The organism is Nocardia vulneris, from assembly GCF_001613425.1.
Classification (GTDB): Bacteria; Actinomycetota; Actinomycetes; order Mycobacteriales; family Mycobacteriaceae; genus Nocardia; species Nocardia vulneris.
The window spans coordinates 399,934-515,276 of record NZ_BDCI01000017.1; the positions used below are offsets into that span (position 1 = coordinate 399,934).

Here is a 115,343-nt window from a genome sequence, read left to right on the forward strand (position 1 = left end):
TCATCATCACCGGCACGCCGCCGATCCGGTCCACGTCGGTCATCACATGCTTACCGAACGGTTTCACGTCCGCCAGATGCGGCACCCGGCGGCCGACCCGGGCGAAATCCGCCAGGGTCAGCTCGACCCGCGCGTCGTGCGCGATCGCCAGCAGATGCAGCACGGCATTGGTGGAACCGCCGAACGCCATCACCACGGCGATCGCGTTCTCGAACGCCTCTTTGGTGAGAATGTCGGCGGTGGTGATGCCGCGCCGGAGCAACTCGACGACCGCTTCCCCGCTGCGCCGCGCGTAGCCGTCGCGGCGCCGGTCGGTCGCGGGCGGGGCGGCACTGCCGGGCAGCGACATGCCCATCGCCTCGGCGGCACTGGCCATGGTGTTCGCGGTGTACATCCCGCCGCACGCCCCCTCGCCCGGGCAGATGGCCCGCTCGATGGCGTCCACGTCGGCCCGGCTCATCAACCCGCGCGAGCACGCGCCGACCGCCTCGAACGCGTCGATGATCGTCACCTCGCGCTCGCTGCCGTCGGACAGCTTGGCGATACCGGGCAGGATCGAGCCCGCGTACAGGAACACACTCGCCAGGTTCAACCGCGCGGCCGCCATCAGCATGCCGGGCAGCGATTTGTCGCAGCCGGCCAGCAGTACCGAGCCATCGAGGCGCTCGGCCTGCATCACCGTCTCGACGCTGTCGGCGATCACCTCCCGCGACACCAGCGAGAAGTGCATGCCCTCGTGGCCCATCGAGATGCCGTCGGACACCGAGATGGTGCCGAACTCCATCGGGTAACCGCCACCCGCGAAGACGCCTTCCTTGCTCGCCTTGGCCAGCCGGTCCAGCGAGAGGTTGCACGGCGTGATCTCGTTCCACGAGGAGGCGACGCCGATCTGGGATTTCCCCCAGTCCGCGTCCCCCATGCCGACCGCGCGCAGCATGCCGCGCGCGGCGGTTTTCTCGAGGCCGTCGGTGACGTCGCGGCTGCGGGGCTTGATATCGGGCGTGTTCGGATCAGTGGGCACGATGGTCCATCATCCTCCGCCCGGCGCCGATCCCGCGCCGGGCACGCCCGGACGAGCCGTCAGACTCGGCGATCTCCGGCCAGGAAGGGCGCCACCTGGCCCAGCACCTCGGCCGCGTTGTTCCAGCACGCCACGTGATCGTGCGCGGGCAGTGCCCAGAACGGCGTGCCGGTCTGGGCGGCGAAGATGCGCATCGGCTCGAACCAGATGTCCTCGGTGCCCGCGTACATCAGCATCGGCACGTCCGACTCCGCGAGCCGGTCCTTCAGGCCGGGCTCGCGGGAGAACGCGGCGTAGTTGGCGCGCAGCGCCGCCGGGTCCGCCGCCTCGATCACCGCCGCGAGGCCCGGATCGGCCAGCGAACCCTGCTCGATCAGCGGGTACAGGTCCGCATCGTCGGGCAGCCCGAGCTGACCGCGCATCAGCGCGAGCGCCGAGCCGAACCCGTCGATCGGATCGAATGCGCCCGCGACCAGCCGGGTGAGCCGCTCGGGCGCGTGCACGGCCACGGCGTAACCGGTCAGCGCGCCCAGCGAGTAGCCCCAGAAGGCCGCACGGTCCGCGCCGACCTCGTCGAGCACGGCGGTGATGTAGTCGACCCGGCGCGCCAGCGCGTAGTCGGCCGTGTCGCCGGGGGCATCGCTCGCGCCGAGGCCCAGCGGATCCACGGTGATCACGGTGTGACCGGCCGCGAGGACCGCGGTGTAGCCCGCCGTCGCCCAGTGCGTCCCGACCTGGAACATGCCCGGGTGCAACACCACCGGCGGACCGTCGCCGACCACCTCGAAGGCGATCTTGTGTCCGTTACTGCGCGCGATGGGCACCCATTACTCCTTGTCACGTCCGGTCGAATCCTGGACGAGAGTACCGATCGACGGCCCTGCCGAAAACCGGATTACCTGCACCGGACCCGCGCCGGCGAGCCTCGCCGAGGTTGAGACACTCGACAAAACGTGTCCCACGTGAGACACTGGCCCCGGCATGTTTCAACAAGCGGGGGCTTTCGTCATGCACGGATTACAGAACCAGGTCGCGGCAGGCGATGGCTTCGCTGCACAGTTGGCAGCACTGTTCGACCGGTGGGCCCGCGAACACGGTGCACCACTGTCGAATCGGGAACTGACCCAGCGACTGGTCGCGGCGGGCGAGCAGGTCTCGGAGCCCTATATGTCGCAGTTGCGGCGCGGTTTGCGCCGCAATCCCGCACCATCCCTGGTCGCCGCGCTGGTGACGTTCTTCGGTGTGCACGAGGACTATTTCGAGGTCGGGGCGTCGCCGATGGCACCGGGTGACAGTGCGGTGATCACCCGCGTGCTCACCCCAGGTGTCCAGCGGCTGCTGCGGACCACGGCGGGACTCTCTGCCGAATCGATGGATCTGCTCGTCGCCGTGGCGGACGAGTTGCGGGCAACAGACGTAGGCCAATCCAGCTAGGCCCGGCTGCGCATGTCGCAGAGTCATGCGACGTCGCAGACCTTGTGTGCGACACTTTGCCCATGGTGTTGCACGAACCGGCGGAGGCGCTCGCGATCGCGCCCGATGATCCGGTACTGATCGCCGCGTCGGAGATGTTCGTCAGCGAGGGCTGGATCGATGTCCGCAAACTGGCGACCGTCACCGGGGTGAGTCGCGCGACGCTGTATCGCCACTATCGCGATCGCGACCGGCTCCTCGGCGAGGTCGTCTGGCGACACGCCGCCGCGGATCTCGCGAAACTGCGGAAGAAGAACCGAGGCCGAGGCGCCGTCGGCATCGCGGACACGGTGCAGGGCCTGCTGCAGATCAGCGCCGCCCGCTCCTCGATGCGGACCTTTCTGGCCGAACACACCGACGTGGCGATGCGCGTACTGACCTCGAAACACGGTGTGGTCCAGGAACGATTCATCGACGCCATCGCCGAGTTGATCGTCGCCGAAATCGGTGAGCCCGCCGATATCGATGTGCACACCCTCGCCTATGCGATCGTCCGAGTCGGCGAATCCTTTTACTATCGCGACTACATCACCGGCGAGCCCGCGGACAATACTGCCGCGGCCATTATCATCAACCGGCTGCTCCGCTAGTGGACGACATTTGCCGCTCCGGCGAGATTCCCCGCCGACCTCGCCGGAGCGGCAAATTGTCAACCACATCGACACGCCGATCGCGACCACGGTGAAACAATTGCCTGCTGATCGACTGCCGCCGGAAGTCACGCTTACCCAGCTATATCTTCGCGTCTTCGAGAATGCCGCCAATGAACTCCGTGTGCGCATCAGCTCGGCTATCGCCGCAAGTGGCGAGAACGGCGACCCGATGGCCGCTCTGCGCGCGGCGATATCCACCATGTTCGATCATGCCGGCCCGGTGTAGGTATCGATCCGCTGTTTGAGGTCGGCATTGTGCAGCTGCTGCTCCACCTGGTTCATCGGATCGTTGAACAGATCCGCGACCCTGGTGTGCACCCGCAGCACGCTCTGAGCCAGGCTCAGCTCGTATTCGCGCGGATCCTGGTCGTAATCCACGAAGGCGCCCAGCAGCATCGGCTCACCCGAGTGCCCGGAGTGAGGGTTTTGATGGTCTCCGGCCAGATCGGCAGCGACTCGGTCAACGCCGCGTCGCCGAAATAGTCTTCCCCCGTGAGCCTTCCGACGATCTGCGGTTCGTTGTACTCGCCGGTGCCGATGCGGCTCAGCTTGCCGTGCACGACGAGAAATATCTGGTCCATCGGGTTGCCGAACCCGACGACCACTTCGCCGGGCCCGATATCGAAGGGCTCGAACCGATGCGAGAGCGCGCAGCACCTCGTCGTCATCGAAATCACGGAGGGCCAGCAGTTCCCGCAGTTCTTGCGGGATCACCCGGACCGTCGCCCCCTCGGTGACGTATTCGACCTCACCGTTGCCGACGGTATAGCTCAACCGCCGGTTGACGCGGTAGACACCACCGCTGATCTCGGTCCAGGGCAGCATCCGCGTCAGCCACCGGGAGGTGATGCCCTGCATCTGCGGTTCGGACTTCGCGGTGGACGCCAGATTTCGGGCCGCCGCGGTACTGAGGCTGCGTTGTAGCTCGGGGTGTGCGGGTGTCGATGGACATCGTTGAACCTTCCCGTCGTCATTGCAGGCTGAACAACCGTGCACCAGACGGGAGAGCCTTTGGCATCCTTCGCTGTGTCTACCGTTCAGTGGGGTCGTGCTTGTAACGGCTACTCGCGCTGTGCCATTCGAAGCCACCGGCCATCCACGCCTGCGCGCCGCGCAGGAACCGATGCAGTTCCGGGGACGGGATCGCGGTGAGCTCGCGCTGGCTCGCCTCGAATCCGCGGACGAAATCGTTGTGCAGTGCCACGGTGCGTTCGATCGCGTCGTCGAGCGAACAGTTCTCTTCGGCCTGGATCAGCAGGACCAGATTGGAGTCCGGAAGTTCGTCGGCCGCCTCTTTTTCGGCCGAGTAGAGATCGTTGACGAGCACCGACGCCGTTCCCGCCTGCATCAGCGTGCGGTGGAAAAGTGGTGCGTAGAAGAGATTTCCGGTGAGTTCGTAGCCCCCGACGACGTCGATCAGCGTCATCGACGTATAGAAGCTGTCGTGCTGGCGGGCCGCGAGGTAACGCCATGCGGGCGGCGGCGTTTCGAGGTAGCGCCACGCCGCGTAGGCGGTCCAGCTCACGTACATCTGGAACGTGGTGTTGCACGCGCGCATCACCTGGGACGGCGTCGCATGTCGGGACAGGTGCGCGGTGGCCGACTTCAACGCCACGAGAACAGGATCGGCGGCCACCGCCTCGTCGAGCTGTTCGGTGAAGCGTCCCGCGTCCGGCGGCGGGTCCATCGCCGACATCACCAACGCCAGCCGTGGCGGCAGTTCCGTCGGAGTCGCGCCCAGCGGCGTCTCGTCGGCGTAGTAGTCGTCGGCCGCCCACCAGGCCGCGTTCATCTGCGCCGCGACGAGCAGCAGGTCCGGATCGTCGCTGTCGGGATGGGTGAGCATCGCCAACCGCCCGAATCCGGTGTCGCGGAACCGGTCCATGTGCCCCTCGTGGATACCGACGTCTTCGGCCCACGCCACCAACCGCCGATTGACCTCCGCACCCAGCTCCTCATCGATCCGCGCGGTCGCCGGACAATACAGCGGCGAATGCGAACCGTCGCCCCATTCCCGCTCGATATACGGCAGCGGCGCGTGGGTGTCGTGGCGAACGTGTTCCGGGCGCAACAGGGTGGCACCGATTCCGCGCTCCACCAAGGGAATCGATGGTGGTTCGGCGAGAGCGCAAGCGACGTCGGCGTTTTCGTCGGCTTCGACGGCGGCCGGCAACACCGCACCCGGGATTCGGAACGCCGAGGTCCCCAATCCGGACGGGGTGGCGAATTGCGATTGAGGTCGGCGCATCACGGTTTCCTCCCAAGCACTGTCACGGATGGAAGCGTTTTCGATCGGTACAGCAATTGCCCGCCTGGGCCGACTCGTTTACCAGACCCATGCGGCCATCGTGGTTCCTCGTCATTGGGAGAACTCACTCGAATGGTGGCCCACCCGGGTTCGCACCGGAAATTGGGCCTGTCACGATCCTGTCGCGCGCGGAGCCGTTCGCTGCCACCAAGGGTAGTGCCAACATTCGCCGGTCGTCAGAGGAATTCACGAAGTATCGACGACACCGGCGCGTCCAGGACGGGCCGCTTACCGTCCGGCGGTGCGCGTAGTGACCGCGACCGAGTCCGGCGAGTCGAGCGGTCCGTAGACGTCGATCCACATGTCACCCTCCGGGCTTTCCGCGACCCGCGCCGCCGCAACAACCGTCGCCACAAACTTCCTCCGCATGAGACTCCCCTTCTCCAGTTCCTCCACGTGAGACACCATTGACCCTATGTCCCATCCGAGACACTCTCGCAGCTATGTCTCAACAGCAAGGCGACCGCCGCTCGAAACCTAGCGGACGAAACGCATTCGGTAGCTACCGACACCGGCTTATACCACCGCCCATTTCGTAAACAGCGGATGGGAGATCCCGGAGACACAGAAAGGACATAAACCCGATTCGATCATCAGGCAAACCGGATTGATGCCGACGAACAAACTCGCACCCACGGGCCGGGACGGCGACCGCTCCGCGTCGGCAACCCTTCAGCGTATCCTGCCAAACCCGTTGCGCATCAGCACTTTTGCCACAATGCACACAAGACGGGCATCCCGGTCGTACCGGAGCACAAGTACCGGTCGTTATTTTTATGCGGAAACTTTGCCGTAGCAATATGTAACCACTCGGAAATATCGACCTCCGTAAGCTCTCATTTCGAAGAGCGGAACCCCCTTCTTCGAATCGCAGATCCACAAGGAGAGAACAATGGGCTTGGTCGCCGGTTTGGTCGAAATTGTCGGAAATCTCCTGCACCTCCTGCTCGGCGGACTCTGATAAACCGCTGAAGACTCGGCCCCGCGTCGCGCGGACGCGGGGCCGAGTCGTAGCCGGGCCCGCCTCCCACGCGTGACCCCCACCACAAAACTTCTGTTGCGTGACTGAGGTCACTCCGCTACCTTGTGCAATGTCACACGTCACATGACGCGAATCGCGGCGAAGGTCGTGACTCGGCGCGCAGAGGGAGGCTCTTATGACCGGATCGATCTCGTCGGCTGTCACCAAGCCGTGGCACGGGGTCCTGGTGGCCACGACGCTGCCGTTCACGGCGGACTACTCGGTCGATTACGACGCGTACGGCGCACACGTCGCGTGGCTGGCGGCGAACGGATGCCACGGGGTCAGCCCGAACGGATCGCTCGGTGAGTACCAGACCCTCGACGACGACGAGCGGGCCCGTGTGGTGGCCACGGCCGTCGCGGCCGCCCCGGCCGGGTTCACCGTGATGCCGGGCATCGCCGCCTACGGCGCGTTGCAGGCGCGCAAGTGGGCGGTGCAGGCCGCGTCCGCCGGCGCCCAGGCGGTAATGCTGTTGCCGCCCAACACCTATCGCGGCGGCCGCGATTCGGTGCTCGATCACTACCGCACGGTCGCCGAGGTCGGGCTCCCGATCGTCGCGTACAACAACCCGATCGATACCCGCATCGACCTGACCCCGGACCTCCTGGCCGAGTTGCACGCCGAAGGCCTGATCGTCGGCGTCAAGGAGTTCACCGGCGACGTGCGGCGCTGCTACGAGATCAAGGAACTGGCACCGGAACTCGATGTCCTCGTCGGCTCCGACGACGTGGTGCTCGAACTCGGTATCGCCGGTGCCGTCGGCTGGGTGGCCGGTTACCCGAACGCCATCCCGAAGGCGACGGTCGAGCTCTACAACGCCGCCGTGAACCGCGATCTGGACAAGGCGCTTCCGCTGTACCGCGACCTGCACAAGCTGCTGCGCTGGGACTCCAAGACCGAGTTCGTGCACGCGATCAAGCTGTCGATGGATCTGGCCGGCCGGCGCGGCGGGCAGTGCCGGCCGCCGCGGGTCCCGCTCGCACCGGAACTGACGGCGAAGATCACGGCCGCGACCCAGGACGTGCTGGCCAAGGGCTACCGATAACCGACCGGCGGTCGGAAAGGTTGCATGATGCACACGGCAAGTGAGGAGGAAGCGATGGACGAGACCACGGTGGACGCGATCGTCGCGGCAGCCGCGGCGGCGGCCAAGCCCTGGGCCGCAGTCGGATCGGCGGACCGGGCCGGGGTGCTGCACGGCATCGCGGATCGGCTGGACGCGCACGCCGCCGCACTCATCCCCCTGGCGATGCGGGAGACACACCTGTCCGAGCCGAGGCTGACCGCGGAGTTGCAGCGCACCGGCTTCCAACTGCGACTGTTCGCTCGCACCGTGCTCGACGGCGGCTACCTGGACGTGCGCATCGACACCGCGGACCCGGACTGGCCGATGGGTGCGCCGCGCCCGGACCTGCGCCGGATGAATATTCCGCTGGGACCGGTGCTCAACTTCGCGGCGAGCAACTTCCCGTTCGCCTTCTCCGTCGCTGGCGGGGACACCGCGGCCGCGCTCGCCGCGGGGTGCCCGGTGATCGTCAAAGCCAGTCCCGGGCATCCGTTGCTGTCCCGCGCCGTCGCCGACCTGATCGAGCAGGCGCTGCTCGAATGTGGCGCGCCGAGTGGCACTTTCGGTCTGGTGCTCGGGCGCGAAGCCGGCGTGCAGGTCCTCACCCATCCCGCGATCGCCGCGGCGGCGTTCACCGGATCGACGGCGGGTGGGCGTGCGCTCTACGACCTGGCCTGCCGTCGCCCGGTGCCGATCCCGTTCTACGGCGAACTCGGCTCGATCAACCCGGTCTTCGTCACCGAGCAGGCGGCGCGCACCCGGGCCGCAGAGATCGCCACGGGACTGCTGACCGCGGTGAGTTCGAGCGCGGGTCAGCTGTGCACCAAACCGGGTCTGGTCGCGGTTCCCGTGGACGCGCCGGTCCTCGGCGCACTGGCCGATCTGATCCGCACCCGGCCCGTGCCGACCGGCGAGCTGTTGAACGACGAGATCGCGGCGGGTTTCGCCGCCGCCGTACGGCGGGTGCGCGACCATGCGGACGTCGAACCGCTGGCGGGTGGCGGCCCGGACGAGGCCTTGCTGCTCGCCACCACGGCACGCGCCGTGCTGGCCGATCCCGACGTCCTGCTGCACGAAATGTTCGGCCCGGCAACACTTCTGGTCACCTACCGGGACACCGCCGAATTGCTCGATCTGGCCCGGGCAGTGGGCGGTCAGCTCACCGCGACGGTGTTCGGCGAGCAGGCGGACGAGACGACCCGCGCGCTCATCGCGGCGGCCGTCGACGTGGCCGGACGGGTGCTGTGGAACAGCTGGCCCACCGGCCTGTCGGTGACCTACGCGCAGCAGCACGGCGGCCCCTACCCGGCGACCACCGCGCCGTCGTCGACTTCCGTCGGCACCGCGTCGATCTCCCGCTTCCTGCGACCGGTGGTCTATCAGTCCGTGCCGGAGGACCTGCTGCCGCTCGAATTGCGCACCGGCAACCCGCTTTCCGTGCCGCAGTCGGTGAACGGAGCGCCGGCCCGATGACCGAGTTCCCGCCCCGCTCCCCCGCCCTGCGGGGAACCGACGTGCTCATCATCGGTGGCGGCATGATCGGCTGCGCCCTCGCCGACCGGCTCGCGCTGGCAGGCGCCTCGGTGCGGGTGTGCGAGCGGGGTGGGATCGCTTCGGGCACCACGGCACACGGCGAAGGCAATGTTCTCGTCTCCGACAAGGGGCCCGGGCCGGAACTGCGCCTGGCCCAACTGTCCCGGCGACTGTGGCCCGAGGTGCTCGCGCGGATCGGCGCACGGTACCCGGCGGATGCGGCGGCCGTCGAGTGGGAAGCCAAGGGCGGCATCGTCGTTGCCACCACCGAGCCCGGCGCGGCCGCACTGGCCGAGTTCGCCGCGGGTCAGCGGAGCGCGGGCGTGCGTTGCGAGCACCTCGACGCGGACCAGCTCGCAGCGGCGGAACCGGCGTTGACCCGGGATGTGCGTGCCGCCGTGCACTACCCCGAGGACGCGCAGGTGCAGCCCGCCGGTGCGGCGACCGCGCTGCTCGAATCCGCCATCGCCGCAGGAACTCTGGTGGAGACCGACTGCGAGGTGGTTGCTCCGCTGCACCGTGGCGAACGACTGATCGGCGTGCACACCACCCGCGGACCACGCCACGCCGATATCGTGATCAATGCTGCGGGCCCGTGGTCGGCGGCGGTCGGCGGGCTGCTCGGCGCACCGATCGCGGTGCGGCCGCGGCGCGGGGACGTGCTCATCACGGCACCCCTGCCCCCGACCGTCTTCCACAAGGTCTACGACGCGGATTACGTTGGCGCCGTCGGCAGTTCGGACACGGCCTTGCAATCGTCGGCGGTGGTGGAGTCGACGCGCGGCGGCCCGCTGCTGCTCGGCTCCTCCCGCCGGCAATGCGGTTTCGACAACCGCCTGCGCCCGGACAGCCTGGCCGCCATCGCCCGCAAAGCGATTCGGCTCTATCCCGCGCTGGCCGATGTCGCGATCATGCGCGCCTACGGCGGCTTTCGCCCTTACGTCGACGACCATCTGCCCGTGATCGGTCCCGACCCGCGCCTACCCGGCCTCTGGCATGCGACCGGACACGAAGGGGCGGGCATCGGCCTGTCCGTCGGCACCGCCGAATTGATCTGTGCGGCATTGACCGGCGGTCCGGATCATCCCGACCTGGCGGCGTTCGCCGTGGACCGTCCGGCCGTACGCGCGGCGGAAGTCATCGAGGAAGTGCACCGATGAGCAACCACACTGCGAGGTAACCACGTGAGCGCACAACTGATTCCCGCGGGCAGCGATCCCCTCGGCCGCGACGACCGCCCGCTGACCGTCACCGTCGACGGTGTGCCGGTGCGCGGCGTGCACGGGCAAACGCTCGCCACGGTCCTACTGGCCGACGGTCACGATCACTGGCGCACCGCACCGACCGGCGGTGGGCGCGGCGTCTTCTGCGGCATAGGCGTCTGCTTCGACTGTGTCGCCACCGTCAACGGCATCCCCGACATCCGCCTGTGCCGCCGCCCCGCCCGCGACGGCGACACCGTGCACACCCAATCCCGCACGTCGACCGCCCACACCGAGCACGCCACGGCTCTGCTCGGTGACCCGAATTCCCATGGCGAGCAGCCAGCTCCGATCGGCAGCCACATCGCACACACGCAGTCTCGCGCGTTCGACACCCACACCGAACGCTCAACGGCGCTGATCGACGACGCGAAATCCGATAGCGCGCAATGCACATCGGTCGACGGCGAGATCGCAGCGGCGGACGGCTGCGACCCGGAGCGTTCGGCAGACCGCGAGACCACGGGCGACGTGCGCAGCACCGATGAACGACACGACCGGCCGCAAGGAGGCACCCGATGACCAAGCACGTAGTCGTGATCGGCGGTGGGCCGGCGGGAACGGCGGCCGCGGCGGCTGCCCTGCGGTCAGGTGCGACCGTGACGCTGATCGATGCGAACGAGACACTCGGCGGTCAGTACAACCGGCGTATTCCTGCCGCCTACGGCGTGCGGAATCCGCTACGGATCGGGCACGGCTACGTCGCGGCGCAGCGCCTGGGGTGGCAGCTGAGCGAGCATCCGCGGTGCGAATATCTTTCGTGGGCAGCGGTCTATCAGATCGAGCGCGCACCGGACGGTGGCTGCCCGATCGTGCGGCTGTGGCAGGGTATCGAGGGTGAGCGGCGCACGCATCGCGAAATCCACGGCGACGCACTGATTCTCGCCACCGGCGCGTACGACCGTGTATGCCCGTTCCCCGGCTGGGATCTTCCCGGCGTGTACACCGCGGGCGCCGCGCAGACCCTCGCGAAGACACAGCGCCTGCTGGTCGGCAAGTCCGTATTACTGTCCGGCACCGGCCCCTTCCTCCTTCCGGTCGCGCAGTCACTGGTCGCGGGCGGCGCGCAGGTGCAGGCGATCCTCGAGGCCAACCCGGCATCCCATATCGCACGCGAATGGCTCACCCGCCCTTGGGAACTGCGCCACAGCGCGGGCAAAGCGACCGAGTTGATCGAGTACGCCGTCGCCGGGATCCGGCACCGCGTCCCGCTGCGCACGGCGCACGCCGTGGTGGCGGTCGCCGGTGCCGGTCGCGCCGAAGAAGCGACGATCGCTCGCCTGGACGAGAACTGGGCACCGATCCCCGGCACCCGGCACACTGTGCCGGTGGACGCGGTGGCCGTCTCGCACGGTTTCACCCCGCAGCACGAACTGGCGGTGGCCGCCGGTGCGGCGCTCACCGCGGACGGCTTCGTCCAGGTGGACGAACAGCAACGCACCAGCGCCGACAGCGTTTGGGCGGCAGGCGAACTCACGGGCATCGGCGGCGCTCAGGTGGCGGCGATCGAAGGCACCGTCGCCGGGCTGGCCGCCGTGGACGCCCCCCTCGGCCGCGGGCTGCGCGCGCGGCAGCGCACCGCCGGGCAGTTCGTCGCCCGGCTCGCCGCCGCGCATCCGATCCGCCCCGGCGTGCTGAGCTGGGCGCGGCCGGACACCGTGTGCTGCCGCTGCGAGGGCACCACACACGCCGAACTGACCGCCGCGTGGTCGCGCACCACCGGCGGCGGTTATCGCCCGACGAAGCTGGCCACCCGCGCTGGTCTCGGCCCGTGCCAGGGCCGGATGTGCGCGGCGAATATCGAAGCGCTGCGCAGTCGTTCATGCCCCGACGGCACGGCGGTGCCCGGCCTCGCGGCGGCCTCCCCGGCCTGGCGTCCGCTGGCCGCGCCCGTGCGGCTGCGCGAACTGGCCGATCTCGACAACGAAGGATCCTGATGCGAAGCAAGACGATCATCTCCGCGATCGACACCCACACCGAGGGCATGCCGACCAGGGTGATCACCGGCGGTGTCGGCACGATTCCCGGCGACACCATGGCGGCCCGGCGCGCCTACTTCGCCGAGCACCTGGACGGCCTGCGCAGACTGCTGGTCAACGAGCCGCGGGGGCACGCCTCGATGAGCGGGGCGATCCTGCAACCGGCCACCACCGCCGACGGTCACTACGGCGTGCTGTTCATCGAGGTCAGCGGTCTGCTGCCGATGTGCGGCCACGGCACCATCGGGGTCGCGACCGCCCTGATCGAGGCGGGCATGGTGGCGGTCACCGAACCGGTCACCGAGATCCGGCTCGACACCCCGGCCGGCCGGGTGATCGCCGAGGTCGCGGTCAGCGGCGGGCACGCCGATTCGGTGACGCTGCGCAACGTGCCCGCCTACTGCGACAGCCTGGACAACAAGGTCGAGGTGCCCGAGCTGGGCACGGTGCGCTACGACCTGGCCTATGGCGGAAACTTCTATGCCATAGTCGATCTCGCCGAGGTCGGCCTGCCGTTCGATCGCGCGCACAAGGACCGCATTCTCGCCGCCGGACTCCGGATCATGCAGGCGATCAACGAGTCCCGGCGCCCGGTGCATCCGGAGGACGAGCAGATCACGGGCTGCAAACACGTCCTGTTCCTCGATCCCGCGTCGACCCCGACCCATACCCGGCACGCGATGGCCATCCACCCCGGGTGGTTCGACCGGTCCCCGTGCGGCACCGGCACCTCCGCGCTGCTGGCCCGGCAGCACGCCCGCGGCCTGCTCACCGACGACCAAGTGCTGCAGAACGATTCGTTCATCGGTACCACGTTCTATGCCCGTGCCGTCGAATCGACCAGCGTGGGTACGCGCCCCGCGATCGTGCCCGCCATCACCGGCCGCGCCTGGCTCACCGGCACCGCCAACTACCTGCTCGACCCGTCGGATCCCTTCCCCGAGGGCTTCGTTTTCTGATTCACCGCTGCACCCCTCGAAAGGCCCGGCAATGAAGCCTGTCACCACTCGACCCCAACGACCGCCGCTCAGCCGCGCGACGATCCTGCGCCGCATGCCCGTAACCGACAGCGACACCGGCGATTTCGCCAAGAGCATGGGCCTGTGGCAGCTGGTCGCGCTCAGTCTCGGCGGCTTGGTCGGCGCGGGCGTGTTCTCCCTGGCCGGTGTGGTGGCCAAGGAGGTGGCCGGGCCCGGCGTGCTGCTCTCGTTCGGCATCGCCATCGTCGCCTCCGGCGCGGCGGGGCTCTGCTACGCCGAATTCGCCGGGATGGTGCCGCGCGCGGGCTCTGCCTACACCTACGCTTACGTGTCACTCGGTGAGATCATCGGCTTCTTGATCGGCTGGGACCTGCTGCTGGAGTACACGGCCATCGTGTCGGTGGTGGCGATCGCGGTCTCCGGATACCTGAACTACATCACCCACTACTTCGGATTCGACCTGCCCACTTGGGCATTGGGTGCGCCGGGCACCGGTGCCGGGCACAAGGTCGACCTGTTCGCGGTGCTGCTGTGCCTACTGCTGGCATTCCTGCTCTCCCGCGGCACCCGCGAATCGGCGCGCGTGCAAACCGGACTCGTCATGCTGAAGATGGCGATCGTCGCGATCGTGGTCGTCGCCGGTGCTTTCCACATCAAGGCGGGCAACTACACGCCGTTCTTCCCGCTCGGCGTCGGCGGTGCGGTATCGGGTGCGGCGCTGGCGTTCTTCGCCGTCTACGGCTACGACGCGATGAGCGCCGCGGCCGAGGAGTCCACCGACGGCAAGAAGCTGCTGCCCAAGGCGATCATGATCAGCCTCGGCATCGCCTCGGTGGTCTACCTGCTGGTCTGCCTGGTCATCGTCGGCATGGTCGACTACACCGACATCGATGTGGCCGCACCGTTCTCCAGCGCGTTCGACAGCATCGGGATGGGCATTCTCGGCCTGGTCATCGCGGTCGGCGCGGTCGTCGGCGTCACCACCTCGGCCTTCGCCAACATGCTCGCCGTGACCCGGGTCGGTTTCGCGATGAGCCGGGACGGCCTGCTGCCCGCCTACTTCGGCAAGTCCGATCCGCGCCGCAAGGTGCCCACCCGGGTGATCTGGCCGGTCGGCGTCGTTTCCGCGTTGATCGCCGGGTTTCTGCCGATCCGGGAGGCCGCCGAGCTGACCAACGTGGGTATTCTGATGGCCTTCATCGTCGTCGCGATCGGTGTGGTGTGGCTGCGCCGGACACGCCCCGAGGCCGAGCGCACCTTCCGTACCCCGTGGGTGCCGGTGGTGCCGCTGCTCGGTATCGGCTTCTCGGTGTGGCTGATCAGTCACCTCACCTGGGTCACCTGGCTGCGGTTCGTGCTCTGGCTGCTGCTCGGGGTGGCGCTGTACTTCGGCTTCAGCTACCGCAACGCCAAGCTGAACGCCGTTGACGGCTAACTATTCTGATACCGACGGGGCCTGGCCCACCAGCAGATAACCGGAGCACACAGATGATCGAACGATTGGATACCCGCAAGCGCCCGACGCTGCGCGACCACGTGTCCGACGCCTTGCGCGCCGCGATCATCTCCGGCGAACTCGAACCCGGTGTGCTCTACTCCGCGCCCTGGCTGTCGGAGCGCTTCGGCGTCTCCGCCACGCCGGTCCGCGAGGCGATGCTGGACCTGGTGAAACAGGGACTGGTGATCTCGGTGCCGAACAAGGGCTTCCGGGTCACCGAGGCCTCCGACGAGGATCTCGACGCGATCGCCGAGATCCGCCTGCTGTTGGAGCCGCCGAGCGTGCGCGCCATCGTGGACCGCATTCCGCAGGCGGATATGCCGGGGCTGCGCGCGGCGGCCGACAAGATCGTCGATGCGGCCAAGCGCGGCGATCTGGTCGAATACGTCGACGCCGATCGCCGGTTCCACCTCATGCTGCTCGCCTACTGCCGCAATCCACGGCTTTCGCAGATCGTCAGCGATCTGCGGGCCCAGACCCGGTTGCTCGGTCTCGCCGCGCTGGTCGCGCGCGGCGAGCTGGACAACTCGGCCCAGGAGCACCACACCATCCTCGATCTGATCGAACAGCGGCAGGACGCGCAGGTGGAGTCCTTCCTGCGCAATCACATCGGGCATGTGCGCGGACTCTGGGCTCCGGGCAACGCTCCCGACAAGGACGTCTCCTGAGCCCGAGTCCGTCACCTTACTGCGTCACCGCGGTCCGATACGCGAGTTCAACCAGTCGCCGAGCCAGCCGATGGCGTTGCGGCCCGTCTCGTCGACGATCAGCGCGCCGTAGTTGACGTGCGCGTTGGACGCGAAAAACATTGCCGCGCTGATGCCGTCGCCGATGAGGTCGAACAGGTTGATCCCGGGCGACGATTTCGAGGTGGCGAGCGCGGCGGTCAGGTCGTCGAGTCCGGCGTCCTTGCGTTCGGCCGTCAGCATGCCCATCGCGACACCGGCCAGGTCCTGCCCGATCGGCAGCAGCGCCGAGAGCGCGGCCGCGGCACCGGCGGGATCGGGCTGCTGACCGGGTGGCGGCGCCAGCTTCTCCAGCACCGACCACGCGACTTCCTGGATCCGGCCCGCGATCTCGGCGAGTTTGGGGATGTCGATGGTCGAGAGCACCGCGGCCGCGATCGTCGCGATCTGCAGGAGGCCTTGCGAATTGGGCACCATCGACAGCACCTGCGACACCCATTTCACGTCGACCGCGGCGAGCAGGTCGACCAGGGGTCGCAACTGATTGTTCAAGGTGCCCGCGATGGCGTGCGCGCCCGCGGCGTCGCGCGCCAGCACCTTCTGCGGGAGCAGCGCCAGGTTGTCCAGGATGCCGCGGAAGTCGAGGGTGGTGACCTTGGCGACGACATCCAGTGCCTGGTTGACCATTTCGCTCGGTTTGAGCAGCGCCAGGATGCCCGCCGCGGATTCCAGGACGCCCGCGGGCAAGGTGATCAGCACTTCGATCTGCCCGTTGAGCGAATCGGACAGACCACTCAGCGCCGCCACTTCGGGTGATCCGGCCGGCAACGTCTCGACACCGTTGTTCAGTAGGTCGGTGGCGTTGCCCGAGATCCTGTTGGCCGCCGACACGGCGCCGGGCAGATCCGACTCCGCGGCGCCGCTGAGCACCTTGCCGGCGTTGTGTTCGGCCGAACCCGCCGGGGCGGCGGCCAATTGCTTCGCGGCCGCGCCGGAGCCGACCAGTTCGGCCAGCGGGCGGACGGTGTGCTCGACCGTATCCGCCTGTTCGCGCACCCGGCTGAGATCGACACCACGCGGGTCGACCAGGCTCGCCGCCAGCTCACGCACCGCCGCGGCCAGGCCCGGCAGATCCGCCTTGGAGAAGTCCGAGGTCAGGGCGCCGGCCAGCCGGGAGTCGCTGGGCAGCTTGCTCAGCAGCGAACCCAGCTGTCCGAGTAGCGGATTGGCGTTCTTCTGGATCGAGCAGTAGAGGTCGTTCGGGTCGCAGATCGAGGTGACCCGGCCGGACAGCGCGCCCATGCCGCGCGGTCGCGGGTCGGCGATCCCCTTGCCCGGGGTGCGCGGGCCGACCGCGGTTTCGCCGGTGGTACCGGCGGCCGGATCGGACAGCAGCCCCACGCCGAGCACCCGGTCGGCCGAGATCGGGCCGCGCCCGTTGCCGATATCGGAAGCGATGTCCCCCGCGGCGTCCGCGCCCTGGCTGTAACCGGTGATGGTGAACTTCGCGCCGGCGCAGCGGGTTCCGTAGTCGCGCAGCGCTTTGCGCGCGTTGGTGAGCGCGGTGTTCTTGCTGTCGGCGTAGGTGTGGCCGTTGTCGAAGGCCCGTGCCATGTAGGGCGTGAAGTAGATGGCCGACGTGGCGCCGTGCTCGCGCTGGATCGCCTCGGCGATCGGCCTGAGCATGCCGATCGGCTGGGCCGGGTCGGCCGCCTCGTTGGTCTCCCAGGTGCCGGGGATGAAGAGATTGAAGGTGTCCGCACAGCCGGATGTTCGGGTGTGCACGCTGGCCGGGGAGGCGATTCCGGTGGCACCGAGAGTGACACCGACGGCCACCATCGTGGCCACCACCACACAGCGCTTGGACGAAGGCAGGACAGGCATCAGAACCTCACCGATATCGATCGGGCACCCGCCGCCACACAGGCGGGCAGGCAAGAGGGCGTACGACTTTCAGCGCGACAACCGTGGTCGCCGCGCTGACTGTCGCGAATTCCAGGTCAGGACAAATGACCGACAATGGAGGAAAGCAGTTTGAGGCTCAATTTGAGCAAATCGATGCTGTCCCCGATCGACCCGCCGCCGGACGAACCGGTGCTGCTGCTGAGCGAACTCGAATCGTCACTCGAACCCGAGCCAGCGGCAATGATATTGACCGAATCCATGATGCTGATGAAAGCCGACATGTCTAGAACCGCCTGTCTTTTACCGGTGTTTGCAGCAACCAGACTCCCCCGCAACCATGTTCGCGTCCAGACCGGTTCAACTGGGGAAGTTGCGCCTACCCCGCAGGTCCAGGCAAGAGGCGGTGCCGGGCCGAAAACTGTTCTCCCCACTCCACACCGGGCTGCCGCCGCACCGCGCCACGGGCCGCCCCGCGCTATTTCCCCGCGATTGAGAACCACTGCGGCGCAATACGAAATACGCAACGGCCCACCATTTTCATTGCACTGCTTGCAATTTGGATTGCACCCCTTGCGGGGGCTCGACAAATGGGACATCCTTTCCCGAACGCGGGGAATTCCCGCACGAGGAAAGGACAGTCCCGTGCGCGATGACGATATCGATCGGCGGCGGTTACTCGGAATACTGGGCGCGGCAGCGGGTGTCGGCGCGGCATTCGCGACCGGGGCGCTGTGGCCGGCATCGGCGAGTGCGGCGAACGGTCGTCGCGCCTTCCTCGGTTGCTATACCTCCGGCGACGCGGGCGGCGCCGGGATCGGAGTCGCCGCGGTGGACGAGCGCTCCGGCAGGCTGACCGTCGAGCGCACCGCCGAGGTCGCAGACCCGTCGTTCTTGGCAGCTTCCCCGGACGGACGCTACCTGTACGCGGTGAACGAGGGATCGGGCGCGGGCACCGCCACCGCCGTGGACCTGCGCGCCGCGGTGCCGAAGGTGCTGAATACCGTTGCGGTACAGGGCGAAGGTCCCACGCACCTGTGCGTCTCGCCGGACGGGCGCACGGTGCTGACCGCGAACTACACCTCGGGCAGTGTCAGCGCGCTGGCGGTCGCCGGGGACGGTCGTCTCGGCGCGGTGACCGACGTCGCCCGGCACCGTGGCACCGGACCCGATCCCGAACGGCAGGCCGGTCCGCACGCCCACCAGGTGGTGTTCGACCCGTCCGGACGCTGGGTGCTCGCGGTCGACCTCGGCGTCGACTCCGTCTACGTCTACCGGCTCGCCGCGGGTGAGTTGACCGAGCACGCACAGGTCACGCTGACACCGGGCAGCGGACCGCGGCACCTGACCTTCCATCCCAACGGCCGCACCGCCTTTCTCGCCAACGAACTCGATTCCACGGTGACCGTGTGCGATTGGCACGCCGAGCGGGGCGAGCTGCGGCCCGGGCAGTCCGTGCCCGCGGACACCGCCACCGGCGGTGCGCGCAACTACCCGTCCGCGCCGGTCGTCTCCCGTGACGGCCGCTTCCTCTATCTGGCCAACCGCGGCCACGACAACATCGCCACCTTTGCGATCATCGGCGACGGACTGCTGATCCCGGTGACCACCACCCCCTGCGGCGGCAAGTTCCCGCGCGCGCTCACCCTCGGCCCCGACGGCCGGCGGCTCTACGCCGCGAACCAGAAGTCCCACACGATCACCACGCTGCCACTCGACCCTTTCACCGGCCTGCCCGGCGCCGCCACGATCGCCGCCGAGTTCCCGGCCGCCACCTGCGCCCTGTTCCGCTAGCGAAACTCGCTGTCGGTGGCGGCGGTCGGACTGGAATACTGCACGTCCCGACAACCGAGAAGGGACCTCTCGTGACCCATCCAGGGGTTGTGCCGCTGCTCGACCGTGTTGCCGACGCCGTCTCCGACGCGATCGGCCGCACCCGCCCGGAACTGGCGGGGGCGGACCCGGTGCTCCGACCTTCCGAACGCGCCGACTTCCAGTCCAACGCCGCACTCGCCCTGGCCGAACGGCTCGGGGTCAGGCCGGCCGAGTACGCGGCCGAGCTCGTCGCGGCGTTGGCACCCGGGCCGGGTCGGCCGGTGGCGACGGCGGCGGTGTCCGGCCCGGGATTCGTGAACATCACCGTGCCGGACCGGGTGCTGTGGGCGCAGGTCGCGGCCCGGCTGTCGGATACCCGGCTCGGGGTGCCCGCGACCGAGCACGGTCGGCGCACGGTGCTCGATTACTCCGCGCCCAATATCGCCAAGGAGATGCACGTCGGGCACCTGCGGACGACGATCATCGGCGACAGCCTGGCGCGGGTGCTCGGCTTCCTCGGCGCCGCCGTCATCCGCCAGAACCACCTGGGCGACTGGGGAACTCAGTTCGGCATGCTCATCCAGTATCTCGACGAGCACCCCGACGCGCGTTGGCGCCACGACGACGTCGCCGACGGCGCCGCGGTGTCCGCGCTCGACCGGTTGTATCGCGCGGCGCGGGCCGCCTTCGACGCCGATCCGAACTTCGCCGACCGGTCGCGCGCGCGGGTGGTCGCCTTGCAGGCGGGCGATTCGCCGACCCTGGATCGCTGGCACGACATCGTCGCCGAATCGGAGCGCGCATTCGCCGATATCTACGCGCAGTTGGGCGTCCTGCTCACGCCGGACGACTCGGTGGGCGAATCGTTCTACAACCCCATGCTTTCCGGCATCGTCGCGGAATTACTCGAACAGGGCGTCGCGGTGGACAGCAACGGCGCGACGGTGGTGTTCTCCGCCGAGGTCACCGGCCCCGACGGTGCGCCGGTGCCACTGATGGTCCGCAAGAGCGACGGCGGATACGGCTACGACACCACGGATCTGGCGACGATCCGCTACCGCATCGACACCCTGCACGCGCAGCGGCTGCTGTACGTGACCGATGCCCGGCAGGCACTGCATTTCCGGCTGATCTTCGAAACAGCCAGGCGCGCAGGGTGGTTGCACGACGGCATCGAGGCCGAGCACGTCCCGTTCGGCACGGTGCTCGGCCCGGACGGCACACCGTTCAAGACCAGGGCGGGCGGCACCGTGCGGCTGGGCGATCTGCTCGACGCCGCCGTGGCGCGGGCCCGCGCGGTGGTCGCGGCGAAGAATCCCGGGCTGACGGCCACCGAATTGGACGCCATCGCAACGCAATCCGGCATCGGCGCGGTCAAGTACGCGGACCTGTCGACCGCACGGGTCAAGGACTACACCTTCGACCTCGACCGGATGGTCGCCTTCACCGGTAATACCGCCGTCTATCTGCAATACGCGCACGCGCGCATCCGGTCCCTCCTCGGCAAGGCCGGTGCCCCCGCGCCTGCGGTCGCCACCGACGGCCCACTCGAAACGGCCGAACGCGCCCTCGTCTTGACGTTGGACGCGTACGGCACCACCGTCGCCGAGGTCGGCAGCACGCTCGAACCCCATCGCCTGTGTGGCTACCTCTACCGGCTGGCCCGCGATTTCACGACGTTCTACGACGCCTGCCCGGTGCTCAAAGCCGATAAGCCGCAACGTGGTAACCGCCTGGCCCTGTGCGACCTCACGGCCCAGACCCTCGCCCACGGTCTGGACCTGCTCGGTATCGCCGCTCCGGAACGGATGTGACACCCGCACACGGCGGAGCCGGACCGCGTGACACGCGGCCCGGCTCTGCTGTTGTGCCGGTTACTGCTTGGCGGTCACGACCGAGTACAGGTCGTCCCACGCCTTCGGCTTCGGCGGCGCCGGGACGGCCGAACGCGGTGCGCCGCCCCGCTTGCCGCCGTCGAAGGTCGCGTCGGAGGGCTTGTACGCGGGCTTGCCCTTATCGGTCAGCCAGGTCTTGAACAAGGCGTTGGTGCTGCGCCCGGTGACCGCGTTGGCCATCTCGATGAAGTCCGCGACCTTGGCATTGCCGAACTGGTATTTGGTCAGCCATTCGCGCAGCATCCGATAGAAGACGTCGTCGTCACCGATCGCGCTGCGGAAGGCCTGGATCGCCAGCGCGCCGCGGCTGTACAACTCGGCGGGCAGCACATTGGCCGGCCCCGGATCGGTCAGCACGACATCCCAATTGATCCGGGTCGAGGTGGCATAGGCGTAATCGGCGATTTCCGCCGCGGTGCCGGTGCCGTTCTTCTCCGACCAGAGGTATTCCATGTAACTGGCGAAACCTTCGTTCAGCCAGCCGTCTTTCCAAGTCGCCACCGAGGTCGAATCGCCGAACCACTGGTGCGCGTTCTCGTGCACCACCACCGAATCGTTCTTACCGCGCTTGAAGAAGCCGTCGGTATAGGTGGGCATGGTCTGGGTTTCCAGCGCGAAGCCACCCATCTTCGCGTCCACCACACCACCGGTGGATTCGAACGGGTACGGCGTGAGCTGGCTCGCCAGCCAATCGACGATCTCGGGTGTCCGCTCGATGCTGGCCTTGGCGTTGGCCCGCACGGTCGGATCCAGATCCGTCGCGTAGGCGGTCAGGTTGGGCCGGGCCGGAGTGCCCGCCCCCTGTCCGCCGCGCTCGTACTTGCCGATCGCCAGGTAGGTCGCGTAGGTCATCTGCGGGTTCTTGCTGAGCCAGTTGTGCCGCTTCCAGCCCGGAATGTTCTGCGTCACACTGGTTTCCACACCGTTGGACAGGACGTCCATATTCTCCGGCGCGAGCACCGACACCGCATAGGTCGCCTTGTCGGTCGGGTGATCGTTGCTCGGGTACCACCATTCGGCGGAGAAGGGCTCGTTGGAGATCAGCGCGCCGTTGGGGTTCTCCACCCAGTTGCGCGCGCCGGCCGCGTTCGCCACCCGCGACGGGATGTCGTTGTAGGCGACCACCGTGGTGAACTCGGCGCCCACGGCCAGGTTGGCGGGCAGCGTCACCGCCAGCTTGTCCTTGCCCAGGGTGTATTTGGCGGCCTTGTTGTTCACCAGCACGGACTGGGTCTGCAAAAGGAAGTCGAACCCGATCGCGGACCCGGCCTTCAAATCCTGCTTGGCTTTCGCCGTGATCGTCGTCGACCCGGACAGCCGGCCCGAGGACGGATCGAACTTCAGGTCGATGCTGTAATTGGAAACGTCGTAGGCGGCGCTGCCGATATTCGGGAAATTGGGGTCACCTATCCCGGTCAGCGGTGCCGCGGCGGCCGTGCCTGTACTCGAGATCAAAGCCGCCGCCACCAGCAGCGGAACGGCTCGCACCGAAACAGAGTGCAACACGGGAAAACGCCTCGTCATAAAAGAACTCCAATGTGTCGTGCACGCGGATTCGCGTCTCGCCCAAGATCTTTCGATACCAGAGAAACACATCGTTTCGGTCCGCTCGACTGGAGATCAACTGGGGAATTCCGACCGGCCCGGACGAATTTCCGGACGCCGGAACTCTGCACACACCGGCCCGGATCGATCCGACCGGTGGAGCTGGGTCGGGCGCATCGCGACCGGTCGGATACGCTCCCCCGACACATGTTCAGGCGACGGAGCCGACCGCATCGGCCCGCGATGCGGTGCGCCGATCGGGAAGCCTGAGAGGTCTGAGACGAGGAGCGGCGTGACAGAAGCAGCGTTCGACGTGGCCGGGTTGGTCGGGCACCACTACCGGGCCGACGACTACTACGAGGTCGGCCGGGAGAAAATCCGCGAATACGCGCGGGCGGTACAGGATTTCCATCCCGCGCACTGGAGCGAGGACGCGGCCGACGAACTCGGCTACACCGGTCTCGTCGCACCGACCACGTTCATCTCGATCGCGGCCATGCTGGCCAATCGCCGGCTCTTCGAGACCGTCATCACCGGATACGACGGATTCGTGCAGACCGATCAGGTCTTCGAGATGTATCAGCCGGTGGTCACCGGCGACCGCCTGATCGGCGACGTCGAACTCGAGGCCGTGCGCCGGGTGGCGGGCAAGGATCTGCTCACCGTCAAGAACATCTTCTCCGACCAGTCGGGGCGGGTCATGCAGGTCATGCACACCACCGTGGTCGGCCTCACCGCCGAGGACGTCGCCGAGGGCATCGGCGCGGCGATCGAGCGGGTGATCATGCACGGCATCGAGGTGTTCACCCGGATCAGCCCCGCCGACGCCGCGCCGCAGGTCGATCCGGCCGGCGTCCCGGTCGCTTCGATCCCCTCCGAGGTGAGCCGAACCCGCCTGCCGCACACCGCGGTTCGTTTCGAAGACCTCACCGTCGGCACCGAACTCCCGGCCCGGACCACCCGGCTCACCCGCGGCGATCTGGTGAACTACGCGGGCGTGGCCGGTGACGCCAACCCGATCCACTGGCACGACGACGTGGCCGCGCTCACCGGGCTCCCCGACGTGATCGCGCACGGCATGCTCACCATGGGGCTGGGCGCGGGGTTCATCACCGGCTGGCTCGGCGACCCGGGTGCGATGACCCGCTACGGCGTTCGCCTCTCGAACTACACCGTCGTCGAGGCCCGCACTGTCGGCACCATCGAGTTCACCGGCCGGGTCAAGTCGCTCGACGCCGAAGCCCGCAGCGCCGTCATCGCCATCACCGCGAAGTCCGCGGGCCGCAAGATCTTCGGCCTCGCCACGGCGGACGTCCGCTTCCGCTGACGCTCAGTCGAGCACGACGAGTCGCGTCCCGGGCAGCAGACGCGACGGCGGGAGACCGAACATGGTGTGGAACGTGTCGGTGAGGTGCGACGGGCTGGCGAAGCCGGCTTCGACGGCGGCGGTGGTCAGATCCGCGCCCTTGGACACGGCGCGCCCGACCGAGAGGACGCGCGCCCAGAGCCGGTAGCGGCGGAAGCTGGTACCGGACTGGGCGGCGAACAGGTGCAGGAAACGAGAGGTCGAAAGGTGGGCCGCCGCGGCCAGTTCGCCCGCCGAGTTCGCGCCGGCCGGATGCGCCAGCAGCGCCGCGGCGGCACCCGCGATCCTGGGGTCCACCGCGGATCTACGGGAACCACAGGCCAGTTCGATCGCGGCGACGGGGTCGAACTCCGCGTGCGCGGCGAGAGCGAGCAGGTCGTGTTCGTTGCTGTGTGCCAGGCCGATCCCGGCCGCGCTCGCGGTCATCCGGTCCCAGCACGACTTCGCGTGCGGCGACGTCGGATCGATGTAGCAGAACAGCATTCGCGCGCCGCCCGCGACCAGCCGATGCGCCCGCCGCGGCGGAATCAACGCGGTGCGAACGGCTTTCGAGATTCCGTCGACGTGCAGGGTGAACGGCGCGTCGAGGCCGACCGCGAGACAGTGCACCGAGCCGCTGTGCGCGTCGAGCTGTAACGAGGGGCCGCGATAGACCGCGTGGCCGGGCCACAACCACACGGTCGCGGGCGCAAGACAGCTCGTTTCTGGAAGTGGCGCACCGTCCATGATCGCCATGCTTGCACGACTACGACAACGTCGGGAAAGGCGGGCCGGAAATGGGATTCGAGGATGTCGCGCGGGCGGCGCTGGTGCTGATCGGGGTGATCCACCTGCTGCCCGGCACCGTGGCGTTCGCCCCGCGCCGGGCCGCCGCGATGTACGGGACGCGCGCCGGTTCCCGCGACCTGGAGCTGCTGCTGCGGCATCGCGCGCTGCTGCTGGCGATGATCGGGGCGGGCACCATCGCCGCGGCGTTCCTGGCGTCGATCCAGGTCGCCGCCATGATCGCGGTCGGCATCAGCATGACCAGCTTTCTCGCACTGGCCCTGAGCATCGGGCTGCGCGAGCTGACCGCCGCGACCAAACGCGTCTTCCGGATCGACGTGTTCGCGGTGGCCCTGCTCGCCGTGGCGGTACTCGTACTGGCGCTTACCGAGTGGGCGAGCTAGTCGGCATCACCTTGCGGCACAAAGATTTTCGCGAGAACCTGCCGGTCGAGTTTGCCGCGGGGCGTGCGCGGCAAACTGTCGAGCACCCGAACCTGCACCGGAATGCTGGGGCTGGGCAACGTCGTGCGCAGATGCCGCCAGATTTCGTCCAGGCTCGGGGCGCTCGCGCCCACGACGATCGCGGCGGCGGGCGCCTCCCCCATCCGGGCGTCGGGGATACCGATACAGGCGGCCTCGGCGACCCCGGGCAGCGCGGTGAGCGCCGCCTCGATGGCGGCGGGCTCCACATTGAGTCCCGCCCGGATCAGCATCTCGCTGTCGCGACCGAAGAGCCGCAGGCGATTCCCCCGCACGGCGCCGCGGTCGCCCACCGTCATCCAGCCGTCCACCGGACCACCGGCGATGCCGTCCGCGGTGAGATAGCCGTCGAAGAGCATGTCGCTGCGCACGAACACCAGGCCGTCCCGGATCTCCGCGTCGACGCCGTCGAACAGCTCACCGGCCGAATTCTCGTCGGTGTCACCGAGTCCGCGATCGAACGAGACGAAGCTCAGCTCGGACGCGCCGTAGAAGTGCACGAGTTCCGCGTTCGGCAGCACCGCCTGCAGCGCCTGCCTGCCGGGACGCGGCCAGCGTGCCGCGGAGGACAGCACCTCCCGGACACCGGGCAGCGGCCCGGTACCGGAGCGCACCACGTCCCAGGCGATGGTCGGCACCGAATACAGATGGGTCGCACCGTCGTTCAGCGCGGTCATGACCGGCCGCAGGTCCACGGTCGCGCCCCGGGTGAGCGCGTGCAGCGCCCCGTACAGGAAGTGCGTGTGGTCGAGCACGCCGGGCGCGGCGACCCGGTCTCCGGCGCCGATGTCGAAGGTGGCGTCGGAGCGGTCGAGGGTGGTGGCCCACGAGTTCTGGTCGCGGACGAACAGTTTCGGCGCGCCGGTGGTGCCGGAGGTGATGCCGACCAGCAATTCCGCGTCCGGGCGCGCCCGGCCCGACGGGCCCGTTCCCGCCAGCTCGGCGGCCGTCCGCACGGGACCGTCGAAGCCCATCTTCCGCAATCGCCGGTGCTGCCCGGCCGCGGCGACCACCGCGCCGGGCCGCGCGAGTTCGAGCACCGTCGCCAGTTGGCCGGGCATCAGGTGCCGGTGCAGCAGCACCACACTCACGCCGCAGTGACAGGCGGCCGTCACGACCACCAGCGATTCGACATCCGACGTCGGCAGGACGGCAACCCGGTCCATGCCGTGCAGTCCGGCCGCGGTGCGGGTGACCCGCTCCCAGAACTCGCCGTAACCGACGCGCTCCTGGCCGGATTCGACGGCGATGGTCGCCGGGGCCGCGGCGGCGCGGCGCTCGATCCGCGCGGCGAGCAACTCACTCATCGTCCACTCCTCTCGCCGCCAGTGCCTCGCCCATGGCGTCGGCGGTGCGCAACGCCCGCACCAGCACCGGTGTGGCCAGCGCCGTCATCGACCATTGCAGGCCCCTGGCCCGGCGTGCCTCGGCCACCTCGTGCACGATCCCGGCCAGCAACGGCACGCAGCGGATGGCCAGCGCCAGCAGCAGCCCGATCCGTTCCGGGTCGACGCCGATCCGGCGCAGCGGCCCGAGCGCGCGGGTCACGGTGTCGAGCAGGTCGGTCACGCGGGTGGTGAGGGTGACGAGCGCCGCGAGCGCCACCGAGATCAGCAGCACGCCGCACACCACCACCGCCCGCGCCGGTGCGGTGATCAGCACCTGGAAGACGGCGATGATCAACAGCATCCACACCACCGGTCGCAGCTGCGCCACCGCGACGCGCCACGGAATGCGCGCCAGCGCGAACAACCCGGCCACCGCCAGCGCGGCCAGACCGACCTGAATCGGACTGCGCAGCAACACCGTTGCCGCGACGATCGCCGCGATCAGCAGCAGCAGCTTCGCGCCCGCGGGCAGCCGGTGCAGCAGCGAGTCCCCCGGCCGGTACAGCCCGATCATTCGACCAGCGCCCGATAGGCGGGCACCGCGGCCGCGGGTGTTCCGTCGAACGCCACCAGACCGTCGTCGATCACGATGACCCGCTCGAAACCCTCCAGCAGCGCGAGCTGATGGGTCACCACGATCACCTGCTGGTCCATCGCGTCCAGCGCGGCGGCGACCACCCGCGCATTGCGCAGGTCGAGCAGCGTGGTCGGTTCGTCGGCGATGATCACCTCCGGCCTGCGGATCAGCACCGCGCCCAGCGCGAGCAGTTGTTTCTGCCCGCCGGACAACAGGTGCGAGGGATGATCGGCATGCTGATCGAGCCGGAAGCGCACCAGCATCTCCTGGACGCGCGCCGCCACCTCCGCCTTGTTCAGGCCGGATCGGCGCAGCGAGAACGCGAGATCCTCGGCCACCGTGGGCATCACGATCTGAGTGTCCGGATCGGTGAACACGAAGCCGACCTTGCGCCGCACCTGCGCGCCCTTGCGCGCGACATCGACGCCATCCACCGTCACCGTGCCCGAGGTCGGCGTGAGCAGGCCGTTGATCATGCGGGCCAGCGTCGATTTACCGGACCCGTTCGCCCCGATGATGCCGACCCGGCGCTCGGTGATGCGCAGATCGATGCCGCGCAACACTTTTCGCTCGCCGAACGCATGCCCGACCTTGTCGAACCGGATCTCACTCACGACTGCGCCTCACTCACGACTGCGCCTCACTCACGCCACCCGCTCCACCAGCATCGCGATCCCCTGCCCGCCGCCGATGGCGCAGGCCGCCAGGCCGAGCGCCGGACCATCCGGGCACAGCATCTGACTCGCCAACCGCACCAGCAGGATCGCGCCGGACGCGCCCCAGGGATGACCCATCGCGATCGCCCCGCCCTGCGGGCAGATCGTCGATTCGTCGAGGCCGAGCTCGTCCGACACCGCCAGCACGACCGACGCGAACGCCTCGGTGATCTCGACGATCCCGAGATCGGCGATGCCGACACCGGTGCGCCGCAACAGCTTCCGGATCGCGGGCACCGGCCCGAGCCCCGGATGGGCCGGATCGGACCCCGCCACCGCGGACCCGAGGATCCGCAGCGCGGGCAGTCCCGCCGCACCCGCCGCGGTGGTCACCGCGACCACCGCGGCCCCGTCGGAGATCCCGCACGAGTTGCCCGCGGTGGCCGTGCCGTCGGCGCCGAAACTGGGGCGCAGCCGCGCGAGTCGCGCCTCGGTCAGGCCCGCCCGAATCCGCTCGTCGCGCCGGACGTCGCCGATCGGTACGAGTTCGGCCGAGAAGTCCGCGGCCGCGGCGGCGCTGTGCGACCGCGCCGCGTAGGCGTCCTGCCGCTCGCGGCTGATCCCGCGCACGCGCGCGAGGTCGTCGGCCGCGGCCCCCATGTCAGGGTCGGGAAAGCCCTGCGGCGCAAAGGGAGCACGGGTGTAGCGCACCGGTTCGGCGGCCCCGTCCGGCGGCCAGAACCGCCACGGCGCGGTGCTCGCCGACTCGACACCGCCGGCCAGGATCAGCTCGTCGGCCCCGCTCTGCACCCGCAACGCCGCCTGCATCACCGCGTCCAGCCCGGACCCGCACTGCCGGTCGACGGTGACGCCGGGGACCTCGGTACCGAAGCCGGCCGCCAGCGCCGCGATCCGGGCCGGATCGCCGCCCGGCCCGAGGCAATTGCCGAGCACGACGTCGTCGATCTCGGCGTCGATCCCGGCCGCGCGCAAGGTCGAGTGCACCGCCCGCAGTACGGGCGCGGCGAGCTCGGTCGTGGTCAGGGTGGCGAACCCGTGCCCGGCGTTGCCGATCGGTGTGCGCCGCGGCGCGACGAGGACGGGTCGGGGGTTCATGCCAGCAAGTCTTTCAGCTCACCCCGAGCCACCTTGCCACTAGCCGTGCGCGGCAGCGCGGGCAGCGGCACCCAGCGCCGCGGCATCGCCTCTTTCAGCAGCACCCGGCGGGCGTGCGCGCGCACCGCGCCGATGCCCACATCGCCGTCGAGTTGCACTGCGGCCGTGACGATCTCGCCGAGCACGGCATGCGGTGAGCCGATCACCGCGACGGCGGCCACCCCGTCGATCGCGCCGAGCACCCGCTCGACGTCCTCCGCGAGCACGGTGGTGCCGCCCACGTTGATCGCGGACTCGCCCCGGCCCCGCACGGTGAGCTCGCGCTCGGGTCCGAGCTCCGCGAGATCGCCGACGCCGAACCACTCCGGCGCGCCGAGCACCCGATACGGCGTGCGCACGTACAGCAGTCCGGCACGGATCTCGGCCTCGACACCGTCGAGCAGGCGCAGCGGCTCCGGCACCCGGCGGGCCGCGACGAGCGACACCTCGGCGGAGCCGTAGTACTCGATCAGCGTGCGGCCCGCCGCCGCGGCACGGGCACCGTCGTCCAGGGCGATACCCGCGACGATCGCCGTCCGTAGCGCGGGCGCGCGGCCCACCACCTCGCGCAACACCGCGGGCACCGCGTGCACCACCGTGGCGCGCGCCGGATCGTCGGTCACGCAGGCCCCCAGCCACAGCGCGTGCAACGCGGCGAACAGGTGCATGGTCGCGTACAGCGGGCCGGTGAGCAGCACCCGGTCCGCGGCGGTGACGCCGGTGATCGCGGTGAACTCAGGGAAGCTGTCGTACCAGGACGCGGCGGTCCTGGCGAGCGGCCGCGGCCGGCCGGTGGACCCGGAGGTGGTCACCAGCAGAAAAGCCGAGGCCGGAAGATCGGTGCGCGCCGGGCGGGCGGCGGGATTCTCGACGAACACCGGCACGCCCCGCCGTGCGGCCGCGCAGACACAGATCAGCGCGTCCGGCACGTCGAGCGCCGACGCGTCGTAGCTCGTCGCGCCCGGATGCCGCTCGATCCACTGCTCGATCGCCCGGTCCAGTTCGGCGTACGTGTAAGTGCGGCCGTCGAATTCGATGGCGGGCCGAGCACCGGAGCCACCGAGCTCCGGATCACGCACGGATCAGCCCGGGGTACGCGCGGTGCACGCCCTTCGCGACGATCGAGGCGACGACGACCTTGGCCAGGTCGCCGGGGATGAACGCGAAGTTGGTCGTGATCGCGTGCCGGATGTCGAGGTCGGTCCGCAGCAGCAGGCCGAGGGTGCCGAACAGGTAGATCACCACGAGGCCGCCGAGCGCGTTGATCAGCAGCCCGAGCACGAGCGGGTACTTCGGCAGAATGCGCGCGGTCAGCAGGCCGATGACCAGTGCGGCGGGAATCCAGCCGACCAGGTATCCGGCGCTCGGCCCCGCCAGCGCGGTCAGTCCGGTGCGCCCACCGGACAGCAGCGGCAGTCCGATCATGGTCAGCGCGAGGAAGACCACCACCGCGGCGGTGCCCTTGCGTGCCCCGAGCACCGCGCCCGCCAGGATCACGCCCAGCGTCTGTACCGTGATCGGCACACCGCTGAAGCCGACCGTGATGGCGCCGGGCAGACCCATCGCCGCGATCAGCGCCGCGAAGACCGCGATCTGCGCCATGTCCCGCGCGGAAATTCCGACCCTCGACCTCCGAGGGTCCTCGACACCGTCCACGATTTCCTCCGCTAGCGACTTGAACGACGTTCAAGATAGCAGGCGCCGCATCGCTTCCGGACCCCACTCCGCCCGCGGTCGCAGGCCAGGCGGCCCGGGCTCAGCTGCTCGCAGTCGCCGACTCAGCCCCGCGCGGTCGCCGACTCAGCCGCGCGCGGTCGCCGACTCAGCCGCGCGCGCGGATCCGCGCCTGCACCTCGGGCCTGCGCAGCGGCGGCACCGACTTCGGCGGGACCTTGCGATCGGGCAGTTGATCCAGCAGCCGGGTGGTGATCGCCGCGATCTCGGCGACGGCCGCGTCGACCGCGGGTTTCGTCGTGGCGGAGATGCTGGACAGTCCGCCGACCTTACGCACGTACTGCAATGCCGCGGCCTGGATCTCCTCCGGTGTCGCGGCAGGTTCCAGCCCCCGGAGGGCGGTGATGTTTCGACACATACCCCGAGGCTAATCCGCCCCACCGACACCGCGCGGCCCGAACGCGTCGATCGCCGGGATCCCCGGAATAAGCGCAGGTGGGCAGTAGTGTGACCGACGCACGCACCCGACCTCGCCGGACCCGATCGGAGGCCGAGCTGAACGCGTCACGAGACTGGAGCGACGAACTGGTCGCGTCCACGCAGTGGGTGCTCCTCGCGTCCGCGCTCACCGGCCTGGTCTTCCTGATCGTCGTGACCGTGCTGCTGCGGATCACCACTTGGGGACGGCACTTCCGGCGGACCACCGGCGGGTTCTTCCGCGGTCGGACCGCCTGGCGCACGATCCCGCTCGCCGGGGTGTTGCTGATCATCGCCGTGCTCTCGGTCCGGGTGAAGGTGCTGCTCTCCTATCAGGGCAACGACATGTTCTCGGCCCTGCAGAACGCCGCCGGGGCGCTCGGCCGCGGCGACAGCGCCGCCTTGGCCGACGCCGAGCACGCGTTCTGGCATTCGCTGCTCGTCTTCGCCGTGCTCGGCATCCTCGACGTGGTCCGCACCCAGCTGGACTTCTACCTCGGGCAACGCTTCGAAATCCGGTGGCGCCGCTGGCTGACCGAACGGATGACCAGCGAATGGATCGACGGCCGGGCCTATTACCGCACCCGGTTCATCGATGCGCCGATCGACAACCCGGATCAGCGGATCCAGCACGACGTGACCGAGATGACCGGCCGCGCGCGGTCGTTGTCGCTCGGGGCGGTCACCTCGGTGGTGTCGGTGGTGTCGTTCACCAGAATCCTGTGGGATCTGTCGGGGACGCTGACCCTCTTCGGCGTCGAGATCCCCAAGGCCATGGTGTTTCTGGTCTACCTGTACGTGCTGGTGGTCACCGCGGTCGCCTTCTGGATCGGCCGCCCGCTGATCGGCCTCGGCTTCCGCTACCAGGCGGTGACCGCGAACTTCCGCTACGCCCTGGTCCGGCTGCGCGACAACGCCGAACGGGTGGCGTTCTATCGCGGCGAGCAGACCGAACAGCGGGGCCTGCGCGCGCTTTTCGCCGAAGTACTGCTGGTCTATCGCCGCCTGGTCCGGCTGACCACCCAGTTCATCGGCTGGAACCAGGCCGCCAGCGAGGTGGCCGTGGTGTTCCCCTGGCTGCTGCAGGCCCCGCATTTCTTCAGCGGGACACTGACACTCGGCGACGTGCAGCAGACCGGAACGGCCTTCGGCCAGATCCAAGGCGCACTGTCGTATTTCCGCAACAGTTACAGCGAGTTCGCGGTGCTGCGGGCCACGTTGCTGCGGCTCGACGGTCTCGTGACGGCGAGCGAGCAGGCCCGGAAACTGCCGACGCTGCCGGTCCAGATCACCGACGACACAGTGGAACTCACCGATATCGAGGTGCGCAAACCGGACGGCACCATCCTGATCGAGGGCTTGAATCTGCGCCTGCGCGCCGGTGACGCGGTGGTCGTCAAAGGACTGTCCGGCAGCGGCAAGACCACCCTGATGCGCGCGCTGGCCGAAATGTGGCCCTACACAGACGGTCTCGTCGGAAAGCCGGAAACCCCCGGCACACTGTTCATCGCCCAGCTGCCGTACCTGCCGCTGGGCCCCTTGCGCGCGGCCGTCACCTATCCCGCGGCGCCGGACAGTGCGCCCGGCAAGGCTGTCGCCGACGCCCTGCACAAGGTCCAACTCGGCCATCTGGCAACAAGATTGGACGAGGACGCCGACTGGTCGAACATCCTGTCCCCCGGTGAGCAGCAGCGGCTGGCCTTCGCGCGACTGCTGCTGATCCGGCCGCGGGCCGCGTTCCTGGACGAGGCGACCTCGGCGATGGACGAGGGCTTGGAGTTCGCGCTCTACACCCTGCTCCGCGCCGAGCTGCCCGAGCTGATCCTGGTGAGCACCGCGCATCGCAGCACGGTCGATCAGCATCACGACACCCGGCTGGAGCTGGCCGGCGGCGGCCGCTGGTCCTACGGGTAGGGTCGCCGCCGGCCAGGCGGGTCAGGGCCGGGAACCCGCGCGCGCTCGATCGAACCGGATCAGCGGCAACGCGAGCACCGCCAGCACCGCACCGATCACGCACACCGAGGTGAGGGCGGCGCCGCCGCCGAGGGTGAGCGCGGCCAGCACCGGGGTGCCGCTGATGCCCAGCTGGAACGCCGAGACGGTGGTGGCGCCCGCGAGGGTGGGCGCGTCCCCCGCGATCGCGAACACCCGGCCGTACAGCGCCGGATTGAGCACGAACGCCGCGACGCCGAGCAGGAACACCACCGGCACCACGATCCAGACCCGGGTCATCGCGAGCGCGAGGAGCACCGACAGCAGCACGATCGCCGCCGCGCCCGCGCCGAGGGCCAGGTGCGGGCGCCGATCGGAGATCCGGCCGCCGATCGACAGGCCGAGGAAGGCCCCGACGCCGAACAGCGCGAGCACCGCGGGAATCCAGACGGGCGCGATGCCGGTGTCCGCGGCGAGCATGGCCGCCAGGTAGTTGAACGTGATCATGTACGCCGCCGTGGTCAGGATGGTGATCGCGTAGACGAGCCACAGCCGCGGCCTGCGCATCGTAGCCAGCTCCCGTCGCACACTCGGCACGGTCCCGGCTCCCGTTGTGGCACTGGGTATTCCGAGCAGGCAGCCGAGGATCCCCGCGACCGTCAGCAGCACGACGGCCCAGAACCCACCGCGCCATTCGGTGAAATGACTCAGCAGCGTGCCCGCGGGACCACCCGCCACCATCGCGACGCTGAGCCCGCTCACCACCACCCCGGACGCCCGGGCGTTGCGGTCCGGGGTGACCAGCCCGATCGCGGTCACCGACGCGACCGCGAAGAAGCCCGCGTACGCGATGCCGGCCACCACCCGGGAGACGAGCAGCACCTCGTACCCGCCCAGCAGGCCCACCGCGATGCTCGCGGCGAACACGCCCTGGGTCACCACCAGCGCGGTGCGCCGCGGCCACCGCAGACTCAGCACCGCGAACGGCGGACCGCCGCAGACGACGCCCAGCGCGAACGCGGTGATGAGCAACCCCGCCGCGGACAGCGACACGTCCAGGTCGACGGCCGCTTCCGGCAGGACCCCGGCCAGAAGGAACTCCGCGGTCCCCATCGCGAACAGGCTGAAGCCCAGTAGATAGACGCCCAGGGGCAGCCGGTCGGTCCGGCGCTCGGTGAGCTGTGCGGTGGCGCTCATCGCCGGACTCCCTCGATAAGCGCGTCCCGCGCGAATTGCGTTGCCGTATCCGTTGTTCGATTCATGTCGGATCACCTCCGAGCCGAGCATCGGCCCCGCCGCCCGATATCGGCAAAGGATGTTGCCGATATCGGGACGGATTGGTTTACTCGGCCCCATGGATGATCAACCGAGCGTCGGCGCCGTGCTCGAGCAGATCGCACCGCGCCTGCGCCGGGCGCGGGAACGGCAGGGCTTCAGCCTGGCCGACCTGGCCCGCGCCACCGGCCTGTCCACCAGCACGCTCTCGCGGCTGGAATCCGGCCAGCGCAAACCCAGCCTCGAACTGATCGTCCCGGTGACCGTCGCACTCGGCATCCCGCTCGACGAGATCGTCGTGACGCCGCGCGTCGTCGATCCCCGCGTCCCGCAGCAACCCACCCAGCGCGACGGCCGGGTGCTCGTCCCGCTGTCGCGGCACCAAGCCGAACCGCGCGCCTACAAGATGATCATCCCCGCCGACGATCACGACCCCTACCTGCGCACGCACGACGGATACGAGTGGCTCTACGTGCTGCACGGGCGGCTCCGGGTCCGCCTCGCCGAGCACGACTTCCTCATGGGCCCGGGCGAAGCCGCCGAATTCGACTGCCAGATCCCGCACTGGTTCGGCTCCACCGGCACCGCCGCCGTCGAAATCCTCAGTCTCTTCGGCAAACACGGCGAGCGTATTCACACGCGCGCCCGAACCCCCGGCCGCAATTAGTCGCTCGGGCGCCGCCACCACGCCAGGAACTGCGCGAGCGCCGGAGTGTCGGCGTCGCCCATCCACGCCAGCCGGATGGAGATCTGCGGCGGATTCGCGCCGAACGGGATGACGCAGATGTTCTCGTGCGCGATCCGAGTGGCCCGTTTCCGGTCGAGCACGCTGATTCCGGTGCCGGTGGACACCGAATCGAGGACCTGTTCGGCGTCGGATTCCTCGGCGACCAGATTGGGGGCGCGATCGCCCCAGATGTGCGTGACGAGTTCGTCATAGAATTCCGGCCCGGTATGCCGGGACCAGAGCACGATCGGCTCATCGATGATGTCCGCGTTTTCCACGGTGGCGCGTCCGGCCAGCGGATGGTCGCGCGAGACGACCACCGCGGCCTCCTGCATCCCGATCAGATGCGTGTGGATTCGCGGATGCGCGATATTTCCGCGCACGAATGCGACGTCGATCTCACCCGACTCGAGCAGGTCCAGATTCCAGGAAGTCCAGCCGGTAATCGTGGACACCGTGATATCGGGAAATTCTTTGCGAAATGCCCTGATGCGCTGGGAAATATCGCTGTCGGAGCCCGAACGGGTGAACGCGACCTTCAGCTCACCGGTGGTGCCGGAGGCGCGCGCCCGCACGCCACGTTCCAACTCGGCGGCCGCGTCGAGCAGTTGCTGCGCGCCTGCCTGTAACGCGACACCGGCCGGGGTCAGCACGAAGGAGCGGCCGTTGCGCGTCAAAAGCTCCACCCCCAACTCCCGCTCCAGCGCCTTGACCTGCTGCGACAGTGCGGGCTGGGTGATGTGCAACGCGTCGGCCGCCCGCCCGAAATGCCGATGCTCGGCGACTGCCAGAAAGTAACGAACCCGGCGCAGATCGTCCACGCGGGTCAGCCTAGCCAGATAAGGAGACCTTATCAATCGGAAGTAAAAACGTATTGGACCGGCCGGTCTCCGTGGCCCAAGACTGTAGCTACCGATCAGTCCACGCCCGCTACCGCGAAAAGGTGTTCCGATGCCTACGACAGTCGCCACCGCCATAGCCGAGAGTCTGCGCGCCAGGGGAATAGCCGAATTCTTCGGGCAGAGCCTGCCCTCGCTGCTGGTTTTGGCCGCCGAGGATCTCGGCATCCGTCAGATCGTCTATCGCACCGAGAACGCGGGGGGCACGATGGCCGACGGTTTCGCTCGGGTATCGCGACATTGCTCGGTGGTCGTGGCGCAGAACGGTCCCGCCGCAACGCTTCTCGTGCCGCCGCTGACCGAGGCCGCCAAGGTGTCCATTCCGGTGGTCGCGTTCATCCAGGATGTACCGAGTCCGATTCGCAACAAAAATGCGTTTCAGGAAATTGATCACCAAAGTCTGTTCTCCGGCTGCGCCAAGTGGTTCGACCGGCTCGACGATCCGGATCGGGTGCACGAGTACCTCGACGCGGCCTTCCGCGCGGCGACCAGCGGCCGGCCCGGGCCCGCCGTCCTGATGCTGCCGAAGGACATCCTCGATCAGCCCGCTCCCCCGGTGCCGACGAGCCACTACCCGGGACCGCCCGAGTTCCCCCTCGACCGGATCCGCCCGCCCGCGGACGCCGTGCGCGGCGCGGCCGAACTGCTGGCCCGGGCCCGGCGCCCGCTCGTGGTCGCCGGCGGCGGCACGATCGCCTCCGATGCAAGTGCGGCGCTGGCCCGGTTGAGCGAGCTGGCCTCGCTGCCCGTCGCGACCACACCGATGGGCAAGGGCGCGCTCCCGGACACCGCCGAGCTGAGCGTCGGCGTGGTCGGCAATTACATGGGCCCGCACGGGGTTTCGCACGGGATGCGGGACTGGATCGCCGGTGTCGACGTGGTGCTGTTCGCGGGGTCGCGCACCAACGAGAACGGCACCGACGGCTGGACCCTGTTCCCGGACGACGCCACGTTCATCCACCTCGATATCGATCCGGCCGAGATCGGCCGCAACTATCCGTCGCTGCGTCTGGTCGGCGACGTGCGTGCGGGCCTCGACGAGCTCACCGCGGCGCTGCGCGAGCTCGATCTGAGCGAACGGAGCGCGAGCCGCGCTGCGGTCACCGCGCAGATCGCCCGGTCCCGGGCCGCGTTCGAGACCACGACCGCCGCCGTGCGCACCGCGACCAGCGAGCCGCTGCGTCCCGAACGCATCGCGGACGAGATCAGCGCGCTGCTGCCGGACGACGCCATCGTGGTCGCCGACGCCAGCTACTCCTCCATCTGGGTGGCCAACTACATCCGCGCCACCACGCACAGCCAGCGCTTCCTGCTGCCGCGCGGCATGGCCGGGCTGGGCTGGGGGCTGCCGCTGGCGCTCGGCGCCAAGGCCGCGCGGCCGTCCGCGCCCGTGCTGTGCGTGGTCGGCGACGGCGGCTTCGCGCACTGCTGGTCCGAGCTCGAGACGGCGGTGCGGGAGAACCTCGATGTCGTGGTGGTGGTGCTGAACAACGCCATCCTCGGCTTCCAGAAACACGCCGAGATCGTCCAGTTCGGCAGGCCGACCTCGGCCGTCGAACTGGGTCATGTCGATCACGCCCAAATCGCGACCGCGTGCGGTGCACGCGGTCAAACCATCCACAACGACGTGGAACTGCGCGAGGCCCTGTCCAAGGCGATCGTCGATCCGACGACCACCGTTCTGGACGTCTACACCGATCCCGACGCCTATCCACCCATCACGGGCTGGGATACCGCCCAGGCGTTGACGACTCACCTCGCGCATCAACAGTCCCACTGAAGAAAACGCAACACCCTTCGAGACAACGGAGATTCCCATGGCTTTCGACTACACAGCCCATTTCGAGAGAAAGATCGACGACATCCGGTCCTCGGGCCAGTACCGGACCTTTGTGGAAATCGAACGCCTGGCCGGGCGGTTTCCCCAAGCGGTGCACCATCATCGGGACGGCCTGCGCGAGATCACGGTGTGGTGCAGCAACGATCACCTCGGCATGGGTCAGTTCCCGAAGGTCGTCGAGGCCATGCACCGCTCGATCAATCGCTCCGGTGTCGCGGCGGGCGGATCGCGCAACATCTCCGGCAACAACCACACCCACATTCTGCTGGAACGGGAAGTGGCCCAACTACATCGGAAAGAAGCCGGCCTGACGTTCATCACCGGGTACGCGGTCAACGACGCCGTGCTCGGCGTGCTCGGCAAGCACCTGCCCGGCGTGATCTTCTTCTCCGACGAGCAGAACCACGCGTCGATGATTCTCGGCATGCGGGCCTCGCGGGCCGAGCGGCAGATCTTCCGGCACAACGATGCCGCCCATCTCGACGAACTGCTCGCCGCCGCCGATCCGGACCGGCCCAAGGTGGTCGCGTTCGAATCCATCTACTCGATGGACGGCGATATCGCGCCGATGCCCGAATTATGTGCCGTGGCAAAGAAACACGGCGCGCTGGTGTACGTCGACGAGGCGCATTCGGTCGGCATGTACGGTCCCGAGGGCTCGGGCATGGCGGCGCAGCTGGGCTGTGCGGACCAGGTCGATCTGCTGATGGGCACCTTCGCCAAGGGTTACGGCACCCTCGGCGGCTACCTGACCGGTCCGGCGGCGATCCTCGACGCGGTGCGCAGTTTCGCGCCCGCGTTCATCTTCACCCTCGCCATGCCGCCCGCCCTCGCGGCCGCCGCGCTGGCCAGCGTGCGGCACCTGCGCGAGTCCGACAACGAGCGCATCCTGCTGTACCACCGCGCTCAGCTGCTGCAGGGCCTGCTGATGGACGCCCAGATTCCGCTGGTGTCCACCGAAAGTCACATCGTTCCCGTGCTCGTAGGCGATCCACACAAATGCAAACAACTGGCCGACATCCTGCTCGAAGAACACCACCAATACGCGCAACCGATCAACTTCCCTTCGGTCGCGCGCGGCACCGAACGCCTGCGGATCAACCCCTCACCGGTGCACAGCCCCGCCGCGGTACACAAGTTCGCCGAGATCATCGATTCCGTCTGGTCCCAGCTGAACCTGCCCCGCCGCCCGGCCCGACCGGTCGCCGCCCTCGACACGCTGGAGAAGGTCTCGGTATGACCGTCGAGGCGCGGCCCACCCGACTCCGGAACCTGCATCCGGTGGCGGACGCTGAGCCCACAACGCCGTGGGCTCAGCACGTCCTCCTGTATGCGGCGTTCTTCCTGATGGGCGCGGAGATGTATCTGGTCGCACCGATGCTGCCGGATATCGCCGAGTCGCTGCACGCCTCGGTGGCCGCCACGGCCACCATCGTCACCGCCTACGTGCTCGTCTACGCCGTCGCCGGGCCGCCGTTCGGCATCCTCGCCGACCGCTATCCGCGGCGCTGGTCGATCCTGCTCGGCTCGCTGGTGTTCATGCTCGGCAATCTGGCCTGCGCCGTGGCGGATTCGCTGACCATGCTGGTCGCGGGCCGCGGCATCACCGGCCTCGGCGCCGCGATCGCCGCGCCCGCGATCTGGGCCTACCTCGCCGAACGTACCCCGCAGCACCAGCGCGGGCGGGTGATCTCGCTCGGTGCGAGCGTCTATTCGCTCGGGCAGGTCCTGGGCGTCCCGCTCGGTGCGGCGCTCGCCGCGCTCACCAGCTGGCGGTGGCCGTTCCTGGCCGTCGGCCTGCTGATGATCGTGACGTCCGCGGTGCTGTATGTCCGGCTCGAGCACGTACCGGTCACCGGGCAGTCGCGCGGTTTCCGCGCGCTGCTCGCGCCCTGGCGCCGGCCCCGAATCAGCTTGGGGCTCATCGCCACTCTGTTCCTGCAGGCCGCCCGGCTCGGTGCCTACACCTTCGTGGGGGTGATCTATGCGCAGCGCTTCGGCTTCGGCCTCAGCGCGCTCGGCCTGGTCGGCCTGCTCGTCGGCGCCGGATCGCTGGTCGGATCGCTCAGTGCCGGAACGATTCTCGATCGGCTGCACCGGCGCGGGGTCAGCGGTGTGTGGGTCTCCGTAGTCGCCGCGGTGGCGTTCATCCCCTGTGCCGTGGTCGCGTTGACCAATAACCAGGTGATCGTCGCGCTGGTCGCCTTGACCCTCTGGTGCGTTTTCGGCGGGGCCTTCTACTCCAGCCAGCAGGCTTACCTGTCCTCCGCCGACCCGACCCAGCGCGCCTCCGTCGTCGCCTGGAACAACTCGATGATGAACGCGGGCATCGCCATCGGCACCACGCTGCTGGGCGCTCTCACGGTCGGCGGCGCGGTCTTCGCCGGTTGTACCGCGGTGTTCGGCCTCGTCGCGGCCGTGGTATCGGCCGTTCTGCTCGCACTCCTTCGAAAGGAACGTCAGCCAGCATGATTCCCGCCTCCGCCGCGGTGGCCCCGAACCGGGCCGCCCTCCCCGTTGCCGCGTGGGCCCTGGGCCCCTACATCTACGACGCCGACGGCAAGGACTATCTCGACGGCTCCTCCGGGGTGCTCAACGTCAATGTCGGCCACGCCCATCCCACCGTGCTGCGCGCCGTCGAAAACCAGCTCCAGCAACTGACTTTCGTGCATCGCACGCAGTTCCGCAACGAACCCGCCCGCCAGCTCACCGAGCGGCTGCTCGCCATCGCGCCCGCGGGCACCGCCGCCATCGAGTACAGCAATTCCGGCTCCGAGGCCAACGAGTGCGCGCTGCGGCTGGCCTTCGCCTGCCAGCATCGGCGCGGCGATACCCAGCGCACCGTGATCCTGTCCGAAGAACCCAGCTACCACGGGATGACGGCGGCCGCGCTGTCCATCACCGGCAGCCCGAACAAGCGCGACGCCTCGGTCGAGGCCCTGCTCGGCACCCCCAGCGCGAACCGAGTGCTGGTGCGTCCCAAGCCCGGACGGCGCCGGGCGACCCATGAGGAGTGGGCGCAGGCCATTCTCGGTGTCGGGCCGTCGAAGGTCGCGGCGATCGTCATCGAACCGCTCGGCGGCGCCTCCTCCGGCGCGGCCCCGATCGACGTGGAGACGATGCACTGGCTGCGCCGGGAGACGCAGAACAACGGCATCGTGCTCATCGCGGACGAGGTCATGTCCGGCTTCGGGCGCACCGGAAAGTGGTGGGCCTGCGACCATGCCACTATCGCCCCCGACATCCTCACCTCCGGCAAGGGCGTCACCGGCGGCTACACCAGCCTGGCCGTGACCATGGTCTCCAGCACGGTGACCACCGCGATCGCCGAACCGCTCGGCCCGATCGCGCTGGGCCACACCATGTCCGCGAATCCGCTCGCCTGCGCGGCGGCCAACGCGGTGCTCAGCGTGCTCGAAGACGAGTCGCTGCTGGACAATGCCGCCGAGGTAGGCGCACTGCTCGGCGCCGAGCTGACCAAGCTGTGCGGGCACTACCCGGAGTTGCTCTCCGACCAATCGGGTATCGGCCTGATGCGCGCGCTGCACGTCCGGCCCGGGCAGTCGGTGGACACCAACAAGCGAATTGTGGCCGCCGCCAAGGAAAACGGGCTGGTGCTGTGCTCCGCGGGCATCGGCGAGACGACCGACTCGGTGCTCGTCGCACCGCCGTTGAACAGTTCCCCGGGAATCATCGAGGAACTGGTGGAGCGCCTGGACAAGACGCTGGCGGCGGTGGCGGACGAACGCCGTCCCTGATATCCGGCACCCGAAACCGGTTGCCGATCAGCCGGTTTCGGGTGCTCGAAGGCCGAGAACGAGGAGTACCCGACGATGCGTGCCGTGCCCGACCTGCTCGCCGCGCTGCCGACCGGACTGTGGATCGGCGGCACCGCGGAACCCGCGAGCGACGGCCGCACCTTTTCCGTCGAGAATCCGGCCACCGGCGCGACCCTGCTCGAGGTCGCCGACGCCACGGCCGCCGACGGCGCCCGCGCGCTCGATGCGGCCGCCGCCGCGCAGGCGGGGTGGGCCCGCACACCGTCACGCGAGCGGGCCGAGATCTTGCGCCGCGCTTGGGAACTCGTGATCGCACGACGTGACGACTTCGCCCTGGTGATGACCCTGGAGATGGGCAAACCGCTGGCCGAGAGCTACGGCGAGCTCACCTACGGCGCGGAGTTCCTGCGCTGGTTCGCCGAGGAGGCCGTGCGCGTACACGGCCGATACACGCACTCCCCCACCGGCACCGGACGCATCCTGGTCACCAAGCGGCCGGTCGGCCCGACCCTGGCCATCACCCCGTGGAACTTCCCGCTGGCGATGGGTACCCGGAAGATCGCGCCCGCGCTCGCCGCGGGCTGCACGATGGTGCTCAAACCGGCCGCGGAGACACCGCTGACCATGCTGCTGCTCGGGCAGGTCTTCGCCGACGCGGGGTTGCCCGCGGGCGTGCTGTCGATCGTGCCGACGAGCGACGCGGCCCGGCTCACCGATCCGATGTTCCGCGACGACCGGCTCCGCAAAGTGACCTTCACCGGATCCACGGCTGTCGGCAAACGCCTACTGGCGCAATCATCTTCGCGCGTGCTGCGCACCTCGATGGAGCTCGGTGGCAACGCGCCGTTCCTGGTGTTCGCCGACGCCGATATCGACGCCGCGGTGGCCGGCGCCATGGCCGCGAAAATGCGCAACACCGGCGAGGCCTGCACAGCAGCCAATCGCTTCCTGGTCGCGGACGCGGTGCGCGCGGAGTTCACCGCGAAGCTGACCGACCGCATGCGGGCATTGAAGATCGGCGCGGGCGACTCGGACGGAGTCCAAGTCGGGCCGTTGATCAGCGCGAAACAGCGCGGCACCGTGTCCGAGCTGGTCCAGGACGCGACGGACAAGGGCGCGCAGGTGGCGACCGGGGGCGCGAGCCTGCCCGGCGCAGGCTACTTCTACGCGCCGACCGTACTGTCCGAAGTGCCGCCCACCGCCCGCATCCTGCGCGAGGAGGTGTTCGGCCCGGTCGCCGCGATCACCGGATTCGCCGACGAGGACGCCGCGATCGCCGCCGCCAATGACACCGAATATGGCTTGGCCGCATACCTTTACACCACCGACCTGGATCGTGCGCTGCGGGTCGCCGAGCGTCTCGAAGCCGGCATGGTCGGCATCAATCGCGGCGTCGTCTCCGATGTGGCCGCGCCGTTCGGCGGCGTCAAGGAATCCGGCCTCGGCCGGGAAGCGGGCACCGAAGGCATCGAGGAGTACCTCGAAACCACCTATCTCGCGCTGCCGTAACCGCGGGGAATATAACCCACGCGCGGGCCGCCCGTCGCACTTTCACCGACTGGGCAGCGGAACGTTATTCCTTGTTGCCCAATCGAATTCGTGTCGTTACCATCCGAATTAAAAGGTAAATATTGATAATTCTGCTGCGCGCGGGGAGTTAGCGGGCATACGATCTGAGCTGTTCGAAACACACTGTCGGGTAACCAGATTCACCTGTGTTCAAACCCAGTTCGTGACCGGCTCGCACGCCGGTTGCCGGTCCGTTGTGAATAATCCGAGGACTCGAACGCTCCACTATCGAACGTCCCGGGACAATTTCTAGGTGAGGATCAGCCATGACAATGGAAATGTCCGCACATACCGAGACGACCGTGCGCAGGAGTCTCAGTACCACTGCCGCACACCAGTTGTCGACCACCACCAAGTCCGAACCCCAGATGCAGGGTATCACCTCGCGCTGGCTCACCCGCATGCTGCCATGGACGCAGGTCAACGGCGGTGTGTACCGGGTCAACCGGCGCCTCACGCACACCGTGGGCAACGGCGAGGTCGAGTTCGCCGTGGACGGCTCCACCGCCAAGGTGATCCCGCTGGAACTGTGTGAACTGCCCGCACTGCACGACTTCACCGATGAGGACGTGCTGCGCGCACTGGCCCGCCGGTTCGAACAGCGCGAATTCGAACCCGGCAGCGTGGTAGCCGAATTCGGCAATCCGATGAATCAGGTCATGCTGATCGTGCACGGAAAATTGAGCAAGCTCGGCTCCGGCGAATACGGTGAAAACACACTCCTCGGTATGCTGGCCGGTGGCAATTTCTTCGGCGATCAGAGCCTCACGGACTCTTCCGCCATTTGGCCGGTCACCGTCAAGACGCAAACCAAAACCACGATGCTGGTGCTGAGCCGGCCGGCGCTGGAGGAAATACTCGACAACGCGCCCGCGCTGCGCGAACACCTCGCCCGGGTCGCCGACGCCTCGTCACGGCCGCAGAACAAACAGGGCGAGGCCGCGATCGAGATCTCGTCCGGGCACAGCGGTGAGCCCGAATTGCTCGGCACCTTCGTCGATTACGACGCCAGCCCCCGCGAATACGAACTGAGCCTGGCGCAGAGCGTGCTGCGCGTGCACACCAGGGTCGCCGACCTGTTCAACGATCCGATGAACCAGACCCAGCAGCAGTTGCGGCTCACCATCGAGGCGCTCTACGAACGCCGCGAATACGATCTGCTCAACAACGCCGACTTCGGCCTGCTGCACAACTGCGATCTCAAACAGCGCATCTACACCGAATCCGGCCCGCCCACCCCGGACGACATGGACGAACTGCTCAGCATGCGCCGCAGCACGAAACTCTTTCTCGCACACCCGAAAGCCATCGCCGCCTTCGGACGCGAATGCAGCAAACGCGGCCTGTATCCCGACCCCGTCGACGTGGACGGCCACCGCGTACCCGCCTGGCGCGGGGTGCCGATCTTCCCGTGCAGCAAGATCCCGGTCAGCGACACCGCCACCACCTCGATCCTGGCCATGCGCACCGGCGAGAAAGACCAGGGTGTCATCGGCCTGCACCAGACCGGGCTGCCGGACGAATACGAGCCCAGCCTCAACGTCCGGTTCAAGGGGATCGATGATCAATCGATCATCTCGTACCTGGTCAGCTGCTACTACTCCGCTGCCGTGCTGGTGCCCGACGCGCTCGGCGCGCTGGACAACGTCCTGGTCGCCCGGCCCACCGACTGACCGTCGCACAGCACCGTTCCCGGCGGGTGGACCAGCCGTCCCCCGCGTCACGACCCGATAGGGGGAGGTGGGTGGACCGATGGTCGAGAGCACGTCGGCGGCGGGTCGCACGGCCACGGAGATTCTGACGAATGTCCGCGGGCTGTGCGAGCCACTGCTGCGCGAGGCGGTGGGCACCCTGCCCGCACCGCTGGATCACATGGGCGGCTATCACTTCGGCTGGTGGGACGCCGACGGCAGCCCGACGCCGCAGCCCCTCGGAAAGGCGCTGCGGCCCGCGCTCACGGTCTGTACGGCGATCGCGTGCGGCAGCACCGCGCACGCCGCGCTGGCCGCGGCCGCGGCGGTGGAACTCGTGCACAATTTCACGCTCCTGCACGACGACGTCATGGATGGCGACGAAGTCAGGCGTGGGCGGCCCGCCGTCTGGAAGGTGTGGGGCAACGCCGATGCGATCCTGCTCGGCGACGCGCTACACGCCCTCGCGGCAAGGGTTCTGGTGGCCGGGCTACCCGGGGCCACGGCAACGGCGGCGCTCGCCGCACTCGAAATGGCGATTATCGAGATGTGCCGTGGCCAGCACGAGGACTGTCGTCTGGGCGCGGGCGGCCGGGCGGGGTTGGACGAGTACACCCGCATGGTCATGGGGAAAACCGGCGCCCTCATGGGGTGCGCCTGCGTGCTCGGGGCACTGTGCGCACAGGCCGATCGGACGACGGTGGCGGCCATGGAGACGTTCGGCCGCGAACTCGGGATGGCCTTCCAGTTCGTCGACGATCTGATCGGCATCTGGGGTGACCCGGCGGTCACCGGGAAACCCGCGAGCGACCTTGCCCGCCACAGCATGTCGCTGCCGGTGGTCTCGGCGCTCGGCTCGGGCACCGCGGCGGCCGCCGAGCTGGCGCGCATGTACCGGCCCTCCCCTGCCACCGCAGCGATGGACACCGCCAGGGCCGCGGCGCTGGTCGAATCGGCCGGCGGCCGGCGCTGGACCCAGCGGCTGGCCGAGCGCCGGATGCGGGCCGCCATCGCGGCCCTGGCCGACCCGGCCGCCGCCGCGGACCTGATGGCGTTGGCGCACCTGGTTTCCCATCGAGACCGCTGAAAGGAAGCGACGTGCAGCCCTTCGAACTCCCCGACTTCTACATGCCGTATCCGGCCCGGCTCAACCCGCACGTCGACGGCGCCCGCGCGCACACCAGGGTGTGGGCCGAGTCGATGGGCTTCTTCGAAGACGCAGCGGGACATCACATCTGGAGTGAGAGCGATCTCGAACGGCACGACTACGGCCTGCTGTGCGCGTACACCCACCCCGATTGCGACAGCCGGGAACTGGATCTCATCACCGACTGGTACGTGTGGGTGTTCTATTTCGACGACCACTTTCTCGAACTGTTCAAGCGCACCCGAGACACCAAGGGCGCCAAAGAATACCTGGATCGGCTGCGGGACTTCATGCCGCTGGCCGGCGGGCCGCTGCCGGAGCCGACCAATCCGGTCGAGCGCGGCTTGGCCGACCTGTGGGCGCGCACGGTGCCCGCGATGTCGATGGACTGGCGGACCCGGTTCGCCGCGACCACCACCGCGCTGCTGGAGGAATCGCGGTGGGAACTGGCCAACATCGCCGAGGGGCGGATCGCGAACCCGATCGAATACATCGAGATGCGGCGCAAAGTCGGCGGCGCGCCGTGGTCGGCCAATCTGGTCGAGCACGCCGTCGGCGCGCAGATCCCGGCCGAGCTGGCCACCACCCGGCCGCTGGAGGTGTTGCGCGACACCTTCGCCGACGCCGTGCACCTGCGCAACGACATCTTCTCCTATGAGCGGGAGGTGCGGCAGGAAGGCGAGAACGCCAACGGAATCCTGGTGGTGGAACAGTTCTTCGGCTACGAGACCCAGCGCAGCGCCGAGGTCGTGAACAACCTGCTGACCTCCCGCCTGCAACAGTTCGAGCACACCGCGGTGACCGAGCTGCCCGTGCTGTTCGCCGAGCAGGCCGTGGGCGCGGACGAGCAGGCCGCCGTGCTGGCCTACGCGAAAGGCTTGCAGGACTGGCAATCGGGCGGCCACGAATGGCACATGCGATCGAGCCGGTACATGAACAAAGGCCCGGCCGCGGACGGCGATCCGCTGCGCAGGCTGTTCAAACCCGCCGGTCTCGGCAGTGCCGCGGTGTATCTGTTCGCCCCCACCGTGGTGCTGGAGCCGGGGCGGCTGCGCAGCTTCGTGCACCCACGGCAGGAATTGACCGAACCGCTCGAGTTTCCGGAGATCCCGATGCCGTATCAGCTCCAGCTGAGTCCGCATCTGGCGGGCGCACAGGCGAATCTGCTCGACTGGGGCGCGGGGATCGGCTTCCACGACCCGCTGCCCGAGTTCGGCGGGCGTCCGCTCTGGCGCCCGAAAGACCTGGCGGAGTTCGACTTCGCGCTGTGCGCGGCGGGCATCGACCCCGATGCGACCGCCGCGGAAGTGGATATGTCGGCCTCGTGGCTGGCCTGGGGGACCTTCGTGGACGACTACTACCCACAGGTTTTCGCGCAGCGCAAAGACCTCGCCGGAGCAAAGGAGCAAAGTGCCCGGCTGCGGGCGTGCATGCCGGCCGACGACGACACGCCGACACCGGCGACCAATGCGATGGAACGCGGGCTCGCGGCGCTGTGGACCCGCGCCACGGCGAAGTTGCCCGACGACCAGAAGGCCGAATTCCGCCGTGCGGTCGAGGTTTTCCTCGATGCGTCGGAATGGGAGGTGGTCAACGACATCACCAATCGGATACCCGATCCGGTCGATTACGTGGAGATGCGCAGGCGCACCTTCGGTGCCGATCTCACGATCGCGCTGGCCCGGATCTCGCGCGCGGAACTGATCGCGCCCGAGGTCTATCGGACGCAGACCCTGATGGATCTGGAGCACACCGCGACCGATGTCTGCACGCTGCTGAACGATCTGTACTCGTATCACAAGGAAACCCGGTACGAGGGCGATTTCCACAACGCCGTGCGGGTGCTGCGGAACTTCCTCGACTGCGACACCGGGACCGCCGTCACGGCCGTGCACGATCTCTTGACCGCGCGGTTGCACCAGTTCGAGCGGATCGTCGGCAGCGAATTGCCCGCCCTGTACGCGGAATACGACCTCGCGCCCGAGATCCGTGCCGCCATCGACCGGCGCGCGGAGGAACTCCAGGACTGGATGGCCGGAATCCTGAACTGGCATGCGGCATCTCCCCGCTATCGGGAGCAGCAGCTCGAAGAACGCTATGGGGCAGCGGCTCTGGACGAGGCAGTCGACGAGGTCCGGCCCGACCCGGGCTATCTACGGCCGACCGGCCTCGGCACCAGTGCCACCCGGCTCGACCGCGCGTTGCAGGTGACGCCATGACCGCCGAAAGTTGCTGGCGGCCGCGGACGATACTGCTCGCCGCGCCACGGTCCTTCTGCGCCGGTGTCGATCGGGCCATCGACACCGTGGAACGACTGCTCGCCGATCCCGACCGGCAGGGGCCGATCTACGTGCGCAAGCAGATCGTGCACAACACTCACGTTGTTGCCGAATTGGCCTCTCGCGGTGCGATTTTCGTCGAAGAGCTGGACGAGGTGCCGATCGGCGCGACGGTCGTGTTCTCCGCGCACGGCGTCTCGCCCGCCGTCCGCACCCAGGCCGCGCGACGTGATCTGCGGGTGGTCGACGCGACGTGTCCGTTGGTGACCAAGGTGCACGCCGAGGCACGGCGTTTCGCGGCACGCGGGTACACCATCGTGCTGATCGGGCACGCCGGCCACGAGGAGGTCGAGGGCACCGCGGGCGAGTCCCCCGGTTCCACCGTGGTGATCGAAAGCCCCGAGCAGGCTGCGGCGCTGCAGGTGCCGGACGAGAGCAAGGTCGCCTATCTGACCCAGACCACGCTGTCGGTCGAGGAGACGCAGCAGACGATCAACGCACTGCGCCAACGGTTTCCTCAGCTGCACGGCCCGGCCGCGGCCGATATCTGTTACGCGAGCACCAATCGCCAGCACGCGGTGGAGGCGATCGCCGAACGCAGCGACCTGGTGCTCGTCGTCGGCTCGGCCAACTCGTCCAATTCGCAGCGCATGGTCGACGTGGCCCGCCGCCGCGGCGTCCCCGCCTATCTCATCGAGGACGCTTCGAAGATCTCGTCCGAATGGCTCGCCACGGCGACCACGATCGGCCTGTCCGCCGGAGCGTCCGCCCCGGCCGCGCTGGTCACCGCGGTGATCGCGGCACTGTGCGCCTGGGGACCGGTCACGGTGCAGGAAAACGTCACCGCGACCGAGGATCTCTTCTTCGCCGTGCCCGCCACCGTCCGCCATCTCGCCGTGCCGGAGGGACAGCCATGACGATCGAGGAACTCGGCCTGCCCGCTGTGCGCACGCGTGCGCGCAGCCGCCGGTTGAACATCGGCGGCGTCCCGGTCGGCGGCGGTGCACCCGTCTCCGTGCAGACCATGACCACCACGCGCACCGCGGACGTCGACGCCACCCTGCAGCAGATCGCGGCCGTGACGGCGGCGGGCTGCGATATCGTCCGGGTCGCCGTGCCCACCCCGGACGACGCGGCCGCGCTACCCGCCATCGTCGCCCGCTCGCCGCTGCCGGTGATCGCCGACATCCACTTCCAGCCGCGCTACGTCTTCGCCGCGATCGACGCGGGATGTGCCGCGGTGCGCGTGAATCCCGGCAATATCAAGCAATTCGACGATCGGGTCGGTGAGATCGCCACCGCCGCGAGCGCGGCGGGCATTCCGATCCGGGTCGGCGTGAACGCGGGCTCGCTCGACCCGCGGGTGCTCGCCAAACACGGCTCGGCGACCGCGGCCGCGCTCGCGGAATCCGCGCTGCACGAGGCGGCGCTGTTCGAGGAGCACGGATTCACCGATCTCAAGATCGCGGTCAAACACCACGATCCGCGCACCATGATCGCGGCGAATCGGCTACTCGCGCAACGCTGTGACTATCCGCTGCACCTCGGGGTCACCGAGGCGGGGCCGCTGTTCCAGGGCACCATCAAGTCGGCGGTCGCCTTCGCGATCCTGCTCGGCGAGGGGATCGGCGACACCATCCGGGTCTCGATCTCCGCGCCGCCGGTCGAGCAGGTGAAGGCGGGCTGTCACATCCTGCAATCGCTCGGGCTGCGGCCGCGCAAGCTCGAGATCGTCTCCTGCCCGGGCTGCGGCCGATTGCAGGTCGATATCCATCGGCTGGCCGCCGAGGTGGAGGCGGCCTTCGACGGTTTCCCGCACCCGCTGCGCGTCGCGGTGATGGGCTGCGTCGTGAACGGGCCGGGCGAGGCGCGCGAGGCCGACCTCGGCGTCTCCTCCGGCAATGGGAAAGGGCAGATCTTCGTGCGGGGCAAGGTCATTCGCACGGTTCCGGAGAGTCAGATCGTCGAAACGCTGGTGGCCGAGGCGGTCGCGCTCACCCAGCACCTCGAACACACACCGGCGGAAGGGATCTCATGACGACCACCCGGGTCGAGCAGGCACCCGTCGATCTGGCCGCGACCCGGATCAGAGTCGACGGTGTGCTGGACCGATTCCTGCGCGGCAAGGCGAGCGCCGATCCGACGCTGCCCGGGGAGATCACCGACACGCTGCGCGCGTTCCTGTTCGCGGGCGGCAAGCGGATTCGCCCGCTGCTCTGCGTGCTCGGCTGGCATGCCGCGCACGGCGCGACACCGGTGCCACAGCCGGTGATCCAGGTCGCCGCCGCGCTCGAACTGTTCCATGCGGCGGTGCTGATCCACGACGACATCATCGACAACAGCGATACCCGTCGCGACCACCCCACGGTGCACCGCGCGCTGACCGCGCTGCATCCCGAGCGCCGCGACCCGGCACGGTTCGGCAGGCACGCCGCGATCGTCCTCGGCGATCTGGCCATGGTCTGGTCCGCGGAGCTGCTGCACACCGCGCGACTGACCGGGCGGCAACTGCGCACCGCGCTCGAGGTGCTCGACGGGATGCGCGCCGACGTCATGTACGGCCAGTATCTCGATCTGCTCACCACCGCGTGCCCCTCCGGCGACCTCGACCGCGCGCTCGACATCATCCGGTACAAGACGGCGTCCTACACCTGCGAGCGCCCACTGGTCCTGGGCGCGCTGCTCGCCGATCCCGCGCCCGGCATTCCCGCGGCGCTGGCCGCGTACGCCCGGCCGCTCGGCGAGGCGTTCCAGCTCCGGGACGATCTGCTCGGCGTCTACGGCGATCCGGCGCGGACCGGCAAATCCAATATCGAGGATCTGCGCGAGGGCAAGCACACCGCGCTGGTCGCGCTGGCGTTCACGCACGCGGACCCCGAGCAGTCCGCACGGTTGTCCGCGATGCTCGGTGATCCGTCGCTCGACGAGCAGCAGGCTGCCGAATGTCGCGAAATCCTCTGCGCGACAGCGCTCGCGCGGGTCGAGGGCATGATCCGCACCAGGTCCGAGCAGGCGTATCAGGCGCTCGAGCAGGCACCGATCCCCCTCGCGGTGATCCGGACATTGCAGCACCTCGCGGACGACGCGATCGCCCGCACCGGATAGGGCGCGTCATGCCCACAGAATGCCGCGCACCGTTGGTGCCCAGAAGAATCGGAGCCCTGTCATGATCGAAGAGATCGGCGTACCGCTCGCCGTCGGGGTGATCGCGGTACTCGTCTTCGTCGTCGGCGCACGATTGCGCGCGCTGGTGTGGCGCAAGCCGGAGAACGGGGACTCCGGGTCGGTGACGCTCGAGCTGATCAGCACGCTGTTCATGGCGGTCGCCGCGTTCGTGGTGGTGATCTGCTGGCAGCAATTCGACAACGCGCACAATCACACCGTCGCCGAATCGAAGTCGCTGGTCGACGTGTACTCGGCGGCGCACGCGATGCCCGAACCCGCACACAGCGAAATCCAAGGGCTGGTGCGCGAATACACCGAACAGGTGGTCACCACCGAATGGGCGGTGATGGACCGGGACCGTCGCCTCGATCAGGGCACCCAGGACATCCTCGACACCCTGCGCGATACCGTGCTCGCCGTCCAGTCCGAGGATACCGCGGTCACCGATCAGCGCGAGATCGCGTTGGCGGCACTGGACGCGGCGGGCCAGGCACGGCACGACCGTGCTCTCGATGCACAGCTGGGCATGCCCGGATTCCTCTACGGCGCATTGTGGTTCGGCACGATCCTGCTGCTGTGCAGTTCGGTGCTGGCCGGCGTCGAGGTGAGCGCGCGCAGCGTGGCGATGACGGCGCTGCTGGGCGTCGTGATCGGCGCGGCGATCCTGGCGATCTACCGGCTCGACCGGCCGTTCGCCGGCGGAAACGTCGTCTCCAAGGACGCTTTCGAACTGGCGCTGGCCCGCTTCCAGCACATCACCTAGCGGCCCCGGCCAGTCACGAAAGATGGATGTCTGCATATGTCGCTGGATCCTGATGTACCTCGAACACGCAGGGCTACAAAAGGACTCGCCGTAGTGCCGGTTGCCTTCGCCCTACTGACCGGACACCCTGTAGTGTCCGCCGACCCGCACACCGATATTTGGCCGCCACTCGGCGAGATCGTCACGGGCAGTGCGTCGTCCGTTCCAGGAGCTGACAGCATCCCCTCCGAGCCGGACTCGAGCACTGCGTCGTCGGGGCCGGACTCGAACAGTGCGTCTCCCGGGTGGGACACCGGCAGTTCGTCTCCGAGCCAGGGACCGGGCAGTGCGAGCCCTGACGGCATCGCGACCGGAAGCGCCTCTGTCGGTACCGAATTGAGTCTCGGACCGGCACCGGCTGCAGGATTGCCGCATAGCGGCAGTGCCGGAACGGGCAGTGCCGGAACGGAGGTTTCCGGTAGCGAGGTCGAACCCGCCGTCGGTATGGAACTCGCGCTTCCGGAACCGGCCGCGGCGCCTCCGGTCGCCGAGACTCCGCTCGTGCCACCGGATCTGGATTCCGACACGGTGCGAACCGCGTGCGCGGGCAGCGCTGTGGCGGGGCTGTCGTTGATCGTGGCGGGCATCCTCACCGGCAGCGGTCGCGGCGTCGGCTCCAGCCTCGGCTCCAGTTTGTCCGGACTCGGCAGCGCCGTGGGTAGCGCCGGCGTGGGCAGTGCCGCGGTCGGGAGCGCCGCGGTGGGCAGCGCGGCGGTCGGCAGCGCCATGACCGGCAGTGGGCTGGCCTGCCTGCTCTGGCCACAGGAGTTGCCGCCGTTCCCCGGCCTCCCCTTGGATCTCACTCCGCCCGCCGTCGCGGCCCCGATTCTGCCGACCCAGTTCCCCGACATCCTCGAAGCCCCACCGATCTCCCCACCCCTCCCCCGCCAGCAGCCGGTCCTATCCCCGCCCTCACTTCACCGCGAAGCGGTCCCCCCCGCCGGCGACCCGGTCGCCTGGAACATGCTGCAACTCGTCACGGTCATGCTGGTCGTCGTCATCGGCACCGTCCGCACCGGTGCCACCTACACTCGCAGGCACAAGCACGACTAGCCGCCGTGTTTCCTGGGATTCCTTCCGTTCGGGCTAGTCCCGGGTTTGCCAGCCTGCTGGGTCGACGCCGCCGGGGATGGGGGCGGCGGGTTCGTAGGGGGCGCGGGTGAGGATGTAGCTGACGAGTTCGAGGCGTTGGGGGGTGCCTTGGGGGTCGCGGATGATGTCGAGGCGTTCGCCGGCGTAGTAGCCGTCCAGGCCGGTCCAGGAGCCGTCGGGTTCGGGGCGGAAGCGGGATTCGCGGCCGCCGTGGGCGAGGGCGGTGAGTTCGAGGTGGCCGTCGGCGCGCAGGCGCAGGGCGAGGGAGGCGGTGCCCCAGTACCAGGTTCCGGTGAGCGCCAACAGGTTCGGGTCCACTGCGGTGGCGGGGAGCCATTCTTCGGGCAACGTGGGTTCGTGCTCGGCCAGGATGTCGAGCAGGCCGGTGGCCAGTTTGCCCCGGATGCCGCCGTAGGTGGTGTTGCACAGGAACAGCACGCCTGTGCGGTCTTTGGGGTCGGCCCAGACGGTGGAGATGAAGCCGGGCATGGCTCCGGTGTGCCCGGCCAGCCGGCGGCCGTCGTGGCGCTGCAACTGGAAGCCGAGTCCGTAGCCGGAATTCCATTCGTCGCCGTCCTCGACCGTGGCGGGGGCACGCATCTCCTCGAGCGTGTCGGCGGCGAGCACGTCGCCGGTGTCGCCGCCGACGAACGCGGCCCAGCGCGCCAGATCGCTTACCGTGGACCACAGTTGGCCGGCCGCGCCCATCGCTCCGTTGTCGTGGGACGGCTCGGTCAGCACCACGTCGGCCCACGGGTGCACGGCCGCGCCGGTGGCGTGCGGGGCCACGGGTGCGGCGGTGGTGCGGTCCATGCCCAGCGGGGCAAGGACTTCGGCGCGCAAGGCCGCGAACCAGCTCTGCCCGCGCACCCGGGCGACCAGTTCGCCGAGCGCGGCGAAGCCGACGTTCGAGTAGTGGAACCGCCGGCCGGCGCGATGCAGCAGCGCCTTGCTGCCCGCGTCGACGTCCAAGCTGTCCGCGAGTTCGGCCCATTGCGGGCCCGCGGTGCGCTCCCACCAGTCGCCGGGCGATTCGGCGCGCAGTCCTGCGGTATGCGAAAGCAGTTGGGCCACAGTTCGATCCCCGACCGGCGCGCCGGGCACATGCTTGGCCACCGGGTCGGCCAGGTCGAGCTTGCCCTCGTCGCGCAGACGCAGCACCATGGTGGCCACCATCGACTTGGTGATCGAGCCGATGCGGTACTGGGTGTCGATGGTCGGCGCGCTCGCACCGACCCGCCCCCTGGCCCCCGACCACACCAGTTGCCCGTCTCGCACGACGGCGGCGATCAGCGAGGGCACCCGGTACTCGGCCTGCTCGACGGCAACCCGATGCAGCAACGCCCGTTCGGTCGATGGCAACAGCATCTACGACTTCCCTTCACACGCTCGGTAATCAGCCCGACCGACCCGGGCACGGCAACTCCGCACGATCCGCCCCGCAGTAGGCCGACCCCAGAGTAGCGCCGAGGATGCCGCCCGGCCCGCCCCCGCAACGGGCTCGCGCCCCGCAACCCATGCGAGGTCGGCGTACTCCGCGCCGTCATAGGTCGGCGTCGAGGGCGCCGCTTCGACCCGCACACGCGGCGCGATCACGTGGTGGGCTGGTGCGCCCGTAGCCAATTGGTGAGGTCGGTCAGGGGGCGGGAGTGGATGGGGGCGAGAGGGTCGTGGGCTGGATCTGGGGCGGGGCCCAGGGAATGGCCGGTGGCGGGGTAGGTGAGCAGGGTGTGGTCGGGGTTGGCGTGGGCGGCGAGGGCCTGGTCGATTCGGGTGGCGGCGGACAGTGGGATGTTGCTGTCTTGTTCGCCGTGCATGGTGAGTACGGGGATGTTGCGTAGCGCGGCGGCCTGTGCGGCGACGTCGGGCAGGGTGGAGGCGGAGCCGTAGAGGCGGAAGATGCCGCCGTCGAGTTGGGCGTCGATGAAAGATACTGCGGCGGAGGGCAGTTCGGTGGTGAGGTCGATTCGGCCGTTGCCGTCCGGGTCGAAGGCCGATTCGATGGCCGGTGTACCCGCGCCGAGCAGGCCGAGCAATTCGTGCACGACGACTCCGGGGCCGGCGCGCCAGGCCCGGTCGAGTTCCGCGACGCCGACCGATCCGTCGACCGCGTAGTCGCGCAGGTAGGGAATCACCACGCGCTCCCACTGTGCGATCAGCCCGTCCCGCCACGGAATGCCCACTGCCCCCAGCAGTATCACTCCGCGCACGTTCGGCAGGCCGGGCGCGGCGGCGGCCACCACGGTGGTGCCTTCGCTCCAGCCGAGGAGATAGATCCGCTCCGGGTCGATCCGCGGATCGCGTATCCCGGCCGCGACCGCGCTGTGCACATCGGTCACCAGCTGCGGCATCGTGAGCTCGGTGCCGAAACGCGGGTCGATATCGCCGATGCCGTGCACGTAGTGCTTGTTGTAGCGCAACGTCGCGAACCCCTGATCGGCCAGGGCGCGCGCGATATCGGCGAACAGGTGTCCGCGCGAGGTGCCGCCCTCGCCGGCATCGTCGCCGTTCCTGTCCTCCGGCCCGGAACCGCCGACGAGCACCACCAACGGCGCCGGTTCCGTGCCGGGGACCATCAGCTCCGCGTCGGCGACGAAATCGCCGAACGAGATCGACAGCGCCGAACTCCGCACTCCCCCACCCGATTCGGTCGCCGCGGTACAGCCGGACGCGACGACGACGACACCGAACAGAAGGACGACACCGAACAGAGGCACGAGCAGTGAACGCATATCCGCGACGCTATCCAGCACCGCGCCGATGGTCCTCACGCCACGGGGCGAGCCCCGCGCAGTACCGCCGTACTACCCACTGTCCTTGTCCACCACCCGCGATCGGGCGCCGCGCGGCCGGTACAGCCAGACGATCGCCGCGAGCAGCGCGCCGACGGCAAGGATGGTGTACGAATCGCCGAGCAGGAATTGCGTGAGCGTCCAATGGAATTCGCGCCCGTTGGTCTGCGGGACATACCAGACCAGTCCCTGCGGGAGCAGCGGCAGATCCGGATCCCACCAGCCGACCCGGTCGACGCGCATCGGCCAGGCGAAGGCGAACAGATAGATCAGCGCGGGCACCGCGATCCGCACGGCACGGCGACGATGCCGCAGCGCGTGCCCGATCCACAGCAGCGCGGGCACGATCCAGACCCAGTAGTGCGTCCACGAGATCGGCGAGGCCAGCAGCATCACGGTGGCCGCGAGCAGCGCGCCGAGCAGTTCGTCCCCGCGCAGGTAGGCGCTGCGGGCGGCGGCGATGCCGGCCAGCCCCAGCAGCCCCGCACAGACCAGCGAACCGGTGCTGTCGTCCCAGGTGGACCATTGCAACCGGCCGAACAGTCCGTTGATCGATTGGTTCTGCACATAGGCGAACCCGATGCGGTTCTGCGAGGTCATCGTCGTCGTCCAGAACTCCCACGCCTGGGCGGGCCGATACCAGAACCCGATGGCGACCGTCGCGGCGAAGGCCGCGCACGCGGTGGCCGCCGCCCGGAACTGCCGGGTGATCAGCAGGTAGACGACGAAGACGGCGGGGGTGAGCTTCAGCCCAGTCGCCAGGCCGATGAGAATGCCGCGGTACCAACGATTCTTGGGCATTGCCAGGTCGGCGAGCACGAACGCCATGAGCAGCACACTGAGCTGACCGAACTGCAGCGTCTGCTGGACCGGCTCCAACCAGAGCGCCGCGGCGGCCACGGCGGTCGCCAGCGCGACCGAACGGACACCGGGTCGCCGTCGCTGGAGTAAACCGGCGCTCCACACGCTGACCCAGAGCGATCCCAGCGTCAGCAGCGTGATGCCGGTCCCGACATAGTTGATCGGGAAGCGCGCCAGCTCCGCGCAGATCCACGCGGCGAAGACGGGATAGAGGAAGGGCAGGCCCAGCGGACCGCGCCCGTCGTACAGCAGTTCGGGGTGCAGCGCGGCCATCGAGCCGCCCCACATGTAGACCTGAAGATCGACCTGGTGCCAGTACATCTCCCAGTTCGGCCGCACGAAGGCCAACCAGGCACCGACAGAGCAGCAGGCGAAGACGAGCGCAGCGGCGAGCACCGTGAACGTGTGCGGGGCACGAGGTTTCACCACCTCGACCACACCGGTACCGCGCTGTTCTTCCGTGTGCAGGACGACAGCCATGGAGTTGTTTTTTCCTTCATCAGGTGAGGCACAACACGCAGACCAGCAAATGCTTAGCTAAACTAAGTGAAGTCATCCTAGCATCGGCCCCGGCTATGGCAGACCCCAATTCTGCGGGCGCGACGGCGTGCCGTGATGCCGATAACATGCGGCAGAGAGGACTGCGCAGAGGCAGCCACAACTGAACAACGAACGATCGACTGACCATCGAGTCAGACTTCGGTGACGAGCCAGGGAGGAATCGTCAGTTGAATGACGATCGGGCGGGGGAAACAGGGGAAACTGCAAGACTGCACCACGGACGTGGCGGGGTACTCGGGCTGGGCACCACGATCCGATGGTTCCGCGATCCGCTGGGCGTGATGCGGCGGCTCGCGGACGAGCACGGCCCGGTCGCGGGCTTCCAGATCGGCCTGTGGCCCGCGGCGCTGGTGACCGGGCCCGCCGAGATCCACGAGGTGCTGGTCTCGCGCGCCGCGGACTACCGCCGGGCGCGGGCGGTGACCGGCACACTGTGGCCCGCATTGCGCGAAGGCTTGATCATTTCCGAGGGCGAGGTACATCGCAGCCAGCGTGCGCTGGTCGGGCCGCTGTTCACCGCGCGGCGCGTACCGAAATACGTCGACGTGATCGCCGCCCGCATGCAGCCGCACCTGCGCCGCTGGCAGGCCGCGGGCGAGGTGGATCTGCTGCCCGCCGTGCAGGAGATGATGCACGACGTCATCGCCGGACTGCTGGTGGACGAGCCGATCGAGGCCTACCGGGAGGTGCTCGACGCGGCCAACCGCATCTTCGACTGGGAGATGCGCGCGATGTCGCGCCCGATCGTGGCCCCGCTCAACATTCCGACGAAACGCAACCGCACGTTCATCCGCGACCTCGGCGTGGTCCGCGACTGGGCCACCGCCATGGTCGACGCGCGGCGCCGCAAGCCGGGCGCGGACATCGTGTCCGCGCTGCTCGCCCAGCGCGACCGCGACGGCGCACCGATGCCCACCGAGCGAGTGATCGACGAGGTGATCAACCTCTGGGCCGCGGCACACGAGACCAGCGCCGACGCCATGTTCTGGACCGCGTACGCGCTGTCGCGCCATCCGGTCGCCGCCGACCGGGCACGCGGCGAGGTGGACCGGGTCCTCGGCGGCGCGTTGCCGACGGCGGAAGATCTCGCGCTGCTGCCGTACTGCCTGCAGGTGTTCAAGGAGTCGATGCGGCTGTATCCGCCCTCCCCCGCGTTCCTGCGCGAAGCCGCGCGCGACACGCGCCTCGGCACACACGAGATCGCCGCGGGCACCATCGTTTTCGTCGCGCCCTACGTCATGCACCGATCCGCCGCGCGCTATCCCGATCCCGAAGCGTTCCGGCCGGACCGCTTCGCCGCCGAGGCCGACCGCAGCTGGGAACGCCTGTCCTACTTGCCCTTCGGCGCGGGTGAGCACGTCTGCGTCGGTTCCGCGCTCGCCCTGCTGGAGGGACAGATCTTCACCGCGCTGCTGCTCGACGGCGGCACCGTGCGAACAGCGGGCGACCCCGGGATGAAGCTGACCATCAATCTGCGTCCCAAGCGCCGGCTCCGCACCACGTATCTGCCTCGCACTACCGCGCCGAACCGGCAGCTGTCCGGGGCCGAAGCCAGAGACTCCAGATGACTTCGCTGCGGCAAGCCCTGCGGTACCGCGCGAGCGCCCTGTTGCCGAATTGCTGGCGGCAACGAACCGCGCCCGCACGGGCCGCGGGGGAACGGGTGGATCGCATCATCGCCTTCGCATTGGGCGCGGGCACGTGGATTTTCGGCATCGGGGACGCCGCCGAGATCGCCGAGCAGTCGCGTCATTACGCGCCGTGGTGGACCGTGGTGGCCATGTGCGGGGTGTTCGGCACCGCGCTGGTGCTGGCGGCCACCACGCTGTTCGTGCCGTTCCCCGCGGTCCGGGTGCTCGCGGCCACGCACGCAACGGTTTTCGCCGTGGTGATCGGGCTGTCCGGTTTCGCGGTGACCTCCGGGCAGATCACCAACGACGTGGAATGGATCTATCGGCTGGTGCCGCTGGGCGGGGTCGCGGCCACAGTCGTCTGGCGCACCCCGGTGACGGCGCTCTACCTGCTCGTGGTCGCGGTGCTGGCCGCGTGGTCCAACGGTCAGGTCAAGAACGATCTCGGCTCGATCGAGTTCTTCCTCACCTGGCTGCGCATCTTCGGCATATCGGTGGGCTTCGTGTACATCACCAGGATGACGCGGCGCGCCGCCCAACTGCTGGACCTGGAGCGGACGCGGGCCCAGCAGCAAGCCACGCTCGCGGCGGCCGCGGAGGCGCGGGCCGGCGAGCGCGCGCTGTTCGCGGGCGTGATCCACGACAAGGTGCTCGCCACGCTGCTCGACACCTCCCGCGGCGGCTGCCCGACGATGCTGGCCAGGCAGGCCGAACAGGCGCTCGGCCAGTTCGCCGCGATCGGGCGGATCAACGAATTGTGCACCGGCGCCGAGGCTATCGAGACGATCACCACCGAGGTCACCACGGCCACCGAAACCTCACTGCGCGTGCAGGTCCGCCACGATCGGCGCGCGAGCGAACTGCGCATCGACTCGGCCGCGGTGAGCGCCCTCGCGCAGGCCGCCGCGGAAGCCGTGCGCAACAGCGTGCGGCACGCGGACGTGCCGGAGCGCACGATCACCCGCGACGTCACGATCGCGGCGCGGGAATGCGGCCTCACCGTGGTCGTCGCCGACGACGGCGCCGGATTCGATCCGGCCGCGGTCGCGCCCAACCGCCTCGGCCTCACGGTCAGCATCGTGCAGCGGATGCGTGAGGTCGGCGGCCGCGCCGTCATCGACGCCGCACCCGGCGCCGGAACCCGGATCATATTGGAATGGGACGCACCTGATGACGCCTGACCACGGCGACCTGAGCCGGCTACTCAGCGGGCAGCGCTCCACCATGATGACGATCATCGTGGTGGCGCTGGCCACCGATGCCGCGGTGATGATCCGTTCCGTGCGGCTGGCCGGAATACCGCTGTCCCTCACGCTTTTCCTGGCCGCGGCACTGCTCGCCGCGAGTACCGTCCTCGTCGTGCTCGACCCCGGCGTGCCGATCCGCACCTCCTCGGCCCTGCTGGTCGCCGCCGCCGGGCCGGTCGCCACCCTGATCGTGCGCGATCAGGTCACCGCGCAGTTGGCCGCGCACACCAGCATGTGGACCGCATATACCGCGGGCATCACGCTCGCCCTGCTGGTGCTGCGCGGCCGGAACCTGTTGGCCTGGGCGGGAACCGTGGCCACCTGGCTCGCCGTCGTCGCCGCCGCGGGCGGTGCGTCGACCGCGTTCGTGCAGGGGGTGGTGCCGCTGGTCAATGTCGTCATCGCCGCCGCGTTCGCCGCGATCATGCGTCCCACCCTGCGCTCACTGCACGAACTCGAGGCCGAATCGACCACGCGCGCCGCGAATCGGGCCCGGCTCGACGCGCAGAAGGCCGAGCGTAAACGCCAGCTCGACCGGCTCGACCTGCGCGCGCGTCCGATGCTCGAACGCATCGCCAGCGCGGTCCCGTTCCAGCCCGAGGAACGCGAGGAATGCCGGCTGCTCGAAGCCGAACTCCGGGACGAGTTGCGCGCACCGCAATTGTCGACGAGCGAGGTGCTCGCCGCGGCCCGCGCCGCGCGCCGCCGTGGCGTCGAGGTGATGCTGCTCGACGACGGCGGTTTGGAAACCGCATCCCTCGCGCTGCGTGATCTGGTGCGCGACATCGCCGTTCAGGAACTGGACAACACCGACCGCGGCCATGTCACGGTCCGGGTGCTGCCCCCGGGACGCCGCAATCTGGCCACCGTGCTCGTGGACGCGGACGACCGCAACCGCCGGACCGAAATCGACTGCGCCGGAACGGTTACCGCCACGTTGGACCGTTCGGCGGGTGCGCAGGCGGCAGAGGTGCCGCTGCCCAGCCACATCTACTGAGACTCACACCGATAACGGCTTGCCGCCGGGCCGGGTGCGCCGCCAGGCGATCGTGAGGAAACCGAGCAGCCCGAGCAGCGGCAAGGCGGCGATCGACCAGCTCAGCGGCAGCGGCGGGCCGGGCTGGTCCAGCACCTGCAGCCCATCCAGGGTGCCTTCGCCGTGCCCGAGCGGGCCATCGATGGTGAAGGCGAAGCGGTAGCTGCCGGGATCGTCGACCGCGAAGATGTCCAGGCCCCACGAGTCGCGCTTGCGCGGGTGCCGGACGAACTTCGCGGGCCGCCGCCAATTCAGCCCGGGCCCGGTGAGTTTCAGCGTCCCGGACTTGTCCGCGATGCCGCCGTCGGGCATGAAGGTGAAGTCCAGCGACTGCATCGCCCGGATCGGCCAGGTGGAGAAGCCGACGGTCAGGCCGTACGGTCCGGCCTGCACGCGCTCGGTGTGCACGATGTCGACCGGCGCGTACGCGGACGCGGGGCTGATCGCGACCAGCGACAGCGTGATCGCCGCCAGCACGGTGAGCGCGAATCTGCGCAGGATGGTCATCGGAGATCTCCCGGTGTGGGCAGCATGCGGACGAATCGGCCGGCGAGGAAACCCGCCAGCAGCCCCAGTGGCAGTCCCAGCGCGGTCGAGATCAGGACGTCACCGGGCCCGACACCCGAGAAGAAGTGGGTGAGCTGCAGTTGTAGCGGGAACGTCACGCCGACCACGATTCCGGCGAAGCCACCGGCCAGCACGACGACCTTTCGCGCGTCGAAGCCGCGGGTGCGCACCGACCAGAACAGGGCCTCGATCCCGGCCGCTGCGAGGAGCAGGAACATCGGCATGATCGCGGGCAGCGAGGGCGGGCGCGCGCCGAGCCCGTCGCGCAGCGGCAGGCCGATCGAATCGGCGTACGCCTCGGCGGCCCAGGGCGAGAACCACCACAGAATCCCTTGCAGCACACCGAGGGCCACCGCGATGGCCAGCGCGGCGCCGGGCCGCGCCAGCACGGCCGCGCCCAGGACGAGCAGCAGCGGGCCGAAGAACAGCACGCCGAGAATGGTCGAATCCACCGGCAGGTCCAGGTTGTCCAGGGCCTGCGCGAGGATCGGCGCGAAGGTGATCAGGATCGGGACCGCCGCGACGATGCCGAGCCGGCCCCACCGGTGGTCGCGATGCGCCGCGAACACGATGATGCTGCCGATCATGGTCACCGTGATCGACAGGAACAGCGCCACATGCGACGGCGTGTTCAGCACCGCGTCGAAGCCGTAGATCGAATGCCATTCCAGATCGAGCAGACCGTAGAGCAGAAACAGGGCCGCGCCCGCCCCGGCGATCATGTAGCCGAGCGGCGCGGTCAGGGCGCTGCCGAAGACACGAATGGGCGTGCCGCCCAGCCGTGGCACGGGTCGCCCGGCCCGCTGCGCGGCGGTGGCCAGGAACACCATCGCCAGACTGACGAACCCGGAGATGGCACTGCCGGAATACAGGAACAGGTGCGGCAGCGTGAAGAACGTATCCGGCCCGACATCGTTGTGCCACTGGATGTCCCAGCTCAACCCGACCAACGTGACGGCGGTGCCCGCCAGTACGCCCCAGGCGCCCGCCCGCGCGGCGGCGCTGCTGTCCGATGCCGTGTGGTCCGGCGCGGGCCGGGCCGCGACGGTGTCCACCGCCGGTCCGGCTCGCCCTTCGCTCGCGTCGAACGCTGCCGAGCTGTCCATCCGCTGCCCTCCTCGGTGCCTCGTCGAATCTTGTGTGCCGCGTGTCTGTTTCAGTTGCCCACCCACAGCGGCACGGTGATCTGGTCGACGCCGCCGTGCGCGTCGATCGTCAGGCGCAGTTCCCACGGACCGGTCATCATCAGCGACACCGAGTCGGCGTGGAAGCGACCGTCGCCCGCGGCGGTCAGCGCGACAGGTGGGCCGGCGTGGCCCATCAGCAGCTGGGTCGCCTGCAGGGTGACGGTGGCATGCGCGGTAGGCGCTCCGGCTCGATCGGTGACCGCGACGTCGACGGCGGTGTCGCCCAGTCGGACTCGCTCGAGGGTGAGCGTCACCAGGTGGCGTTCGGTGCCCGAGCGCAGGGCCACCGCTTGCGCCGAACCCGGCCAGAGCAGCCAGCCGAGTACCGCGAGCACGACGACCAATGCGGCGGCGATGATCAGCGGACGGCGCGAGCGAGTCGTGCGCGTGCTCGTTTCGTTCATCGCCGCGCCTCCGCGACCTCGAGCTCCACCGGAATGGTCAGTACGGTGAAGCGTCGTTCGACCTGAATCCAGAGCCGGTATCGGCCTGCGGCCGGAAAGGTGTAGGTGAAGGGCACGTCCGGTCCGTAGGCGGCCACGGTTTCGTCGGGTGGGCTCTGTCCGTTGGCAGGTGGCATGAGCATCACGCCGCGACTGCCCGCGGGCTCGGTGACCGCGCCCGGCATGCCGTGCGGCCCTGCGTGCTCCATGCCCGGCATGTGGTGTGCTCCTGACGCATGGTCCATTTCAGGCAGGTCCGCCATACCCTGCATCGATGTCGGCCCCATCGAGTGGCCGTGCCCCCAGATGGCCGAATCGTGCACGGCCGCCGCGATATCGGTGCTGCCGTCCGGTATCGGCCCCGCCATGATCAGGTGACCGACCATGCCGAGCCACGGTTGCAGTTCGGCGGCGTCGCCGACCTCGGCGGTGATCGTGGTCGGCTGCCCGGCCACGGTGGCGGTCGTCTCGACCTCGATGGGAGTGCCGTCGAGCACCAGCGACGCGGACGTCACCGGACCGCCGAGCGATACCGGGGCGGGTGGCGGCGCGGCGCGGCCGGGCGCGCCCGGCAGAACGGTGACACCGGTGGCGGCGCGAGCCATCTGCACACCACCGCCGCGACGCGCGAGTTCCGCGGACAGCGCGTAGCGCCCGGGTTCGGTTGCCGTCGAACGCACCTGGTAGCGCCCGGGGCCGGTCCGGATCGGATGCAGATGGGACAGGCCGCCCGACGGCCCGACCATGAGCAGATGCACCAGCGCGCTGTCGTGCACCACGAGGTCGTCGACGGGCGCACCGGTGGCGGCGTCGAGCAGGGCCAGGTCGATATCGCCGGGCTGCCCCGCGGTCAACGGTCCGCTCGCCACGGTCAGCAGCACCGGCGGGCGCGAGAAGTCCGCGATCGTGGGCTGATTCACCGCGTAGGGATCGGTGACGTTGTCCAGGGTGGGATCGAGCTGGCCACCCGGTTGCGGCGGCAGCGGGAGCGAGGCCGAGAGCAGCGCCGCGGTCACCGAGACCGTGATGCCCGCGACCATTCCGCCCGCGGGGAGCAGAGCCCACGCGGGACGCTTGGCGCGCACGGCGATCAGCACGGCAACCGGCAACAGCACACCGGCCACCAGAAAGCCGCGATAGACCAGGCGTTCCGGCGGCGAGGTGACCTGTGCGGGCACGACGAACGGGATCCGGGCGACCCGGGTGCCGTCACCGATGGTCAGTTCCCACGGCCCGGGCCGGTCCATGTCGAGGGTCGCGGAGTACATCCCCGGCGTCGCACCGAGCTCGATGCTGGTCTCCGCCACGGGAACACCGGGCGCGGACAGCGTGGAATCGACGTCGACCGCACCCGCGGGGACGGCGGCGAGGGCGAGTCTCCCCGCGGCGGTACCGGTGTGGGTGACGACGTCGACCCGCAGCGGCCCCGGCACACTGGTCACCCGGCGCAGGATCACGGTCAGTTCCCGGTCGCCGAGGGATTGGGCGATCGAGAGATCCGCGCCCGCGGCGGCCGAATCAGCGAGCGCGGGCGCCGCCCCGGCGCCCAGCAGCAGGAGCCATCCCGCGAACAACAGGACGCGATATCGAGCAGCACGGGCGACGGGCACTTCCGCAACCCTAGGGACACCGCGCCGCGAGATCATCACCTGCTGAGGGGATCCGGTCTACCCCGCTGGGTTGATGTCCGAATAGGGGAAGTTCCGGAGAATGCCCGCCTGCCGCGTCACCGTGGCACCGGGCACGCGTCCACCGCCGCGGCGACCACCTGGGGCGTGTCGGGAACCGGTGGGCGGGCGCCGGATTCGTACTCGGCGCCGACCACCGGCGCGACGGCCGCCAGCGCCTCGTTCTCCGCGGCCGTGAATGCCCTTGCCCGGCTGAGGAAGCGCCAGCCCTCCGGCGCTTCCAGGCTGAAGCCGGACCCGCGGCCGGGCACCACGTCGATGACGAGTTGCGTGTGCTTCCACGCCTGGAACTGGGAGCCGGAGATCCATACCGGCACCGCGTCCAGTTCGTCGCCGGGCAGCGTCGTCGGCACCTCGCCCACCGCGAGGCGCAGATCGATGATGCCGACCAGCACGTCGCGGTCGCCGATGATGAACTCCCCCAGCGGATAACACATCGGCGAGGACCCGTCGCAGCAGCCGCCGGACTGGTGCATCATCAGCGCGCCGTGCGCGGTACGGAGGCGGCGCAGCAGCTGCGCCGCCGCCGTGGTCGCCACCAGCCGGGGCGGGGCGGGCTGTGCCATCAGAAGAATCCCATGGCCTTCGGCGCGTAACTGACCAGCAGATTCTTGGTCTGCTGGTAGTGGTCGAGCATCATCTTGTGATTCTCCCGGCCGACCCCGGACTGCTTGTAGCCGCCGAACGCCGCGTGCGCCGGATACTGGTGATAGGTGTTGGTCCACACCCGGCCCGCCTGGATATCCCGGCCCGCCCGGTACGCGGTGCCGCCGTCGCGGGACCACACTCCCGCGCCGAGACCGTAGAGGGTGTCGTTGGCGATCGAGATGGCGTCGTCGTAGTCGGTGAACGAGGTCACCGACACCACCGGTCCGAAGATCTCCTCCTGGAAGATCCGCATCGCGTTGCGGCCGGTGAAGATGGTCGGCTGCACGTAGTAGCCGCCGTTCAGGTCGCCGCCGAGCAGCGCGCGTTCGCCACCGGTGACCAGCTGCGCGCCCTCGCCCTTGCCGATCTCGATGTAGGACAACACCTTTTCCAGCTGGTCGTTGGACGCCTGCGCGCCGATCATCGTCTCCGAATCGAGCGGATCGCCCTGGCGCACCGCCTTGGTCCGCAGCGCGGCCAGCTCGAGGAAGCGGTCGAAGATATCGGCCTGGATCAGCGAGCGCGACGGACAGGTGCACACCTCGCCCTGGTTCAGCGCGAACATCGTGAAGCCTTCCAGGGCCTTGTCCAGGAAGTCGTCGTCGGCGCCCATGACATCGGAGAAGAAGATGTTCGGGCTCTTGCCGCCGAGCTCGAGCGTCACCGGGATCAGGTTCTGCGACGCGTACTGCATGATCAGCCGGCCGGTGGTGGTCTCGCCGGTGAACGCGATCTTCGCGATCCGGTTGCTGGAGGCCAGCGGCTTACCCGCCTCGACACCGAAGCCGTTGACGATATTGACCACACCGGGCGGCAGCAGATCGCCGATGATGCTCCACAGGAACATGATCGAGGCCGGAGTCTGCTCCGCGGGCTTGAGCACCACCGCATTGCCGGCGGCCAGCGCGGGCGCCAGCTTCCAGGTCGCCATCAGGATCGGGAAGTTCCACGGGATGATCTGGCCGACCACGCCGAGCGGCTCGTGGAAGTGGTAGGCGACGGTCTCGGCATCGATCTCCGACAGTGAACCCTCTTGCGCGCGAATCGCTCCCGCGAAGTAGCGGAAGTGGTCGACGGCCAGCGGGATGTCGGCGGCCAGCGTCTCGCGGATCGGCTTGCCGTTGTCCCACGCCTCGGCCAGGGCGATCGCGTCCAGGTTCGCCTCGATCCGATCGGCGATCTTGTTCAGGATGGCTGCACGCTCGGCCGCCGAGGTCTTGCCCCAGGCCGGGGCGGCGGCATGCGCCGCGTCGAGCGCGAGTTCGATGTCCTCCGCCGTGGAACGCGCTACCTCGCAGAAGTTTTCGCCGGTAACCGGCGTCGGATTCTCGAAATACTGCCCCTTGACCGGTGCCACCCACTGGCCGCCGATCCAATTGTCGTAGCGGGATTGGTAACTCATCAGGGCATCCGGTGCACCGGGCCGGGCGTACACAGTCATCGAAGCTCCTCGCGGTCGAGACGGCACTGTCGTGGGACACGACATGTGATCCACGACACTAGAACGCCAACGTTGCATCACCGTTGGGAACCGTTCAGCAGCCGCCCAACTCGCGATCGAGCATCCGCAGCTGCGCCGCCACCTGCGCGTACAACGACGAATCCCGGTCCAGCGAGGCGAGATAGGCGGCCCACGCGCCGCGGTCCTCGCGGCCGTCGACGGAGCCGATCCACCAACCGAGTATTGCCGGATCGCGAGACTTGAGCACTGCGGCACGCATTCGGGCCCGCAGCGCCTCCCGCACCCGGCCGACGCCGGGCGCGCGCGAGGCGGGCAGCAGTTGCCCGCGGTACCCCGCGACGGCCGCGGCGATATCGCCGCGGCGCAGCGCGCGACGCAACTCTGCGACATCCGAATCGAGTTCGGTCAGCAAGCGATACGGTCGTGATCCCAGCGTGGCGCCGCCGAGAATGCGGCGCAGGCGCGAGATTTCGGCGCGGACGGTCACCGCGTCGAGGTCACGCTCGTCCAGCAGCACCGCGATGTGCTCGGTCGAGAGCCCCTCGGGATGTTCCAGCAGCAGGAGCAGGATCTCCGAGTGCCTGCGCGACAGCGCGATTCGCTCGTGGCCGAACCGCAGCGCGGGACCGGCGCCGAGCAGTTCGACCCGCGGCGTGGCCGGTGCCGGGGCCGGATGGGCGCGCAGCTCGGATTCGGCGACGGCGACGGTCGCCTTGATCAGCGAGAGCACTTCGGGGACGGCGACCCGCGGCCCGCCGGTGATGTCGATCGTGCCCAGCACCCGTCCCGTCGCGGGATCGTGCACCGGGCCCGCCGCGCAGCTCCACGGATGCACCACCCGGCTGTAGTGCTCGGCGCCGAAGATCTGCACGCAATGATCAAGTGCCAGTGCGGTTCCCGGGGCGTTGGTACCGACCGCGGCCTCGCTCCAGTCCGCGCCGTCGGCGAAGTTCATCTGCGCGGCGCGGTCCTTGGCCGCCGCGTCGCCCTCCACCCACAGCAGCCGGCCCCGCGCATCGCTCAGCGCGACCAGCAGTCCGGTGTCCTGTGCGTCCTCGACCAACAGCTTCTGCACCACCGGGCGCACCGCCGCCATCGGATGCGCGCGCCGATAGCGCTCCAATTCGAGGCCGGTGAGCGAGGTCCGGCCGATCTGACAGTCCGGGTCGATGCCGTTGCCGCGACTGCGCAACCAGGACGCCTCGATCACCCGGCGCACGCTGCGGGGCGCCTCGCCGCGCGCGACGAACAATTCGTGTGCGGCCGAAACGTGGTGGCTCACCCGCTCCGCGTCGTCTTCCGGGCCCAGCGCCACCCAGGGATTCACCCGAGCGCTGGATCCGATGGCCACCTCTCCATCCTCCCTTGCGAGCCGGACCCGGGCAATGCGCCCGCCGGGGCGGGTGATGAATTCCGGCGACCAGGACCGTCTGTAGAGACATGCGACTGAACAACAAGAACGCGGTGGTCTACGGGGCAGCGGGGAGTATGGGCGGGGCCGTCGCCAGAGCCTTCGCCGCGGCGGGGGCACACGTGCATCTGGTGGGCCGGACCGAGCCGACCTTGGCGGCGGTGGCCGCGGAGATCATCGGCCGCGGCGGCCGGGCCACCGTCGCGCCGGTCGATGTCTTCGATCAGGCGGCTGTCGAGGCGCATGCCGACCGCGTGGTCGCGCAGGACGGCACGCTCGACATCTCGTTCAACGCGGTGGGCATGCACGCGGTCCAGGACGTGCCGCTCATCGATCTGACCTTGGACGACTTCATGACCCCGATCGTCGAGGCCGCCCGCTCGCATTTCATCACCACGACCGCCGCCGCCCGGCGGATGACCGCGCAGGGCAGCGGCGTCATCCTGCTGCTGTCGGCCACCGCCGCCGCCGAATCCCGGTATCGGATGGGCGGATTCAACCTCGCCTGCGCCGGAATCGAAGCGCTCAATCGCAGTTTGGCCGGTGAGGTGGGCAGGCACGGTGTCCGGGTGCTCTGCCTGCGCGCCAATTTCACCCCCGACACGGTGCCCGGTCTCGCCTCCGACGACGAATCTATCACCGCCCTGCTCGACGACACCAAGCTCGCCCGTCTTCCCCGCCTGGCCGAGGTCGCCGAAACCGCCGTCTACGCCGTCTCCGACGCGGCAGGCGCGATGACCGGCGCGATCCTCAACCTCTCCTGCGGCGCCCTCGTGGATTGACCGGCCGCGCACTATCTACCGGCCAGGGCTACGGCGTAGCGCGGGATCAGTTGGCAGCCGAGGCGGGCTTTGACGTCGGGGAGCCCTTTACCCCAGACGAGGCCTTGCTTTTCGACGGCCGCCGCCCAGGCGACGGTGCGGCGGAAGGCGTCGAAGTAGAGGTGTTTGCGGCCGCCCTCGTCGACCGGGAGCGCGCCCCAGCGGTGTACCAGAGGCCAGCTGGGGTGGTCCAGAATGGTGAACGCGGCCAACAGGTTTCGGTCGGTGTCGTGGTAGTGCATCGCGTGCACGTCGGGGTGCACCAGCACGCGATAGAGCCATTCGTCGGGCATGCGCGGTGCGCGGCCGAGCCCGTCGTACTTCTCCTCGGTCCGCCGGAACAGTCCGACCAGCTGATCGACGTCCAACTCGCTCGCGGGCCCGAAACCGGCGATCAGATCGTGATCGCGGGCCAGCCACCGGGCTTCGGCGCGCAGGCTGCGCCGGCGATTCGAGGACAGCGTGCCCAGCCAGCCGTCTTCGTCCGGCCACGCCACCGGCAGGATCGCGGTCGGGTTGACCTCCCTGGTGATACGCGGGCCCCCGAAGGCCGCCACCTGCTCGCGGGACAGTTCCCGCCACAGCGTGCCGAGCACGGCGTACCGGAAGCGCGCCCGCAGGCCTGCGGCGAGCACGCCGAACAGCTCGTGCGCCCGTGCGGCGTCGGCCACCCACCATCCCGGCTGGCCGGTGCTGCCCGGCGCAGCGACGTTCAGCACGCCTGCCGTCCACCGCGCGGCGGCCAGCGCGACGACGTCCACGCCGTCGAACACCACCGCGATGCCGAGCCGGGGTCCGGCCGCGGCGAGCACCTCCCAGGACCAGGTCGCGCGCAGCCCCGCGGTGCGCCGCACCGTGTCCCACCACGGCGGCTCGGCGTCGCGGAAGGGATCGAAGACATCGACGCGCACACCCATCACCGCTTTCCGGGACCGCGACGTCGCGCTACCACACGGGACGCTCGGCTGAGCCGTGGCAGGGTCGACGCCGCGAGCACAGCATAGGAAGCGACCAGTGCGGTGAGCGCGCCGGGCGGACCGTGCGCGGGCACCAGCACCGCCGCACCCAGCGCGACCGCGGCGAATTGCGTTGCGGCACCGGCGGCGGCGACCGTCAGCTCGCGCCGACCCGTGTTCTCCAGCAGGAACAGCGCCAGACTCACCAGCGCGTGCACCGGGATCTCGAAACCCAGCAGCACCGCGACAAGCACTGCGGCCGTGACCTTCCCGGCCAGCGCGACCGCGAGCACGCTGCCGAGCAGGCCGGCGCCGAGGGCGGCGACGAGCAGTCGGCGGGCCAGTCCGATCCCGGCCCGCGCGCCTGCACCGCGCAGCCGCAGCGACGACACGGGCTGATAGATCCGCAGCAGGTACAGCGTGCCCGAGCCGACCACGCTCGATATCAGCAGCGCCACATAGAGTGTCGTGCTGCTGTCGCGCTGACCGCTCAGCGCCAAGGCCGCGTACAGCACGCCGACGGCCGCGCTGCCCAGCGGCTCGTACAGGCCGAGCAGCAGTTGGGCTCGCACGATCGCCGTGGCGGTTCCCCGTCGCGGCCGCACCGTCAGCGACGGGAGGCCGCGGGCCGACCAGCCGGCCACCCCCAGCGTCACCACCAAGAGCACGGCGAGCTGCCCGGCGGGTGAAAGCCCGACTACCGCACCGACTCCCACCGCCGCGATGATGGCCGCGGCGAGCAGCAGGAAGCCGTGGCTGTCGCGTTCCGGGCGCCCGGCCCCGCGATGTACCGCCACCACGACCGTCAACAGCCCGAGACCGGCGCTCCAGGCAGCGGCCAGCGGGTAGACCACGAACGCCGAGCCCGCGGTCACCGCACTCACGAGCAGGGCGAGCACCAGCGGCACGGCCGCGGTCAGCACCGCGGTCCGCACCACGACCGCGCCCGTGTGCCGCAGTCGCGGCACCAGTTTCAGCACGGACTTCTCCGGACCGGAGCTGAGCAGCGCGATCCAGGCCGTGGCGCCGACCGCGCTGGCGTACACCGCGAACTGGTCCGGGCCCCAGATCGCCAGCAGCACAAGCGCTATGCCGTGATAGGCGAGCCGAAACCCGCCCCGCCCGGCGAGCAGCGACAGCACGGTGGCCGGTGCGGGCAACGTGGCGGGCGGGGACACCATCAGCGGTGACGCGCGCCCGCTCGTTGCCGGACCGCGACCGCGCGCCGCCGCACATCGCCGCCGCGCCGCCGCAGGCCGTCGCCGATCCGCTGCCAGTACCGGTCGGGCAGCACCAGCACCACCGCGGCCAGGACCAGATGCACCACGATGAAGGCCAGCGCCTCGTTCCGGCTCGCCACATGGCCGAGCCGAACCGTCATGTGGTCGGCCCAATCCCACTGCGCGGCCAGTGGTTTACCGCGCAGCAGCTGGAACGCGAGGTCCTCGATGCCGGAGAGCATGACGAGGATGCCCACGTAGCCGACCCGGCGGGCCACGGCCGGGCCCGCGCCGCCCAGTCGCAGCATGAGTGCCAGACACAGGATCAGCAGCGGCACCAATATCCGCATCCACGAATACAACCGGCTGAAATCGTCGTCCAGTGCGGCGGCGAAGATCTTCGGGACCAGGAAGCAGAATACGACGAGAAACGCGGCGAGTGCACACATCTCGACCACCCGTCCGCGCCGGAACCAGTCGGGTCGCAGGCTCGCGATCGTCTCGGTCGCCAAGACGAACGGGATCAGCGAGGCCAGCAGCGCCCACACACTAGGCACACCGTGCTCCCGGCCGGTCGTCCCCCAGACCAGCCCGGCCGCGACCACGGCCGCGCCGCCGAGCAGCGCGCTGCGCACCGCCGGACTCATGCCGCCCCGCTCAGGTCGAACCGCAACCTGGCCCGCACCGCGTCCGCCGCCGCGGCCGCCCGGTCCGGCAGATCGGCGACGACGATGAAGTGGCCCAGCTTGTTCGCCGCGTTGTGATAGGGCCGCACCTCCTGGCCCGGCCGGACGAAGAGCACCAGCTCCGCCAGCTCGGGGATCGCCGCGGCCGCGTCGTCGGCGCCGCGCACCTCGGCGATCACCCCGGCGTCGTCGGTGTAGAGGACGCCGGACACGGTGGCGCGGGACCGGGTCGGCATGACATCGACCGCGCCGCCCGTCGCGGCGGCGATCGATGCCCCGACGGTGTCCACTCCGTAAGCGTGCCGGAACAATTCGCCGAGCCCGTTGCCACCGACCCGGGCGCCCATCTCGATCAGATGCAGGGTGCCGAACGAGTCGACGATCAGATCGACGGTCAACGGGCCGCGCCGATAGCCGAGTTCGGTGATCAGCTCGTTCAGCATGTCGGTCAGCTCCCACCGTTGTTCGACGGCGAGGTCGGCGGGCACCCGGTGCTCGACGGTCACGAAATGCGGCGCGGGGGTGAGCGTGCGGCCACTGACCCCGATGAACACGATCCGTCCACGATCGACGAACACCTCTGCGCTGTAATGCTTTCCGGCGATCTGCTCCTCCACGATCACGCCGCCGTCGCTGGCGAACCGGGCCGCCTCCCGCGCCGCCGCCGCGACCTCGGACACCTCCGCGCACACCTGGATCCCCCGACTGCTCTGCGCGTCCAGCGGTTTCACCAGCACGGGGAACCGCAGTGTCGCCGCGCGCAACGCGAGCTCCGCGTCGGCCCGCCCCGCGACGTACCCGTAGCTGTCGAAACCGAGCCGGCGGCACACCGCCCGGAAGGAGGACTTGTCCTGCGAGGCGTGCACGACCTGCGCGGCAAGCGGATCCGGCAGCTCCCAGTGCCGCGCCAGCCAGCGTTGCGCGGACAGCCCGGTATCGCTGGCCGGCGACAGCACGCCGACGATATCGGCGCGCCCGTCCAGCGCGGCGGCGATCGCGACGGGGTCCCGAATACTGACGTGCACGAATTCGTCGGCCAGCGACCGCGCCACCGCATCGGCGCACCGGTCGACGCAGACGGTGCGGTAGCCGAGTTCGCGGGCTCGGCGATAGGTGGACGTCGAGCCGTCCGCACCACCGAGGATGACCACCGTGCCCGTCACAACGCACCTCCACCCACCACGGACCGCCCCAGCTGCAGCCGGTCGGCCGCGTCGATGGGCAGGTCGGACTCTCGTATGTAATACAGCGCGCGCACGCCACGACCGGCCGTGAGCACCGAATAACGCAGCAGCAGAGCCAAGGCCGGCATGGTCGCGAGCACGGCGCACAGCAGCGCGGCGAGTACCGCACCGCCACCCACCACGCCCGCGCCGAACAGGACGAGCACCGCGCACGCGCCCAACGCGATCGCCACCAGCAGCAGTGCCGCGCCGGCCGCCGGTGCGCCGGAATGCCCGATGTACAGGTCCAGCGCGTGCCGGGCCAGTCCCGCGACGGTGAACTTGGACGCTCCCGCCGCCCGGGCCCGGTGGGCCGTCCGCACAGTGGTGTAGCGATTCGTGACGGCGGGCAGCGACGCCATGAAGTACGGTGCAGGACGGCGCAATTCGACGACCCGGCGGGCGACGCCGGTGCGCACCAGACGGAATGTCGTGGCGCCCCGGGGCATTTCGATCCCGAGCAGGCGACGCGCGATCAGCTCCGACAGCGCGGAGCCCCACCGCCGCAGCGCCGGATCGGCGCGCTCGTCGCGCACCCCGAACACCGCGTCCACCCGGTCCGATGCGGCGGCGATCAACTTGTGCGCCTGACTCGGATGACTCTGCAGATCAGCGTCCAGGTGCAGGATCCACGGCTTGCTCGCGTATTTATAGCCCGCGGCGAAGGCCGCCTCGAAACCGAAATTGCGCGCGAACGAGATGTAGTGCACCCGTGCGTCTTCCGCGGCCAGCCCGGTCACCAGCGCCAGCGTGGCATCGGTGCTGCCGTCGTCGACGAACAGCAGCTCGATATCGTGCTCGCCGAGCTCGGCGACGACGGCCGCGTGCGCCGCGACGACATTGACCTCTTCGTCGCGGCACGGCACCACGACGGTGAGGCCGAACCCGGCGGGGGCCATCACGCCGTGGCCGTCTCGCAGGGCTCCGGCACACCCCAATGCGTGCCGCGGGTCTCGATGAACCATTCGATGGTGCGCCGCATACCGTCGTCGAGCGGCAGCAGCGATTCGGGGTCGACGCCGACGGCGGACAGCGTCGCCGGATCGGCCCGCACGACCGCGCCGGGCTCCTCGCCCGGCCGCATGGGCAGACCGACGATCGGCACCCGCGGATACCCGAATTCGGCGCACTGGTCGATGATCAGCTCGGCGACGGAGCGGATCGACTGGGAGCGGGCCGGACCGACCTCGAGCACGACCTCCGGGACGAGGCCCTGTTCGGCCGACTCCAACGCCGAAACCAGCACGCGCGCAACATCACCCACCCAGACCATGTCGGACAGCTGCACCCCGCCGCCGTAGAGCTCGACGGGTTGACCGGCCAGCGCCCGGCAGATCACCGCGGGCGTGAACTTGCGTACCTTGCCCGCCCCGAACGGCGCGGCCGCCAGCTGGCGCGGACCGTAGGCGTTGACCACCCGCACGTTCGTCACCCGGGTACCGCGATACGCGTTGAACATGTGCACGAATCGCTCGACCGCGGTCTTGGAGATCGAGTAGCTGTTGTTCATCCAGTGGTTGCCGACGCAGATGTACACGCCGGGCAGATCGTACTGCGCCACCGACTCCAGGAAGTTCAGTCCGCCAACCAGATTCGTCTCCGCGGCGGGCCGGGGCCGGCTGATCGTCTCCTGCGTGCCGAGCACCGCGGCGAGATGGATGATGCCCTCACAGTGTGCGGCGAGCTCGGCCATCGCGGTGGCGTCCCGGATATCGCCGAGCATCACCTCGTAGGGCTGCGCACCCGCCCGTCGTCGATGGTCGAAGATCACCGGCTCGTGGTTGCGCCGCACCAGTTCTTCGCAGACATAGGAGCCGATGAATCCCGACCCGCCCGTGACCCCGACCTTCATTCTGTTGTCCCACCTTGCGCTATCTATCCGGTGACCCGCCGGTGGTACCGGCAGGATAACCGTGGGTGTCCGCATCGTCCGGATTTTGTCCGGATCCACGCACCCGCGGACAGCGGACGCGTGGATGATGTGCGGCACAGCCTAGGCAGCTTCGGAAGGTCGCCGATAGCCATAGTTTTCGGGGCCGAGGATTTCACCCCGAGGATTCACAGAGTGTGCATCAACCACTGCGCCGTGCGACGCCAGATCGCGCTGCCCGGATCGATCACGGCGAAGTGATCGGCGGGCAGCTCGAGTAGCTCCACCGAATCCTGTTTCGTCCGAGCCAGATCCGTATAGTTCCTGCTGAACTCCAGCAGATCGGGTTCGTCGTCGAGGCCGCACACGATCAGTTGCGGGATACCGAGCGGCAATCGGTCGATCGGTGCGGCCGAGCGGTAGACGGCCGAGTCCGGCGAGTAGCGGTGGCCGAGCGCGAGCGCCACCGCCCCGTCGCCGAGTTCGCGGCGATCCGCCGTCCGCAGATCGAGCACGCCCGCGAGACTCACCGCCGCAGCAGGCCGCAAGTCGCCGCCCCGCAAGTCGCCGCCCCGTGCGTCGGCGGCCAGGCGCAACGCCAGCTGCGCGCCGGCCGAATGGCCGAGCACGGCAATCCGATCGAGGTCGAGCCGATGCGCCTCGGCCGCCGGCGCCAGCGCGGCGAAGGCGTCGGCGACATCGGCAACGGTTGCGTCCCAGCCCGATTCGGCCGGTCGCCGATATTCGACGTTCCACGTCGCACAGCCGCGGGCGGTGAGATCGACCGCCAGGGCGTGCATGAGGTCGCTGTCCCACCACGGCTTCCAGTACCCGCCGTGGAGCAGCACGGCCACCGGGAACGGGCCGGGGCCCGCCGGTGTCCGCAGGTAGACCCGTTGATACGGATGCGTGCCGTAGGTCAGCATCGTCGCGGGGTGGCGCCGGTGGAAATACCAGTCGGCCACGGCGTACCGGAGACCGGCCAGGCCCCGGCCACGGATATGCGTGCGCACACCGGCGGACCGGTCGGCGGCGCATCGCTCGAAGTCCACCCGGATCATCCGCCGCGGGACCTCCCGTGGCAGCGCGGCCGCACCCGGTACCACCACGAACTCCTCGTCCGGGGCGGCGGCACGGCAGGCCGCGGCGAACTCGGCCGGATCGGCGGTGCGTACCGGCACCGCCGTGACGTCGTAGGCGGCGCAGGCCGCGACCAGCAGTTCGGCGGCGGTCGCCCAGTGCGTGACGGCGTCCGGCCCGAAGACGATCCGCAGGTCGCTCATCGCGCGCCTCCCATGACATCGATCTAGCGAACGTCACGATAATGTCATACCCTGGCGGCACCAGGTAGTACCCGATCAGTGGGGATTTCGCATGACCGTCGAGCACAACACCCGGGCACTCGAACACGACATCGTCACCGACTTCAGCTCCCGCATGAGCTACGGCGGATACCTCGATCTGCCCACCCTGCTCAGCGCGCAGCATCCGGTGAGCAGGCCCGAGCATCACGACGAGTTGCTGTTCATCATCCAGCACCAGACCACTGAGCTGTGGCTCAAACTCGTGCTGCACGAGACCAGGGCGGCCCGGGCCGCGTTCGACGCCGACGACACCGGCGTGGCGCTCAAATGCATTGCGCGGGTGAAACATATCCAGAAGACGCTGACCGAGCAGTGGTCTGTGCTGGCCACCCTGACGCCCACCGAATACGCCCAGTTCCGCGGCGTGCTCGGCAACTCGTCGGGCTTCCAGTCCTATCAGTACCGGGCGATCGAGTTCATTCTCGGCAACAAGAACGCGTCCATGCTGCGCGTCTTCGAGGCAGATCCGGTGGCGCACAAAGAATTGGACACCCTGCTGCACGAACCGAGCCTCTACGATTCGTTCTGGCGCCATGTCGCGCGCAGCGGCCTGGCCGTGCCGCGCTCGACGCTGGACCGGGACGTGACGAAGGCCTACGTGCTCGACCCCGAACTCGTTCCGCTGGTGAAATCCATTTATCAAGCCCCACAGCAGCACTGGTCGATCTATGAGACGTTCGAGGAACTGGTCGATCTCGAGGAGAACTTCCAGCTCTGGCGGTTCCGGCACATGCGCACCGTGCTGCGCACCATCGGCACCAAGCGCGGCACCGGCGGTTCCAGCGGCGTCGGCTTCCTGCAGCGCGCGCTCGACCTCACCTTCTTCCCGGAGCTGTTCGCCGTTCGTACCGAGCTCGGAGGCTGAGCCATGACCACCGACGCCATGACCACCGACGACTTCGCCACGCGCGCGAAAGCCCTCGACCAAGCCGACCCGCTGCGCGAGTACCCGAACCGCTTCCTCGGCAGCGACGATCCCGAGATCGTCGCCTACCTCGACGGCAACTCGCTGGGCAGGCCGACCAGGGCGAGCGCCGACCGCCTCGCCGAGTTCGTCACCGAGGCCTGGGGCGGCAGGCTCATCCGGGGCTGGGACGAACAGTGGTACGAGCTGCCGTTGACGATCGGCGATCGGATCGGCGCCACGGTGCTGGGCGCGGCCGCCGGGCAGACCACCATCGGCGATTCCACCACCGTGCTGCTCTACAAGCTGGCCCGGGGCGCGCTCGCACTGCGGCCCGGCCGCACCGAGATCGTGCTGGACCGCGACAACTTCCCCACCGATCGGTACCTGCTCGAATCGATCGCGGCCGACCTCGGACTGCGCTTGCGCTGGATAGAACCGGAATTCACCGGCGGGGTCACCGCCGGCGAACTGGCACAGGCCGTTTCCGAACGCACCGCACTGGTCGTGCTCAGTCACGTCGCCTATCGATCCGGCTATCTGCTGGACGCGCCCGCGATCGCGGCCGTCACCCACGACGCGGGCGCCCTGCTGCTGCTCGACCTGTGCCACTCGGTGGGCGCGGTGCCGCTCGAACTCGACTCGTGGGGCATCGATTTCGCCGTCGGCTGCACCTACAAGTACCTCAACGGCGGCCCCGGCGCACCGGCGTTCGGCTATATCCACAGCACGCATCTCGCCGATTTCAGCCAGCCCATCTGGGGTTGGATGGGCCGCGAAGATCCCTTCGCGATGGCGCAGGGCTACCGGCCCGCACCCGGTATCCGGCGGTTGATCAGCGGGACGCCCGCGATCGTCGGCATGCTGCCGGTCCAGGACATGCTCGACCTGATCGCGGCGGCCGGTATGCCGGCGGTGCGCGCGAAATCGCTGGCACTCACCGATTTCGCGCTCGACCTTGCGCATGCGTGGCTGGTGCCGTTGGGTGTAACGGTGTCCTCGCCAGCAGATCCGGCCCGCCGCGGCAGCCACGTGACCATCGATCATCCCCGATTCCAGCAGGTCACGGCACGACTCTGGGAGCGCGGCGTCATTCCCGATTTCCGTCCGCCGCACGGTATCCGGATCGGCTTGAGCCCGCTCAGCACCACCTTCGCCGAAGTGCTCACCGGGGTATCGGCCATTCGCGATGAACTCACCGCATCCTGATCCCGCGACCGCCGGTGCCGTCCTCGACGACATCGACTCGCGGCCGGGCAGCGCCACCTCGCTCGCCCGGACGGTACTCGGCGCCTACGTCCGTGATCTCGGCGGCTGGATCGCGATCGCCGATTTCGGCGCGCTGCTCACCCGGCTCGGCGTGCCGGAGCCGAGTACCAGGACGGCGGTCGCCCGCCTCAAGAACAAAGGTGTGCTGGCGGCCGAATCCCGTGGCGGGCGTAGCGGTTACCGCGTCACCGCGGCCGCCGAGGCGATGTACCTGCGCGGCGATCCGCGCATCTTCGGCTTCCGGCAGATGGCCGACACCGATGCGTGGCACCTGATCTCGTTCGGTATCCCGGAAGCCGAGCGCGCCGCCCGGCACCAGCTGCGGCGGCGGCTGACCTCGATCGGTTGCGGCACCGTCTCGCCCGGGCTGTGGATCTGCCCGGAGTACCTGGCCGACGAGGTCACCGCCATCGTGCGCGCGCTCGGGCTCGACGCGTACGTGACCACCTTTCGCGCGGTGGATCTTTCGGTGCCCGGCCCACTGGCAGCGGTGGCGGCGCAGTGGTGGGACCTGCCCGCCCTCGCCGCGCGGTACCGCGCCTTCCTCGCCCGGCATCGCGGTCTGCTCGATCCGGCCGAGCTCGGCGACCGGGACGCCTTCGAACGGTTCGTGCCCGCGCTCGACGAATGGCGCGTGATCCCCTATCTCGATCCCGGTCTGCCGCAGCGGATGCTGCCCGCGGCGTGGCCGGGCCCGGCGGCGGTCCGGCTCTTCGCCGACGCGCAGCACCGCTGCCTGGCACCGAGCCGGCGCTGGGTGAAATCGATGGTGTCCTGAGGCCCGCGCGCCGCCCAGCTTGTCGAGACCACCCAGGGCTTTGGCACCCCACGCGGCGACCATTGCGCCTCAACGGTTCTCGGGCGGGATGTTCTGGTTGAGATGGAATACATTGTCCGGATCGACCGCGCGCTTGAGCCGCACCAGCCGCTGCCAGGCGGGTTCGCCGTAGGCCTCCCGGATGCGGTGCTCGCCTTCGTCGCCCAGGTGGTTGACATAGCCGCCGCCCGCCGACCACGGGCGCATCGCTTCCCACGTCGCCCGGGTCCAATTGCGATGGGCCGCACTGTCGTCGGTCGCGTCCGGCCAGACGGCGGCGACGGTGAGCAGCGCGGTGGCGGTGCGGAAGCGGAAGGCTGCGGACTCGGCGGGCGTGTCCGCGATCGCGCCACCCGCGATGCGCACCAGCAGCTGCGACATCGGCGAAGTGCTGTGTTCGGCTGCCGCGACCAAGCAGTCGACCGCCGTATCATCCAGCGGGCCCAGCCATTCCGAGCGACCGTAGGCACAGCGTCCCGGTACGGCGGCGTCGTCCACCATGGCTTGCAGCGCGGTGTAGGGCATCGGCCCGAACAGATCGGCGAGCGGTGTTCCCGCCGTGCGCAGCGGCCGGACCAGCTCCTGCGCGGTCGCGAAATCGCCGGTGTGACAGGCTGCCAGCGCCACCACCGGCTTTCCGTGGAACTGCGGCGGCACGAACGGCGCCGGCGGCGCGGTGATCAGCGCGGCGTTCAATCCGAGTTCGGGCGGGGCGGTCCGGGCCACGTCCAGGAACACCGAAAGTGGTTCCGCCGCGAGCGGATACAGCACCGCCCCGGCGAACATCGGCACCGGGATCGGATGCAGCCGCAGCGTGAACCGGGTGACGACCCCGAAGTTCCCGCCGCCCCCGCGCAGCCCCCACAGCAGTTCCGGGTGAGTTTCCGCGGTCATCTCCACGATCTCACCGTCCGCCGTGACGAGCTGAGCGGCGATCAGGTTGTCGCAGCTGAGACCGTAACGACGGGACAGCCAGCCGATTCCGCCGCCGAGGGTCAGGCCGGCGACGCCGGTGTGCGAGACCTCGCCGCCGGGCACCGCCAGCCCGACCGCCTCGGCCGCCGCGTCCAGCTGCTGCCACAGCACCCCGGGCTGCACCCGGGCGACCCGGGCACGCGGATCGATCTCGACCGCGCGCATCGCACTCAGGTCGATGACCAGGCCGCCCTCGCACATGGACAGCCCGGAAAAGCTGTGCCCGCCGCCGCGCACCGCAATGGCCAGTTCGTGCCTGCGGCCGAACTGCACCGCCAGCGCGACATCGGCCGCGCTCCGGCAGCGCGCGATGACGGCCGGGTATCGATCGATGGCGCCGTTCCAGAGCCGGCGCGCGGCGTGATAGTCCGGGTCATCGGGCCGGATGAGGGTGCCGGTGAAGCCGGACAGCCCGGCGGCGTAACTGGTCATGCGAAAAAGCCTCGCCAGCAAGGCCGGGCGCGGCCATCCCCGATTCCGGGGGTTCGGCACGGGCGCACGGCGGACGATACTGAGACCCATGCCGGAGAAATCCCTGGACTGGGTGACCGCGGGCGTCGAGCGCGTCTGCCGGACCGTGTCCGGCGCGGTCGAACTGGAGCGCGCCGTGACCGCGGTGCTGCGCGAGGCCGTGCCCTTCGACGCGTGGTGCGTGCTGACCGTCGACCCCGGTTCGGTGCTGCCGACCGGTGGCTGCCATCGCAACGGCCTGCCGCTCGAGTACATGGATGCGATGCTCGCGATCGAGGCGGGCGGTCAGGACGCGCTCGCATTGCCGATCCTGGCTCGCGGGCCGCACCGGGCGATGACCTTGAGCGCGGCCACCGACGGGCATCCGGAGCGCAGCAGGCACTACCGGGAGATTCTGGTGCCGAGCGGAATGACCCGCGAGATGCGCATCCTCTTCGGCGACAAGGGCAACGTGTGGGGTGCGCTGGTGCTGTTCCGCGGCGCGGACGTCCCGGACTTCGCCACGGCCGACGCCGAACTCGCCGGCGCGGCCACCACCTCGGTGGCCGCCGCCATCCGCCGCGAGATGGTGCTCACCGAGATCGCCACCGAGGACGCGGTCACCGGGCCGGGACTGTTGCTGCTGACGCCCGAGCTGCACCCGGTCACCATGACCGCGGCGGCCGCGCATTGGCTGGCGCAGATCGACGACGGCGTCGACCCGGACCGCGAAATCCCTTTCTGCGTCATGACATTGGCGCATCAAGCCTGGTCTCGCCCCGGCCCGGCGCGGGCCAGGACCCGGACCAGGAGCGGGCGCTGGACGACCTTGCACGCGGAGCGGCTACCAGACGCCGCCGATCAGCTCTCGGTGATCATCGAGGCCACTCGCCCGGTGGAGATCGCGGCGCTGGTCGCCGACACCTACCGGCTCACCCCGCGCGAGCGGGACGTGGTCGGGCTGCTCGCCCGCGGCTATGCCCGGAGCGAGATCGCCAAGTTGCTCACGTTGTCCGCGCACACCGTCGACGATCACGTCAAACGGATCTTCGGCAAGCTCGAGGTGCGCAGCCGGGCCGAGCTGACCGCCAAACTGTTCTTCGACCAGCATGTGCCGCGCATGCAGCAGGAGATACCGGTCGGCAGCACCGGATGGTATCTGCGCTGACCGCTCAGGCGACCACGCGCGTGTAGGCGGACCGGATATGCGTTTCGGCGTCGGTGAGATACTCGGCCAGCATCTGTTCGGCCACCGCACCGCGACCGTCGAGCAGCGCGCGGTGGATCTCGTGATTGCGGGCCAGATAGGGCTCGTGGAAGGTGAGCGGATCGGCCATCACGTGGAAGACCAGGCGCAGTTCGTTCCACACGCTCGACATCATCTGGTCGAGGCGCTTACTGCGATTGAGGGCGGCGATCGCCTTGTGGAAATCGATGTCCGCGGTGCCGACCCCGGTCCAATCCTGTTCCGCGGCGCAGGCGTCGGCGCGCGCGAGCGCGGCCGCGAGCTCGTCGGATTCGGTTGCCGCGCGGTCGAATCCGCGGATCGCCGCGCACTCGACGATCCGCCGGCACTGGTACAGCTCGGCGACATCGTCGGAGGTGGGCACCCGGACGAAGGCGCCGCGGTTGAGTTCGTGGGTCACCAGTCGCTCTTCGATCAGCGAGCGGAAGGCCTCGCGCAGGGTATTGCGCGAAACACCGAGCGCCGCACAGATATCGGGCTCGGAAAGGCGGGAACCGGGCCGCAGCGAGCCGTCCAGGATGCTCGCGCGGACGATATCGGCGGTCTGTGAGCTGCGGCTGGACCGGGTCAGCAGACCTTTGTGTTCGGAAAGGGCCGTGTAGACGGGATCGGGCCGATCTACCGGTGTCGTCATCCAAACCTCCGCGGACCTGTGGCTTTGCCGTTCGAGCATAGCTCAGATCGCACCGCCAGCCGACGATCCGACTTTAGGATTGCAGAATCGTTCAACGATCCGTACGCTGCTGTGACGTAGGTCGCTCTCCTGAGCTAGAGATTTGTGAGGCAGCATGACCATTTCCACCGACACTCCGGCGGACTCCGCCGGGACCTCGCAGCCGTTCGACTGGTTCCGCACCATGAGCGCCAAGGGCAAACGCGCCTTCCTCGGCGCTTTCGGCGGATATGGCTTGGACGCCTACGACTTCCAGGTGCTGCCGCTGGCGCTCGGCGCGATCACGTCGTACTTCGCCATCAGCTCCGGCAAGGCCGGGCTGCTCACCACCGTGACGCTGCTGGTGTCCGCACTCGGCGGCGCGCTGGCGGGTGTGCTGGCCGACAAGATCGGACGGGTGCGGACGCTGCAGCTCACCGTCGCGACCTACACCCTGTTCACCGTATTGTGCGGTTTCGCACCGAATTTCGAGACGTTGCTGGTGTTCCGGGCGTTTCAGGGCCTCGGCTTCGGCGGTGAATGGGCGGCCGGCGCCATCCTGGTCGCCGAGTACGCCCAGTCCAAATACCGGGGGCGGGCGGTGGCCTATGTGCAGAGCGCGTGGGCCGCGGGCTGGGGTCTGGCGGTGCTCGTCTACACCTTGGTCTTCCACTTCGTCGACGAGGATCTGGCCTGGCGGGTGCTGTTCTGGACCGGCGCATTGCCCGCGCTGCTGATCGTCTGGGTGCGGCGCAATCTGACCGATTCCGAAGCCGTGACCCAGCGCCGCGAATCGGCGGGCAAGCAGGCCGGATCGTTCTCCGCGATCTTCCGGCGCGACCTGCTGCGGACCACCCTGTTCGCCTCGCTGCTGGCCACCGGCGTGCAGGGCGGCTACTACACCCTCGCGACCTGGCTGCCGACCTATCTGAAGAAGAGCAGGCACCTGAATGTCGTTGGCACGGGCGGTTATCTGTTCCTGCTGATCGGCGGCGCGTTCCTCGGCTACGTCACCGGCGGTATCCTCGCCGACCGGCTCGGGCGCAAGCGCACGATCCAGTTGTTCGCCGTGCTGTCCCTGGCCTTCATGATCGCCTACATCCAGGTCCCCGAGGGGGCGAACACCCTGGTGCTGATCCTGGGCTTCCCACTCGGATTCTGCACCGCGGCCATCTTCTCCAGCTTCGGGTCGTTCCTGTCCGAGCTGTATCCGACCGCGTCGCGCGGCACCGGACAGGGCTTCACCTACAACTTCGGGCGCGGCGTCGGCGCGATCTTCCCCACGGCCGTCGGGTTTCTGGCGTCCACCGCGTTCGGTCTGACCGGCGCGATGATGTTCGGCGCACTCGGCTACCTGATCGCCGTGCTGGCACTGTTCGGCCTGCCGGAGACCCGTGGCCGCGAACTGGCTTGAGCGAGAAGGGATGCCGGTGATCACCGTGCCGCTGCGGATACTGCCCGCGGGTGACCGTTCGCTGCTGGTCGCCCCCGCGGACCACGCCGATCTCGTCGCCTTCGTCGACCTGTTGCGGTGCGAATTGCCCGACGGGGTGCACGATGTGCTGCCCGCGGCGCAGACGGTGCTGGTCACCCTGACCGACACCGCGGACGGCCGGGCCGTGGAAAACGGCCTGCGCCAACTGTTCCGGCGCGCGCAGTCACCCGAGCGGGCGACATCCGAAGCGCCGGTGCCCGCCGCGATCATCATCCCGGTCCGCTACGACGGACCGGACCTGGCCGCCGTCGCGGCACTGCTCGGCACCGACACCCGCGCGGTCGTCGAGGCCCACACGAAGGCGCAATGGCGGTGCGCCTTCGTGGGATTCGCGCCGGGCTTCGGTTATCTGGAGAGCACGGACACCGGGCTCGCGGTGCCGCGGCGAGCCGAGTCCCGCACCTCGGTGCCCGCGGGCTCGGTAGCATTGGCCGACGGGTACAGCGCCGTCTATCCGCGGCGCTCACCCGGCGGCTGGCAGATCATCGGCACCACCGACTTTCGCCTGTGGGACCTCACCCGGACCGAACCGTCCCTGTTACGTCCGGGCACCCGAGTCCGTTTCACCGAGGAGGCCGCCGCGTGAGTGCGGGACATGCCGCGTTACGGGTCGACGCCGCCGGGGCATTGAGCACCATCCAGGATCTGGGCCGGCCCGGCTGGTTCGCCATCGGCGTCGGCGTGTCCGGTGCGGCCGACCGCGGTGCGCTGAAGCTGGCCAATCGGCTGGTCGGTAACCCCGAGCACGCGGCGGGCATCGAAACACTGCTCGGCGGACTGGAATTGACGGCTCTCGCGCCGATCCTGCTGACGGTCACCGGCGCCGACGCGCCGATCACGGTGGACGGCGTCCCGCAGGCGCGCGCCGCCGTGCTCGCGCTGGCGGCCGGTGAGCAGCTGAAGCTCGGCATGGCCGCGGCGGGCCTGCGGGCCTACGTGGGGGTGCGCGGCGGCATCGCGGCCGAACCGGTGCTCGGCTCGTGCAGTACGGACACGCTGGCCGGGCTGGGGCCGGCGGCACTGGCGGACGGGGCCGAGCTCGCGGTGGGATCCGCGCGGACCTACCCGTGGCCGAATGTCGCTGTGGCACCGGTGCCTTCGCCCGACACCGCGACCGTCGAGGTCCGCGTGCTACTCGGCCCGCGCGACGACTGGTTCACCGATCCGCGGGCGCTGTGCACCGGCACCTGGGCGATGACCGACCGCGCCGATCGCGTCGGTGTGCGGCTGACCCGGGTGGGCGAGCATCCCCCGCTGACCCGGATCAACGACAAGGAACTGCCCACCGAGGGCATGGCACTCGGCGCCATCCAGGTACAGCCGAGCGGTGAACCCGTCGTCTTCCTCGCCGACCACCCGATCACCGGCGGCTATCCGGTCGTCGGCACGGTCGTCAGCGCCGATGTGGACCTACTGGCCCAGTTGCGGCCGGGCCAGCAGTTGCGGTTCCGGCTCGTCGCGCCCTGAGAACCGCCCGCACGCGCGTCGGCGCGCTCGGACACTCGGGGCAATATCTGTGCATTTACGGTTACATATATGCACAGTGCACAGCGGAGGATGGGCAAATACTGAGCGAGTGCGTAGTGACACCCAGGTAACGGGTCGGGTGGAATGAGTGCTCGTTCGGTCGGTCGGGCACTCCCCCTGAGTCCCGGTTGGCGGCCGCCGCGCGCGGCCCCTGGCTCAGGTGCCCATCAAAGCTCATGAGGAAGACGCAATGCTGCCCTGCTTTCGTTCTGCGACCTTCGCCGTCGGTCTCACCCTCGCTGCCGCGCTCACCGTGACCGGGACGGCGACCGCCGCCCCGGATGCGCCCGGAAATCCGGCGCCCACCTGGCCGAACCGGCCGGACGAGAACCAATTCCCGCCGCTGCCCAGCGAAACCGATATCTACCGGTTCATCCCGGTGCCCATGCCGGGCGAGGACCGGTGGTACGACGATCCGGCCGACCTCGGCGCCTACGCGAACGGCGATGTCATCCGCAAACGGGTGGTGACGAGCTATCTGCTCGGCGTGCCGTGGCCGCCGGTGCACACCGAACAGATCCTCTACCGCAGCACCGACAGCCACGATCGGCCGATCACCACCGCGACCACCGTGCTGATCCCGGGCATCCCCTGGCTCGGGCCCACGCCGCGGCCGGTCATCTCTTACCAGGAAGCGATCGACGGCCTCGATCCGGCGTGCAATCCCTCGCACACGCTGCGCGCGGGCACGATGAAGGAAACCCAGCTGCTGCTGCAGTTCCTCGCCGAAGGCATGGCGGTGTCGGTGCCCGACTTCAATGGCAAGACCAGCACCACGCTCGCGCCGAGCGAGGGCCGGATGGTGCTCGACGGCGCTCGGGCGGTCCGCCGGGCCGGACTCGGGCTGGCCGACGCGCCGGTGGGGCTGTGGGGCTACTCCGGTGGTGGCAGCGCCACGGCCTGGGCGGCCGAGCTGCATCGCAGCTACGCCCCGGAACTGCCGGTCAAGGGCAGCGCCCAGGGCGGTGTGCCCGGAGACAAGCACGCGATGACGCAGTTCGCCATGGACGCGGGCCCCGGCATCGCGGGACAGTCCGATTTCGTCGGCTGGATCTGGCTGATCGGGCTGTCCAGAGAGTTCCCGGACGAGCTGCCGCTGGAAAAGTTCCTCACCCCCGACGGCATGACCGTCGCCAACGACATCTCGCACCGCTGCCTCTACACCGCGGCGGCCACCGGAGCGTGGCGACCACTGAAGAACTACCTGAAGGACCCGCAGGCCTTCCTCGACCCGGATGTCCAGTCGGTGTTGCAACGCGACAGCCTCGGCTACGGGGACACACCGGATGTGCCGATCGCCATGTGGCACTCCACCACCGATCCGATCATCCCGATCCCCTCGATCGAACCGGTCGTGCAGCGTTACTGCGCCGCGGGCGCCAACCTGCGCTTCTTCAGAGTCCCCGCCTCGGAACATATTTCGGCCGAACTCCTCGGCTACGAACCCTCGTTGCTGTGGCTCACCGCGGTCGTCGCGGGCGCCGATCCCGGCCCGACCACCTGCTGATCCCCCGGTTTCCCCGCAGCACAGCTCTAGCACGACCGTCCCAGTCAGTCGTATGATCGAACTCGTTTCCCGCTCGGCCCTGTAGACAGCAATGTAATTGCCACGCCGACAAGCGAATTCGCCGGATGGGGACGTCCGAAGTGCTTGTCGCGCCGGCTATTCGAGGACTTCGAGGAGAGCATCATGCGTACCGAAGGTGATACCTGGGACATCGTCAGCAGCGTGGGGATGACCGCGCTGCAGGTCGCGGCCGCCCGCGCGATCGAGACCGGACGGCCCGACGCCCTGATCCGCGACGAATACGCCGCGCTGTTCGTCGAGGCGGCCGGCGACCCGGCCACGATAGCGTTGATCCGAGACGCCCAACGGTCGCAGGGCACGCCGCTGATGGACGGTTACCTCGGCTTACGCAGCAAGTTCTTCGACGATCTGTTCCTGTCCGCGGGACAGTCGGGCGTCCGGCAGGCGGTGATCCTGGCCGCGGGGCTGGACGCGCGCGCCTACCGGCTGGACTGGCCGCAAGGTTCGACCGTCTACGAGATCGACCAACCGCAGGTACTCGACTTCAAACGCCAGGTGCTCACCGCGGCCGGCGCCGTCCCCCGCGCGGATCGCCGGGAAGTCGCCGTCGATCTCCGCGACGATTGGCCCGCCGCACTCCTGGCCGCCGGGTTCGATCCGGCCGTCCCCACGGTCTGGTCGGCCGAGGGGCTGCTCCCCTATCTGCCGGGGGCGGCGCAGGACGCCCTGTTCCACCGCATCGATCACCTGTCCGCACCGGGCAGCAGTCTGGCCACCGACACCTTCGACAACTCGGTCGATCTGCATCAGGTCACCGCATACCAAGCCGAACACCTGCGCGACACGGTTTATGACAAGGTCGACTTCGGCGCTCTCTTCTACACCGACGACCGCGCCGACGCCGAAAGCTGGCTCATCGCGCAGGGGTGGACCGCCAGCGCACTCCGGCCCGAGCAGCTGACCGAGATCTACCACCGAGCCGCTCCGGTGCTCCCGGAACCGTTCAGTCGGATGATGGACGGCATCCGATACCTGAGCGCCCGCAAACCCGCTTGAGTAGTCACCAGCCGTGCGCGGGCGGCCCGTTCATCGCCGGTCGGCCAGCACCGCGGCCCCCGGCCCGGTGAGCAGTGCGTCCGCGGGGCGGCCGGTAGCGAGCAGCAGCAGCGCCCCCGCGGTACCGTGCACCTGCGCTCCCGCACCCGCGGACCACTCGGCGTCGGTGGCGACCAGCTGCACGCCCGCCAACCGCTCGGCGATCCCGAACCGGCCCGCCGTCGCCCAGACCCGTTGCAGCGCAACCTTTGCCGCCGCCGCGGGCATCGGGTGCTCGAGGCCCAGCGGTACGGCGACGTCCTGAGCGTGCACCAGCACGTCCAGCAGCCGGTCGGCGGGTACGGTGCCGATCGGGACGAACCGCGCGGGCACGCTCGCGCGCAGTTGCGCGAGCAACTCCCGTGTCCCGACCCGGTCCGCGTGCCGGATCGCGACCTCACACAGCGCCCGGTCGACATTGCCACGCGCCCGGGCCAGATTCACCAGGATCCAGCCGAGATGGGCGCGGGTGGTCTGCACGGTGTGCGCGACCACGTCGCGGACCCGCCACTGCGAGCAGAGAGACGGGTGATCCCATTGCTCCTCGGTGAGTCCCGCCAGCAGGTCCGCGAGTGCGGCTCGTTCGGCGGCGGTCGCCCGCCAAATGTCCTCGGTGGTCATGGATCCGGTGTGTCGCATCGGTAAGTCCCTCTCGCTCATGGTTGCACTACCTTAGGAACTCCAGCCGAGTGGAGGTGCAAGCTGCTGTGACCGAGGACACATCCACCCGGGTGGCCGGCATCGGCGAAGTGGCCGAGCGGACCGGCGTTTCCGTGCGCACCATCCGGTTCTATTGCGACAGTGGCGTTCTCGACCACCGCCGGACCGGGGCCGGCCACCGGGTCTTCGACCTGCCGGCCGCGATCGATCAAGTGCTGCTGGTGCGCAGGCTGCGGGCACTCGATGTGCCGCTGCCCACGATCGTGCGGGTGCTCGGCGGCGCCGAATCCCTCGGCACGGCGGTCGCGGTAGAGCGGGCGGCCGTCGAAGCCGAGCTCGACGCGTTGCGGTGGCGCCGGGCGGCATTGCTCGCCATCGAGCACGCATCCCCTGACGCACGCACCGAGCGCGTGGCTCTGCTTGCGGCAGCGCATGATCGGGACACCGTGCTCGATACGCTGGTCGCGCTGTGGCGTCCCATCCTCGGCACCCTGCCCGGCGGACTGTTCGATTCGTTCATCGATATGCACGCGCCGCTACCGGGGGAACCGGAGCCGGGACACGTGCTCGCATATGCCGAACTCAGCGCTCTCGCGACCGACGCGCACGTCAAAACCGCAATGGCACACCAGATCTGGCGATCCAACCGAGCGGACGTCGGCGATCAGCGACAGCTGGTGACGGCGGTGGCACAGGTCTGCGAAGCGGCGGCACCGCTCGTCGCCGCGGCGGAACAGCCGCGCGCCGGAACCGTACTCGACCAGTACGTGGCCGCGCACGCGGCGGCCCGCGGGCGCCGAGACACGCCGCGATTCCGCCGGGAACTGCTCGTCGACGCGACGGACCCGGATCCCCGGCTACAGCGCTACTGGCGACTCACCGCGCAGGTCACGGGCGTCACCGCCACGATCGGCGCGATCCACCACTGGATGTTCGACGCGTTGCGCTGCTCGGTGCGCACCGAGTAACGAAGCGGGCCGGACGATCCGGTTTCCCGTTCCGCGCTCAGCGATCGCGTCCCGCGGCGGGCGAGGTCTTGCGGTTGGTGCGGGCCCGCCGACGTGCCGCCTGCAGTTCGGCGAGTTCCTGCTCGAGGATCTCGGCGATGCGGAACTGGCCGGTGTCGTGGATCTCCGGGGTCGGCAGCGCATCCTTGGCATCGGCTGCCCCGCCGGGCTTTTCGGTGTCCGGACGCTTGATCGCCGCCGTCGTCGCGGCGGCCGACTGTGCCGCGGCGGCCGGCTTCGTCACCGGGGTGGCCGGCTTGGCCGGGGTCACCTCCGGTGCAGCGGGCTTGACGGCGCCGTTCTTGGCCGCCGGGCTCGCCGCGGCCGGCTTGGGCTCGGCCGTACGCTTCTCGGTGCTCGCCGCGGCGGGCTTGCTCTTCGCGGCGGGCAGCTCGGCGGACTTCCCGTTCCTGGCCGGCGCCGTGGCGGCGACCTCGGTGCCGTTCGGCACCGTGCGGAGCTCGGAATCGCCTGCGGTGCGCCCGTTCTCGGCGGTGGCCGCGAACGCGGTGGCGCTGTCGGCCTCGACGAGCTTGTCCAGCGCGGCGAGCTTCTCGTAGGTCGAGGTCGCCTCGAACGCGGTCGCGCCGCGGAACGCCGAGCCCGACACCGCGGGCTTCTTCTCGGTGACGGCGTCGTCGTCCTGCACCACGACATCGATCTCCGGATCGACGACGGCGGTACTCGGGCCGGCGCCCAACTCCGCCAGCGGATCCGGCTCCGGCTCGACGGTGAGTTCGGCGATCGCGCTCGCCGCCATCACATCCGAGGTCCGGCGGTCCATCCGGTAGCTGGCGATCGGCGGCAGCGTGCGCCGGATCTGCTCGGCCGGATCGGGCAGGTCGCGCACCTGCTCGGTGGCCCGGTGGATCGCGAGACCGTAGCGGGCGCTGGCCGCGTCGTGAATCAGCAGTGCCACACCGATCATCACGGGCGCGACGGCGTGCACGGCGGCGTCGTACCACTGCTCCGCGCGCACGTACGGGTAGGTGTTCAGGGTGACGGTCAGCGACAGCAGCGCGACCTCGGCGGCGACGACCTGCTTGCGGTTGTCGACGATGCCCCATTCGGCCACCTTGTTGGTGCCGATCATGATGATGATCAAGCAGACGCTGATCATCGCCTCCAGCAGATAGCTGAACCAGAACAGCGGATCGTCGGCCCCGCCGGGCGCGATGTTCTGCTGCACGTTCACTGCCGACCACAGCATGCCCGCGCCGACGACGCCCGCCAGGGCGCGCAACGACCAGGACCGATGCCGGTACAACGAGGCCAGTTTGGCATGCGGGCTCGACTCACGGCGCTGTGACGCAATGGCCTTGCGGGCCATCAGGAGATCTCGCATGTCGGCCTTTTCGATGGCTTCGGTGGTCTGCCTGGCGCGGTCGGCCGCCGACGCGGCGGCCTGAGCCTCTTTCCAGCGCTGACCACGATCCTGGCCGCGAATCCGCTCGGCTAGCTCGCGTTCCGCCTGCAGCTCGTCCTCGGACAGCGCTTCGGTCAACGCGGGATCGAATTGGTATGCCAGCCGGCCACGAGCCTTTTCGACCCGCTTCGCCAGCTGCGTGACCTCGTCCTCGATGGGATGCTGGATGGTCATTTAGGCTCCAGGAGGAGATTCGATGGCAGACAAGTGATCACGCGGGAGAAGGCTACATCGCATTTCCGGACGACGCACCGTTGCCAGCGAAAAGTGTCGATTTGCCGGGTGAATGCGGCGTGCCGCGACACGGTTTTCGCCGGTGCCCGTACCAGACTGAACGGTTCACGATGACCGTGTCGCGGGCACGACGCGCCGAAACGCCCGATGTTCGCTACGGGGTTTCTGGGCCGCGCGGACGCGGCCGGGCAAAGCCTCACTCGTTCGGGCGCGTCGCGGCCTCGACCACGAAACTCGCTGCGGTCGTGGCGCTCCCGCCGATGTTGAGGGTGGCGAATCGACGCGCGTCCGGCACTTGATAATCTCCTGCCTGCCCGGTCACCTGCTTGTACGCGTCGAGCACCATACGCACCCCGGTCGCCCCCACGGGATGGCCACCCCCGATCAATCCGCCACCCGGGTTGACAGCAAGCCTGCCGTTTCGCCCGATTTCGCCCGTTTCCACCGCTTTCCAGCTCTCCCCGGGCCCCGTGATACCGAGATGATCGATCGCCATGTACTCCGACATGGCGAAGCAGTCGTGTACCTCGACGCCGTCCACGGCGTCGATCGCGGGCAAGCCGGCGCGGCCCAGCGCGTCCAGGACGGTCGCGCGCACATGCGGGAAGACATAGGGGTCGTCCGCCGCGACCCGCAGTTTCCCCGCCAGCGACAGCCCGGCCGTGCGATGCCCCCAGCCGCTGATCACCGCGCGGCGTTCCGGCCGTAACTCGGTGCGCCGCGCCAGGAATCGGTCCGACACCACGACGACGGCCGCGGCTCCGTCGGTCATCTGGCTGCAATCCTGGCGGCGCAACCGGCCCGCCACCCGCGGGTTCGCGGTGTCGTCGGCGGCGAAGCTGTCCCGGGAGTAGGTCCAGTTCCTGGTCTGCGCGGCCGGGTTGGCGCGGGCATTGGTGATGTTGAGTTCGCTGATCGCGCGCAGATGCGCGTCGTCGAGGCCGTAGCGGCGGTCGTATTCGTCGGCGAGGGCGGCAAACATGGTCGGCCACACGAACTTCACGTCCGGCGCCTCGTGTCCCACCCAGGCCGCGGCCCCCAGGTAACCCGCCGCCTGCTCCCCCGGCACGGTCTTCTCCAGCTCGGCGCCGAGCACCAGCGCGCAGTCGTAGCGGCCCGCCGCCAGGTCTGCCATCGCGGCCAGCAGCGCCATACTGCCCGAGGCACAGGCGGCTTCGTGCCTGCTCGCCGGTACCCCCCACAGCTCGGGGCAGACGGTGGCGGGCATGGCGCCGAGCTGCCCCTGCCCGGTGAACAACTGCCCGAAGGCATTACCGACGTGGATCACCTCGATCTCGTCCGGTGCCACGCCGGTGGCCTCGAAGGTCGGGGCGAGCACGGCCGCGACGAGCGCGTCGAAGCCGAGGCCGGACCGATGCCAGTTGACCGCGAAATCGGTCTGGCTGCCGCCGAGTAGGTGAATGGTGCTGGTGGACATGAGTACTCCGGTCTCTCGTGCGGGTCTCGGGTGCGGCGGGCACCCGGTCAGGTCTCGACGCCGTTGCCCCGCAGCGTTTCTCGCAGCTCGCGCCGCAGCAGCTTGCCGACCGGGTTGCGCGGCAGCGCCTCGACCAGCTCCAGCCGCTCGGGCAGCTTGAACGAGGCCACCTCGCGCTCGCGCAGCTGCTCGACCAGCTCGGCCAGCGTGACCGTGGTACCGGGCGCCGGAACCACGAAGACGCAGCACTTCTCGCCGAGTACCGCGTCGGGGTAGCCGACGACCGCGACATCGGCGACGGCCGGGTGATCGGCCAGCAGGCCCTCGATCTCGGCGGGCGCGATGTTCATTCCGCCGCGGATGATGATCTCCTTGATCCGGTCCACGAACCGCAGATACCGGCCGTCGACGCCGCACAGCTCGAAGACGTCTCCGCTGCACAGGAATCCGTCCGCGTCGAACGGCTCGCTCGTCGCGGTGCCGGGCAGGTAGCCGCCGAACACCGCGGGCCCGGCCAGCCGCAGTTCCCCGGTGCCGCCGATGGCGGTCACCGCGGCGCCGGTACCGACCTCGACGAGTTTCACCGTCGTGCTCCGCGCGAGCCGGGTGGCCCAGCGCACGCCGGGCGCGCCGTAATGCGGCAGATGCTGTGCGCGAGTGAGCGGATCGGGGATGTCCACGGGCGCGCCCAGCAAACAGACGCCCTCGTTGGAGCCGAAGAAATTCAGCACCTCGATGCCGAGGTCGTCCTGCCAGCCGCGGACCACGCTCGGCGGCAACGGTGCGCCGCCCGAGCCGACCCGCTGCAACGAGCTGAGGTCGGCGGACGCGCGCAGGCTCTCGTTGTGCAGCAGCATCGTCAGCAACGCGGGCGGCATGCTGGTGTGCGTCACCCGATGCCGCGCGATCTGAGCGAGGAACACGGGCAAGTCCAGTGGCTGATGCTGCACCAGGTGCCCGCCGACGAGCAGCCACGGCAGGAACGCCGCCGCGAAACCGGCCATGTTGACCATCGGAAAGGGGTTGAGCAGCACCGATTCCGGGGTGAGGCACAGCCCGTCCTGCACGCCCCACGCCATGGCGAGCCAGTCGCCGTGACAGCGCGGCACCCCCTTCGGCGCGGCCTCGGTGCCACTGGTCCAGCAGACGGTGACCCGATCGTTGACCGAGACCGTCAGCCCGCGCTCATAGAACCGCAGCCGTTCGCGGTCCGCCGCGGCCACCGGGCCGTCCAGCGGGATCGCCCCGTCCGGTACGCCGGGGCCGAAGGCGAACACGGTGTTCGCCACTTCCAGTGCGTCCCCGGCCAGTTCGCGACCGGACAACGTGCCCACCGTGATCACCGCGGTGGCGCCGGATGCGGCGACGATGCCGGACAGCTCGTGGCGGCGGAACGAGGCGGGCATCGGTGTCGCGATCGCGCCGAGGCGCCACAGCGCGAAATACGTGGCGGTCAACGCGATCGAATTCGGGAGTTGCACCGCCACGGTGTCGCCCTGCCGAATCCCGTTGCGGTACAGCAGTGCCGCCAGATCGGCGCTGTGCTCGTCCATTGCGCGCCACGCGAGGGTGCGCGGCGCCGCGCCGGTCAGCGCCGCGAGGTTGGCCGGATCGGAGATCGCCGGCGCCTCCGGTGCCGCCTGGACCCGCTGCCGGAGCAGGTCGGGCAGTGTTTCCGGCTGCCACCAACCCCGGGCCAGATACTCGCGGACCGTATCCGCGGGATGACAGGTGGGCACCTGCGTGCGGGCGCCGGTATCGGTTGCGGTGGTGGACGACTCGGACATGGGCGTTCCTTCAGCGGAGAAGCCGCAGCACCAGCGCGGAGCCGAGCCCCAGTGCGGCGGGAATGGCGACGAGTGCGTGTTCGCCACCCGTACGAGTGAGCGCGTCGAGCGCTTGGACGATCAGGTTGCCGCCCGTCGCGCCGAGCGGATGCCCGACCGCGAGGGCGCCACCGGCCGGATTGACCCGGGCCGGATCCACGCCTAGCTCCCGGGTGAGCAGAATCGGTGTGACAGCGAAGGATTCGCTGATCTCGAGCACGTCGAGATCAGCGGCGGCGAGCCCGGCCCGGTCGAGCGCCAGCCGGGCGGCGGTGCTCGGCGCGGTGAGCAGCGGCGAACGCACGGCCGTCTGCGCGCTGCCGACGATCTGGGCGCGCGGCGGGCTGCCGAGCCGTTGCTCCGCCCGCCTGCTGCCGAGGACCAGCGCGGACGCGCCGTCGGCCAGCTGCGGCGCGGTCGCGATCGTGTGCAGGCCGTCGGCCGGACGTGGCGCGCCGGGCAGGCGGCGCGCCACCCGCTGCCACGCCGGATCATCGCCGAACAGAGTGGGCAGTGCCGCGAAGGCCGCGGTACTCGCGTCGGCCCGCGCGCCCTCGTCGGCGGCGAGCAACACCGTCCCGCCTTTGCGTACCGGCACCACCGATCCGGAAGTTGTTGCGGCCGTCGCACGTTGATGCGACGACACCGCGTACTCGTCGAGTTCGGTGCGGGTGATGCCCGCGGCGGCCGCGGTGAGATCGGCCGAGACGCCGATCGTCACGAAGCCCGTGCGCTCCCCGAGGTCGGCATCGGTGGCGATGGCGGGCCGGTCCGTGAGCATCGGCACCCGGGACATCGATTCGACACCACCCGCGACGATGAGGTCCGCGTACCCGGCGGCCACGCGGGCGGCGGCCGTCTCGACCGCGTCCAGCCCGGAGCAGCACAGCCGCGACACCACCCCGCCGGGCACGCGGTCCGGCCAACCCGCCCACAGCGCGGCGGCCCGCGCGAGGTCGCCACCCTGCTCCCCCAGCACCGTGCTGATCCCGACCACGATGTCGTCCACGGAATCCGGTGGCAGCGAACGGCTTTCGAGTGCGCTCAACAGCTGACCGAACAGCTCATAGGGCGGCACCTCCGCGAGCGTGCCCCCGCCTTTGCGCACCCGACCGCGCGGCAGGCGGACAGCGTCGTAAATATAAGCGCCGGACGGTGTGTCAGGCATGGTCGATCCTTGCGAGGGTGGCCAGCGTGTGCTGGGCGGCGGGGTCTGCCGCCGACGTGGCGGGAACGATGACGATTTCGTCCGCGCCCGCGGCGCGATAGGCGGCGACACGGTGGTGCAGTGCGGTCTCGTCGCCGAAGATGCCCACGGCGGCCGGTAATTCGTCCGGGACGGCCGCGAACACGTCGCGGGGGTGCGCACCGGTGTGCGCGAGCCGGACCAGATCGCCGAAACCCGCTTCGGCGAACATCGCGTCGTAGCCGGGTGCGCGCAGGTAGCCCACGACACCGCGGCGGACGGTGGCGAGGATGTCCGCGGACGGATCCGCGGCGGCGGTGACCCACACCGAGATCGCCGGATCGGGCAGGCCCGCCCGGCGCGCGGCGGCCTGCACGGATTCGGCGCAGCGCGAGACCTGTTCCGGTGTCACGAGATTCAGTACGACCCGGTCGGCGGTGCGGGCCGCGGCGGCCAGTGCGCGGGGTCCGAAGGCGGCGACGGTGATCGACGAGGACGGTGCGCCCAGGCGCAGCCGGTATCCCGACGTGCGCTCGACCGTGCCGGTGAAGTCGACCTTCTTTCCCGCGAGCAGGCCGCGCAGGATCTGCGCCGACTCCGCCAGATGCATTGCGGTGCCCCGTCTTTCCCGGCCGTGCCAGCCGCGCACCACGACAGTGCTGGAACTGCCGATGGCGACGTCGACCACACGGCCGGTGAGCGCGGCCACGCTCGCGACACCCATGGCGATCGTCGCGGGGGTGCGCACGTCGACGGCGAGCGGTCCGATGCACAGCGGCATCCGGCCCGACGCACGGCCGATCGCGGTGGCCAGCGCGAACGCGTCGAACGTCGCCATCTCCCCGACCCACAACCGGTCGAAGCCGAGATGTTCGGCGGCCGCGGCGACGGCGAGTGCGTCCAGCGGATCCCGATCCTGCCAATACGGCAGGCTCACACTCAATTCCGGGCGATCAGGCGCGCTCATCGCCGCACCCGCCTCGGAGCGCACCGCGCTCACTCGACCGGCTGTGCGGCCGCACGCATACGCTCGCCACTGACCCATGTGGCATGGAAACCCAACGGCACCCGGACCGGCAGGCCCAGGCGGCACACCGGACCGGCGGCGAGATCGGCGGCGTGGTAGATCCATACCTCGGACAGCCGGGTATGGCTGTTGAACGCGAACATCGTCAGCCAGGCGTCGTCCTCGTCGACGGCGCCCGCCCGGGGCACCACGGTGAGTTCGCTGCCGAAGCACCCGTCGCCGAACGGCTGGGTCTGCTTGGCGCCGGTGCGTACGTCGTACTTGATGACGGCGTCGAACAGCATGGTGCGGTCCACCGAGAGCCGCATCTGATACGACCAGCGGCCGCGCTGACCGGTGCGGCCCTGCTCGATGGCCGGGAACTCGGTGTTGACGTCGTCCATCGGCTCTTCGACGGTGGCGCCGGTGCGCAGATCGAACCGGTAGCGATGCAGTTTCGCCTCGGGACGCAGGTACGCGAGCAACTGGGCCAGCGGGTTCGCCCGGTCGGAGACGGGGCTCGGCTTCGACACGCGGCAGACCACCAGGACGATTTCCTCGCCCTCCTCCCATGCGTTGACCGTGTGATAGATGTAGCCCGGCGCGGCCTCGAACCACCGCGCCCGCGCCCCGTCGCCGCGCCGGGGCAGCACCGCGAAGCGGCTCGGCAGCGTGCGATCGAAGAAGAGTTTGAACCGCCCCGCCGCGGCGGCCCGGGGATCGTTGTAGAGCGGCAAATCCATGAGGATCGAATAGTTTTCGGTGATCGCCATGTCATGCGGCAGCCGTGGGCCCGGCAGCTCCAGTCCGGTGTAATGGGTGACCACACCGGACGGATCGGCGACGCCGTAGCGCAGGTACGGCGCGTGGATGCCGTAGTCGAAGAAGATGAATTCTTCAGTGCGCTCATCGACTTTCGCGTGTGCGGAGACCTCACCGGGCAGCGTGCCGCCGAAGGTGTCGGCGCCGCGGGTCTCGAGGCTGATCGGGTCCAGCGCATAGGGTTTGCCGGCGCGGTACCAGAGCGACAGCAGGTTGCCGTGATGGAAGACCACATCGGTGTTGGCGGAATTGCGTTCGCGGCGATCGCCGGGCGGGTTGTCGTCCCATGGCTCGATCACGCCCCGCCACAACGCCGTTCCCGCCGCCCGCTCGGCCTCGAACTCGCCGGTGCGGATGTAGCGGTTGCGGTAGGTGGCCCTGCCGTGCTCGAAATGCACCGCGTGCAGCATGCCGTCGCCGTCGAACCAGTGGTAGCGGCCGAGCGGCGCGAATTGCGGGTTGGGCCCGTTGCGCACGTACACGCCGTCGAGGTCGGCCGGGAGTTCGCCGTGCAGGACCGTGAGCTCGGTCGCGGTGATCTCGTCCGCGGTGGGCGCGTACGGCCCCTCGAGATAGGGATTGGTCAGCGCCTGGGCCGCCGGTGCGATGAGTTCTTCGTTCAGCGTCATGAGGCGCGTATCCCTTCACTACAGTTATTGAAGTGATACGCGTCTCATCGTCAGGTGTCAAGAGCGGCTGGGGCCTGCCTCACGCGAAGAGGTCGAGCACCGGCGGCGGCACCGGCTCGAAGCGCACATCGGTGCGCGTGAGCGTGGCGTCGCAGCCGCGGCAGCGCAGCGCGGGACGCAGCCGCGCACCGCACCCGCGATGCCGGATCCGCAGCCCCGGTTCGGCCGCGCCGGGATGCGCCGACTCCGACCAGGCGAGCAGGAAGGCGAAGACCGGGAACAGCGCCCGGCCACGCGGTGTCAGCCGGTACTCGCGGCCGCTCCCGTCGCCGGATCGGCGCAGGATCTCGGCTGCGCACAGCCGCGACAAACGCTCGGTCAAGGTGGTCGGCGACATGTTCATGGCCGCGCGGAAATCGCCGAACCGCCGCACACCGGCGAGCGCGAGACCGGTCACCGTGGCACTCCAGCGGTCCCCGATGGCGACCATCACCTCGTCGAACCGCATATCCGGCCGGTCCGGCAGCGGCGCGCGCCCGCGGCGACGGCCGCTGGAAGTGAAGCGCCACAGCGCATCGTCACCGAGTGTCACCTCGGTGTCACGCGCGCTCACCGTGTGCCCGCAGCCGCGGCACAGCAATACCGGCGGCCCGCGATGCCCGCACTCGTCGTGCACCAGCTCGGGATGCAGCGCCCCCGCGGCGGTCCATTCGCGCTGCCAGCCCCACACCGAGACCAGGATCTCCCAGGTCGCCAGGCCGAGGTCGGTCAGCAGGTAGTCGAACCGGTCCGGCGCGCCCGGCTGCGGCTCGCGCACGAACACACCGGCGTCGACGAGCGCGCCGAGCCGCGCGGTGAGCACCGCGGGCGCCGCACCGGTGTGTTCGATCCACTGGTTGAAACGGCGGGTGTGGTCGACGAAGGCGTGACGCAGGACGGTCAGCGTCAACCGGTCGCCGAGCAGGTCGAAGGTGGCAGCGACGGGATGCACGGCGGGCGATGCCGCCTCGCTCGGGTCCACAGCCATCTGCATTCCCTTCCCGGTCGCCGAGGTGCACTTCGTTAACTGTAGTCGATGCGCTCCGGGCTCAGGGAATGACGACCGACTCCAGCTCGAGTTCGATCGCCAAACGCGCGAGCATGGCCCGGAACTCCTCGGCCGGATACTGCGCACTCTCGGTGACCAGGCCGCGCACGGTACCGGCGCCCGGGGTGGTGAGCGGGCGGATGCGATCCACCACGCCCTCGATCGGATCGAACAGGCGCAGCTCGGGCCGTGCGCGCTCGAAGTAGTCGCGCAACCACGGCAGGTGCGTGCTGGAGAGGGTGATCGCCTCGATCCCGGGGTGCGCGGCGAGCAACTCGTCCAGGAACGCGCCGATCACCGTCGCGGTGTGCTCGCGCCGGAACAGGAAGTCGCCGCTCTCCACCAACTCGACCAGCGCCGACGCGTTCACCGCATGCACCCGCGACAATGCCGGACCCGCTTCCGCGCGAAGGAATTCCGCGAGCTCGGCGCTCTGCACCAGCGAACGCACGCCGAGCACCGCGACCGCACCGCCCGCCGCCAGCGCCGCGCGCACCGGCGGGCGCACACCGAAGATCGGCACCGTACTGCGCAGCTCGTCGAGGATGGTCACCGAGGGGGCGTTGGAGGCCAGCAGGATGGCGCTCGGGTCGTAGGTGCCGAGGAAGCGCACCGCCCGGTCGACCACCGCGAGCAGCTCCGCCCGGTCCTTCGCGCCGTAGGGAAAGCTGGCCCGGTCGGCGAGGTAGACGATGTCGCGGTCGGGCAGCCGCTGATGCAGCAGAGCCACCGCCGAATAGCTGCCGAGCCCGGCGTCGAAGACGGCGATCGGCCTGTGCAGTGCGGTCATGCGCCGATCATGCCCGGTGCCGGGTCGTACGCCGCGACCGGCCGGTGCGGCGAGACTCACCGTGCGGCGCGCGGGGGCGACTGAGAGACTCGCCGGGTGACCGATTCTCGTGATGTGGATACGAAACGGCTGGCCGCGGCCTCGCTGGCGCAGGACGACCCGACGGGCTGGTTCGAGCAGCTGTACGTCGCGGCCGCGGACGGTGCCGCGATCGTGCCGTGGGACGCGGCGGACCCGAACGCGCTGCTGGTCGACTGGCTGGAGCGGCACGAGCGGGCCGACGGCGGGATGCGGGCCCTGGTGGTCGGCTGCGGATTGGGCCGCGACGCCGAACACCTGGCCGGGCTCGGTTTCCGGACCACCGCCTTCGATATCTCCGCCACCGCGATAAAGACTGCGCGCGAACGATTTCCGGCGTCGCAGGTGGACTACGCGGTGGCCGACCTGCTAACGCCGCCCGCGGCCTGGGCGGGCGCGTTCGACCTGGTCGTCGAATCGATCACGGTGCAGTCGATGCCGGTGTCGGTGCGCGCCGCGGCGACCGCGAACGTCGCGGCGATGGTGGCGCCCGGCGGTGATCTGCTGGTGATCGCCGGAATCCGGGCCGACGACGAAGTGGTGGACGGTCCGCCCTGGCCGCTCACCCGCGCCGAGATCGACGCCTTCGCCGGTGCCGGCCTGCGCTCGGTGAAGGTCGAGCAGGTGGCGCCCGCCGGGCGGCCGGATTTCGTCCGATGGCGTGCGGTGTTCCGGCGCGACTGACGCAGCGGCCGCGGCGACAGGCCCGCGGCGACGACAGGCGGCGCGGGCGGCCCGCGGCAACGACAGGCAGGGCGAGCCGCCCGCGACAGCGACAGGCAGGGCGGGCGGCCCCGGCGACGACTGACGGAGCGGCCCGCGGCAACGGCTGCCGGCTGGGGGCCCGCGGCAACGACTGACGAAGCGGCTGGCGGCTGGCGGCCCGCAGCGACGACTGACGAAACGGCCCGAGGCGACGACTCGCGGGGCGGGCGGCCCGCGGCACGGCTGGCGGCAGGCAGCAGGCAGCAGGCAGCAGGCGGCAGGCTGCAGGCGGCAGGCAGCGGCGGCACAATGGTGCGGTGACGGCGAACGGCGCGGCACCGGGGTGGGTCTGGTACGCGGCCTACGGATCGAACATGCACCTGAGCAGGCTGCGGTGCTATCTGCGCGGCGGCACGCCGGCGGGCGGGCTGCGGGCCGTGCCGGGGTGCCGCGACGCCGCCGAGCCCGCGCGGTCGCTGCCGATGATGCTGCCCGGGCTGCTGTATTTCGCCACCGAATCGCTGGTGTGGACCGGCGGGCGCGCCTTCTACGACCCGGACGGGCCGGGCGAGACCGCTGTCCGGGCCTACCTGCTCACCGCCGCCCAGTTCTCCGATATCGCCGCCCAGGAGATGTACCGGACACCCGGCACCGACCTGGATCTGACCACGGCGATCCGCCGCGGCCGGGATCCACTGGGTCCGGGACGCTATGAAACCCTTTCGTACGCAGGAACATTCGAGGGCCACCCGATTCTCACGTGCACCGCGCCGTGGCGGCACGACGCGCTCCCCGGCAACGCACCCGCGCCGACCTACCTGCGCCACCTCGCCGCCGGCCTGATCGAGGCGCACGGGTGGTCGGTCGAAGCCACCGCGACCTATCTCGCCACGCGTCCCGGCGCGGATCTGGCGTGGACGCCTCGATCACTCACCGATCTGCTCCGCCGAGAGGTTTGAAACCGCTTGGCGCACAGTATGTTTCAGCGCATGCCTTGCGGAGCGCGGGACGAGATGTCATCCTCGTCCCCATGATCTCCGATGGAAAGGGCGTGCTGCGCCCGGGCCGATGAGCCCCCGCGAGGCCACCTTCGTGGCCCACGCGCTATCACTCGCCGCACTGCACGGCCCCGGCCCCTGGCCGGACGACGGACATCCGCTACCAGACGAAAAACCCCGCGGTTCGCACGGATTCGCCATGCCGAGTGTGGTCTTCGACGGCGTGGTGACGCACCATCTCGTCGCCGAAGCGCCACCGGTCGCCGAGCTGGCCGATCGGATTCTCGGCCACCTGCACGATTCGGCCCGGCTGCTGGAATTGCTCGCCGAGGAACAGGCCGTGCGGGTGGCCGACGACCTGGTGCGGGAGCTGCGTTCCCGCGATATCTCGCGTGAAAAGCTGCGCACGGCAGCACGATTGGTCACCGAGCAGGCCACCCGCCGGGAAGTCGCGAAACTGGGCATCGTGCTGCTCGGCGTCAGCGGCGACGAACGCGACGCCGAACTGCTCCAGCTGCTCGGCACGCTGGAGGAGTTCGCGCTCTTCGCCGTCGTCGCCCTCATGAACACCCAGCCCGACCCACAGCGCGCGGTTTTCGCACTGGCGCAACAGCTTTCCGGCTGGGGCCGGATCCACGCGGTGGAACGCCTCGCCGGCTGCCGCGACCCCGAGGTGCAGGCCTGGCTGCTGCGCGAGGGCTTCCGCAACGACGTGATGTACGAGTACCTCGCACACCTCGCCGCCACCACCGGCGGCCTCAACGAGGCGTTGCTCGAACCGGAGGTCGACGACGCCCTGCTCGACGGCGCGGCGGATATCCTGCGCGCCCTCGCGCTCGGTGGACCGGCCCAGGACATCCACGACTACGACGATGCCGTACCGGCCATGCACCGTTTCGCCGAACTCCTCGTCCACGCCGCGCCCACCATCGGCCGGCTGGATGCGGCGCTCATGCTCGACGACCTGGTGCGCCGTGGCGAATTCGCTTGGCCCGAAGGCGAACCCGGCCGCCTCGCGGCGCGCTACTCGGCCTTGCTGGCGCAGCCGCGCTGGCGCGAGCTCGTCACGGAGCTGCTGGTTACGCAACAGCCGCCGGGCACGTTCCGGACCGCGCTCTCCTGTGCGGGGCGGCTGGGGCTGGCGGCGCTGCCGTACGCGATCGCCCATCTGCGTACCCACCGCGACAACGTCTTCGTCTGGCAGTGGGCCATGCGCCGGGCCGGGGACGACACCATCGACGCGCTGCTCGAACTCGCCGAGGACGTCCTGCCCCTTGCCGAGCCGGCGTCCGGACCGACCGAATCCCTCGGGCTCACCCCGGAGTACGAAACGGATCTGGCGTTGGAGATCATCGTCCGGGAGTTGCGCGACCACCCCGGCAAAGGTCCGCAGCTGGTCTCGACCGCCCTGACCAATCGCGTGAGCCGCTGTCGCCGGGCCGCGCTGCTCACCTTGCGATCCTGGCCGCCGCACGCTCGCCCAGCCGACACCGCCGACTGGATCGCCGCGGCCGCCGCCCGTGAACCCGATGCCCGGCTCCGGCAGGACCTGCTGGATTTCCGCGCGAACTCGGCGACGCCCGGGACCGGATAACCCGTGTCCGGGCACCCGGCGCGGCGGCTACGCTCTGGACGTGCTGTTTGTTCGGGTGCTCGGCCCGATCGTGGTCGAGGTGGACGGCCGGGTCGTGGACGTGGGTGGCCGGGTGCCGCGGCGATTTTTCGCGGCGCTGGCGACCAGCATCGGCACACCGGTCCCCGACGACGTGCTCGCCGAGCTGGTGTGGGGTGCCGACCAGCCGCAGCAGGCCGTCGCGACGATGCGGGTGCTCGCCTCCCGGCTGCGCACGGTGCTCGGCCCCGAGCATCGAGAGTGCCTACCGCGCACGGCTTTCGGCTATCAACTCGCGATGCGGCCGGAGTGGACCGACCTCAGCCGGTTCACCGAGCTGATCGCCAACGGCATGCGTCTGCTCGCCGCCGTGGACGCCGACGGCGCGGCGCGCTGCTTCGCCGCGGCGCTCGAGCTGTGGCGGGGCCTGCCCTGGCTCGAATTGGATGACGCACCGATACTTTCGGCCGAGCGCGCGCGGCTGACGGAGCTGCGCGACGGCGCGGTCGAGGAGTTGCAGGCGGCCCGCCTGGCCGGTGGGCAGACCGCCGCGGCGGTGGCCGATCTCATCGAGGCGGTCACCGCCGCACCTTTCCGGGAGCGGCGCTGGGAGTTGCTCGCCCTGGGCCTGTATCGCAGTGGCCGCCAAGCGCAGGCGCTGGCCGAACTGCGCCGGGTCCGGGAATTGCTGATCGAGGAACTCGGCGTCGAACCGGGACCGGAGCTGCGTGCGTTGGAGCGCCGCATGCTCGACCAGGAGCCGGGGCTGCTGCTCGCGACGCCACCGCAGCCGCCCGCGGTGCAGGCCAGCGCCCCGGAGCGGCCGGTGCGCCAGGTGATCGGGCGGCCGCTCTCGTCGTTCGTCGGACGGCAGGACGAGTTGCGGCGCATCGGTGCGCTGGTCGCCGCCGGACGGCTGGTCAGCCTGGTCGGCGCGGCGGGGATCGGCAAGACGCGGCTGGCCGTAGAGTATTGCGCCACAACCGATTCGACCGCGGATCGGTGGCTGGTGCGGCTCGGCGACGTGCACGACCCGGACGCCGTGGTGCTCGCCATCGCCACCGCGCTGGGCCTGGTTCACCTCGCCGGCGATCCCGCCGCGCTGGTGCGCCGGGCGTTGACCTTGCAACCCGGCCTGCTCGTGCTGGACAACTGCGAGCACCTGATCGAGCCGGTCGCCGCGCTCACCCTCCAGTTGCTCGACAGCTGTCCGGAACTGCGGGTGCTGGCGACCAGCAGGCAGTCGCTCGGCATCGACGGCGAACAGGTGCTGACGCTCGAGCCGCTGGCGATCCGGGCCGCGGACGGCACGGACGGTCCCGCGGTGCGCCTGCTGCTCGACCGCGTCCGGGCCGCGCGCCCCGACTGGTCGCCCGGCGACGCCGATCTGGCGGCCGCCCGCGAGATCTGCACGACGGTCGACGGTCTGCCCCTGGCGATCGAGCTGGCGGCCGCCCGGGAACGCACCCTGGGATTGCACGGCATCGCCGCCCACATCCACGATCGGCTGGACGTGCTCGGCGCGACCCCGCGCGGATCGCTCTCGCGGCATACGGGTCTCGAGGCCGCGATCGGCTGGAGTGTCGATCATCTGTCGGCCGCCGATCGGGCAATGCTGTTGCGGCTGTGGCCTTTCGAGGGTGGATTCACGTGGCAGGCCGCCGAGGCCGTGCGTCCGGGCGAGACCGAGGCGGGCGTGCTCGCCACCCTCGCGGCACTGCTCGACCGCTCGGTCGTCACCGCCGATCTCGGCCCCGGCGGGCCGCGCTACCGGCTGCTGGAGACCATGCGCCGCTACTGCCGGGATCACGATCCCGATCCGGCGGCCACCCGGACAGCGCACGCCGTGTGGGTGCGCGAATTCGTCGCCGCACAGACCGCGGTGCTCACCGGGCACGGTGCGGGCCCGGCCTATCGCGCGCTGGCCGCGGAGTTGCCCAATATCCGCGCCGGTATCGAACACGACCTCGCGCGAGAACCGGTGGCGGCCTTGCGGACCACGGCCGCCTTGCAGTTCGCCTGGAGCTCGCTCGGTCTGCTGGTGGACGGCCGCAACCTCATCCGGAAATCGCTCGCCGCCGCCACGGACGCGACCGCGGCGGACCGGGTGCGTGGCTTGCTCGCGCTGTCGATCGTGTCCTTCCACGCGGGCGATCCCCGCGACGCGCTGGCCAACGCGGACGCCGCGGCGGCCCTGCTCGACGCGGCCGGCGGCGAGCGAGAGTTGTTGCTGCACATGCTGATGTTCCGGGGACTCGCGCAGACCGCGCTCGACGACCTGACGGCGACCAGGGCCACCATGGACCGGCTCACCGCCGAGGTGGACCGCCTGCCGACACCGGATTGGATCCGCGGGTGCGCACAGTTCGGCGAAGGGATCGTGCTGCTGCTGGAAGGTAAGCACAGCGAGGGGATCGGGTGGTTGCGGGCCGCGCGTGAGCTGAGCGCCGAATGCGGTCATCTGTGGTGCCAAGGCATGGCCGATGTGGTGCTGGCCTGGACGCTGCTGGCAGCCGCGGACGATGCCGACGCGGCCGCGGAGGCGATCGCCGCCATCGACCGGGCGCTGGCCGCGTTCACCGAGCAATCGAATATCGCCGACGCCCTCGGCGCCGTCCATGCCGGGGCGCACGGCTTGCGGGTGCTGGCCTCCCCGCAGGTCGCGGTGCAGCTGCGGGCCGCGGCGCTGCATCATTCGGCCCGGGTCGGCGCCGATCCGCGCCGCTATCTGCAGTTCGCCGATCCCGGGCTGCTCGAGCGCATGGATCGCTCGCTGTCCGCGGCCGACCTGCGCCGCGCCGAGGCGGCGGGCAGGCAGCTGACCTGGGCGCAGATGATGGCGCTGATCCACACCGCCGACCCGGTGAAGCGGGATTGAAACACCTCGGCGTGACAGTGGCGGCAGCGGCCGGCACGCGGGTCGCTCCAGTCATCGCGACCAAGGGACGCAACCATGCCACCTACCAACCTCGAGCTCATCGCGCAGGTGTATCAGGCCTTCGAAACCCGTGACTTCGGCGTCATCGCGCGCCTGTTCGATCCCGACATCGAGATCAATCAGGCCGCGGAACTGCCCTGGGGCGGCTGCTACCGCGGGCACGCGGGCGCGGTGCGGTTCTTCACCACGCTGCTCTCGCACATCGACAGCACGGTGCTTTCCGAGCACCTGTTCGCGGCCGGCCCCGACATCGTCCAGATCGGCCGCACCACGGGGACGACGATGCCCGGCGGTGCCCCCTTCGACGTCCCCGAAGTGCACATCTGGCGTCTACGCAACGGCCTGGTCGTCAACTACGACGCCTACCTCGACACCCCGGCCATGCTGACCGCACTGGCGGCGCGCCGATGAAAACCTATGAGCTGACCGCGGAGACGACAATCGACCGGCCCGCCGCGCACGTCTGGGAACTCGTCGCCGACTATGCCAACGACAGCGCGTGGCGTACCGGCGTGGTGACGATGACCGCAGCGCCGCCCGGGCTCGCCGCACCGGGCACCCGCACCGTCGAGGAACTCCGGTTCGCGGGCCGGACCTGGCGCAATCTCGGTGAGGTCGGCACCGTCGAGCCGGGGGTCCGCTTCACCTGGCGGACCGATTCCGGCGCCGACGCGGCAGGAGCGCGCACGGTGCGCGCGACAGCCCCCGGCCGTTGCCTGGTCCGCCTCGAGCTGCGCCTCACCCCGCACGGGCTCGAGCGGGCCGTCGGCCCGCTGCTCGCGTATATGCTGCGGCGCAACCTGATTCGCGATCTCGCCGCGCTCCGTGCGTTGGCGGAGTCGGGTCACGTATGACCATGCCGGGTATCGGTTGGGGCGCGGAAACCCGCAGGTGCTTCCGTGCGGCGCCGGCGGGGTTAGCCTGAGATCGGTCGGGTCACGTCTAGGAGCATCATGGTCGTGCCGAGCGAGATAGGCGGGCGACGAGCGGTCGCCGATCGGGACTGGCCGTCGGCGCTCATCGCGCGGGCGCGGCGGCGGGGCGGGATCATGCGGGTCCGGGTGCCGATGCCGGGACGGGCCTGGCTGGTCGCCGACGGGACACTCGTCGATCAGGTATTGCGCACGGGCGCGGGCGATTTCGACAAGGGCGGGCCGATCTACCGGATCATCCGCAAGGCCACCGGGGACGAGGGTTTGTTCGCGGTGGACGATCCGCGGATCTGGCGGCGGCCGTCGTTCCCGCTCATCTTCCGCCACGTCGCCGTCGACACCACGCTGGGCGGCAGGCAGCTGCGTCCCGGCGACCAACTGTTTCTCGCTCTCGGGCCCGGCGGCCACCCCTTCGGCGTCGGCAAACGGAAATGCGTCGGCGAGCCGCTGGCCCGGCTCACCGGCATCCTCGCCGTGGCCGTCCTCGTCCAGCGCTTCCCGCACTGGCGCCGCGTCCACCCGCACAGCAGCCGGGTCCGCTACGCCACCACCGGCCCGCCCCGGGACAGCGGAATCTACTTCTCCGAGTGAACTCCGCACGCCCACTTGCCGTTAGCACGTATCCGGGTACGCGTAGGTCGCTAGTGGGTCGGCTCCTGGACGACCTCGATGTCGAGCGCCAGTTGGACGGTGGTGCCGACGGCGGCGATGCCGGCCCGCACCACTGCGTTGTAGTCGATCGCGAAATCGTTGCGGTGCAAGAGGGTTTCGGCATGGAAGGCGGCGCGGACACCACCCCACGGGTCGGGACCGAAACCACCGTAGGTGAGGTCGAGATCCACCGAGCGGCGCTGGCCGTGCAGGGACAGTTCACCGGACATGACCCAGGTGTCGGGACCGGTGCGGCGCAGCGCCCCACTGGTGAAGGCGATCGTCGGATACATTGCGGTGTCGAGGAATTCAGCCGAGCGCAGGTGATCGTCGCGCTGCGTGATACCGGTGTCGATGGACGCGGCCTCGATCTCGGCATGGCCGGTGGTCTGCTCGAACGGTTCCGCGACGACGAGCCGGCCGCGCACCCCGGCGAACCGCGCCTTGATACTGGCGATGCCGAGGTGGCGGGCGGTGGCGATCACGGTGGAGTGCACCGGATCGATCGTCCACACCCCGGGCGGCGGCACCGCGACGTTGCCCACGGTCGGTTGCAGCGCGACATCACCGAGCCGCCCCGCACCCGCGGCGGAGATCTGCGCGGTGCGCGCGACGGGCTGGTAGCCGACGGCGGTCAGCACCGCGGTCAGCGTGCCCGGGGGCAGCGGCTCGGTCGCCACCGCCCCGGTCGCGTCGGCCACCGCGCGCGCGACCTGCCGCCCGCTCAGATCCGTCACGGTCAGGACGGCATCCGGCACCGGCCAGCCCTCACTGGTGCGGATCCGCGCGGTCAAACCGATCCCGGCGCTCATCGCTGTTCCGGCGAATCATCGAGCTGGTAGCCGAGTTTCACGTCGTGGTTGACCTCGCCGCCCGCGACGGTGACCTGGCTGGTGACCGGCGGATAGCCGCGCGCGACGATGGTGTAGCGGCCCTCCGGCAGATCGGTGACGACGTAGCGGCCGTTCTCGTCGGTGCGCGCTGTCGCGGTCAGATCGCCGGTCGCGTCCAGCACGCTGATCTGCGCGTCCGGCACCACCCGGCCGTCTTCGGCCCATGCGGCCCCGGCCAGCACCGCCATCGGCGCCAATTCGATGTCGTGGCGCAGCAATCCGGTGTCGGGCACGGTGAGCGTGGTGGCGCTCGGCCGCATGTGCTCGGCGACCGCGACCAAAGTGTAGGTGCCCGAGACGATCCCATGGCAGACGTACGAGCCGTCGGCCACGGTCACCGCCGCACCGACCACCTCGCCGCCGAGGTCGGTCAGCGTGATGGTGGCGCCGGGCAGCGGCGTCCCGCGACCGGCCGACCGCACCACCCCGGACAGCTCGCCGGAACCGAGCAGCGTGAGGTCTATTTCCTGCGGCTGCTGCCCGATCGACACGGTGACGGCCGCCGGTTGATGCCCGGGCGCCGAGACGATCAGCACGAAGCTGCCGCCTTCCGGCGCACCGATCACATAGTGGCCGTCGGCGTCGCCGCCTGCCCGCGACACCTGATGCCCGCGCTGATCGATCAGGGTCAAGGCCGCGCCGGGTACCGGGTGCCCGTCTTCCCGGCGGACGTATCCGGCGATCGACCGTTCCCCGTGCGCCGCATAGCCGTCCGCGGCGTCGAGCACGGTGGTCGCCGCACCCGCTGTGGCCGTGGCGAACTGGTATGCACCGTTGCCGTTGTGTTCCGGTGAGGCATGCCTGCCCACCGCTCCGGCGAGCACCGGTTCGGGCTCGGACAGCGCCTGCGCGGCGCCTTCCCACACCTGGTCCTCGTCCCAGCTCGAGGCCGCGACCCGCGGGGTCGCCTTCGGCGTGGCGGGCACCGGATCATCCTGCAGCGGAATCTCTTTCATGAACATCAGCACGAGGCAGGCGAGCAGCGCCACCCCGGCGGCGACCAGGAACACCCCGTGCATGGCATTGGTGAAGCCGGTCAGGATCGGCACCCGCAGCTCGTCGGGCAGTGCCGCGATACCGCTGGTGTTGCTCTGCATGGCGCTGAGCTGGTCGGGGCCGAATCCGGCCGGCAGCTGACCGCCGAACGCGTCGATGATCCGGTGCGGCAAGAGGTTGAACAGGATGGTGAGGAACACCGCGACGCCGAGGGTGCCGCCCATCTGCCGGAAGAACGTCGCCGAGGCGGTGGACACGCCCATGTCCGATCGCGGTCCGGCGTTCTGCGCCGCGATGATCAGCGTCTGCATGCAGCCGCCGAGACCGAGCCCGATCACCCCGCCGTACACCAGCGGCTGCCACAGCGGGCTGTCGAAATGCACCTGCCCGTACAGCGCCGAACCGACCGCGATGATGAAACAGCCTGCGACAGGCAGGATCTTGTAGCGCCCGGTGCGCTTGGTGATCCGGCCCGCGAGCTGCGAGCCGACCGTGATGCCGAGCACCAGCGGCAGCATGAGCAGACCCGCCTTGGTCGGCGAGAAACCGCGCACCACCTGGAAGTACTGCGGCACCATGGTGATCGCGCCGAACATGGCGATGCCGACGATGAAACCGCCCGCGATGGTCACGCTGAAGGTGGAGCTGCGGAACAGCCGCAGCGGAATCAACGCCGCGTCCTTCATCAGCAGTTCGACGATCAGGAACAGCAGCAGTCCGACGGCGCCGATGCCGTAGCAGAGCAACGCCTTCTGCGAGTCCCAGCCCCACTGCCTGCCCTGCTCGGCGACGATCAGCAGCGGCACCACACAGATCGCCAGGGCGATCGCGCCGAACCAGTCGATCCGATGGTCCTGGCGTTGATGCGGCACGTTCAGCACCTTCGCCACCACCGCGAGCGCGAGCACGCCGACCGGCACGTTCACCAGGAACACCCAGCGCCAGCCGTCGATGCCGGCCAGCGTCTCGTAGTCGGAGAAGAAACCGCCCAGTACCGGCCCGAGCACGGTGGCGGTGCCGAACACCATCATGAAGTAGCCCTGGTAGCGCACCCGCTCCCGAGTGGGCACGATATCGCCGATGATGGTGAACGCCAACGACATCAGGCCGCCCGCACCGAGTCCCTGGAACGCGCGGAAGCCGGCCAGCTGATACATCGAGGTGGCGAAGGTGCACGCGATCGAGCCGATGATGAACAGGCCGATCGCGAAGAGATAGAACGGCTTGCGGCCGTAGATATCGGCCAGCTTGCCGTACAGCGGTGTGGTGATCGTCGCGGTGATCAGGTATGCGGTTGTGGCCCATGCCTGTTCGTCGAAGCCGTGTAGATCGTTGGCGATCTTCACGATCGCGACGCTCACGATGTTCTGGTCGAGCGCGGACAGGAACATGCCGAGCATCAGCCCGGACAGGATGGTCAGGATCTGCCGGTGCGACAAGGCGGTCGCCGCGTCGGCTGCCAGGCCCGGCGGCGCTGCCTGGGTGGTGGAGTTCGTCATTTGCGCCCTAATTCTGGTCGGCTGTCTCTCGTGGGGTCGACTCGATGCCTTCGTTGAGCCGGGCGAGCAGATCGGTCAGGGTGGTCCGGTCCCCGGCAGGCCAATCGGCCAAAATGCCTGCCAGCCAAAGGTTGCGCTGCTGACGGTTCACCTCGAACACCCGCACCCCCTCGTCGGTGGCCGCGAGCACACAGGCGCGGCCGTCGATCGGGTCGGCCCGGCGCTCGACCAAGCCATGTGCCACAAGCGATCTGCTCTGTCTACTGATGGTGGAGATCTCTGCGTGCAACAGTTCGGCGAGCTTACCGGTGCGCTGCGGCCCCTCGTGCACGAGGCAGAACAGCACCGAGTAGGCCAGGCGCTCGATCCCGTCCGGACCGGGTTGGGCCATCCGCGCTTTGGCACGGGTGATCGCTCGCATGAACCGAACCAGTTCGACGCCGACCTGATCGGCGATCTCGAGTTCGGCCGCGGTGACACGGTGGTGTCCGTCGGCAGCGGGCATGGGCTTCACCTTTGATCCCAGCAGACTTACTTGACTGTTGCAACTAGTTGCTATTGCAAACTATACAGCTGGACGGCAACCGGTTTTCGGCGGGGGGACACCCCGTGCTGGCCGTAGTGCAAAGCCGACCGCGCCGGGACGGTAACGTTGACGCGTTGCGCGGTACAGGGCCGAAAGGCGTGCCGCCGACGCTGGGCTACTCCGCGTTCGTCGTTCGCGACAACCGTGCAGTAAACGCGGATTTGGAAGGAGACCGGTGTCGATGCTCTCGGGGCAGAGCGGGCAGATAGGCCTTCTCGGCAGTAGCGACGGCAAGGACCGCGATGCGACTCCTGTTTCACAGCGCCTCCCGCACCGTGGTGTCTGGAACTGGCCGGAACTGTCGGTATTGCTGATCGAGGACGATCAAGCCGACGCACTGCTGGTCGAAGAGCTGATCGCGGATGGCGCACCGGGACTTCCGGTGCGCTGGGTGCGCTCGGCCGCCGAGGCGCGCACGCAATTGGCCGCCGAACTCCCCGACTGCGTGCTGCTCGACCTGCACCTGCCGGACGCGCAGGGGCTCGAAGCGCTGGCCGCGGTGCGCGAGTACACCGACCAGGTCGCCGTGATCGTGCTCACCGGACTCGACCAGGAGCAGATCGGCCTGGCCGCGGTCGCCGCGGGTGCCCAGGACTATCTGGTCAAAGGCCGGGTCGAACCCGAATTGTTCAGCCGGGCAGTGCGTTACGCGATCCAGCGCAAGCAAGCCGAACGGCAGGCGGCCGCGCTGCGCACCAGTCAGATGCGGGCACAGGAGAATTCGCGCCTCGAACGCGGACTGCTGCCGACTCCGCTGCTGCGCGGCGACCGCGTGGTCGACGTCGTGGCGCGCTATCGGCCGGGCCGGGCCAACGCGCTGCTGGGCGGCGATTTCTACGACGTGGTGCAGCAGAGCGACGGCACCGTGCACGCCCTGATCGGCGACGTCGCGGGCCACGGTCCCGACGAGGCGGCGACCGGGGTGGCGTTGCGGCTGGCCTGGCGCACGCTGGTGCTCAGCGACGTCTCCGGGGTCCGGCAGCTGCAACTGCTGGAGGAACTGCTGCTGGCCGAACGCACCGGCAACCACACCTTCGCGACCCTGACCAGCCTGATCCTGCGCCCGTCCGACCGCAGGGTGCTGATCACCCGGGCCGGACATCCCGGGATGCTGCTGCGAGCCGACACCCGCGTCGACTGGGTCGAGGTGCCCGGCGGCCCCGCGCTCGGCTTCTTTCCCGGACGCGCCGATTGGCGCACCCACGAACTCACCCTCCCGCTCGGCTGTGGTCTGATGCTGTTCACCGACGGCCTGTTCGAGGGCTACAACGGCGCGGGCTCGGATCGCCTCGGCGAGGAGGGCCTGCTCGCATTGGCGCGCACGGTGACCGCCCCGGAACCGGATGTGTTCGTCGACGAGTTGATCGGCCGCGCCGAGGCACTGGCGGAGGCGCACGGCGGCCTCGAAGACGACGTGGCGGTCATGTATCTGCAATGGAATCACCGAGACACGAACCAGGACAATCGATGACGACAACCGCTCGATCACTGGCCGGGCGACTGACGGTGCAGGGTTGGTTCCTCGTGGTGCTGGCGCTGATGGTGCTGCTGGTCCTCATCGGCACCGGGGTCGGCGCCGTCCAGCTCTCGAAGACCAACCACTACTCCGATCGCCTGGTCGATCGGCTACAGCCCGCCGCGGCGGAGACCTATCGGCTGCAGGGGGCGCTGCTGAACCAGGAGACCGGCATCCGCGGCTATGCCATCGGCGCCGATCCGCAGTTCCTCACACCGTATTTCGACGGTAAGCAGGAGGAGGCGAAGGCCGCGGCGCGCATTCGCGAACTGCTCGCCGATCGCCCGCAGCTGCTGGCCGACCTCGATGCGGTGGAACAGGCCGCCGACGAATGGCGCACCGACTACGCCGAGCCGTTGATCACCGGCGTCGCGGCCCGAGGATCCACCGCGGTCGGCGAGGTCCCGGTGCAGCGCGGCAAGAAGGCGTTCGACGATCTGCGCCAGCGCTTCGCCACCCAGTCCGGCGACCTCGTCACCGAAATCGACCGCAACGACGACGAATTGGCGACGGCCCGGCACGTACGCGACACCGTGCTCGGCGGCATGGTGGCCGCCTTCCTGGTGGCCGCGGTGGTACTGACCATCCTGGTGCGCCGGCTCGTGGCCAAGCCGCTGGACGAACTGGAAGCCGCCTCGCAGCGGGTGGCCGACGGCGATTTCGACCATCACATCAGCGCGCACGGTCCGGCCGACCTGACCACCGTCGCGGCGGCGGTGGAGGCCATGCGCCGCCGTGTCGTCGCGGAACTGGAATCCTCGCGCGACCAGGAGGCCGTACTCGAACGGCAGGCCGCCGAACTCGACGCGCAGACCGCCG

102 protein-coding genes (2 of these 102 only partly in view) are annotated in these 115,343 nt (G+C 69.5%); 53 read left to right on the top strand and 49 right to left on the bottom strand.

Annotation, left to right across the window (positions count from 1 at the left end):
* On the bottom strand, positions 1-1,021 hold the 5' portion of the coding sequence (ilvD, locus tag NVU01S_RS19535) for a dihydroxy-acid dehydratase (RefSeq protein WP_043666703.1). 686 nt of this gene lie to the left of the window's left edge; only the first 1,021 of its 1,707 coding nucleotides appear in the window; it begins with the start codon at positions 1,019-1,021; its stop codon lies beyond the left edge, outside the window.
* Between the two features lie 59 nt (positions 1,022-1,080).
* A complete protein-coding gene (locus tag NVU01S_RS19540; RefSeq protein WP_052280347.1) occupies positions 1,081-1,845 on the bottom strand; it encodes an alpha/beta fold hydrolase in 765 nt (254 codons plus the stop codon).
* Between the two features lie 157 nt (positions 1,846-2,002).
* Between NVU01S_RS19540 and NVU01S_RS19545 the strand changes: the two genes are divergently transcribed.
* The 3 genes from NVU01S_RS19545 (at position 2,003) to NVU01S_RS19555 (ending at position 3,373) form a co-directional block, all read left to right on the top strand.
* Positions 2,003-2,455, top strand: coding sequence for a helix-turn-helix domain-containing protein (locus NVU01S_RS19545; RefSeq protein WP_063048145.1), 453 nt, complete (start codon positions 2,003-2,005; stop codon positions 2,453-2,455).
* Positions 2,456-2,517: 62 nt separating this feature from the next.
* Positions 2,518-3,084: a QsdR family transcriptional regulator gene (locus NVU01S_RS19550; protein WP_052280348.1), complete on the top strand. Its 567-nt coding sequence runs from the start codon at positions 2,518-2,520 to the stop codon at positions 3,082-3,084.
* Between the two features lie 10 nt (positions 3,085-3,094).
* Positions 3,095-3,373, top strand: a complete 279-nt coding sequence (locus tag NVU01S_RS19555; protein WP_043666707.1) for a hypothetical protein — start codon at positions 3,095-3,097, stop codon at positions 3,371-3,373.
* Here the strand turns inward: NVU01S_RS19555 and NVU01S_RS45580 are convergent.
* The 3 genes from NVU01S_RS45580 to NVU01S_RS19570 all read right to left on the bottom strand — a co-directional run bounded on the left by NVU01S_RS45580 (position 3,355) and on the right by NVU01S_RS19570 (position 5,824).
* Positions 3,355-4,005, bottom strand: coding sequence for a hypothetical protein (locus NVU01S_RS45580; RefSeq protein WP_425287700.1), 651 nt, complete (start codon positions 4,003-4,005; stop codon positions 3,355-3,357). The genes NVU01S_RS19555 and NVU01S_RS45580 overlap by 19 nt on opposite strands.
* Before the next feature lie 172 nt (positions 4,006-4,177).
* A complete protein-coding gene (locus NVU01S_RS19565) occupies positions 4,178-5,395 on the bottom strand; it encodes a family 2 encapsulin nanocompartment cargo protein terpene cyclase (RefSeq protein WP_043666710.1) in 1,218 nt (405 codons plus the stop codon).
* Positions 5,396-5,683: 288 nt separating this feature from the next.
* Positions 5,684-5,824 carry a hypothetical protein gene (locus tag NVU01S_RS19570; protein ID WP_156161485.1) on the bottom strand — a complete coding sequence of 47 codons (141 nt, stop codon included), beginning with the start codon at positions 5,822-5,824 and terminating at the stop codon, positions 5,684-5,686.
* Positions 5,825-6,612: 788 nt separating this feature from the next.
* Between NVU01S_RS19570 and NVU01S_RS19575 the strand changes: the two genes are divergently transcribed.
* The 8 genes from NVU01S_RS19575 to NVU01S_RS19610 are packed head-to-tail and all read left to right on the top strand — an operon-like array spanning position 6,613 to position 15,465.
* Positions 6,613-7,524, top strand: coding sequence for a dihydrodipicolinate synthase family protein (locus NVU01S_RS19575; protein WP_063048146.1), 912 nt, complete (start codon positions 6,613-6,615; stop codon positions 7,522-7,524).
* A gap of 54 nt (positions 7,525-7,578) precedes the next feature.
* On the top strand, positions 7,579-9,018 hold the full coding sequence (locus NVU01S_RS19580; RefSeq protein ID WP_043671083.1) for an aldehyde dehydrogenase (NADP(+)): 1,440 nt from the start codon (positions 7,579-7,581) through the stop codon (positions 9,016-9,018).
* Complete coding sequence (locus NVU01S_RS19585) at positions 9,015-10,238, top strand: NAD(P)/FAD-dependent oxidoreductase (protein WP_052280612.1); 1,224 nt, start codon at positions 9,015-9,017, stop codon at positions 10,236-10,238. Before NVU01S_RS19580 ends, NVU01S_RS19585 begins: the two co-directional genes overlap by 4 nt.
* A gap of 24 nt (positions 10,239-10,262) precedes the next feature.
* Positions 10,263-10,862, top strand: coding sequence for a (2Fe-2S)-binding protein (locus tag NVU01S_RS42110; protein ID WP_063775968.1), 600 nt, complete (start codon positions 10,263-10,265; stop codon positions 10,860-10,862).
* The gene (locus NVU01S_RS19595) at positions 10,859-12,277 is read left to right on the top strand and encodes an FAD-dependent oxidoreductase (RefSeq protein ID WP_043670803.1); all 1,419 of its coding nucleotides are present in this window, start codon (positions 10,859-10,861) and stop codon (positions 12,275-12,277) included. Before NVU01S_RS42110 ends, NVU01S_RS19595 begins: the two co-directional genes overlap by 4 nt.
* Positions 12,277-13,278: a proline racemase family protein gene (locus NVU01S_RS19600; RefSeq protein ID WP_043670806.1), complete on the top strand. Its 1,002-nt coding sequence runs from the start codon at positions 12,277-12,279 to the stop codon at positions 13,276-13,278. Before NVU01S_RS19595 ends, NVU01S_RS19600 begins: the two co-directional genes overlap by 1 nt.
* Positions 13,279-13,309: 31 nt before the next feature.
* On the top strand, positions 13,310-14,734 hold the full coding sequence (locus NVU01S_RS19605; RefSeq protein ID WP_043670809.1) for an amino acid permease: 1,425 nt from the start codon (positions 13,310-13,312) through the stop codon (positions 14,732-14,734).
* Positions 14,735-14,787: 53 nt separating this feature from the next.
* Entirely contained in the window at positions 14,788-15,465 is a 678-nt protein-coding gene (locus NVU01S_RS19610; protein ID WP_042262880.1) for a GntR family transcriptional regulator, read from the top strand.
* A 24-nt stretch (positions 15,466-15,489) separates the two neighbouring features.
* Here NVU01S_RS19610 and NVU01S_RS19615 read toward each other — a convergent pair whose 3' ends face one another.
* Positions 15,490-17,367: a cutinase family protein gene (locus NVU01S_RS19615; RefSeq protein ID WP_043670814.1), complete on the bottom strand. Its 1,878-nt coding sequence runs from the start codon at positions 17,365-17,367 to the stop codon at positions 15,490-15,492.
* Positions 17,368-17,483: 116 nt separating this feature from the next.
* Positions 17,484-17,669 (bottom strand): hypothetical protein, encoded by a 186-nt coding sequence (locus tag NVU01S_RS44245; RefSeq protein ID WP_014983689.1) that lies wholly within the window; start codon positions 17,667-17,669, stop codon positions 17,484-17,486.
* 361 nt (positions 17,670-18,030) lie between these two features.
* Between NVU01S_RS44245 and NVU01S_RS19625 the strand changes: the two genes are divergently transcribed.
* Both NVU01S_RS19625 and argS read left to right on the top strand, forming a co-directional pair.
* Positions 18,031-19,179 (top strand): lactonase family protein, encoded by a 1,149-nt coding sequence (locus NVU01S_RS19625; protein WP_209444802.1) that lies wholly within the window; start codon positions 18,031-18,033, stop codon positions 19,177-19,179.
* 71 nt (positions 19,180-19,250) lie between these two features.
* The gene (gene argS / locus NVU01S_RS19630; protein ID WP_043670817.1) at positions 19,251-21,014 is read left to right on the top strand and encodes an arginine--tRNA ligase; all 1,764 of its coding nucleotides are present in this window, start codon (positions 19,251-19,253) and stop codon (positions 21,012-21,014) included.
* Positions 21,015-21,074: 60 nt separating this feature from the next.
* Here the strand turns inward: argS and NVU01S_RS19635 are convergent, their stop codons facing one another.
* Positions 21,075-22,583, bottom strand: coding sequence for a M1 family metallopeptidase (locus tag NVU01S_RS19635; protein ID WP_043670819.1), 1,509 nt, complete (start codon positions 22,581-22,583; stop codon positions 21,075-21,077).
* Between the two features lie 349 nt (positions 22,584-22,932).
* Between NVU01S_RS19635 and NVU01S_RS19640 the strand changes: the two genes are divergently transcribed.
* Entirely contained in the window at positions 22,933-23,967 is a 1,035-nt protein-coding gene (locus NVU01S_RS19640) for a fused (3R)-hydroxyacyl-ACP dehydratase subunits HadA/HadB (RefSeq protein WP_043670821.1), read from the top strand.
* Positions 23,968-23,970: 3 nt separating this feature from the next.
* Here the strand turns inward: NVU01S_RS19640 and NVU01S_RS19645 are convergent, their stop codons facing one another.
* The gene (locus NVU01S_RS19645) at positions 23,971-24,741 is read right to left on the bottom strand and encodes an AraC family transcriptional regulator (RefSeq protein WP_043670824.1); all 771 of its coding nucleotides are present in this window, start codon (positions 24,739-24,741) and stop codon (positions 23,971-23,973) included.
* Between the two features lie 2 nt (positions 24,742-24,743).
* On the opposite strand from NVU01S_RS19645, the gene NVU01S_RS19650 reads away from it, so the two are divergent.
* Positions 24,744-25,175 carry a hypothetical protein gene (locus NVU01S_RS19650; protein ID WP_052280614.1) on the top strand — a complete coding sequence of 144 codons (432 nt, stop codon included), beginning with the start codon at positions 24,744-24,746 and terminating at the stop codon, positions 25,173-25,175.
* Here the strand turns inward: NVU01S_RS19650 and NVU01S_RS19655 are convergent.
* The 7 genes from NVU01S_RS19655 to NVU01S_RS19685 form a co-directional block, all read right to left on the bottom strand.
* Positions 25,172-26,560, bottom strand: a complete 1,389-nt coding sequence (locus NVU01S_RS19655) for an AMP-binding protein (RefSeq protein ID WP_043670826.1) — start codon at positions 26,558-26,560, stop codon at positions 25,172-25,174. The two genes, NVU01S_RS19650 and NVU01S_RS19655, sit on opposite strands and share 4 nt — an antisense overlap.
* A complete protein-coding gene (locus tag NVU01S_RS19660; protein WP_043670829.1) occupies positions 26,553-27,155 on the bottom strand; it encodes an energy-coupling factor transporter transmembrane component T family protein in 603 nt (200 codons plus the stop codon). The genes NVU01S_RS19655 and NVU01S_RS19660 overlap by 8 nt, the downstream gene beginning before the upstream one ends.
* A complete protein-coding gene (locus tag NVU01S_RS19665) occupies positions 27,152-27,832 on the bottom strand; it encodes an energy-coupling factor ABC transporter ATP-binding protein (protein ID WP_043670832.1) in 681 nt (226 codons plus the stop codon). The genes NVU01S_RS19660 and NVU01S_RS19665 overlap by 4 nt, the downstream gene beginning before the upstream one ends.
* 30 nt (positions 27,833-27,862) lie before the next feature.
* Positions 27,863-28,990 (bottom strand): thiolase family protein, encoded by a 1,128-nt coding sequence (locus tag NVU01S_RS19670; RefSeq protein ID WP_043670835.1) that lies wholly within the window; start codon positions 28,988-28,990, stop codon positions 27,863-27,865.
* Positions 28,987-30,108 carry a class I adenylate-forming enzyme family protein gene (locus NVU01S_RS19675; protein ID WP_043670842.1) on the bottom strand — a complete coding sequence of 374 codons (1,122 nt, stop codon included), beginning with the start codon at positions 30,106-30,108 and terminating at the stop codon, positions 28,987-28,989. Before NVU01S_RS19675 ends, NVU01S_RS19670 begins: the two co-directional genes overlap by 4 nt.
* The gene (locus NVU01S_RS19680) at positions 30,101-30,685 is read right to left on the bottom strand and encodes a biotin transporter BioY (RefSeq protein ID WP_175068904.1); all 585 of its coding nucleotides are present in this window, start codon (positions 30,683-30,685) and stop codon (positions 30,101-30,103) included. The genes NVU01S_RS19675 and NVU01S_RS19680 overlap by 8 nt, the downstream gene beginning before the upstream one ends.
* 166 nt (positions 30,686-30,851) lie before the next feature.
* Positions 30,852-31,121, bottom strand: a complete 270-nt coding sequence (locus tag NVU01S_RS19685; protein WP_014983676.1) for a DUF2277 domain-containing protein — start codon at positions 31,119-31,121, stop codon at positions 30,852-30,854.
* Between the two features lie 89 nt (positions 31,122-31,210).
* Here NVU01S_RS19685 and NVU01S_RS19690 point away from each other — a divergent pair, with 89 nt between their 5' ends.
* Positions 31,211-33,094, top strand: a complete 1,884-nt coding sequence (locus NVU01S_RS19690; protein ID WP_156161581.1) for an ABC transporter ATP-binding protein/permease — start codon at positions 31,211-31,213, stop codon at positions 33,092-33,094.
* Positions 33,095-33,115: 21 nt separating this feature from the next.
* Here NVU01S_RS19690 and NVU01S_RS19695 read toward each other — a convergent pair whose 3' ends face one another.
* Positions 33,116-34,309 (bottom strand): MFS transporter, encoded by a 1,194-nt coding sequence (locus tag NVU01S_RS19695; protein ID WP_043670849.1) that lies wholly within the window; start codon positions 34,307-34,309, stop codon positions 33,116-33,118.
* Between the two features lie 157 nt (positions 34,310-34,466).
* Here NVU01S_RS19695 and NVU01S_RS19700 point away from each other — a divergent pair, with 157 nt between their 5' ends.
* Positions 34,467-35,054, top strand: coding sequence for a helix-turn-helix domain-containing protein (locus NVU01S_RS19700; protein WP_043670851.1), 588 nt, complete (start codon positions 34,467-34,469; stop codon positions 35,052-35,054).
* Here the strand turns inward: NVU01S_RS19700 and NVU01S_RS19705 are convergent.
* Complete coding sequence (locus tag NVU01S_RS19705; RefSeq protein WP_052280615.1) at positions 35,051-35,935, bottom strand: LysR family transcriptional regulator; 885 nt, start codon at positions 35,933-35,935, stop codon at positions 35,051-35,053. The two genes, NVU01S_RS19700 and NVU01S_RS19705, sit on opposite strands and share 4 nt — an antisense overlap.
* 130 nt (positions 35,936-36,065) lie before the next feature.
* Here NVU01S_RS19705 and NVU01S_RS19710 point away from each other — a divergent pair, with 130 nt between their 5' ends.
* The 13 genes from NVU01S_RS19710 (at position 36,066) to NVU01S_RS19770 (ending at position 53,338) form a co-directional block, all read left to right on the top strand.
* On the top strand, positions 36,066-37,793 hold the full coding sequence (locus NVU01S_RS19710; RefSeq protein WP_043670853.1) for an acetolactate synthase catalytic subunit: 1,728 nt from the start codon (positions 36,066-36,068) through the stop codon (positions 37,791-37,793).
* A 37-nt stretch (positions 37,794-37,830) separates the two neighbouring features.
* Entirely contained in the window at positions 37,831-39,093 is a 1,263-nt protein-coding gene (gene hemA, locus NVU01S_RS19715) for a 5-aminolevulinate synthase (RefSeq protein ID WP_043670856.1), read from the top strand.
* Positions 39,090-40,325 (top strand): MFS transporter, encoded by a 1,236-nt coding sequence (locus NVU01S_RS19720; protein ID WP_043670858.1) that lies wholly within the window; start codon positions 39,090-39,092, stop codon positions 40,323-40,325. Before hemA ends, NVU01S_RS19720 begins: the two co-directional genes overlap by 4 nt.
* Positions 40,322-41,611 (top strand): aminotransferase family protein, encoded by a 1,290-nt coding sequence (locus tag NVU01S_RS19725; RefSeq protein WP_043670860.1) that lies wholly within the window; start codon positions 40,322-40,324, stop codon positions 41,609-41,611. The genes NVU01S_RS19720 and NVU01S_RS19725 overlap by 4 nt, the downstream gene beginning before the upstream one ends.
* A 75-nt stretch (positions 41,612-41,686) precedes the next feature.
* Positions 41,687-43,141 (top strand): NAD-dependent succinate-semialdehyde dehydrogenase, encoded by a 1,455-nt coding sequence (locus tag NVU01S_RS19730; protein ID WP_043670864.1) that lies wholly within the window; start codon positions 41,687-41,689, stop codon positions 43,139-43,141.
* A gap of 326 nt (positions 43,142-43,467) precedes the next feature.
* On the top strand, positions 43,468-44,874 hold the full coding sequence (locus tag NVU01S_RS19735) for a family 2B encapsulin nanocompartment shell protein (RefSeq protein WP_052280616.1): 1,407 nt from the start codon (positions 43,468-43,470) through the stop codon (positions 44,872-44,874).
* A gap of 79 nt (positions 44,875-44,953) precedes the next feature.
* Positions 44,954-45,979, top strand: a complete 1,026-nt coding sequence (locus tag NVU01S_RS19740) for a polyprenyl synthetase family protein (RefSeq protein WP_052280617.1) — start codon at positions 44,954-44,956, stop codon at positions 45,977-45,979.
* Between the two features lie 11 nt (positions 45,980-45,990).
* The gene (locus tag NVU01S_RS19745; RefSeq protein ID WP_043670867.1) at positions 45,991-48,258 is read left to right on the top strand and encodes a terpene synthase family protein; all 2,268 of its coding nucleotides are present in this window, start codon (positions 45,991-45,993) and stop codon (positions 48,256-48,258) included.
* Positions 48,255-49,235 (top strand): 4-hydroxy-3-methylbut-2-enyl diphosphate reductase, encoded by a 981-nt coding sequence (ispH, locus tag NVU01S_RS19750; protein ID WP_043670871.1) that lies wholly within the window; start codon positions 48,255-48,257, stop codon positions 49,233-49,235. Before NVU01S_RS19745 ends, ispH begins: the two co-directional genes overlap by 4 nt.
* Entirely contained in the window at positions 49,232-50,356 is a 1,125-nt protein-coding gene (ispG, locus tag NVU01S_RS19755) for a flavodoxin-dependent (E)-4-hydroxy-3-methylbut-2-enyl-diphosphate synthase (RefSeq protein WP_043670874.1), read from the top strand. The genes ispH and ispG overlap by 4 nt, the downstream gene beginning before the upstream one ends.
* Positions 50,353-51,423 carry a polyprenyl synthetase family protein gene (locus NVU01S_RS19760; protein WP_043670877.1) on the top strand — a complete coding sequence of 357 codons (1,071 nt, stop codon included), beginning with the start codon at positions 50,353-50,355 and terminating at the stop codon, positions 51,421-51,423. The genes ispG and NVU01S_RS19760 overlap by 4 nt, the downstream gene beginning before the upstream one ends.
* A gap of 61 nt (positions 51,424-51,484) precedes the next feature.
* Positions 51,485-52,246: a bestrophin-like domain gene (locus tag NVU01S_RS19765; RefSeq protein ID WP_043670880.1), complete on the top strand. Its 762-nt coding sequence runs from the start codon at positions 51,485-51,487 to the stop codon at positions 52,244-52,246.
* Positions 52,247-52,786: 540 nt separating this feature from the next.
* Entirely contained in the window at positions 52,787-53,338 is a 552-nt protein-coding gene (locus tag NVU01S_RS19770) for a hypothetical protein (RefSeq protein ID WP_156161583.1), read from the top strand.
* 33 nt (positions 53,339-53,371) lie between these two features.
* Here NVU01S_RS19770 and NVU01S_RS19775 read toward each other — a convergent pair whose 3' ends face one another.
* The 3 genes from NVU01S_RS19775 to NVU01S_RS19785 form a co-directional block, all read right to left on the bottom strand.
* A complete protein-coding gene (locus tag NVU01S_RS19775; RefSeq protein WP_043670886.1) occupies positions 53,372-54,745 on the bottom strand; it encodes a serine hydrolase domain-containing protein in 1,374 nt (457 codons plus the stop codon).
* 224 nt (positions 54,746-54,969) lie between these two features.
* Positions 54,970-56,109 carry an alpha/beta hydrolase family protein gene (locus NVU01S_RS19780; RefSeq protein ID WP_156161584.1) on the bottom strand — a complete coding sequence of 380 codons (1,140 nt, stop codon included), beginning with the start codon at positions 56,107-56,109 and terminating at the stop codon, positions 54,970-54,972.
* Positions 56,110-56,181: 72 nt separating this feature from the next.
* The gene (locus tag NVU01S_RS19785; RefSeq protein ID WP_052280618.1) at positions 56,182-57,510 is read right to left on the bottom strand and encodes a glycosyltransferase 87 family protein; all 1,329 of its coding nucleotides are present in this window, start codon (positions 57,508-57,510) and stop codon (positions 56,182-56,184) included.
* A gap of 248 nt (positions 57,511-57,758) precedes the next feature.
* On the opposite strand from NVU01S_RS19785, the gene NVU01S_RS19790 reads away from it, so the two are divergent.
* From NVU01S_RS19790 to NVU01S_RS19800, 3 genes are read left to right on the top strand one after another with little or no spacing between them, the layout of a single operon-like run.
* Positions 57,759-59,159, top strand: a complete 1,401-nt coding sequence (locus NVU01S_RS19790) for a cytochrome P450 (protein WP_156161585.1) — start codon at positions 57,759-57,761, stop codon at positions 59,157-59,159.
* Positions 59,156-60,403 (top strand): ATP-binding protein, encoded by a 1,248-nt coding sequence (locus NVU01S_RS19795; RefSeq protein WP_043670895.1) that lies wholly within the window; start codon positions 59,156-59,158, stop codon positions 60,401-60,403. The genes NVU01S_RS19790 and NVU01S_RS19795 overlap by 4 nt, the downstream gene beginning before the upstream one ends.
* A complete protein-coding gene (locus tag NVU01S_RS19800; protein WP_052280619.1) occupies positions 60,393-61,466 on the top strand; it encodes a DUF8320 family protein in 1,074 nt (357 codons plus the stop codon). The genes NVU01S_RS19795 and NVU01S_RS19800 overlap by 11 nt, the downstream gene beginning before the upstream one ends.
* Positions 61,467-61,469: 3 nt before the next feature.
* On the opposite strand, the gene NVU01S_RS19805 is transcribed toward NVU01S_RS19800, so the two are convergent.
* The 7 genes from NVU01S_RS19805 to NVU01S_RS19835 all read right to left on the bottom strand — a co-directional run bounded on the left by NVU01S_RS19805 (position 61,470) and on the right by NVU01S_RS19835 (position 68,851).
* A complete protein-coding gene (locus NVU01S_RS19805; protein WP_052280620.1) occupies positions 61,470-62,012 on the bottom strand; it encodes a hypothetical protein in 543 nt (180 codons plus the stop codon).
* A complete protein-coding gene (locus NVU01S_RS19810) occupies positions 62,009-63,178 on the bottom strand; it encodes a hypothetical protein (RefSeq protein ID WP_082032053.1) in 1,170 nt (389 codons plus the stop codon). The genes NVU01S_RS19805 and NVU01S_RS19810 overlap by 4 nt, the downstream gene beginning before the upstream one ends.
* 50 nt (positions 63,179-63,228) lie before the next feature.
* On the bottom strand, positions 63,229-63,663 hold the full coding sequence (locus NVU01S_RS19815; RefSeq protein WP_043670898.1) for a FixH family protein: 435 nt from the start codon (positions 63,661-63,663) through the stop codon (positions 63,229-63,231).
* Complete coding sequence (locus NVU01S_RS19820) at positions 63,660-65,312, bottom strand: DUF8832 domain-containing protein (protein WP_244467249.1); 1,653 nt, start codon at positions 65,310-65,312, stop codon at positions 63,660-63,662. The genes NVU01S_RS19815 and NVU01S_RS19820 overlap by 4 nt, the downstream gene beginning before the upstream one ends.
* A 116-nt stretch (positions 65,313-65,428) precedes the next feature.
* Positions 65,429-65,956, bottom strand: a complete 528-nt coding sequence (locus tag NVU01S_RS19825; RefSeq protein ID WP_042262948.1) for a DUF779 domain-containing protein — start codon at positions 65,954-65,956, stop codon at positions 65,429-65,431.
* Positions 65,956-67,479, bottom strand: coding sequence for an aldehyde dehydrogenase (adh, locus tag NVU01S_RS19830; protein WP_043670901.1), 1,524 nt, complete (start codon positions 67,477-67,479; stop codon positions 65,956-65,958). Before adh ends, NVU01S_RS19825 begins: the two co-directional genes overlap by 1 nt.
* A 94-nt stretch (positions 67,480-67,573) precedes the next feature.
* Entirely contained in the window at positions 67,574-68,851 is a 1,278-nt protein-coding gene (locus tag NVU01S_RS19835) for a sigma-54-dependent transcriptional regulator family protein (RefSeq protein ID WP_043670904.1), read from the bottom strand.
* 89 nt (positions 68,852-68,940) lie between these two features.
* On the opposite strand from NVU01S_RS19835, the gene NVU01S_RS19840 reads away from it, so the two are divergent.
* Positions 68,941-69,693, top strand: coding sequence for an SDR family NAD(P)-dependent oxidoreductase (locus tag NVU01S_RS19840; protein ID WP_043670907.1), 753 nt, complete (start codon positions 68,941-68,943; stop codon positions 69,691-69,693).
* Between the two features lie 11 nt (positions 69,694-69,704).
* Here NVU01S_RS19840 and NVU01S_RS19845 read toward each other — a convergent pair whose 3' ends face one another.
* From NVU01S_RS19845 to NVU01S_RS19875, 7 genes are all read right to left on the bottom strand, one after another.
* Positions 69,705-70,649: a GNAT family N-acetyltransferase gene (locus NVU01S_RS19845; RefSeq protein ID WP_043670909.1), complete on the bottom strand. Its 945-nt coding sequence runs from the start codon at positions 70,647-70,649 to the stop codon at positions 69,705-69,707.
* Positions 70,649-71,869 (bottom strand): hypothetical protein, encoded by a 1,221-nt coding sequence (locus NVU01S_RS19850; RefSeq protein WP_043670911.1) that lies wholly within the window; start codon positions 71,867-71,869, stop codon positions 70,649-70,651. Before NVU01S_RS19850 ends, NVU01S_RS19845 begins: the two co-directional genes overlap by 1 nt.
* The gene (locus tag NVU01S_RS19855) at positions 71,869-72,555 is read right to left on the bottom strand and encodes a hypothetical protein (RefSeq protein WP_052280622.1); all 687 of its coding nucleotides are present in this window, start codon (positions 72,553-72,555) and stop codon (positions 71,869-71,871) included. The genes NVU01S_RS19850 and NVU01S_RS19855 overlap by 1 nt, the downstream gene beginning before the upstream one ends.
* The gene (locus tag NVU01S_RS19860) at positions 72,552-73,757 is read right to left on the bottom strand and encodes an ATP-grasp domain-containing protein (RefSeq protein ID WP_043670915.1); all 1,206 of its coding nucleotides are present in this window, start codon (positions 73,755-73,757) and stop codon (positions 72,552-72,554) included. Before NVU01S_RS19860 ends, NVU01S_RS19855 begins: the two co-directional genes overlap by 4 nt.
* Complete coding sequence (locus tag NVU01S_RS19865) at positions 73,754-74,716, bottom strand: glycosyltransferase (protein WP_043670918.1); 963 nt, start codon at positions 74,714-74,716, stop codon at positions 73,754-73,756. Before NVU01S_RS19865 ends, NVU01S_RS19860 begins: the two co-directional genes overlap by 4 nt.
* A complete protein-coding gene (locus NVU01S_RS19870; RefSeq protein WP_043670921.1) occupies positions 74,716-75,669 on the bottom strand; it encodes an NAD-dependent epimerase/dehydratase family protein in 954 nt (317 codons plus the stop codon). Before NVU01S_RS19870 ends, NVU01S_RS19865 begins: the two co-directional genes overlap by 1 nt.
* A gap of 206 nt (positions 75,670-75,875) precedes the next feature.
* Entirely contained in the window at positions 75,876-76,970 is a 1,095-nt protein-coding gene (locus tag NVU01S_RS19875) for an alpha/beta hydrolase (protein ID WP_052280623.1), read from the bottom strand.
* Positions 76,971-77,061: 91 nt separating this feature from the next.
* Here NVU01S_RS19875 and NVU01S_RS19880 point away from each other — a divergent pair, with 91 nt between their 5' ends.
* From NVU01S_RS19880 to NVU01S_RS19890, 3 genes are read left to right on the top strand one after another with little or no spacing between them, the layout of a single operon-like run.
* Positions 77,062-77,916 (top strand): tryptophan 2,3-dioxygenase, encoded by an 855-nt coding sequence (locus NVU01S_RS19880; RefSeq protein ID WP_043670924.1) that lies wholly within the window; start codon positions 77,062-77,064, stop codon positions 77,914-77,916.
* Positions 77,917-77,919: 3 nt separating this feature from the next.
* Complete coding sequence (locus tag NVU01S_RS19885) at positions 77,920-79,164, top strand: kynureninase (protein WP_043670927.1); 1,245 nt, start codon at positions 77,920-77,922, stop codon at positions 79,162-79,164.
* On the top strand, positions 79,145-80,002 hold the full coding sequence (locus NVU01S_RS19890) for a PaaX family transcriptional regulator (RefSeq protein WP_043670930.1): 858 nt from the start codon (positions 79,145-79,147) through the stop codon (positions 80,000-80,002). The genes NVU01S_RS19885 and NVU01S_RS19890 overlap by 20 nt, the downstream gene beginning before the upstream one ends.
* A 69-nt stretch (positions 80,003-80,071) precedes the next feature.
* Here NVU01S_RS19890 and NVU01S_RS19895 read toward each other — a convergent pair whose 3' ends face one another.
* The gene (locus tag NVU01S_RS19895) at positions 80,072-81,448 is read right to left on the bottom strand and encodes an FAD-binding oxidoreductase (RefSeq protein WP_043670933.1); all 1,377 of its coding nucleotides are present in this window, start codon (positions 81,446-81,448) and stop codon (positions 80,072-80,074) included.
* Positions 81,449-81,536: 88 nt separating this feature from the next.
* Here NVU01S_RS19895 and NVU01S_RS19900 point away from each other — a divergent pair, with 88 nt between their 5' ends.
* Entirely contained in the window at positions 81,537-82,634 is a 1,098-nt protein-coding gene (locus NVU01S_RS19900; RefSeq protein ID WP_043670936.1) for a helix-turn-helix domain-containing protein, read from the top strand.
* A 4-nt stretch (positions 82,635-82,638) separates the two neighbouring features.
* On the opposite strand, the gene NVU01S_RS19905 is transcribed toward NVU01S_RS19900, so the two are convergent.
* Complete coding sequence (locus NVU01S_RS19905; RefSeq protein WP_043670939.1) at positions 82,639-83,346, bottom strand: GntR family transcriptional regulator; 708 nt, start codon at positions 83,344-83,346, stop codon at positions 82,639-82,641.
* A 154-nt stretch (positions 83,347-83,500) separates the two neighbouring features.
* On the opposite strand from NVU01S_RS19905, the gene NVU01S_RS19910 reads away from it, so the two are divergent.
* The 5 genes from NVU01S_RS19910 (at position 83,501) to NVU01S_RS19930 (ending at position 88,970) form a co-directional block, all read left to right on the top strand.
* Positions 83,501-84,778 (top strand): MFS transporter, encoded by a 1,278-nt coding sequence (locus tag NVU01S_RS19910; protein WP_043670942.1) that lies wholly within the window; start codon positions 83,501-83,503, stop codon positions 84,776-84,778.
* 10 nt (positions 84,779-84,788) lie between these two features.
* A complete protein-coding gene (locus tag NVU01S_RS19915) occupies positions 84,789-85,445 on the top strand; it encodes a 5-oxoprolinase subunit B family protein (RefSeq protein ID WP_043671130.1) in 657 nt (218 codons plus the stop codon).
* Complete coding sequence (locus tag NVU01S_RS19920) at positions 85,442-86,326, top strand: 5-oxoprolinase subunit C family protein (RefSeq protein WP_052280624.1); 885 nt, start codon at positions 85,442-85,444, stop codon at positions 86,324-86,326. The genes NVU01S_RS19915 and NVU01S_RS19920 overlap by 4 nt, the downstream gene beginning before the upstream one ends.
* A 250-nt stretch (positions 86,327-86,576) precedes the next feature.
* A complete protein-coding gene (locus NVU01S_RS19925) occupies positions 86,577-87,893 on the top strand; it encodes a lipase family protein (protein WP_043670948.1) in 1,317 nt (438 codons plus the stop codon).
* A gap of 183 nt (positions 87,894-88,076) precedes the next feature.
* A complete protein-coding gene (locus NVU01S_RS19930; protein WP_043671132.1) occupies positions 88,077-88,970 on the top strand; it encodes a class I SAM-dependent methyltransferase in 894 nt (297 codons plus the stop codon).
* Positions 88,971-89,000: 30 nt separating this feature from the next.
* Here the strand turns inward: NVU01S_RS19930 and NVU01S_RS19935 are convergent, their stop codons facing one another.
* Positions 89,001-89,669, bottom strand: a complete 669-nt coding sequence (locus tag NVU01S_RS19935; RefSeq protein WP_244467250.1) for a maleylpyruvate isomerase family mycothiol-dependent enzyme — start codon at positions 89,667-89,669, stop codon at positions 89,001-89,003.
* Between the two features lie 47 nt (positions 89,670-89,716).
* On the opposite strand from NVU01S_RS19935, the gene NVU01S_RS19940 reads away from it, so the two are divergent.
* Positions 89,717-90,637, top strand: coding sequence for a helix-turn-helix domain-containing protein (locus NVU01S_RS19940; RefSeq protein WP_043670954.1), 921 nt, complete (start codon positions 89,717-89,719; stop codon positions 90,635-90,637).
* Positions 90,638-90,674: 37 nt separating this feature from the next.
* Here NVU01S_RS19940 and NVU01S_RS19945 read toward each other — a convergent pair whose 3' ends face one another.
* The 8 genes from NVU01S_RS19945 to NVU01S_RS19980 form a co-directional block, all read right to left on the bottom strand.
* Positions 90,675-92,276, bottom strand: coding sequence for a hypothetical protein (locus NVU01S_RS19945; protein WP_043670956.1), 1,602 nt, complete (start codon positions 92,274-92,276; stop codon positions 90,675-90,677).
* Positions 92,277-92,532: 256 nt separating this feature from the next.
* Positions 92,533-93,774, bottom strand: a complete 1,242-nt coding sequence (locus tag NVU01S_RS19950) for an acetyl-CoA acetyltransferase (protein WP_043670958.1) — start codon at positions 93,772-93,774, stop codon at positions 92,533-92,535.
* 47 nt (positions 93,775-93,821) lie between these two features.
* Entirely contained in the window at positions 93,822-95,561 is a 1,740-nt protein-coding gene (locus NVU01S_RS19955; protein ID WP_082032056.1) for a class I adenylate-forming enzyme family protein, read from the bottom strand.
* A 10-nt stretch (positions 95,562-95,571) separates the two neighbouring features.
* Positions 95,572-96,768, bottom strand: a complete 1,197-nt coding sequence (locus NVU01S_RS19960) for a thiolase family protein (protein ID WP_043670961.1) — start codon at positions 96,766-96,768, stop codon at positions 95,572-95,574.
* Positions 96,761-97,753 (bottom strand): LLM class F420-dependent oxidoreductase, encoded by a 993-nt coding sequence (locus tag NVU01S_RS19965; protein WP_043671137.1) that lies wholly within the window; start codon positions 97,751-97,753, stop codon positions 96,761-96,763. The genes NVU01S_RS19960 and NVU01S_RS19965 overlap by 8 nt, the downstream gene beginning before the upstream one ends.
* A gap of 29 nt (positions 97,754-97,782) precedes the next feature.
* Positions 97,783-99,243 (bottom strand): carotenoid oxygenase family protein, encoded by a 1,461-nt coding sequence (locus tag NVU01S_RS19970; protein WP_043670964.1) that lies wholly within the window; start codon positions 99,241-99,243, stop codon positions 97,783-97,785.
* 79 nt (positions 99,244-99,322) lie between these two features.
* Positions 99,323-100,270 carry a winged helix-turn-helix transcriptional regulator gene (locus NVU01S_RS19975; protein WP_244467251.1) on the bottom strand — a complete coding sequence of 316 codons (948 nt, stop codon included), beginning with the start codon at positions 100,268-100,270 and terminating at the stop codon, positions 99,323-99,325.
* 61 nt (positions 100,271-100,331) lie between these two features.
* Complete coding sequence (locus NVU01S_RS19980; RefSeq protein WP_043670967.1) at positions 100,332-101,120, bottom strand: glutamate racemase; 789 nt, start codon at positions 101,118-101,120, stop codon at positions 100,332-100,334.
* A 96-nt stretch (positions 101,121-101,216) separates the two neighbouring features.
* Between NVU01S_RS19980 and NVU01S_RS19985 the strand changes: the two genes are divergently transcribed.
* From NVU01S_RS19985 to NVU01S_RS20015, 7 genes are all read left to right on the top strand, one after another.
* Complete coding sequence (locus NVU01S_RS19985; RefSeq protein WP_043670970.1) at positions 101,217-101,882, top strand: class I SAM-dependent methyltransferase; 666 nt, start codon at positions 101,217-101,219, stop codon at positions 101,880-101,882.
* A 338-nt stretch (positions 101,883-102,220) separates the two neighbouring features.
* Positions 102,221-102,862, top strand: a complete 642-nt coding sequence (locus tag NVU01S_RS19990; RefSeq protein ID WP_043670972.1) for a hypothetical protein — start codon at positions 102,221-102,223, stop codon at positions 102,860-102,862.
* Positions 102,863-103,100: 238 nt separating this feature from the next.
* Complete coding sequence (locus NVU01S_RS19995) at positions 103,101-104,495, top strand: hypothetical protein (protein ID WP_063775970.1); 1,395 nt, start codon at positions 103,101-103,103, stop codon at positions 104,493-104,495.
* A 40-nt stretch (positions 104,496-104,535) separates the two neighbouring features.
* On the top strand, positions 104,536-107,391 hold the full coding sequence (locus NVU01S_RS20000) for an ATP-binding protein (RefSeq protein ID WP_167829387.1): 2,856 nt from the start codon (positions 104,536-104,538) through the stop codon (positions 107,389-107,391).
* A gap of 75 nt (positions 107,392-107,466) precedes the next feature.
* Positions 107,467-107,862: a nuclear transport factor 2 family protein gene (locus NVU01S_RS20005; RefSeq protein ID WP_043670975.1), complete on the top strand. Its 396-nt coding sequence runs from the start codon at positions 107,467-107,469 to the stop codon at positions 107,860-107,862.
* The gene (locus NVU01S_RS20010; RefSeq protein WP_043670977.1) at positions 107,859-108,305 is read left to right on the top strand and encodes an SRPBCC family protein; all 447 of its coding nucleotides are present in this window, start codon (positions 107,859-107,861) and stop codon (positions 108,303-108,305) included. Before NVU01S_RS20005 ends, NVU01S_RS20010 begins: the two co-directional genes overlap by 4 nt.
* A 99-nt stretch (positions 108,306-108,404) precedes the next feature.
* The gene (locus NVU01S_RS20015; protein ID WP_043670980.1) at positions 108,405-108,974 is read left to right on the top strand and encodes a cytochrome P450; all 570 of its coding nucleotides are present in this window, start codon (positions 108,405-108,407) and stop codon (positions 108,972-108,974) included.
* Between the two features lie 50 nt (positions 108,975-109,024).
* Here the strand turns inward: NVU01S_RS20015 and NVU01S_RS20020 are convergent, their stop codons facing one another.
* From NVU01S_RS20020 to NVU01S_RS20030, 3 genes are read right to left on the bottom strand one after another with little or no spacing between them, the layout of a single operon-like run.
* Entirely contained in the window at positions 109,025-109,846 is an 822-nt protein-coding gene (locus NVU01S_RS20020; RefSeq protein WP_043670983.1) for a YceI family protein, read from the bottom strand.
* The gene (locus NVU01S_RS20025) at positions 109,843-112,422 is read right to left on the bottom strand and encodes an MFS transporter (RefSeq protein ID WP_043670985.1); all 2,580 of its coding nucleotides are present in this window, start codon (positions 112,420-112,422) and stop codon (positions 109,843-109,845) included. The genes NVU01S_RS20020 and NVU01S_RS20025 overlap by 4 nt, the downstream gene beginning before the upstream one ends.
* A 7-nt stretch (positions 112,423-112,429) precedes the next feature.
* Positions 112,430-112,927: a MarR family winged helix-turn-helix transcriptional regulator gene (locus NVU01S_RS20030; RefSeq protein WP_014983606.1), complete on the bottom strand. Its 498-nt coding sequence runs from the start codon at positions 112,925-112,927 to the stop codon at positions 112,430-112,432.
* A 262-nt stretch (positions 112,928-113,189) separates the two neighbouring features.
* Between NVU01S_RS20030 and NVU01S_RS20035 the strand changes: the two genes are divergently transcribed.
* Positions 113,190-114,479, top strand: coding sequence for a PP2C family protein-serine/threonine phosphatase (locus tag NVU01S_RS20035; RefSeq protein WP_373864206.1), 1,290 nt, complete (start codon positions 113,190-113,192; stop codon positions 114,477-114,479).
* A protein-coding gene (locus NVU01S_RS20040) for a sensor histidine kinase (protein WP_043670988.1) crosses the window boundary here: on the top strand, positions 114,476-115,343 show its 5' portion. 725 nt of this gene lie beyond the right edge of the window; the window shows 868 of its 1,593 coding nt (coding positions 1-868); its start codon is at positions 114,476-114,478; its stop codon lies off the right edge, out of view. Before NVU01S_RS20035 ends, NVU01S_RS20040 begins: the two co-directional genes overlap by 4 nt.

Bases quoted from the DNA above. Each gene is read 5' to 3' on its own strand.
- NVU01S_RS19545 (WP_063048145.1), top strand. From the start codon at position 2,003: ATGTTTCAACAAGCGGGGGCTTTCGTCATGCACGGATTACAGAACCAG.
- NVU01S_RS19550 (WP_052280348.1), top strand. From the start codon at position 2,518: ATGGTGTTGCACGAACCGGCGGAGGCGCTCGCGATCGCGCCCGATGAT.
- NVU01S_RS45580 (WP_425287700.1), bottom strand. From the start codon at position 4,005: ATGCAGGGCATCACCTCCCGGTGGCTGACGCGGATGCTGCCCTGGACC.
- NVU01S_RS19565 (WP_043666710.1), bottom strand. From the start codon at position 5,395: ATGCGCCGACCTCAATCGCAATTCGCCACCCCGTCCGGATTGGGGACC.
- NVU01S_RS19570 (WP_156161485.1), bottom strand. From the start codon at position 5,824: ATGCGGAGGAAGTTTGTGGCGACGGTTGTTGCGGCGGCGCGGGTCGCG.
- NVU01S_RS19575 (WP_063048146.1), top strand. From the start codon at position 6,613: ATGACCGGATCGATCTCGTCGGCTGTCACCAAGCCGTGGCACGGGGTC.
- NVU01S_RS19580 (WP_043671083.1), top strand. From the start codon at position 7,579: ATGGACGAGACCACGGTGGACGCGATCGTCGCGGCAGCCGCGGCGGCG.
- NVU01S_RS19585 (WP_052280612.1), top strand. From the start codon at position 9,015: ATGACCGAGTTCCCGCCCCGCTCCCCCGCCCTGCGGGGAACCGACGTG.
- NVU01S_RS19595 (WP_043670803.1), top strand. From the start codon at position 10,859: ATGACCAAGCACGTAGTCGTGATCGGCGGTGGGCCGGCGGGAACGGCG.
- NVU01S_RS19600 (WP_043670806.1), top strand. From the start codon at position 12,277: ATGCGAAGCAAGACGATCATCTCCGCGATCGACACCCACACCGAGGGC.
- NVU01S_RS19605 (WP_043670809.1), top strand. From the start codon at position 13,310: ATGAAGCCTGTCACCACTCGACCCCAACGACCGCCGCTCAGCCGCGCG.
- NVU01S_RS19610 (WP_042262880.1), top strand. From the start codon at position 14,788: ATGATCGAACGATTGGATACCCGCAAGCGCCCGACGCTGCGCGACCAC.
- NVU01S_RS19615 (WP_043670814.1), bottom strand. From the start codon at position 17,367: ATGCCTGTCCTGCCTTCGTCCAAGCGCTGTGTGGTGGTGGCCACGATG.
- NVU01S_RS44245 (WP_014983689.1), bottom strand. From the start codon at position 17,669: ATGTCGGCTTTCATCAGCATCATGGATTCGGTCAATATCATTGCCGCT.
- NVU01S_RS19645 (WP_043670824.1), bottom strand. From the start codon at position 24,741: ATGGCGATCATGGACGGTGCGCCACTTCCAGAAACGAGCTGTCTTGCG.
- NVU01S_RS19655 (WP_043670826.1), bottom strand. From the start codon at position 26,560: ATGAGTGAGTTGCTCGCCGCGCGGATCGAGCGCCGCGCCGCCGCGGCC.
- NVU01S_RS19660 (WP_043670829.1), bottom strand. From the start codon at position 27,155: ATGATCGGGCTGTACCGGCCGGGGGACTCGCTGCTGCACCGGCTGCCC.
- NVU01S_RS19670 (WP_043670835.1), bottom strand. From the start codon at position 28,990: ATGAACCCCCGACCCGTCCTCGTCGCGCCGCGGCGCACACCGATCGGC.
- NVU01S_RS19685 (WP_014983676.1), bottom strand. From the start codon at position 31,121: ATGTGTCGAAACATCACCGCCCTCCGGGGGCTGGAACCTGCCGCGACA.
- NVU01S_RS19695 (WP_043670849.1), bottom strand. From the start codon at position 34,309: ATGAGCGCCACCGCACAGCTCACCGAGCGCCGGACCGACCGGCTGCCC.
- NVU01S_RS19700 (WP_043670851.1), top strand. From the start codon at position 34,467: ATGGATGATCAACCGAGCGTCGGCGCCGTGCTCGAGCAGATCGCACCG.
- NVU01S_RS19710 (WP_043670853.1), top strand. From the start codon at position 36,066: ATGCCTACGACAGTCGCCACCGCCATAGCCGAGAGTCTGCGCGCCAGG.
- hemA (WP_043670856.1), top strand. From the start codon at position 37,831: ATGGCTTTCGACTACACAGCCCATTTCGAGAGAAAGATCGACGACATC.
- NVU01S_RS19720 (WP_043670858.1), top strand. From the start codon at position 39,090: ATGACCGTCGAGGCGCGGCCCACCCGACTCCGGAACCTGCATCCGGTG.
- NVU01S_RS19725 (WP_043670860.1), top strand. From the start codon at position 40,322: ATGATTCCCGCCTCCGCCGCGGTGGCCCCGAACCGGGCCGCCCTCCCC.
- NVU01S_RS19730 (WP_043670864.1), top strand. From the start codon at position 41,687: ATGCGTGCCGTGCCCGACCTGCTCGCCGCGCTGCCGACCGGACTGTGG.
- NVU01S_RS19735 (WP_052280616.1), top strand. From the start codon at position 43,468: ATGACAATGGAAATGTCCGCACATACCGAGACGACCGTGCGCAGGAGT.
- NVU01S_RS19740 (WP_052280617.1), top strand. From the start codon at position 44,954: ATGGTCGAGAGCACGTCGGCGGCGGGTCGCACGGCCACGGAGATTCTG.
- ispH (WP_043670871.1), top strand. From the start codon at position 48,255: ATGACCGCCGAAAGTTGCTGGCGGCCGCGGACGATACTGCTCGCCGCG.
- ispG (WP_043670874.1), top strand. From the start codon at position 49,232: ATGACGATCGAGGAACTCGGCCTGCCCGCTGTGCGCACGCGTGCGCGC.
- NVU01S_RS19760 (WP_043670877.1), top strand. From the start codon at position 50,353: ATGACGACCACCCGGGTCGAGCAGGCACCCGTCGATCTGGCCGCGACC.
- NVU01S_RS19765 (WP_043670880.1), top strand. From the start codon at position 51,485: ATGATCGAAGAGATCGGCGTACCGCTCGCCGTCGGGGTGATCGCGGTA.
- NVU01S_RS19775 (WP_043670886.1), bottom strand. From the start codon at position 54,745: ATGCTGTTGCCATCGACCGAACGGGCGTTGCTGCATCGGGTTGCCGTC.
- NVU01S_RS19780 (WP_156161584.1), bottom strand. From the start codon at position 56,109: ATGCGTTCACTGCTCGTGCCTCTGTTCGGTGTCGTCCTTCTGTTCGGT.
- NVU01S_RS19785 (WP_052280618.1), bottom strand. From the start codon at position 57,510: ATGGCTGTCGTCCTGCACACGGAAGAACAGCGCGGTACCGGTGTGGTC.
- NVU01S_RS19795 (WP_043670895.1), top strand. From the start codon at position 59,156: ATGACTTCGCTGCGGCAAGCCCTGCGGTACCGCGCGAGCGCCCTGTTG.
- NVU01S_RS19800 (WP_052280619.1), top strand. From the start codon at position 60,393: ATGACGCCTGACCACGGCGACCTGAGCCGGCTACTCAGCGGGCAGCGC.
- NVU01S_RS19805 (WP_052280620.1), bottom strand. From the start codon at position 62,012: ATGACCATCCTGCGCAGATTCGCGCTCACCGTGCTGGCGGCGATCACG.
- NVU01S_RS19810 (WP_082032053.1), bottom strand. From the start codon at position 63,178: ATGGACAGCTCGGCAGCGTTCGACGCGAGCGAAGGGCGAGCCGGACCG.
- NVU01S_RS19815 (WP_043670898.1), bottom strand. From the start codon at position 63,663: ATGAACGAAACGAGCACGCGCACGACTCGCTCGCGCCGTCCGCTGATC.
- NVU01S_RS19825 (WP_042262948.1), bottom strand. From the start codon at position 65,956: ATGGCACAGCCCGCCCCGCCCCGGCTGGTGGCGACCACGGCGGCGGCG.
- adh (WP_043670901.1), bottom strand. From the start codon at position 67,479: ATGACTGTGTACGCCCGGCCCGGTGCACCGGATGCCCTGATGAGTTAC.
- NVU01S_RS19840 (WP_043670907.1), top strand. From the start codon at position 68,941: ATGCGACTGAACAACAAGAACGCGGTGGTCTACGGGGCAGCGGGGAGT.
- NVU01S_RS19845 (WP_043670909.1), bottom strand. From the start codon at position 70,649: ATGGGTGTGCGCGTCGATGTCTTCGATCCCTTCCGCGACGCCGAGCCG.
- NVU01S_RS19850 (WP_043670911.1), bottom strand. From the start codon at position 71,869: ATGGTGTCCCCGCCCGCCACGTTGCCCGCACCGGCCACCGTGCTGTCG.
- NVU01S_RS19855 (WP_052280622.1), bottom strand. From the start codon at position 72,555: ATGAGTCCGGCGGTGCGCAGCGCGCTGCTCGGCGGCGCGGCCGTGGTC.
- NVU01S_RS19865 (WP_043670918.1), bottom strand. From the start codon at position 74,716: ATGGCCCCCGCCGGGTTCGGCCTCACCGTCGTGGTGCCGTGCCGCGAC.
- NVU01S_RS19870 (WP_043670921.1), bottom strand. From the start codon at position 75,669: ATGAAGGTCGGGGTCACGGGCGGGTCGGGATTCATCGGCTCCTATGTC.
- NVU01S_RS19875 (WP_052280623.1), bottom strand. From the start codon at position 76,970: ATGAGCGACCTGCGGATCGTCTTCGGGCCGGACGCCGTCACGCACTGG.
- NVU01S_RS19880 (WP_043670924.1), top strand. From the start codon at position 77,062: ATGACCGTCGAGCACAACACCCGGGCACTCGAACACGACATCGTCACC.
- NVU01S_RS19885 (WP_043670927.1), top strand. From the start codon at position 77,920: ATGACCACCGACGCCATGACCACCGACGACTTCGCCACGCGCGCGAAA.
- NVU01S_RS19890 (WP_043670930.1), top strand. From the start codon at position 79,145: ATGAACTCACCGCATCCTGATCCCGCGACCGCCGGTGCCGTCCTCGAC.
- NVU01S_RS19895 (WP_043670933.1), bottom strand. From the start codon at position 81,448: ATGACCAGTTACGCCGCCGGGCTGTCCGGCTTCACCGGCACCCTCATC.
- NVU01S_RS19900 (WP_043670936.1), top strand. From the start codon at position 81,537: ATGCCGGAGAAATCCCTGGACTGGGTGACCGCGGGCGTCGAGCGCGTC.
- NVU01S_RS19905 (WP_043670939.1), bottom strand. From the start codon at position 83,346: ATGACGACACCGGTAGATCGGCCCGATCCCGTCTACACGGCCCTTTCC.
- NVU01S_RS19910 (WP_043670942.1), top strand. From the start codon at position 83,501: ATGACCATTTCCACCGACACTCCGGCGGACTCCGCCGGGACCTCGCAG.
- NVU01S_RS19915 (WP_043671130.1), top strand. From the start codon at position 84,789: ATGCCGGTGATCACCGTGCCGCTGCGGATACTGCCCGCGGGTGACCGT.
- NVU01S_RS19925 (WP_043670948.1), top strand. From the start codon at position 86,577: ATGCTGCCCTGCTTTCGTTCTGCGACCTTCGCCGTCGGTCTCACCCTC.
- NVU01S_RS19930 (WP_043671132.1), top strand. From the start codon at position 88,077: ATGCGTACCGAAGGTGATACCTGGGACATCGTCAGCAGCGTGGGGATG.
- NVU01S_RS19935 (WP_244467250.1), bottom strand. From the start codon at position 89,669: ATGAGCGAGAGGGACTTACCGATGCGACACACCGGATCCATGACCACC.
- NVU01S_RS19945 (WP_043670956.1), bottom strand. From the start codon at position 92,276: ATGACCATCCAGCATCCCATCGAGGACGAGGTCACGCAGCTGGCGAAG.
- NVU01S_RS19950 (WP_043670958.1), bottom strand. From the start codon at position 93,774: ATGTCCACCAGCACCATTCACCTACTCGGCGGCAGCCAGACCGATTTC.
- NVU01S_RS19955 (WP_082032056.1), bottom strand. From the start codon at position 95,561: ATGTCCGAGTCGTCCACCACCGCAACCGATACCGGCGCCCGCACGCAG.
- NVU01S_RS19960 (WP_043670961.1), bottom strand. From the start codon at position 96,768: ATGCCTGACACACCGTCCGGCGCTTATATTTACGACGCTGTCCGCCTG.
- NVU01S_RS19965 (WP_043671137.1), bottom strand. From the start codon at position 97,753: ATGAGCGCGCCTGATCGCCCGGAATTGAGTGTGAGCCTGCCGTATTGG.
- NVU01S_RS19970 (WP_043670964.1), bottom strand. From the start codon at position 99,243: ATGACGCTGAACGAAGAACTCATCGCACCGGCGGCCCAGGCGCTGACC.
- NVU01S_RS19975 (WP_244467251.1), bottom strand. From the start codon at position 100,270: ATGGCTGTGGACCCGAGCGAGGCGGCATCGCCCGCCGTGCATCCCGTC.
- NVU01S_RS19980 (WP_043670967.1), bottom strand. From the start codon at position 101,120: ATGACCGCACTGCACAGGCCGATCGCCGTCTTCGACGCCGGGCTCGGC.
- NVU01S_RS19995 (WP_063775970.1), top strand. From the start codon at position 103,101: ATGCCGAGTGTGGTCTTCGACGGCGTGGTGACGCACCATCTCGTCGCC.
- NVU01S_RS20005 (WP_043670975.1), top strand. From the start codon at position 107,467: ATGCCACCTACCAACCTCGAGCTCATCGCGCAGGTGTATCAGGCCTTC.
- NVU01S_RS20010 (WP_043670977.1), top strand. From the start codon at position 107,859: ATGAAAACCTATGAGCTGACCGCGGAGACGACAATCGACCGGCCCGCC.
- NVU01S_RS20015 (WP_043670980.1), top strand. From the start codon at position 108,405: ATGGTCGTGCCGAGCGAGATAGGCGGGCGACGAGCGGTCGCCGATCGG.
- NVU01S_RS20020 (WP_043670983.1), bottom strand. From the start codon at position 109,846: ATGAGCGCCGGGATCGGTTTGACCGCGCGGATCCGCACCAGTGAGGGC.
- NVU01S_RS20025 (WP_043670985.1), bottom strand. From the start codon at position 112,422: ATGACGAACTCCACCACCCAGGCAGCGCCGCCGGGCCTGGCAGCCGAC.
- NVU01S_RS20030 (WP_014983606.1), bottom strand. From the start codon at position 112,927: ATGCCCGCTGCCGACGGACACCACCGTGTCACCGCGGCCGAACTCGAG.
- NVU01S_RS20035 (WP_373864206.1), top strand. From the start codon at position 113,190: ATGCTCTCGGGGCAGAGCGGGCAGATAGGCCTTCTCGGCAGTAGCGAC.